The sequence below is a fragment of the Streptomyces kunmingensis genome (genome assembly GCF_039533535.1).
GTDB classification, from domain to species: Bacteria; Actinomycetota; Actinomycetes; order Streptomycetales; family Streptomycetaceae; genus Streptomyces; species Streptomyces kunmingensis.
On sequence record NZ_BAAATS010000012.1, the window covers coordinates 198,042 to 310,992 of the forward strand.

Genomic DNA, 112,951 nt, shown 5'->3' on the forward strand with positions numbered 1-112,951 from the left:
CAGCTCGGCATGTTGCGGGCCGTCTCGGCGTACGCCGCCACGGTGCCGTCCGCAGGGGACGCGGGCCGGGTGCTGCGGGAGGCGGCCCGCGCCGCGCTGGCCTCACCCGGCGGCCCGGCGAGCGTCGAGTGGCCCATCGATCTTCAGTACGCGGCCCAGGACGATGCCCCCGTACAGGCTCCGGAGCCGAAGCGGCCGACGCCGGAAGCGGATCGACTACAGGCGGCCGGGCGCCTGTTGGAGTCGGCTCGACGCCCCCTGATCTGGGCCGGCGGCGGCGCCACCCGCGCCCGTACGGAACTCGCCGCCCTCGTCGAGGCGACCGGTGCCGGGCTCCTCACCTCCAATTCCGGGCGCGGCGCCGTCCCCGAGGACCACCCGCAGGTCGTCGGCAACTTCGCGACGACCCCGGCGGGGCGCGCACTGCTCGCCGACGCGGATGTCCTGGTGAGCGTCGGCACGCACTTCCGGTCCAACGAGACGGCGGACTACGGGCTCGCCCTGCCCGCCGCCCACATCCAGATCGACGTGGACGCGGCGGCGCTGGGCCGTGTCCACCCGGCCGCGCACGCCCTGCACGGCGACGCCGCCGATGTGCTGTCCGCGCTGCTCCCCCATGCCCGTAGCGCCGACCCGGAGTGGACGCGGCGCGTCGGGCGGGTCCGCGCCGACGTCCGCGCCGCGCTGCACGAGAACATCGGCCCGCAGGCCGCGATCTGCGACGCCCTGCGCGCCGCGCTCCCCCGGGACGCGGTCGTCGCCCGGGACGTCACCATCGCGTCCAGCAGCTGGGGCAACCGGCTGCTGGAGATGTACGACCCGAAGTCCAATGTGTTCCCGCGCGGCGGCGGCATCGGGCAGGGCCTCGGCATGGGCATCGGCGCCGCGCTCGCCGCGCCCGGGCGGCCCACCGTGGTCGTCGCGGGCGACGGCGGCCTCGCCGTGCACCTGGGCGAACTCCTCACGGTCGCCCAGGAAAGGCCCCGCCTGACCGTCCTCGTCTTCAACGACGGCGGCTACGGCGTGCTGCGCAACATGCAGGACCGCTACGGCGAGCGCCGCTCCGGCGTCGACCTGACCACGCCCGACTTCGAACTGCTCGCCCGCGCCTGCCGGCTGCCGTATCTGCGCATCGCGGACGCCGAGGACGCCCAGCCGGTGATCGAGGAGGCGGTCGCCTCGGACGGGCCGACGCTCGTCGAGGTGGACCTGGCGGCGCTCGGCCCGATGAAGAACCCGTTCACCCCGCCCGTGAAGATCCCCACCGCGTAGGGAGGCCGCGCCATGACGACGACCGAAGAGCGTCACCTGTCCCTGCTCGTCCGCCGCATGACGTGGGAGGCCGACGGCGTCCTGTCCGTCGAGCTGACCCACCCCGACGGCAAGCCGCTGCCCGCCTGGGAGCCGGGCGCCCATGTCGACGTGCACGTGGGCGGGCAGATCCGGCAGTACAGCCTGTGCGGTGACCCCGCGGCGACCGGCACGTACCGTATCGGCGTCCTCAACGAGCCGTCGTCGCGCGGCGGTTCACGCCATGTGCATACAGCGCTGCGGCCCGGCCAGCAGGTGACGGTGTCCGAGCCACGGAACCACTTCGCCTTGGAGGAGGCGCCCGCGTACGTGTTCGTCGCGGGCGGCATCGGCGTCACCCCGATCCTCGCGATGGCCCGGGACGCCGCGCGGCGGGGCGCCGCGTGGCGGATGGTGTACGGCGGCCGCAGCCGCGCCTCGATGGCGTTCACCGACGAACTCGGGGCGCTGGGCGGCACCTTGACGCTCGTACCGCAGGACGAGCTGGGCCATATCGATCTGGCCTCGGCCCTCGCGGAGCTGCCCGAGGGCGCGCTCGTCTACTGCTGCGGACCCGAGCCGCTGCTCGCCGCGGTCGAAGCGGTGTGCCCGGCGGAGCGGCTGCGGGTCGAGCGGTTCGCGGCGCCGGTTGCCGAACGGACCGCGGACGACGCCGAGTTCGAGGTCGAGTGCCGTGCCTCCGGGCTCACCCTCACCGTCGGCGCGGACACCTCGATCCTCGCGGCGGCCGAGCAGGCCGGGCTCGACGTGGCCAGCTCCTGCCGTGACGGCATCTGCGGCTCCTGCGAGACGCGGGTGCTCGACGGCGCCCCCGACCACCGCGACTTCCTGCTCTCCGACGCCGAGCGCGCCGCCAACACCTCGATGATGATCTGCGTCTCGCGCCGCGCGTCGGGCCGCCTCGTCCTCGACCTGTGACCGACCCACTGGAGACACGTATGCACACCACGACCGACTGGCCGTACCTGGACATCCATCAGTCCCGTACGCACGAGCCGAGCCCCTACGAGTACAAGCTGGCCGCCACCCTCGAAGAGGTCTTCACCAAGGACGGCCATGAACTCGCCGACGTGGTGCGGGGGTTGAACGCCCGCCAGGTCCACGCGCCCGACGGGGCGCCCTGGACCGAGGAATCCTTCCGCGCCGAGATGCACCGACTGGGAGCGTGACCGCCATGACCACCCCGACCGCCGATCACCTGTACGCGACGGGCCTGCGCGGCCAGTGGCACCCGGTCGTGCCGTCCTCGTTCGTCGCGCCCGGCGCGATGCGCAAGGTCACCGTCCTCGGCGAGCAGTGGCTGCTGTTCCGCCGCTCCGACGGCACCCTGAGCATGCTCGCCGACCGCTGTCCGCACCGCGGCGCCCCGCTCTCCCTCGGCAAACACCTGGGCGACCGGGTGGCCTGCTGGTACCACGGCGTGGAGGTCGAGACGGACGGCACGGTCTCCTCCGTGCCGGGCCTGCCGGGCTGCAACCTGGAGGGCAAACAGCTCGTCGTCTCGCTCCCCGTGCGGGAGGTGTCGGGCGCGGTCCTCGCCTACTTCGGCACCGAACAGCATCCGGGGCCGGTCGAGTTGACGCTCCCCGAGCCGCTCACCGATCCGGACGTCGAGGCGATCCTCTGCTACGCCGAGTGGAACGTGCCGTGGCGCTACGCCGTCGAGAACCTGCTCGACCCGATGCACGGCGCGTTCCTGCACCACGACTCGCACACGATGTTCGACGGTGACACCACCGCCAAGTTCCGTATCCGGGAGACCGAGCGCGGCTACTTCTTCGAGAAGACCGACCAGCGGGGCGTCAACTTCGACTGGGTCGAGCTGTGCCGCACCGGCGTGGACTGGGTCGACCTGTCGATCCCGTATCCGCCGTCGGCGGGCCCCGGCGGCCCGTTCGGCATCGTCGGCATGGTGCGCCCGGTCGACGCGGAGCGCTGCGCCGTCTTCTTCTGGCGCTACCGCACGGTCCGGGGCTGGCAGCGCGACAGCTGGCGGTTCCTCTACAAGACGCTGATCGAGGAACGGCACTGGGAGGTGCTGGAGCAGGACCGGGTGATGCTGGAGGCCATGCCGGCCGACGCCGACCAGCGCGAGAACCTCTACCAGCACGACCTCGGCGTGGTCCGGCTGCGCCGCCTCTACCGCGCGGGCGCCGAGGAGCAGGCCTCCGCGTGACCCCGGCCCTCGCACGACGGGGGACTCCGTCCGCCCCCTCGGCTCGTGACCACATAATGGTCCGGGACATCGGAGGTATCTGCCCTCCGGAGACGAGCAGAGGGGGCCTCCATGGCCGTCACCGACGAGGCCATCGAGAAGATCAAGGGCATGATCGTCTCGGGCGCGCTGCGCCCCGGCGACCGGCTCCCCAAGGAGAGCGAACTCGCCGCGGAGCTCGGCCTGTCGCGCAACTCCCTGCGTGAGGCGGTGCGCGCGCTGTCGCTGATCCGCATCCTGGACGTACGCCAGGGCGACGGCACGTACGTCACCAGTCTCGACCCTCAACTGCTGCTCGAGGCACTGAGTTTCGTGGTCGACTTCCACCGCGACGACACGGTCCTGGAATTCCTCGCCGTCCGCCGCATCCTGGAGCCCGCGGCGACGGCGATGGCCGCGACCCTGATCGCCGACGAACAGCTCGACGCGCTCGCGGCCCAGCTGGACGCCCTGGGCACCGCGCCGTCGGTGGAGGAGCTGGTCGCCGCCGACCTCGACTTCCACCGGGGCATCGTCAGGGCCTGCGGCAACTCGGTCCTGTGCTCCCTCCTCGACGGTCTGTCCGGGCCGACCACCCGGGCCCGCGTCTGGCGCGGCCTGACCCAGGAGGACGCGGTCGGCCGCACCCTGCGCGAGCACCGGGCGATCCTCGCGGCGCTGCGCGACGGCGACGCGGAGGCGGCCCGCTCGTGGGCGACGGTGCACATCGCGAGCGTGGAGCAGTGGCTGCGCTCGACGCTGTGACCACCCGGCCCTGTGACGGCGGGGCCGGCCGGGGTGGAGTGCGATCGTCCGACTCGGGGCAGTGTTCCCGGCAGCCCCCGGGTTCCAGGGGGCTGCGGAGGGTCCCCGCGGACGCCGTAAGGTGGGCAGGTACGCGAGGGAACGTCGGAAGGAGGCGCTGGGTGATCGAGCTCGAGGGGGTTCCCGAGCTGGTCGACCCGGTCATGGTGGCCGCGTTCGAGGGCTGGAACGACGCCGGCGACGCCGCCTCCACCGCGGTCGCGCATCTCGACAAGGAGTGGAAGGGCGAGGTGTTCGCGGCGCTGGACGCCGAGGACTACTACGACTTCCAGGTCAACCGGCCCACGGTGTGGCTGGAGGACGGTGTGCGCAAGGTCACCTGGCCGACGACCCGGCTCTCGGTGGTCCGCATCGGCGGCGAGAAGCCGCGTGACCTGGTCCTTGTCAGGGGTATCGAGCCGTCCATGCGCTGGCGCTCGTTCTGCAACGAGATCCTGGGCTTCGCGCACGAGCTGGGCGTCGAACTGGTCGTCATCCTGGGCGCGCTGCTCGGTGACACCCCGCACACGCGCCCCGTGCCGGTGTCGGGCGTCACGTCCGATCCGGATCTCGCTACGCGCATGGATCTGGAGGAGACCAAGTACGAGGGCCCGACGGGCATCGTCGGCATCCTCCAGGAGGCGTGCACGCACGCGGGTGTCCCGGCGGTCTCCCTGTGGGCGGCGGTCCCGCACTACGTCTCCCAGCCGCCGAACCCGAAGGCGACGCTGGCGCTCCTGAACCGCCTGGAGGACCTGATCGACCTGCGCATCCCGCTGGGCGAACTGCCCGAGGACGCGCGCGCCTGGCAGGTGGGCGTCGACCAGCTGGCCGCGGAGGACAGCGAGGTCGCCGAGTACGTCCAGAGCCTGGAGGAGGCGCGGGACACCGCGGAGCTGCCCGAGGCGACCGGCGAGGCCATCGCCCGCGAGTTCGAGCGCTATCTGCGGCGCCGGGATCCGGGCGCCCCGCCCAGCGGGCACGCGACGGACGGCGGGGACGGTTCGAGCTACCTCAGGGACAACCCGAGCGGCCGGACCCGCCCGCCGAAGCCACCGCGCCCGGAGAACGAGGACGGCGACGAGTAGGGCAGTAGGGCAGTAGGGCAGTAGGGCAGTAGGGCAAGAAAGCAGCAGGCGGGCGTCTGCGGTACCGGGTGACCGGTGCCGCGGGCGCCCGCCTCTCGTCGTTCCCGCTGTCATGTGCCACTTTCCCTTTGGCCGGTTTATGGCGTGACATCGCATTCGGTGTGGATTGCAGCGAGTTGCAGGGGGTTCCCCTTTCAACTTGTTCTCAAACGCTCTGGGGAAATTGGGGGGTGGACGAGCGGGCGCGGCCGTAGCAAGGTGTGCCCCTGTGAGCGCGGCGCAGGCACACCCGTACGACCGGACATGGCGAGGGGAGCTGTGGAGCGATGACCGATCAGCACGCGGAATCGGCGCGAGGCCCTGGGGCGGGGCCTGGAGCGGCCGGGCCCGGGCCGGATGGATCCGGCTTCACCTATCACGGGGCGGAGGAGGAACTGATCGTCCTGGCGCGCCCCGAGGCCCAGTTGCGCGTCCAGACCGATGGAGTGCGCTCTGCGGCGGGCACCGACGTATCGGCCCTGAACATGTTCCTGGGCGACGAACAGCTCACTCTGGAACCGCTGTTCGGCAGTGAGGAGCGGCTGCGGGGGGTGTCCGAGGCAGCGGAGGCCGGGGCGGACTTCCCCGATCTGGCGCTCTTCTACCGGGTGCGCGGCGGCACGGACCGCACCCAGGAACTGCGGGCCCGCATCGCGGCACTGCCCGGGATCGTGACGGCGTACGTGAAGCCGGGCGCGGTGCCCGCCGCCATGCCGGAGGAGTCCGACGAGGCGCGGCGCATGAAGGAGAAGACCGCCGCGACCCCGGACTTCACCGCCCGCCAGCGCTATCTGGGCCCCGCGCCGGAGGGCGTGGACGCGTACTGGGCGTGGCAGCGGCTCGGCGGCAGCGGCGAGGGCATCACCGTCATCGACGTGGAGGGCGCCTGGCAGCTCGGGCACGAGGACCTGTCGGCGAAGCTGGCCGGCATCGTGGTCGGCACGCCGATCTCGGACGTGGCCTGGCGCAACCACGGCACGGCGGTGCTCGGCGTGATCGGCGGCGACCGGGGAGAGTTCGGGGTCACCGGCATCGCGCCGGAGGCCGTGACGGCGGCGGCGTCGTTCCAGGGCGTGGGCACGGCGGCGGCGATCTTCGCGGCCACGGAGCGCCTCTCCCCCGGCGACATCCTGCTGATCGAACTGCACCGCCCGGGCCCGCGGTTCGACTACGCGGCCCGCGACGACCAGCGGGGCTACATCCCCCTGGAGTGGTGGCCGGACGACTTCGCCGCGATCAAGTACGCGACGTCGAAGGGCGTCGTGGTCGTCGGCGCGGCGGGCAACGGCGCGGAATCCCTCGACGACGCGCTGTACGAGCGGCGCCCCGACGAGTTCCCGTCGTGGTGGCACAACCCGTTCAATCCGTCGAACAAGTCCTCGGGCTCGGTCCTCGTGGGCGCCGGCGCACCGCCGCCCGGCACACACGGCCGCGACCACGGCCCGGACCGCTCGCGCCTCTCCTTCTCCAACTACGGTGCGCGCCTGGACGCGCAGGGCTGGGGCCGGGAGGTCACCACCACCGGCGGCTCCTGGGACCGGCCCGGCGATCTGCAGGGCGGCAGCGAGGAGATCGCCTGGTACACGGATACGTTCTCCGGCACCTCGTCCGCCTCCCCGGTGGTCGTCGGCGCGCTGGCCTCCCTCCAGGGCATGCTCAAGGCCGGAGGCCAGCGCCCGATGACGTCGCAGCGTGCGCGTGAGGTCCTGCGGGCGACCGGCTCACCGCAGCAGGACGCGCCCGGCCGGCCCGCCTCGCAGCGCATCGGCAACCGGCCCGACCTGAAGGCGGCGGTCACCAACGTGCTGCCGTCGTCGGTCGGCTCGGGCCAGGCCGAGCGGTACTGGGACGAGCTGCTCCCGTATCCCCCCGAACTCCCGCCGCGGATCAGGCTTTTCGTGGCGGGTGCATGGCGCAATTTGACCAATCCGTCCCCTGACATCCGCCAGGCGGTGCACTCCGCCTTCGCGGGGGGACGGCCCGATGTACGTGTCTGGTTCTCGGACGACGAGATCGTCGGCCTGGTGATCACCGGCTGACGCAACGCAACCAACCATTGATGGAAGGTGGCACCCGCATGAGCATCACCCCCCAGATGGGTCAGCAGCAAGGACAGCAGTTCCCGAGCACGTCGCCCTACCAGCAGCAGCAGCCGTTCGGGCAGCAGGGCTTCGGCCAGCAGCAGCCGTTCGGCCAGCAGCAGCAGCCGTTCGGGCAGCAGGGCTTCGGCCAGCAGCAGCAGCCGTTCGGCCAGCAGGGCTACGGCCAGCAGCAGCCGATGGGGATGAGCGGCTCGCTCGAGCAGCTTCAGCAGCTCGGCCAGCAGCAGCCCTTCCAGGGCCTGCTCCAGCAGCTCGGCGGCCAGCAGCAGCAGATGGGCCAGCAGCAGGGCCAGGGCCAGGGCCAGCAGCAGCAGGTCGAGCAGCAGGTGCAGCAGCATCTCCACCAGATCGCCCAGATCGCGGTGCAGCACGCCCAGCAGCAGGTCCAGCAGCAGGTGCTGCAGGCCGGTATCGCGGACGCCTACATCGACGTGGTGCAGCCGCTGCCCGGGCAGCCCAGCCTCATCGCGCTGCGGATCCAGAACCAGTTCCGGATCTTCGCCAACCCCAACGCGCAGACCCACGACCAGGTCCAGGAAGCCTTCGCGTTCGGCCAGCAGGTCGTCGGCATCTGGGACTCGGGCACGCCGCAGGTTCTGCGCAGCATCCACGTGCGCAAGATCTGACCCACCGGATCCGGCTCACCGGATCCGACCGCACCAAGTGAAACGAGGGGCGCTTCCTCCCAGGGAGGAAGCGCCCCTCTCCCACGTACAACGCAGCCGATCCCAGCCCCTCCGGCGATTGAGGAGCGGGGTCCGGGGCAGAGCCCCGTGTCCTACAGCGCGACCCCGAGCAGAGCATCGACGGCCCGGGACACAACGCCGGGCGCACCCGTATCGGCCCCACCGTCGGCAGACTGAAGCTCCGCCCACCGGTCAACGGCAACCAACGCCGCGGGCGAATCCAGATCCTCGGCCAACGCGGCCCGGATCTCCTCGACAACCCCCTCGGCCGAAGGCCCGTCCGCCCGCGACACGGCAGCCCGCCACCGCCCCAGCCGGGCCACCGCATCCGCGAGGACCTGATCCGTCCACTCCCAGTCGGCCCGGTAGTGGTTGGCGAGGAGCGCGAGCCGGATCGCGGCCGGGTCGACCCCGTCGCGCCGCAGCTGCGAGACGAAGACCAGATTGCCCTTGGACTTGGACATCTTCTCGCCGTCGAGCCCGACCATCCCGGCGTGGACGTACGCCTTGGCCATCGGGAACTCGCCGGTCAGCGCCTGCGCGTGCGAGGCGCCCATCTCGTGGTGCGGGAACGCGAGGTCGGAGCCGCCGCCCTGGACGTCGAAGCCCATGCCGAGGTGGTCGAGGGCGATGGCGACACACTCGATGTGCCAGCCGGGGCGCCCCCGGCCCAGCGAACCGCCGTCCCAGCTGGGCTCGCCGTCGCGTGCGGCCATCCACAGCATCGGGTCGAGCGGGTTCTTCTTGCCCGGGCGGTCCGGGTCGCCGCCGCGCTCGGCGGAGAGCAGCCGCATCGCCTCGGCGTCGAGGTTCGAGACGGAGCCGAAGTGCGGGTCGGCCTCGACGGAGAAGTAGGTGTCGCCCTCGAGCTCGTAGGCGGCACCGCTGTCACGGAGCCGTTCGACGAGCGGCACGATGCCGGGTATGGCCTCGACGGCGCCTATGTAGTGCCGCGGCGGCAGCATCCGCAGGGCGGTCATGTCCTCGCGGAACAGGGCGGTCTCGCGCTCGGCGAGGCCGGCCCAGTCGATGCCGTCGCGGACGGCCCGCTCCAGCAGCGGGTCGTCGACGTCCGTCACGTTCTGGACGTAGTGAACCTGCCGCTTGGTGTCGAGCCACACGCGCTGCACGAGGTCGAACGCGTTGTAAGTCGCCGCGTGACCCATATGGGTCGCGTCGTACGGCGTGATGCCGCAGACGTAGATACGGGCGACGGGACCGGGGTCGAGTGAGACGAGCCCATCGGTCGCGGTGTCGTGGATCCGAAGGTCGCGGCCCTTGCCAGGCAGGGCGGGGACCTCAGAAGCGGGCCAGGCATGCATGCCTTGAGCGTAACCGGACGGAGCTTCCGCATACGAACCGGACCTGGGTGCGGACCTGGTCCGCTGGCCGATGAGGCCCTCTTGCGCGATCATGTGCCGCCCGCTACCGCCCGGCGGCGGCCCGGATCTTGTCCGGCCGCCCCACGCGCCGAGTTCCGGCCGGCGCCCTGGATCCGGGCCGGATCCAGGGCGAGGGGCTGCGCCGATCCGTCTCGATCTCGCCGCTCGGCCCGGCGTGGGCCGCCGCCGACCGCAGGTCAGATGGGCGGCCAGGGGATCGCGGGCCATTCGCCGCTCGGCTCGCGGTGCCGGCCGCCCTTCAGCAGGGCCGCCACCCGTTCCCGTACGGCTTCCAGCTCCGCTTCGGTGATCAGCTCGCCGAGCCGGGCGGCCAGCGGTTCACCCGTCCCGAGGCGCTCGCGCAGCCCTTCGAGGGCGGCGGTGGCCTCCTCGGTCAGCGGTTCCCCCGCCCAGCCCCACAGCAGGGTGCGCAGCTTGTCCTCGACGTTGAAGGTGACCCCGTGGTCGATGCCGTAGAGGTGTCCCCCGGCGTCGACGAGCAGGTGTCCGCCCTTGCGGTCACCGTTGTTGATCACGGCGTCGAGCACGGCGAGCCGGCGCAGCCGCGGGTCGTCGGCGTGCACGAGCAGCGCCGTACGCCCCTCCTCGACCTCGGCGAACCCGATGGCCTTCCAGCCCTCGGCCGGCTCCTCGGCGTCGACGAGGGCCAGCAGCTTGTCGGCCCCCGCCTGCTCCGGGGCCTCTTCCGGCGCCTCGGGACCGCCGGAGCCGTCAGGGCCGCCCGGCCCCTCTTGCCCATCAGGCCCATCCGGCCCATCCGGCCCATCGATCCACAGCTGGCACATGCCCTCGCCGTACGGGCCGTCGCGCAGCACGGTCGGCGGCACGAGCTCCCAGCCGAGCGCCTCGGAGACCTCGTACGCGGCGACCTCGCGCTGGGCGAGCGTCCCGTCGGGGAAGTCCCAGAGGGGCCGCTCACCGCGGACCGGCTTGTAGACGCAGGCGGCCGAGCGGTCCTCGTACGTGACGGTGCACAGTAGGACCGCGTTCGAGGCGTCGCGGATCTGACCCTGTACGTGCAGCTCCCCCTGTGTGAGGAGCGTGAGATCCCGGTCGCTCACGCGCCGCGCCGGTATCCGTTCTGGCGCGGGCATACGTGTCCCTCCGGGTCGAGCGGCAGGCTGCACAGCGGGCACGGCGGGCGGCCCGCGTTCACGACGTCCAGGGCCCGCTTGGCGAAGGCGCGGGCCTGGGTGCCGGTGAGGCGGACCCGGAGCATCGGCGGGCCGTTCTCCTCGTCCTGCAGAAGCCTTTCCTCGGCTTCGGCCAGGTCCTCGTCGGATTCGGCGTCCACCTCGACGAGGGCCTGGGCCTCGACGATCATGCGCTGCTCGTCGCCGTCCCAGGCGAGCGCCATGGTGCCGACGCGGAACTCCTCGTCGACGGGCGCCTCCAGCGGCGCGGTGTCGGAGGTCTCGGTGGGCACGACGGCGGGCACCGGGGCGTTGCCGCCGCTGCGCCGCACCACTTCGTCGAGCAGCTCTTCCATGCGCTCGGCGAGCGCTGCCACCTGGGTCTTCTCCAGCGCCACGCTGGTGACCCGGGTTCCTGCCGAGGCCTGCAGGAAGAAGGTGCGGCGCCCGGGGAGCCCGACCGTACCGGCCACGAACCGCTCCGGAGGGTCGTAGAGGAACACCTGACGGGACACGTCCTGTCTCCATGGGATCGGGGGAACGACTGGCTGGGCCGGTCAGGGGCGACCGGTCTCCACCGTGCTTACGGCTGCTTCAGCCTACTGCGGCCGACGATCACGGTGCGCCCGCGCCGCCCCCGACGGGTGCGTCCGGCTCCGAGGACTCCTCGCGCGGCGCCAGGGACGCGAAGTCGCCGGTGTCGCCGAGGCGTACGAGAAAGGGGCGCAGCCGTGTGTAACGGATCGCTGTGATGGAACACGGCTCTACAGAGATGCGCTGAAAGAGGTCCAGATGCAGCCCGAGGGCGTCCGCCACGAGCGACTTGATGATGTCGCCGTGCGAACACATGAGGTACACGGCGTCCGCGCCGTGCTCGCGCTCCACGCGCGCGTTCCACTCACGTACCGCTTCGGCGGCCCGGTGCTGCATCTGCCGCATCGACTCCCCGCCGGGGAACGCGGCGGCGGTCGGGTGCGACTGCACGACCTGCATGAGCGGCTCGTCGGTCAGCTCGGCCAGCTTGCGGCCCGACCAGTCCCCGTAGTCGCACTCACCGATGCGCTCCTCGCTGGTCACGGCCACGTCGGGCCGCGCGGCGAGCAGTGGTGCGAGGGTCTCCTGGCAGCGCTGGAGCGGGCTGGTGACGATCTGCGCGAGGGGCAGGTCCGCGAGGCGTCCCGGCAGGGCCGCGGCCTGCGCGGCGCCGCGCTCGTCGAGGGCCACGCCGGGGGTCCACCCGGCGAGCAGACCCGCGGTGTTGGCGGTGGAGCGTCCGTGCCGGACGAGGATCAGCGTGGGCATACAGGCCAGCCTAGGCGCACACAGAAGTGCGACCCGTGCGGCCCCTGGGAAGAATGCCTGTCATGATCGTCGACTGTGCCATCTACCGGGACGGGCAGCGGAGCGAGGGCCCGTCGGACTTCTCCGACGCGCTCGACGAGGCGCGCTCGCAAGGTGACGCGTTCGTGTGGATCGGTCTGCACGAGGCGACCGAGGACGAGTTCGACCAGGTCACCCAGGAGTTCGGGCTGCATCCGCTGGCCGTCGAGGACGCGCTGAAGGCGCACCAGCGGCCGAAGCTGGAGGTCTACGACGACTCGCTCTTCGTGGTCCTCAAGCCGGTCGTGTACGAGCCGCAGAGCGACAAGGTGTCCACGGGCGAGCTGATGCTGTTCCTCGGCGACTCGTTCGTGGTGACGGTGCGGCACGGCGAGGGTGCGCCCCTCAAGGCCGTACGGCAGCGTCTGGAGGCCGATCCGGGGGTGCTCAAGCAGGGGCCGACGGCGGTCCTGTACTCGATCGCGGACGCCACGGTGGACCACTACCTGGAGGTCGCGAACGAGTTGCAGACCGACCTGGAGGAGCTGGAGGCGGAGGTCTTCTCGCCGGATCGCGGCGGCTCGCGGGACACCGCGTCGCGGATCTACACCTTCAAGCGGCAGGTCCTCGAATTCCGGCGCGCCACCGTCCCGTTGGCTCTGCCGCTCGACCGGCTCTCCGGCGTGGGGCCCTGGGGTCTGGCGAAGGTGCCGTTCGTGAACGAGGACGCGAAGCCGTTCTTCCGCGACGTGAACGATCACCTGACGCGGGTCAACGAGTCCGTCGACAGCCTGGACCGCCTGGTGTCGGACATCCTCTCCGCGCACCTGGCGCAGATGAGCGTGCGGCAGAACGACGACATGCGCAAGATCTCGGCGTGGGCGGCGATGGCCGCGGTACCGACGATGATCGCGGGCATCTACGGCATGAACTTCGATCACATGCCCGAGCTGCACTGGACGTGGTCGTACCCCGCGGTGATCCTGCTGATGGTCGTCCTGGAGCTGGGCCTGTACCGGTTGTTCAAGAGGCGCGGCTGGCTGTAGCGCGGGCCGGCGGGTCAGGCGAACTCCACCGCCGTGGTCGCGGGGCCGCCGAGGGCGTCGCGCCGCTCCGGCATCGTCAGCGACACCATGCGCCGCCAGCCGCCGGCCCGTTCGTACGCGTACACGGCGTGGATGCCGGCGGCGAGCACGGCCGACTTCGCTTTCGGCCAGCCCAGGATGCGGCCCATGTGGTCCATGACGGCCAGGCTGACGTCCCGGTAGACGGCGATCTCCGCCAGGGCGCACTCGCGCAGGATGCGCTGGATGGTGCGGCCGTGGCCCGCGTACGCGAAGCGGAGCAGTTCCTCGTGGCAGTAGGCGAGGTGGTTGTCCTCGTCGTGGGAGATCATCTTCACCGCGCGGCCGAGGTCCGGGTGGTCGGCGAAGTGTTTGCGCAGCAGTTCCATCTGCTCGGAGGCGCGCTGTTCGGTGACGCGGCTGTGCGCGAGATACGTGACGACGTCCCGCACGGAGAGCGGCTCGTCGCGCTTGAGCTGTTCGTGCGCGAGCCCGATGCCGTGCTTCTCCAGCAGCATCGTGTAGTCGGCCTCCCGCGGGACGGGTACCGGCCGCAGACCGCGCTTCTTCATGAGCGCGTTGAAGATGCGTCCGTGCTTGTCCTCGTCGGCTCCGTGCCGCGCCACCTTGGGCGCGAGGGTCCGCTCGCTCTCCGGGACGAGCGCGGCGATCCGCCCGTTCTCCCAGCCGCCCTGGGACTCGCCACTGGCCGCGATGGAGCAGAACAGCCGGAACGACTCGTCGTCGTCGATGATCTCCTGGAACAGGCTCTTGGCCGACAGCATCGGGGGACCTCCATGCCTCCGCACCGCATCCGGTGTTCCGCAAAAGACGAGTCAAATGCGGTGCGGGTGAAGGGGCAACAGCTGTGCCGGACAACTCGGCCGAACGGAGGAGGCGGAGTGCCGGACGAAGGCGTAACCGTGCGCGCGATGGCGCGTTGTTCCCCGTGACGGCCGTGGCGGGGAAGACCCCCGAGCCCCCACCACGGCCGCTGAATCGTCTCTCCTCCCGGCCTCTGTTACGCCAGTCCGGCCCGCTCCAGCGCCTCCGTGCCGGCGCGCAGCGCGGCCACCCGCTCGTCGAGCGTGAAGCCGGCCGGATTGATCGTCAGCGTGGTGACACCCGCGGCGGCGTAGGCCTGCATCCGGTCGGCGATCCGGTCCACGGAACCGAGCAGCGTCGTGGAGTCGATGAGCTGGTGCGGGATCGCCGCGGCAGCGCCCTCCTTGTCGCCGCCCAGGTACTTCTGCTGGATCTCGACGGCCTCCTTCTCGTACCCCATGCGCTGGGCCAGCCGGTTGTAGAAGTTCTGCTTGGGGCTGCCCATCCCGCCGACGTAGAGCGCGGTGTACGGACGGAAGAAGTCGGCGAGGGCCGCGACGTCCTTGTCGGCGCCGAGCGCGAGCGGCAGCGTCGGACAGACGTCGAAGCCCTCCATGGTCTTGCCGGCCTTCTCGCGGCCCGCGCGCAGCGGCGCGATCGTGGTCTCCTCCAGGTGCTCGGCCGCGGGGAAGATCAGCAGGGCGCCGTCGGCGATCTCACCGGTCTGCTCCAGGTTCTTCGGGCCGATCGCGGCGATGTAGAGCGGGATGTGCTCGCGCTGCGGGTGCAGGGTCAGCTTGAGCGGCTTGCCCGGGCCGTCCGGCAGCGGCAGCGTCCAGTGCGCGCCTTCGTAGGAGACCCGCTCGCGGCTCATCGCCTTGCGGACGATCTCTACGTACTCGCGCGTGCGCGCCAGCGGCTTGTCGAACTTGACGCCGTACCAGCCCTCGGAGACCTGCGGCCCGGAGACACCGAGGCCCAGGCGGAAGCGGCCGCCCGAGAGCGAGTCGAGGGTCGACGCCGTCATCGCCGTCATCGTGGGCTGGCGGGCCGGGATCTGGAAGATCGCCGAGCCGACGTCGATGTGCTCGGTCTGCGCGGCGACGTACGCGAGGACGGTGGCGGCGTCCGAGCCGTACGCCTCGGCGGCCCAGCACACCGCGTATCCCAGCTTGTCCGCCTCCTTGGCGACGGCCAGGTTGTCCGCGTCCATGCCCGCGCCCCAGTACCCGAGATTGATGCCGAGCTTCATTGACCACATCCCCTTAACGCCGTGCGGATCCGCTGGCTTACCCATCGGTAACGTCTCTTGCCGGGCACCCTAGCGCGACGGGCCGGACCGCAGATATCCACAGGGGCCCACATCATGACCTTCGGCCAGTAATCTCAGCGCCCATGGAGCAGAGGCATCTCGGCCACACCGGCCTGCGCGTGTCCCGGATCGGGCTCGGCACCCTCACCTGGGGCCGGGACACCGACGAGCACGACGCCGCCGACCTGTTGAAGGTCTTCTGGGAGGCGGGCGGCACGCTCGTCGACACGGCGGACGTGTACGGGGACGGCGAGTCCGAGTACCTGCTGGGCCGGCTCGTCGAGGGACTCGTGCCACGACGAGATCTGGTCATCTCCACCAAGGCGGGCAGTGTGCCCGACCCGGACCGGCGCTTCGACGGCTCACGCGGCCATCTGCTCTCCGCCCTGGACGCCTCCCTCACGCGGCTCGGCACGGACTACGTCGACCTGTGGCAGATCCATGCCTACGACACGGAGACGCCGCTCGACGAGACGCTCCAGGCCCTCGACATGGCGGTCAGCAGCGGCCGCGCGCGCTACGCGGGCGTCTCGAACTTCTGCGGATGGCAGCTGGCCAAGGCGGGCACCTGGCAGCTCGCGGCGCCGGGCGTGCGCACGCGTCTCGCCAGTACGCAGATGGAGTACTCGCTGCTCCAGCGCGGCGTGGAGCGCGAGGTGCTGCCCGCCGCGCTCGACCTGGGCATCGGGCTGCTGCCGTCCTCGCCGCTGGGCAGAGGCGTACTCACCGGCAAGTACCGCTCGGGCACCCCCACCGACTCGCGGGGCGGCTCCGACCACATGGCGCCGTTCGTCGCGCCGTACCTGGACGAGGCGGCCGGGCACATCGTGGACGCGGTCGCCATAGCCGCGGACGGGCTCGCGGTGACGCCGTTGCAGGTCGCTCTCGCCTGGGTGCGGGACCGGCCCGGGGTGGCCGCGCCCATCATCGGCGCGCGCAACGCGCAGCAGCTCACGGCCGCGTTGTCAGTGGAGGCGCTTAGTCTTCCTGACGAGATCTGCCAGGCGCTCGACGATGTGTCGGCGCCCGTGCACCGCTATCCCGATCAGGACTGGAGCACGTTGTGAGTACGGAGTCCGCTGCCGCGGAGAACGAGTCAGGGGCCCGCCCCGACGCCGGGCCGGACGAGCCGCTCGCCGCACAGAGCGCGCAAGACCCTGAGGGCACCGAGGGCACCGAGGACGCTGAAGGCCCCGAGGACGCTGAAGGCCCCGAGCGCGCTGCAGGCACCGAGAACGCGGAGGCCGCGGAGGCCGCGGCGCAGCCGTCCGAGGCCGAGGCGGAGCTCGCCGCCCAGCGGGCCCTCCAGGAGCGGATCGCGAAGCGGAAGGCCGCCAAGGACGGGCCGGTCGACGCCGGGGCGAAGCTGAGCGGTACGGCCGCCGATCTGCTGGCCGCGGTGCGCGCCGTGGAGAGCGGCGAGAAGCCGGCCTCCGCCGTGTTCGCGGAGCCCGAGCGCACTCGGCGCCGGGTCGTCGTCCCCGAGCCGGAGCGCAGGCCCGCGCCCGTGGCGCCCGCCGTCGACGCGGGGCCCGACGCGGGGACGGTGGAGGCGGTGCGGACCGTGCTCGCCGAGGGCGGAGCGCCCGAGACCCTTGCCGTGCCGGCCGCCCGGACCCTGGGCGAAGGCGCGCAGGACCGGCTCCGCTCGGACCCCTGGCAGCTGCTGCGCCTGAGCGGCGTCCGCCCTGAGCAGGCCGACGGTTTCGCGCGGGCGCTGCTCGGTGCGGAGTGTGCTCCGGACGACGAGCGCCGCGGCCGCGCGGTCACGCTCTGGCTGCTCGAACAGGCCGCTGTGGCCGGGCACACCGCCCTCGACCTGCCCGTCCTCGTCGAGGCGCTCGGCAAGCGCGGGGTGCCGGAGCCGGACGAGGCCGTGCAGAGCGCGGTCGCGGAGGGCGACGCGCTGCTCTTCCAGGACGCCCTCGAGGACACGCCCGAGCCCGCACCCGAGCCCGCCGAGGGTGAGGAGGAGGCCGAGGTCGAGCGGCCGGTCCGGGTCCTGGTCGGTCTCGAGCGGACCGCGCTCGCCGAGGAGAGCCTCGCCGACGGGCTCGCCCGGTTGATCAACTCCGGGGCCAAGGAGGGCGGCCCGTCCGACGAGGACTGGGAGGCCGCCGCCGTGGCCGCGAGCGGCACGACGACCGAACTGATCCGCGCCGTCGCGGCGCACCGGCTCGTCCTGCACACCGGTGGCGAGGCCGCCCGCGCGGAGCCGGTCGCCGTGGCGGCCGCCGCCGGCGGACTCGGGCTGCGCGTGTGCGTCGCCGCGCACAGTGCGGACGGGCGGCGCCGGGCCGCACGGCAGCTCGGCTCCGACGCCCCCGAGACCGCGACAGCGACGGTCGCGGGACTGCTCACGCAGACGGAGGGCCCCGGCCGGGACGCCGACGGGGCGATCGCCGTGGATCTCCTCGTCGTTCTGGACGCGCCGCAGCTGGACGTGGACGACGCGGCGATGCTCGTCGAGCTGCTCGCCGACGGAGCCTGTCTCGTGCTCAGCGGTGATCCCGGCATGCTCTGGTCGGCGGGCCCGGGCCGGGTGTTCGCCGATCTCCTGTCGGCGGAGATCTGCCCCCGCGTCGCCTCCCGCACCCCGGACTTCGGGCCGATCGGTGAGCTGGTCTCCGGAATCGGCATCGGTGAGCTGAACCAGGTGGAGGCGCCGGGCAAGGAGGTCGTCATCGTGCCGGTGCGGGACGCGGCCGAGGCGATCCACCGCACCGTGCAGCTCGTCGCCGACTCGGTGCCGCGGGCCATCGGGGTGCCGGCCGAGGAGACCCAGGTGATCACGCCGGGGCACGGCGGCGCGGCCGGGACACGGGCGCTGAACGCGGCGCTGAAGGAGCGGCTCAACCCCGGCCCGGGCCGGTTCGGGGGCTTCGACCCCGGGGACCGCGTGGTGTACGTGCCGACTCCCGGGCGGGTCCGGCCCGGCCGGGTGCTGGGCGCCGACGCCGAGGGGCTGCGCCTGGAGTGCGACGGCGAGCCCGTCCTCGTACCGAAGGAGCAGGTGGAGCGGGCCGTGCGGCACGGGTGGGCGGTCACCGGGCACCAGGCCGTGGGGCTGCGCTGGCCGGCGGCCGTCGTGGTGCTGCCCGGCGATGCGACGCAGGCGTTGAGCCGGCCCTGGGTGTACTCCGCGTTCGGGCGCGGGGAGCGGCACCTGTCGGTCGTGCACGGCGCGGACGCGGCGCTGCCGCGGGCCGTCGCGGAGGTCCCGGCGAAGCCGCGGACCACACGGTTGCAGCGGCTGGTCCGGGCGCAGCTGCCCGGCGCCTAGCGGAATGGACGCGCCCCCGGCCGGTCGCTCGGCGACGGGCCGGGGGCGGTCGTCCCTCGACCGGTGTCAGCGGTCGGCGTCCTCCAGGGCCTCCGCCTCGTCGATCTCCACACCCGCCACGTCCTCGACGTCACCGTCGGGGTCCACGTCGTCCGGGTCCACGTCGTCCGCGTCCAGCTCGTCGTCGAAGACCGCGCTCACGTCGAAGCGGCACACGACCCGCTGGGGGTCGGCCTGGTCGAACGGGGCCTCCAGCCATTCGCCCGGCTCCGGTGGCTCGTCCGCGGCCAGCACCCACAGCGTGGAGTCGCCCTCCTCCAGGCCGAACTCCTTGTGCCGGGAGGCGATCTCGTCGGGTTCGAACTCGCCGAAGAGGACGCCGAGCGCGGCGTGGACGCTGCTGCCCGCCCCGGTCGCGGACTCGGTGTCGATGTCCGGATCCCCGTCGAGGTCGGCCACCCGGCCGGCCTGGGCGAGAAGACGCTGCGGCTCCACCACGGCGTAGTCGCGTCGGATCAGCACGCTCAGCGCGTTCGGTTCCTCGGGCCCGGTGTACGGGGGCAGCGAATCCTCTCCGCCGGGGATCTCGAAGGGGGTGACCTCGTCGTAGCGGTCGTAGAGGAGTTCGTCGTACTCCTCGGCCGCGGCGGCGAGCTCGTTGAACGCTTCGTAGACGGCCGGGTCGTCCTCCCCCGACCTTCGCTCGACAGCCGCCAGGTGGCGGTCGAGCGCGGCCTTGACCGCCTCGGCGGCGGCGCGTACCTCGGCAGCGGTGGGCTGCGCAGCATCAGACATAGTGCAGACGCTATCCGTACCGGGCCACTGCCCGCACAATAGATGCGATGCCGGAATACGAATTTGTCGACGTGTACGTGCCGCGCGGGGTCTCCCGCAAGGATGCGACGCGTCTGCTGACAGACCATGCAGAGTACGGACACTGGGAGTTGGACCGACTGAGTCTGCGCCGCGACGGCAGTCGCCGCGTGCGGCTGCGCCGCCGGATCATCCGCCAGCTACGGGCCACCTGGTGACCTGAACCTGACGGGGGCCGACGAGAACGGAGTGGGCCCCGCCGACGCGGGGCCCACTCCGTTCGTACCGCCCGTACCCACTCGTGCCGTGTGCTCGGTCTAGGCCGTCACACGGTCGCCCTGGCCCGCCGGTAGAGCACCGCGCCCGCGAGCAGTGCGCCCGCGCCCACGGGGATGGCCGCACCGATCGGCAGCGAGCTGCCGGTCATCGCGAGCTGCGACTCGGCCTTGGGCTGACTTACGGTCTGCGCCTGCGGCTGGTTGGGCTTCTCCTCGCTGACGTTGCCGAAGTAGTGCCCGCCACGGGTCTCCGGAGTGCCCGGAGTGCCGGGGTCACCCGGAGTGTTCGGGGTGCCCGGGTTGTCCGGGGTGCCCGGGTCGTGCGGCTTCGACGGCGGCTGCTCGGGGCCGCCGGGCGGCGTGGTGTGGTCCTCGCCGCCGGGGTTCGCGCAGCCGTTCCCCATCGCCGGGTTGAGCAGTCCGACCACGTTGACCGAGTTGCCGCACGCGTTGGCCGGCACGTCGACCGGTGCCTGTACGTGGTTGCCCGAACCGACGCCGGGCGAGTTGCTCGCGGAGCCGTCGGCGTGCGATCCACCACCGGAGTGGTGCGAGCCGCCGCCCCCGTAGCCGCTGTCGCGGTCGCCGTCGTCCGAGGCGTTGGCGCACTTGTTCCCCATGGCGGGGTTGAGCAGCCCGATCACGTTGACCGTGTTGCCGCACAGGTTGACCGGTGCGTGCACGGGGGTCTGAACCGAGTTGCCGGACGCGACGCCCGGCGAGTTCGACGCGGCTCCCTGCGCGCCGGAGTCGGCGTGCGCGTAGCCGCCGGTGACAGCGAGCACGCCGCTTGCCGCTGCCACGGTGATCAGGCCTTTGCGTGTGACCTGTCGCATAGCTTTCCCTGCCTTATGACGTGTCCAAGCACTGCGGAAGGCGCGGGGGCCGGTGTGCCCGCGCGCCGAATGCCCAATCGGCCCCGGAGTGCGCAGCGCGCATTCCGGGGCCGACGGACTCAGACCCTCAAGGGGTGGAGCCCAACGACGTCAGTCGTTGACGCAGGTGTTGCCGAAGGCGGGGTTCAGCAGCCCGATCACGGAGACCGTGTTGCCGCAGACGTTCACCGGCACGTGGATGGGCGCCTGGATGACGTTGCCCGACAGCACACCGGGGGACTTCACGGCGGCACCCTGGGCACCGGCGTCGGCGGCGGCGATACCCGCGCACGCGAGCACGAGACCACCAGTGGCAGCCGCAGCAGCGACGACCTTCTTGATCATTGTTCCTCCTCGTTGGCAATGCAGTCCCAGCCGCGGACTGCACTCCTTGTAACGAGGAGAAAGTGATAGGGCTACGAGCTGATGTTTCCTTTCACTCTTTCCGGTCAACTACGCACGCACGCCCGAATGTTGGGATCACGACGCGTCGATGAACCGGTCGAGCACCCGGACACCGAACTTGAGTCCGTCGACCGGGACCCGCTCGTCGACGCCGTGGAACATGCCCGCGAAGTCCAGCTCCGGCGGCAGCTGGAGCGGGGCGAAGCCGAAGTTGCGGATGCCGAGTTCCACGAAGGACTTGGCGTCGGTGCCCCCGGAGAGCATGTACGGGATGGCCTTGCCGATCGGGTCCTCGGCGGCGATCGAGGACTGCATGGCCGCGACCAGCGCCCCGTCGAAGGTCGTCTCGACGGCCTTGTCCGCGTGCACGTCCTCGCGCCTGACCTTCGGGCCGAGGATGCGGTCGAGGTCGGCGAGGAACTCGTCCTCGTGGCCGGGCAGGAACCGTCCGTCGACGTGGGCCGTGGCCTCGCCGGGGATCACGTTGACCTTGTAACCGGCGCCCAGCTGCGTGGGGTTGGCGGTGTTGCTGAGGGTGGCGCCGATGAGCTTGGCGATGCCGCCGAGGCGGACCAGGGTCGACTCCATGTCCTCGGGGTCGAGCTCGGTGCCGAGGGCGTCGCCGAGCTCGTCGAGGAAGGCGCGGGTGGTCTTCGTGACGCGCACCGGGAACTGATGGCGGCCGAGCCGGGCGACCGCCTCGGACAGTTCGGTGATCGCGTTGTCCCGGTGGATCATCGAGCCGTGCCCGGCGGTGCCGGCCACGGAGAGCTTCATCCAGTGCATGCCCTTCTCGGCGGTCTGGACGAGGTAGAGCCGGCGCTGCTCGCTCACGGTGAACGAGAAACCGCCGACCTCGCTGATCGCCTCGGTGACCCCCTCGAACAGTTCGGGGTGGTGGTCGACGAGGTGATGGGCGCCGAAGGTGCCGCCGGCCTCCTCGTCGGCGAGGAAGGCCAGGACGATGTCGCGCGGGGGCTTGCGGCCGGTGCGCAGCCGGTCGCGGACGACCGCGAGGGTCATCGCGTCCATGTCCTTCATGTCGACGGCGCCCCGGCCCCATACGCACCCGTCGGCGACCTCACCGGAGAAGGGGTGGTGGGTCCAGTCCACCGCGTTGGCCGGTACGACGTCGGTGTGGCCGTGGATGAGGAGCGCGGGCCGCGACGGGTCCTCGCCCTCGATCCGGGCGACCGTGGAGGCGCGGCCGGGGTGGGACTCGAAGATCTTCGGCTCGAGGCCGACCTCGGCGAGCTTCTCCGCGACGTACTCGGCGGCCTTGCGTTCGCCCGGGCCCGAGTGGTCGCCGTAGTTGCTGGTGTCGATCTGGATCAGTTCACGGCAGAGGTCGACGACCTCGTCCTGTCCGGAGACGGCCCTGCCCGTGCTCGACTCGCTCACGCTTGTTCCTCTCTCCCTGTGGATCCCCCTCATCCTCTCTCTCCCGGCGCCCGCGCCCAAGGCCGGGCCGCCCTCGTCACGTGCCGTTCACAGGCCGGAGGGGCGGGTGGACGGCGTGATCGGAGCACTCCGAATCTTTGGTAATGTTCTCCGTGTCGCCGCGGGAAACGCCCCGCACAGTGCGGCAGACACCTTGTCCGGGTGGCGGAATGGCAGACGCGCTAGCTTGAGGTGCTAGTGCCCTTTATCGGGCGTGGGGGTTCAAGTCCCCCCTCGGACACAGCGAAAGACCCCAGGTTCTCCTGGGGTCTTTCTGTATTCGCCGGTCGGAGACGGGGTGGAGTGCGGCGTGGTGACGAACGGTGGGCCCGGCACGGAGGGTTTCCGGCCGCTGGAGGACGGCGATCCGCGCATGGCGGGCGGCTACCGGCTGATGGCCCGGATCGGCTCCGGCGGCATGGGCCGCGTCTACCTGTCGTACACGCCGGGCGGCCGGGCCGTCGCCGTGAAGGTGATCCGGCCCGAGCTGGCGGAGGACCCCGAGTTCAGGCGCCGGTTCCGGGCCGAGGTCGCCGCCGCGAGCCGGGTGCACGGGCTGTACACGGCGCCGGTCGTGGACAGCGACACCGAGGGATCGATGCCGTGGTGCGCGACCGCGTACGTGCCCGGCCCCTCGCTCGCCGAGGCGGTGCGCGCGCACGGGCCGCTGCCGGTCGACACGGTGCTGCGGCTCGTCGCCGGTGTGGCGGAGGCGCTCCAGGCGGTGCACGCGGCGGGCATCGTGCACCGCGACCTGAAGCCGTCGAACGTGCTGCTCGCCGACGACGGCCCCCGCGTCATCGACTTCGGCGTGGCCCGCGCCGCCGACGCCACCTCCGTCACCCAGAGCGGGACGGCCGTCGGCACCGTGGCGTACATGGCGCCCGAGCAGGTCCTCGGCGGCGAGGCGGCCGGTTCCGCGGACGTGTTCGCGCTCGGCCAGACCGCCGTGTTCGCGGCGACCGGGCGGGCCGCGTTCGGCGAGGGCGACCCGCACGCCGTGCTCTACCGAGTCGTGCACGAGGAGCCCGACCTCGGTCGGGTTCCGGACGAGCTGCGGGACCTGGTCGCCCGCTGCTTGCGCAAGCCCGCGGCCGAGAGGCCGTCCGTGGCGGACGTGATCCGTACCGTCCAGGTGACCCGGGAGGCCCGCGGCCTCGACTCGGGGGCGTGGCTCCCGGGCGAGCTGGCGGCGGGGATCGCGGCGCGGGTGGAGGGGGCGCGCGTGGCGGGTGCGGCGCCGACGGACGTCGGCAGTGCCGCGCCCTCGGGTGGGTTCGGGCCCCCGGCCGCCTTCCGGCAGGAGCAGCCGGGTGGGGCGCCGGGCCATCCCGCGTACGCCGCTCCCCCGGCGCAGGGTCATCCGCCGACCTCGCCCTCGCACGCCTCCCTGCCGGGTCCGTTCGTGATGGGGCAGCAGGCGTACGGGAGCCCGGGGCCGGTGCCGGGAACCGATACGTCGTCCTCTGTGCGGACCACCGCCGAGCGCGGGCGTTCGCGGGTCTGGTTGCTCGCGGCTGCGGGAGTGGCCCTGGTCGCCTGTGGGGCGGGCGTCGCGCTGACGCTCGTACCGGATGACAAGGGGACGGACGACGCGGCGAAGGAACCGGCGCACAGCCGGGCGGCCGAGACTGCGGCCGGTGCTTCGCCGGCCGAGTCGAAGTCCGCCTCCCCCAGCGCGTCCGAGAAGCCGAAGGCGTCGAAGTCGGCTGCGGCGCCCGGTCCTTCGGAGCCGTCGGCGCCCTCGACCACCGCTCCCCCGAAGGCGAGCGCGACGCGGCCCGCGTCTCCCAGCGCACCCGCCGCGTCGACGTACGGCGGCATCGTGATGACCAAGAGCCACGATCTGTATCTGGCGGACACCCCGGTGCGGGCGAAGGCCGACGACGGCCGGGCGGACGAGGATCTCACCTACGCCGTCTACAAGTCGGGCGCGGTCCTCGCGCCCGGTACGTCGTCGGGGAGTTCGCTCGCGCTGCTGCCCGCCGGACGGCAGGGCGGCCTCGACGCGTGCAAGGCGGCGACCGGCTACAAGACGTACCTGTGGGTCAAGGAGCTGTCGGTGGGGCAGCAGATGTGCGTGACCAGCGGCACGGGCCATGTGGGGCTCGTGACGTACCGGGGCGGCACGACGGGCACCGCGCCGTCCGCGACGCTCGACGTGAAGGTCTGGCGGAACGCGGCGTAGGCCCGCCGGACCGGGTGGTCGGGCGGGCCTACGGGCTGTGCGGACTACTTGGCGGACTCGACGGCGTGGCCGCCGAACTGGTTGCGCAGCGCGGCGATCATCTTCATCTGCGGCGAGTCGTCCTGGCGGGACGCGAAGCGCGCGAAGAGGGAGGCGGTGATCGCGGGCAGCGGCACGGAGTGGTCGATGGCCGCCTCGACGGTCCAGCGGCCCTCGCCGGAGTCGGCCGCGAAGCCGCGCAGCTTGGCGAGGTGCTCGTCGTCGTCCAGGGCGTTGACCGCGAGGTCGAGCAGCCAGGAGCGGATGACGGTGCCTTCCTGCCAGGAGCGGAAGACCTCGCGCACGTCGGTCACCGAGTCGGCGGCCTCGAGCAGCTCCCAGCCCTCGGCGTAGGCCTGCATCATGGCGTACTCGATGCCGTTGTGGACCATCTTGGAGAAGTGGCCCGCGCCGACCTTGCCCGCGTGGACGTAGCCGAAGTCGCCTTCGGGCTTGAGGGCGTCGAAGACCGGCTTGACCTTCGCCACGTTCTCGTCGGAGCCGCCGACCATGAGGGCGTAGCCGTTCTCCAGGCCCCAGACGCCGCCGGAGACACCGGCGTCGACGAAGCCGATGCCCTTGACGCCCAGCTCTGCGGCGTGCTTCTCGTCGTCCGTCCAGCGGGAGTTGCCGCCGTCGACGACGAGGTCGCCCTCGGAGAGCAGCTCCTTGAGCTCGTCGACGGTCGACTGGGTGGCGGCGCCCGCCGGAACCATCACCCAGACCACGCGCGGGCCCTCGAGCTTCTCGACGAGCTCGGCGAGCGAGGCGACGTCGGAGACCTCGGGGTTGCGGTCGTAGCCGATGACGGTGTGGCCGGCGCGGCGGATGCGCTCGCGCATGTTGCCGCCCATCTTGCCGAGACCGATGAGACCAAGCTGCATGTCTATTCACTTACCTTCGGTGGTGCGGCCGCGCAGCGCGCGGTAGGTGGTGACAAGGGACTGGGTGGAGGCGTCGAGGCCGGGGACCTCGGTGCCTTCGGTGAGTGCGGGTTCGACGCGCTTGGCGAGGACCTTGCCGAGCTCGACGCCCCACTGGTCGAACGAGTCGATGTTCCAGATCGCGCCCTGGACGAAGACCTTCTGCTCGTACAGCGCGATGAGCTGGCCGAGGACCGAGGGGGTCAGCTCGGTGGCGAGGATCGTCGTCGTGGGGTGGTTGCCCTTGAACGTGCGGTGGGCGACCTGCTCCTCGGCGATGCCTTCGGCGCGCACCTCGTCGGCGGTCTTGCCGAAGCCGAGGGCCTGTCCCTGCGCGAACAGGTTGGCCATCAACAGGTCGTGCTGGTCGGCCAGTTCACCGAGTTCCGCGACCGGCTTCGCGAAGCCGATGAGGTCCGCCGGGATCAGCTTCGTGCCCTGGTGGATGAGCTGGTAGTAGGCGTGCTGGCCGTTGGTGCCGGGGGTGCCCCAGACGACCGGGCCCGTCTGCCACTCGACCGGGCGGCCCTGGCGGTCCACGGACTTGCCGTTGGACTCCATGTCGAGCTGCTGGAGGTACGCGGTGAACTTGGAGAGGTAGTGCGAGTACGGCAGCACGGCGTGCGACTGGGCGCCGTGGAAGTTGCCGTACCAGACGCCGAGGAGGCCGAGCAGGAGCGGCGCGTTGGCCTCGGCGGGGGCCGTGCGGAAGTGCTCGTCGACGAGGTGGAAGCCGTCGAGCAGCTCGCGGAACGCGGCCGGGCCGATGGCGATGACCAGGGACAGGCCGATGGCCGAGTCGAAGGAGTAGCGGCCGCCGACCCAGTCCCAGAACTCGAACATGTTGGCCGTGTCGATGCCGAAGTCGGAGACCTTCTCGGCGTTGGTCGACAGGGCGACGAAGTGCTTCGCGACGGCCGACTCGTCACCGAGCGCCGCGAGCAGCCAGGAGCGGGCCGCCTTGGCGTTGGTGATCGTCTCGATGGTGGTGAAGGTCTTCGAGGCGATGATGAACAGCGTCTCGGCCGGGTCGAGGTCGCGGACGGCCTCATGCAGGTCGGCGCCGTCGACGTTCGAGACGAAGCGGAACGTCAGGTCGCGGGCCGTGAACGGGCGCAGCGCCTCGTAGGCCATGGCGGGGCCGAGGTCGGAGCCGCCGATGCCGACGTTGACGACGTTCTTGATGCGCTTGCCGGTGTGGCCGGTCCACTCGCCGGAGCGGACCTTGTCGGCGAAGGCGGCCATCTTGTCGAGGACGGCGTGCACCTTCGGGACGACGTTCTCACCGTCGACCTCGATCACGGCGTCGGCCGGGGCGCGCAGGGCCGTGTGGAGCACGGCGCGGTCCTCGGTCGTGTTGATCTTCTCGCCGCGCAGCATGGCGTCGCGCTGCCCGAACACGTCGGTGGCGGTGGCCAGCTCCTGGAGCAGGGCGAGCGTCTCGTCCGTGACCAGGTGCTTGGAGTAGTCGAGGTGCAGGTCGCCGACCTGGACGGTGTAGCGCTCGGCGCGGCCCGGGTCAGTGGCGAACAGCTCACGCAGGTGCGTGCCGTTGAACTTCGCGCGGTGGTCCTCCAGGGCGGTCCACTGCGGGCGGCGCGTCAGGAGGGGGGTGGTGTCAGGCATGTTCTACGGACTCCTTGGAAGCCTTCGCGTTCTTCGTGGCCGGCGCGGTCTTCGGCGTCTTCGGGGCGGCCTTCGCCGGGGCGCCCTTGGTGTCCCCGTGCAGTGCGACGGCGTACATCTCGTCGGCGTCGAGGCGGCGGAGCTCCTCGGCGATCAGCTCGGCGGTCGAGCGGACCTTCAGGGCGAGGGTGCGCTCGGGCTGTCCGGGCAGGGTGAGGGTGGCGAGGGGGCCTTCGGGGCGGTCGATGCGGATCTCTCCGTTCGCCGTGCCGAGGCGGACCGCGGTGACGACGGGGCCGGCCGTGGTGACGCGCTCGACCGGGACCCCGAGCCGGGTGCCGAGCCAGCGCGCGAGCAGTTCGGCGCTGGGGTTCTCGGCCTCGGACTCGACGGCCGCGGAGACGATGTCGACGCGGGCCTGGTCGAGGGCGGCGGCCAGCATGGAGCGCCACGGGGTGAGGCGGGTCCAGGCCAGGTCGGTGTCGCCCGGCGCGTAGGACGCGGCACGCCGGTCGAGGGCGCCCAGCGGGTCCTCGTCGGCGTACAGGTCGGTGATGCGGCGGGCGGCGAGCGCGCCCAGCGGGTCCTTGGCGGGCTCGTCCGGGGCCTCGACCGGCCACCACACGACGACCGGGGCGTCGGGAAGGAGCAGCGGCAGGACGACGGAGTCGGCGTGCTGACCGACCTCGCCGTGCAGCCGCAGGATCACGGTCTCGCCGGTGCCCGCGTCCGAGCCGACCCGGACCTCCGCGTCGAGGCGGTTGCCCTGGCGGTCGCGCGGGGTGCGGGCGGTGCGCTTGATGACGACGAGGGTGCGTGAGGGGTGCTCGCGGGACGCCTCCTCGGCGGCCTTGATCGAGTCGTACGCGTTCTCCTCGTCGGTGACGATCACCATCGTGAGGACCATGCCCACGGCCGGGGTCCCGATGGCGCGGCGTCCTTCGACGAGCGCCTTGTTGATCTTGCTTGCCGTGGTATCGGTCAGGTCGATCTTCATGGCCTGCGCCAGCTCCGTCCGTCTCGTGCGAGCATCTCGTCCGCTTCCTTCGGGCCCCAGCTTCCCGAGGCGTACCGGGCGGGCTTGCCGTGTCCGTCCCAGTGCTCCTCGATGGGATCGAGGATGCGCCAGGACTCCTCGACCTCTTCCGTGCGCGGGAAGAGGTTGGCGTCGCCCAGCAGGACGTCCAGGATGAGCCGTTCGTACGCTTCCGGGCTGGACTCCGTGAACGACTCGCCGTACGCGAAGTCCATGGACACGTCCCGGATCTCCATCGAGGTACCCGGGACCTTCGATCCGAAGCGTACGGTCATGCCCTCGTCGGGCTGAACGCGGATGACGATCGCGTTCTGGCCGAGTTCCTCCGTGGCGGTGGAATCGAACGGGGAGTGCGGTGCGCGCTGGAAGACGACCGCGATCTCGGTGACGCGGCGGCCCAGGCGCTTGCCGGTGCGCAGGTAGAAGGGGACGCCCGCCCAGCGGCGGTTGTCGACCTCCAGCTTCACGGCGGCGTAGGTGTCGGTCTTGGAGGCCGGGTCGATGCCGTCCTCCTGGAGGTAGCCCTTCACCCGCTCGCCGCCCTGCCAGCCCGCGGCGTACTGGGCGCGGACCGTGGACTTCTCCAGGTCGGCGGGGAGCCGGACGGACCTCAGGACCTTCAGCTTCTCGGTGACGAGCGACGCGGCGTCGAAGGAGGCGGGCTCCTCCATCGCGGTGAGGGCCATCAGCTGGAGCAGGTGGTTCTGGATGACGTCGCGGGCGGCGCCGATGCCGTCGTAGTAGCCGGCGCGGCCGCCGATGCCGATGTCCTCGGCCATCGTGATCTGCACGTGGTCGACGTAGGACCGGTTCCAGACGGGTTCGTACATCTGGTTGGCGAAGCGCAGCGCCAGGATGTTCTGGACGGTCTCCTTGCCGAGGTAGTGGTCGATCCGGAAGACCTGCTCGGGCGCGAAGACGTCGTGGACGATCCGGTTGAGCTCCTTGGCGGACGCCATGTCGTGGCCGAAGGGCTTCTCGATGACGGCGCGCCGCCAGGAGCCCTCGGGGGCGTCGGCGAGGCCGTGCTTCTTGAGCTGCTGGACGACCTTGGGGAAGAACTTCGGCGGCACCGAGAGGTAGAAGGCGTAGTTGCCGCTGGTGCCGCGCTTCTCGTCCAGATCGTCGACGGCGTCGCGCAGCTGCTTGAACGCGGTGTCGTCGTCGAAGTCGCCGGGGATGAAGCGCATGCCCTCGGCGAGCTGGGCCCAGACCTCTTCACGGAAGGGGGTGCGGGCGTGCTCGCGTACGGAGTCGTGGACGACCTGCGCGAAGTCCTGGTCCTCCCACTCGCGGCGGGCGAACCCGAGGAGCGAGAAGCCGGGCGGGAGCAGGCCCCGGTTGGCGAGGTCGTAGACGGCCGGCATCAGCTTCTTGCGGGACAGGTCGCCCGTGACGCCGAAGATGACGAGCCCGGAGGGGCCCGCGATACGCGGCAGACGCCGGTCGCGCGGGTCCCTCAGCGGGTTCTGCCAGGCGGTGACGCTCACTTGGAGGCACCTTCCTTGCCGGCGAGGCGGCCGGCGACCGTGGAGAGCAGGTCGTTCCAGGCGATCTCGAACTTCGAGACGCCCTCGTCCTCCAGCTGCTTCACGACCTCGTCGTAGGAGATGCCGAGCTTCTCGACGGCGGCGAGCTCCGCGCGGGCCGCGTCGTAGGTGGAGGTGACCGAGTCGCCGTGGATGTCGCCGTGGTCGGCGGTGGCGTTCAGGGTGGCCTCCGGCATCGTGTTCACGGTGCCCGGGGCGACCAGCTCGTCGACGTACAGGGTGTCCTTGTACGCGGGGTCCTTCACGCCGGTGGAGGCCCACAGGGGGCGCTGCTTGTTGGCGCCCGCGGCGGCCAGCTTGGCGGCGCGCTCACCGGCGAAGACCTGCTCGTAGGCCTCGTAGGCGAGACGGGCGTTGGCGAGGGCGGCCTTGCCCTTCAGGGCCTTCGCCTCGTCGGTGCCGACCTTGTCGAGGCGCTTGTCGATCTCGGCGTCGACGCGCGAGACGAAGAAGGACGCGACGGAGTGGATGCCGGCGAGGTCGATGCCGCGCTCGTGCGCCTTCTCCAGGCCCGCGAGGTAGGCGTCCATGACGGCCTTGTAGCGGTCCAGGGAGAAGATCAGCGTGACGTTGACCGAGATGCCGAGGCCGATGACCTCGGTGATGGCCGGCAGGCCCGCCTGCGTCGCCGGGATCTTGATCATGACGTTGGGGCGCTCGACGAGCCAGGCCAGCTGCTTGGCCTCGGCGATGGTGGCCTCGGTCTCATTGGCCAGGCGCGGGTCGACCTCGATGGAGACGCGGCCGTCGCGGCCCTGCGTCGCGTCGTACACGGGGCGCAGGAGGTCGGCGGCGGCGCGGACGTCGGCCGTGGTCATCATGCGGACGGCCTCGTCGACGGCGACCTTGCGGACGGCCAGGTCGGCGAGCTGCTCCTCGTAGCCCTCACCGGAGCCGATGGCGGCCTGGAAGATCGACGGGTTCGTGGTGACGCCCACGACGTGGCTCTTCTCGATGAGCTCGGCGAGGTTGCCGGACTCGATGCGCTTGCGGGACAGGTCGTCCAGCCAGATGGAAACGCCTTCGTCGGAGAGAGCCTTGAGGGGCGACGAGAAGGAGGCGGCGTTGCTCATTTTCTGCTTCATCTTCTTTCGGTACAGCGTTCTTACAGCAGGGAAGGTTTTCAGGCGCGGGCGGCGGCGAGGGACTCGCGGGCCTTGGCGGCGACGTTCTCGGCGGTGAAGCCGAACTCGCGGAAGAGGATCTTGGCGTCCGCGGAGGCGCCGAAGTGCTCCAGGGAGACGATGCGGCCGGCGTCGCCGACGTAGCGGTACCAGGTCAGGCCGATGCCGGCCTCGACGGCGACGCGGGCCTTCACGGCGGCGGGCAGGACGCTCTCCTTGTAGCTCTGCTCCTGCTCCTCGAACCACTCGACGGACGGCATCGAGACGACGCGGGTGGCGATGCCCTCGGCCTCCAGGGTCTCGCGCGCCTCGACGGCGAGCTGCACCTCGGAACCGGTGGCGATGAGGATGAGGTCGGGCGTGGCCTTCGACGCCTCGACGAGCACGTACCCGCCCTTGGCGGCGTCCTCGTTCGCGTCGTACGTCGGCACACCCTGGCGGGTCAGCGCGAGGCCGTGCGGGGCCGGCTTGACCGAGCCGCGGCGCAGGATCTCGCGCCAGGCGATGACGGTCTCGTTGGCGTCGGCCGGGCGGACCACGTTCAGGCCCGGGATGGCGCGCAGCGAGGCGAGGTGCTCGACCGGCTGGTGCGTCGGGCCGTCCTCGCCGAGACCGACGGAGTCGTGGGTCCAGACGTAGGTGACGGGGAGCTGCATGAGGGCCGACATACGGACGGCGTTGCGCATGTAGTCGGAGAACACGAGGAACGTGCCGCCGTAGACGCGGGTGTTGCCGTGCAGCGCGATGCCGTTCATCTCCGCGGCCATCGAGAACTCGCGGATGCCGAAGTGGACGGTGCGGCCGTACGGGTTCGCCTCGGGCAGCGGGTTGCCCTCGGGGAGGAAGGACGACGTCTTGTCGATGGTCGTGTTGTTCGAGCCGGCGAGGTCGGCGGAGCCGCCCCACAGCTCGGGGAGGACCGGGCCGAGGGCCTGGAGGACCTTGCCGGAGGCGGCGCGGGTGGCGACGCCCTTGCCGGTCTCGAAGGTGGGCAGCGCCTGCTCCCAGCCCTCGGGAAGGCGGCCGGCGACGACGCGGTCGAGCAGCTTCGAGCGCTCGGGGTTGCCGGCGCGCCACTCGGCGAGCTGCTTGTCCCAGGCGGCGTGCGCCTCGGCGCCGCGGTCGAGGGCGGCGCGGGTGTGGGCGATGACCTCGTCCTCGACGGTGAAGGACTGCTCGGGGTCGAAGCCGAGGGCGCGCTTGGTGGCGGCGATCTCGTCGGCGCCGAGCGCGGAGCCGTGGGACGCCTCGGTGTTCTGCGCGTTCGGGGCGGGCCAGGCGATGATCGTGCGCATGGCGATGATGGAGGGGCGCGAGGTCTCGGCCTTGGCGGCGGCGAGCGCCTCGTGCAGGGCCTTGACGTCGACGTCGCCGTCCTCGCGCGGCGTGATGCGCTGCACGTGCCAGCCGTACGCCTCGTAGCGCGCGAGGACGTCCTCGGAGAACGCGGTCGCGGTGTCGCCCTCGATGGAGATGTGGTTGTCGTCGTAGAGGAAGACGAGGTTGCCGAGCTTCTGGTGTCCGGCGAGCGAGGAGGCCTCGGCGGAGACGCCTTCCTCCAGGTCGCCGTCGGAGACGATCGCCCAGATGGTGTGGTCGAAGGGGCTGGTGCCCTCGGGGGCCTCGGGGTCGAAGAGGCCGCGCTCGTAGCGGGCGGCCATGGCCATGCCCACGGCGTTGGCGAGGCCCTGGCCCAGCGGTCCGGTCGTGGTCTCGACGCCGGCGGTGTGGCCGTACTCGGGGTGGCCGGGGGTCTTCGAGCCCTGCGTGCGGAACGCCTTCAGGTCGTCCAGTTCCAGCTCGTAGCCGGAGAGGAAGAGCTGGGTGTAGAGGGTGAGGCTGGTGTGGCCGGGCGAGAGGACGAAGCGGTCGCGGCCCGTCCACTCCGGGTCGGCCGGGTCGTGGCGCAGGGCCTTCTGGAAGATCGTGTACGCGGCGGGGGCCAGGCTCATGGCCGTGCCGGGGTGTCCGTTGCCGACCTTCTGCACGGCGTCGGCCGCCAGGAGGCGGGCGGTGTCGACGGCACGCTGGTCGAGTTCGGTCCACTCGAAGGGCTTCTCGAAGGGGTCGAGGCCGTCCGGTGTCTGCGTGCTCATCTGTATTGCTTCCTTCGCATCCGTTGTCCTGCCGAGGTGCCGGAAGGCACCGCCCGCCCGTGAGCAAAGCCCCTGGTCGAGCCAGTTACCAACTTAAAGGTCATACTTTTCGCGAGGTAGGTGCCCCAGTGCCAGCGTTCGGTGAAAATGGGACACGGAAACCGGTCGAAGCCAGGGAAAGTGAATGACGGAGCAGGGCGGCGCACAGACGAGCGCACATCTGGGAACGGCGGAGCACATCCGTACGTACCCCTTCGATCCGAGCGCGAGCGTCTCCGGGGTCGGCATCCAGGTCGGCCCGATGGGCACGGACGGCCCGTGGGCGGGTGGCGTCGGTCTGTCGCGGCGCGTGCACCGCATCGACTTCCACGTCCTGCTCTTCTTCCGTGAGGGCCCCGTCCGCCACATGATCGACTTCACCGAGTACGAGGTCGCGGCCGGGGAGATCCTCTGGATCCGGCCGGGCCAGGTGCACGGCTTCTCGACGACCGACGACTACGTCGGCACAGCGCTCACGATGCAGCCGGGCTTCCTGCCGCGCGCGATCGTCGAGGCGACCGGCATGTACCGCTACGACCGGCCGCCGCTGCTCCGCCCGGACCGGGCCCAACTCGACGCGATCGAGGCGTCGTTGGCGCAGTTGCAGCGCGAGTACCTGGACACGACGACCCTTCCGCTGAGCCTGCACACCTCGGTCCTGCGCCACACGCTCACCGCGTTCATGCTGCGCGTCGCGCACGTGTCGGCGCAGGCGGCGGCGGACGCGTGCGAGCCGCAGCCGGACACGACGTTCACCCGGTTCCGCACGGCAGTCGAGCAGGGCTTCACGACGAACCACAGCGTCAGCGCGTACGCCGACGAACTGGGCTACTCGCGCCGCACGCTGGTCCGCGCCGTGCGCGCCGCGACCGGCCAGACCCCCAAGGCGTTCATCGACCGGCGCGTGATCCTGGAGGCGAAGCGGCTCCTCGCCCATACGGAGCTGCCCGTGGGCCGGATCGGGGTGGCGGTCGGCTTCGGGGACTCGGCGAACTTCTCCAAGTTCTTCCAGCAGCACACGGGGGCGACGCCGGCGGCGTTCCGGGCCGAGCAGGTCTGAGCGCCCGTCACTCCCCGACCGCGGAGTGGGCCTCCTCGGCCTCGTTGTAGGCGGCGAGCCAGCCCGCCGCGCGGTGGTCGCCGCGGGTGAACACGGCGGCCCCGGTCCGCCCGCCGGAGGGGTCGTCCTCCACGGCTGCCGGATACGCGAGCCGCGCCGGGGTGCCGTCCGAGAAGTGACGGACCGTCGACTTCCCGTTCCAGACGTTGACGACGGCCCCCTGCGGGGCCTCGACCCGGACGGTGTCGCCGTCCTCGGTGAGCACGACGCCGGTGGTGCGCTGCTGGAGCAGCGCCCGGTAACGGCCGGGCGGGAGCACACAGTCGCGAGGCGGAGCGGTACTGGTCCAGTCGGGGGCGCCGACGCCCCGGTCGCGCGCCGCCCGCCACATCCGGGGCACCAGGTGGGAGGCGTGCTGCGCCGTGGCCATGCGGCCGCACATCCACAGCAGCCGGCCGGAGCCGCGGCCCGGCCCGAGGGAACGCCAGCGGACGCGCTCGCCGAGGTCCGCGGCGGCGACGGCGATCCAGGGATGTACGGTGCCCAGCTCGCCCTGGGCTCCCAGCCAGGCCAGATAGCGCTGGGCTTCCTCCAGCACACCGGTCAGGCTGTCGGTCGGGATGCCGAGCACGTAGCCACCGCGGCCGGCGAAGGCCTGCGGGCTGTTGGCCACCAGCAGCAGCACCGCCTGTGCCAGGTCGCCCGGCAGCGTGTAATCGTTCCCGGGCGTCGGGTTCCGGTCGTCGTCGAGGCGCTCCACCCGGCCGTCGCCGCGCAGGACGCGTCGCAGGACGGCGCGGGTACGGTCGCTGAAGGCGGCCTCCGCCAGTTCGGGCAGCACCGTGGCCAGATGGTGTGTCAGGGCCCGCTCGGCGTGGTTCGGGTGCCTCGGCAGCGGCCCCTCGCCCACGCTCTCGGCCAGCTCGTGCGCCAGGGTGACATCGACCATGAAGCGGCTGGTCACGACGCCCAGCTCCGTCGCGTCCAGGAGCACAGTGCCCGCCGGGTCGGGGTGGCTGGTCAGATAGCCGGCCTCGGCGAGGTACTGCGCCGCGTCGTGGAGCGGTTCGACACTGTCGTGCCCCTGATGGAAGGCGAAGGTGTCGGTCCACCAGTCCTCGGCCTGGTCAAGGGAGGCCACCCGCCCCCGCACCACCTCGGCCAGGAGATGGTCGGGCAGCCGGTCCGCCATGCGCGAGCGCACGGTGTAGCCGGCGGTGAGCCGGGCCTGCCACTCCGGTCGCTCCGTCTCGTCCGCGAGCAGGAAGGCCCAGCCGTCGCGCTCCCCCGCGCCGACCCGTCCCGCGCGGCCGAACATCTGCTGCACCATGGACACTTCGACGCGTCCACGGCCCAGGCTGACGTCGCGGACGACGACGGCGCGGGCCGGCAGGTTCACCCCGGCGGCCACCGTGGAGGTCGCCACCAGGACATCGGTCTCGCGGGCGCGGAACGCCCGCTCGGCCTCGCGTTTGAACGGCCAGTCGCGGTAGTGCAGGCCCACTCCGGCTTCGCCGCACAGCCGTTCCACGAGCGCGGTGTCGTCCGCGTCGGCACCGCGAGTGGGCACCCCGCGGTCCGCGGCGAGTGCGAGGGCCGTCGCGCGGACGCCGCGCCGGCTGTTGCAGAAGACGAGGACGCTGCCGCCCTCGTCGGTGACGGCGCGGGCCAGGTCCACAGCGGCGGCGGTGCGCGCGGCCGTCGCCTGCGTGGAGCGCTCGCCGCCCCGTGGCGCGGGCAGCATGGGGATCTGCCAGGTCAGCCGGGTGGGCCGCCAGGTGGTGCGGAGCAGCCGGGCCCCGAGCCAGTCGGCCAGCTCGTCGGCGTTGGCGACGGTGGCGGACAGGCCGACGATGCGCGTGCGGGCACTGTCCTCGCGGACCCGGGTGAGGACGGCTTCGAGTACGGCGCCGCGGCCCGGGTCGCCGAGCAGATGGATCTCGTCGACGACGAGGCAGCCCACCTGGGCGAGTGCTCCCCCGAGGGATCCGCCCCGGCACAGCGCCTCGAACTTCTCGGTGGTGGCGACCCAGACGTCCGCCTCGCGGATGAGGTCGATGTCCACCGCGTACTCGCCCGTGAGGCGGACGACCGCGATGCCGCGCCGCCGCCAGTTCTCCAGCTCCCGGTCGAGTTCGTCGGTCAGCGACCGCTGCGGTACGAGCCAGGCGGCCTTGCGGCCCTGGGCGTGGGCGTTGAGCGCGGCGACCATCCCGATCGGGGTCTTGCCGGCGCCGGTGGGGGCGACGACGAGCAGGTGCTCGTCGTCCTTCAGTACAGCGGGGACGACCTCGGTCTGGGCGGGGTTGAACGTCGCGTGCGGGAGCAGTGCGGCCCACTCCTGCGGGACCAGCTCGCCGACCGGCACGTAACTCTCGTCGTCCGGGTCCGGCAGCTCCGCCAGCGCGTCCCACTGCGCCTCGAACGCGTCCCGCGCCGCGTGCGCCCCGGGGCCGGCGACGGGCGAGCCGGGCAGGGACGAGGCCGTGGCGGTGGTCGCGAACGAGATCGCCGGGTGGGCCACCAGATCCGTAGGCGAGCCCAAGTCGCCCACGGTGCCGACCTGTTCGTGCTCCCTCCAGTGCCGCGCGGTACTGATCCGTGCGCCGTGGGTGGCGAACAGGGCACGCAGGTCGGCGAAGGCAGGCCCTTCCGGCGTGATGACCCGGATGTCGTCGGCGGCCGCCAGCGCCTCCTCGGACGGCCGCCACGCGGGATCGGTCACCTTGCACCACAACAGGCGCCGCTCCTCGCTCTCCGTCGGCACCGCGAGGTCCGCGGGCCACCCCGGCTGCGCCGGAGTCACGAGGCCGCGGACGACCGGGACGGACAGGGGCGTGATCGTGATGCCGGGGCCGGTGGGACACGGCCCCAGGGGAAGACCCACCAGGTAGCCCACGCCCTCGCCCGTCGAACTGGCGATGACCTTCCCCCGCACCGTGCGCTCCCGCTCCTCCGGCGGGGAGGCCCGGCCGCCGAGCGCGCCGTACGTCTTCACTCCGAGGTCGGAGAGCGTGTACGCCGCCGGACAGACCGGGCAGACCACGGCGACGTACCGGTAGATCCTTCCCGCCGACTCGTAGGGGCGCCGCAGGGCGTGGAGCCCGCTGTCGCAGTCGGGGCAGGCGCGCGGGACCTCCTCCTCGTAGCTCCACCCCGGTTCGGTGAAGCGGGCGATGAGGCCGCCGCCGTCCAGCGTGACGCCCCAGCGCTCCGCCACGATCTGAGCCACGGTGTGTCCGAGCTCCGTCGTGTCCCGCACGTACTCCCCCTCACGCGTCCCGTCCGTCCCGACGGTCGCTCAGTCGACGATGATGCCGGGATAGCAGTGGTCATGGCTCCAGTCGGCCTGGATCGGGTAGCCGCAGTAGCAGGTCTTCGGCCGGGCGGGCGCGCCCTCGGAGCGACGGCGCAGGGCGAGAGCGAGGGGCTGTCTGGCGAGCCAGGTTTCGGCGTCCTCGTCCTGCCACCGGCCGAGCGAGCGGGCGCTGACGTCGAGACCGTCGCGCAGCAGCACGAAGAGCTGGTCCGCCTGCCGGAGCAGGAAGCGCAGCACATTGCCCGCGTAGCGGGGGTCCATGTCGTCCAGGCGCACGCGCTGGTCCTGGCCGTTCTGCCAGACCTCGTCCTGGTTGAGGAGAGTCACGAAGTGCTCCTCCATCGTCCAGGTCCGGTCCGCCGGCCCGGCGTCGCCGCTCAGCCCGTCGAGGACCCTGCCGTGCTCCTCCTGTGCCGTGCGCAGCCGCTCGTCGTACCGGCCGGGGTGCCGCGCCGCGACCCGCTGCCACAGCGTCAGGGCCTCCTGGGTGACGCCGCGTGCCTCGGTGATCCGCTCGCTGCGCAGCAGACAGGTGCCGAGCGACGACAGGATCTCGGCGAGGGCCGGCTCGTGGGCGGCGGGGTTGGCCGCGGCGAACCGGCGCTTGATGCCGGCCGCCTCGGTCAGCGCGGCGAGGGCCTCCGCACGGCGCCGTCGCCCCCACAGCAGGAATCCCAGGTTGGCCAGGGCGGTCGCGAGGTCGGACTCGTCCACGGCGACGGTCCGGGCGAGGTCGGAGACCGGGTTGACGGGCCCGGCGGCCATGAGGCGCCGGATGAGGGCGACGGACCGCTCACCGGACTGGAGGGCGTGCGACCATCTGCGCAGCTTCCATTGGTAGATCGCCGCGTTGGCGAGGGTCATCGCCAGACCCGGCTCGTACGTCGCCGGATCGTCGGCGGCGAGCCGCTGGAAGATCCCCATGGCCCGCTCGGTGGCGGCGAGGGCCTCTTCCGGTGCGCGGGACCCGGCCATGCCCTGACCGTAGTGGGACAGGGACACGGCGAGGCCGGGTTCATGAGCGGTGGGATCGGTGAGGGTCAGCCGGCGGAAGATGCCGACCGCCTCCGCGGCGGCCTGCCTGCTGCGCGCCAACTCTCCTGCCGCGTAAGCGTGTTCGCTGAGCTGGGCCAGGGCCGTGGCGAGGGCGGGTTCCTGGCCCGCCGATTCGACGGTCGCCGGTTCGCGTAACGCGTCGACGGCCCGCTCCGCGAAGAGCACGGCGTCCTCGCGCTCTCCCGCCCGGAGCAGCCGGAAGGCGAGGTCCTGGTACAGCCGGGCACGTTCGGCGGGGTCGGTGGTGACCGCGAGCCGGTGCGCGGTGCGGCGCCGGGCGAAGGCGGCGATCCCGGCGTCGAGGTCGACCTGGCCCCGGCGCGGCACATGGGCCTCGACGGCGTCCAGAAGGTCCGGGTCGAGATCGACCGCGGCCAGTGCGGTCAGGGCCGGGCCGCCCGCGGCGACCGCAAGCGCGGGGTCCGCCCGCAGCAGACTCTCCACGTGCCGGGCCGCGTGCGGCCAGCGGTGCGGGGCCGCCGCCGAGGCGAGGAAGGTCAGGGCGCGGGCCAGGTGGGCGGGCGCCGAACCGTCCGCGGAGCGGGCGAGGAGCGTCTGCGCGGTGTCCGCCGCCCAGGGGGCGACGGGGTGGTCGCTCGCGTCGTGTCCGGGCAGCGAAAGGGCGAGGAAGTCCTCGGCGAGCCGGTCGGGGTACAGCGGTTCCAGCACGGTGCCCGGCTGCTGCGGCGGATAGCACATGCCGTGGTCGGCGAGGAGCCGCGCGGGCCGGTCGAGTCCGAGCCGGGTCAGCTGGGTGACACCGTCCGCGTGGGAGACGGCACCGGTGAGCGCGGCGCTGAAGACGGTCCGGCTCATGACGCCGGGGGCGGTCTCGAAGTCGAGCCCCTCGAGGCGCAGTTCGTGCAGCCGGCTCCAGTGCCTGCGTTCGCGGTCCAGCAGGTAGGCGGAGAGACCCGCCATGTCCTTCGGGGGTCGAACGCCGCTGGTGTGGGCGTCCACCGCCGCGAGGGCGGCCATGAGCACCGCGAGGACGAGCCCGAATTCCGGCGTGCCGAGGTGGTCGGGCACCTCGATCTCCGAGGCGTCGGCCAGGCCGTAGCGGGCGGCGAAGCAGTCGCGGGCGATAGTGAACATGGCGTGGCGGGTGCCGAGTGCGCCGCCGTCCTCGTCGAGAGACGGCAGCGCGAGGCCTTCAGTCGCGACTCCGGCGTCCTCCAGGGCCGCGCGGGCGGCGGGCCATGGGGCGGCGGACCGGGCGAGCAGCAGCAGCCTGGTCGGCAGCGTGCTGTCGAGCAGTTTGTTGCTGAACAGCCAGGTGAGGTGGGAGAGGGGCCACCGGTCCGCGTAGTCGACGACGAGCAGCAGCCCCACCGCGCCGTCGCGGCGCAGGTCCTGGCTGCCCGCGTGCGCGTGGACGGTGCCGGAGCCGTGGGTGGCCGTGACCACTTTCCAGCCCGCGGCGGCGCTGTCGGCGGCGAACCGGTCGGCCAGGCGCGTCTTGCCCTGTCCGCCCGGCCCGTGCAGCCACAGAGCGGCGCCGGGCGGGCCGTCGGCGTCCCGCCATGCCGCGAGCCGGGTCCGCTCCTCGTCGCGGCCGGTGAACTCCACGATCCGGTAACGGGCGTTGAGCATGCGGCTCGGCTGCTGGGTGAGCCAGGCGGTGCCCTGTCCGGGCGGCGTGGCGGCCGGCGCGTACTCGGACAGCACGTACACAGGCCCCCGGTCGGGGAAGACGTGCAGGTCCGCACCGACGACGCCGTAGCCGAACCCGCTCTCGACCCGGACCACTTGACGCGGCCCGGGGCCCACTTGTTGCGGTCCGGGGTCCTCTTGACGCGACCCGGAGCCCGCCCGCGTCACTGCGCGGCTCCGCCGCCGTTCTGCCAGGGTGACGCCTGGTGCACGATGACGTTGCCACCCTGGGCGGCGAAGACCTGGCCGCCGCCCGTGGCCGTGTTGTGCTGCACGGACGCGCCCTCGGCGGCGGGCAGGCGCGCCTGGATCTCGTCGATCAGCTCCCGCAACTCCCGCTCGGCCTCCGGGTGCTGGTCCAGGAGCGCCTCCAGTTCGAGCGACCAGACGGGCAGCAGGGTCCTGCGGATCCGCTCGGCGTCGTCCGCCCGCGCGACCAGAGCCGCGTTGTTGTCCAACTGGGCTTCGATCGAAGCTTGTTGGTCCGCTCCCCGGCGGCCGAACAGCCTGGCCACTCCGCTGCGCGCGACCGACCACGAATCAGTGGCCATGGCCGCCACCACGGTCGTCCCCCCGGCCAGAATCAGCTCTTCCAGCATGAAATCCCCCGCTCGCTGCCTCTCGCGCGCCTCTGCGCGTCCATTGTCCCTGCAACCAGTCCGGCCACGACAGGGGGTTCGGTCCGCAAAGATCACGCCACACGACATCAGCCACTCTCGCCGCACCGACCCCCGTTTCACCATGCGCAACGGGGGCTTGACCGTTCCCCGGGCGCCTCGTACGGTGCTCGCACCCCCGCAGGTATATCGATTAACCAAGCTGGTTGGAGACATACCGCTGTGCCCCCTGTGCTGTCCTCGAAGATGAGTCGGCGCGGTTTCCTCGCCGCCGGTGGCGCGCTCGCCACCGCCTCCGCCCTGCCCGCCCTGTCCGGCTGCTCCTCGCTCGCCGCCGCCGACGACGATCCCGACACGCTCGTGGTGCACAGCCAGCTCGGCACCACCGCGCCGGGTTCCCCCACCTACCTCGCGGCCCTGGACCGCTTCCGCAAGGAGAACCCGGGGCTCAAGGTCCGCAATCTCGTCAACGGTGACGACCTCGCGCAGGTCTACGAGACCTCTCGGCTGGCCCGCAAGGAGCCGGACGTCGTCATGGTCAACCTGTACGACAAGACGCTGGCCTGGACCGACGTCGGCGCCACCGTCGACGTCAAGGGGTACGCGGACGACTGGGGCCTGCGGGAGCGTGTGCTGCCCGTCGCGCTCGACGCCTGGACGGACGGCAAGGGCCGGCTGCGCGCCTTCCCGTACTTCGCGACGAACTGGCCGATCGCCTTCAACCGGGCGCTGCTGGAGCGCGCGGGCGTCGACCGGATCCCGGTGACCGGCGATGAACTCATCAGCGCCGCGGGCAAGTTGCGAAGGAAGAACATCGCGCCCGTCACCACCGGCGGCAACGACTGGACCGGGCAGAAGCTGCTCGCGCAGATCATCCAGACGTTCCTGAGCGAGGACGAGGCCCGGCACGTCTACACGACCGGTGACTTCAGCGGCAGCCGCGGGGCGCGCCGGGGCATCGACTACTTCGTGGAGCTGCGCGACGCCGGGGTCTTCGCCGACAAGGCGCAGGGCCTGACGTCGGACACGATGACGACGCAGTTCAACACGCAGGCCGCGGCGATGCAGTCGGCGATGTCGTCGGCGCTCGCCAAGGTGCCGGAGGCGGTGGCGCGCCACACGGACGTGGGCGGCTGGCCGCTGGCGCCGGGCGCGGCGCACGACAAGCCGACGATCCTGCGCACGTACACCCTGATCGGTTTCTGGATCAGCCCGAACGGCACGAAGAAGATCGACGCCGTCGAGAAGTTCCTGAAGTTCTTCTACCGCGAGGACACGGTCGCGCGGTTCATCAAGGAGTCCGGCCGGGACATGGCCCTGCACTCCGATGCGGTGAGCACGGACTTTCCGCTGGTCGCGGCGGCGCAGCGGCTCGGCTCGGATGTGGGCCAGGTGCTGCTGCCCGACCTGTTCGTACCGCCGGCGGCGACGCAGCCGCTGGTCACGGCCACGAGTACGTCGTTCACGCGCGGCACGAGTGCCACCAAGGTCCGTCAGGTCCTCGAAGCCGCTTATCGCGGCGTCTGATCACCCCGCCCCCATCTCTCCTCTCACGTAAGGGAGTTGCTCATGACGACGTTGACGTCGACAGCGGGCGAGGCAGCGGTCAGCCGCCCCACCCCTCCTTCCCCCGGCTCCGGCGGCCGTCCGCGCAAGCAGGGCGGCACGGCCCTCGCACTGCCCGCGCTCGTCTGGTACCTGGTGTTCATGGTCGGCCCGCTGGTCGCCATCTTCGTGGTGGCGGCGCTGCACTGGCCGGGCATGCTCCAGCCGGTGTCGTTCGCCGGGTTCGACAACGTGCGCACGGTCTTCGACGACCCGGTGTTCTGGGACGCGGTGAGCAATACCGCGATCCAGCTCGTCGTCGCCATCCCGGTGATGGTGGTGTGCGCGTACATGCTGGGCTACTACGTGGCGCAGAAGCCGCCGGGGCATCGCGTCATCCGGTACCTGCTGTTCATTCCCGGGCTGATCTCGACGCCCGCGAAGGCCATGGTGTTCTACGCCGCGCTCTCCCCCGACGGGCTGCTCAACGGCGGTCTGGAGTCGGTCGGTCTCGGCTCGCTCGCCGACGCGTGGCTGGCCTCTCCGTCGACGGCCCTCGCGTGTCTGATCGCGCTCGACGTCTGGGCCGGGATCGGTTTCACGGCCGTGCTGTTCGCGGCGCGGCTCGGCAGTGTGCCGGACGAGCTGGGTGAGGCGGCGCAGCTGGACGGGGCCGGGCACTGGCGGACGATGTGGCGCATCCACTTCCCGGTGATCAAGGACTACGTGGGTGTCGTGACGATGCTCCAGTTCCTGTGGACGCTGTTCGGCTCGGCGCAGCATGTGCTGCTCCTGACGCAGGGTGGGCCGGGGAGTTCGTCGACGACGCTGTCGTTCCTCGTCTACCAGAAGGCGTTCATCGCGGCGGACCTCGGCTACAGCCAGACCGTCGGTGTCCTTCTCTTCCTCGTCGGCCTCGTCGGACTGCTCGCCATCCGGCGCACGTTCCGGCAGAGCTACTGACCGCCAGTCACTGATCGGAGTACGCCTTGAAGTCCTCGGCACGTTCCCGCTTCGGCCGGTCCTGGCTGCCCGCGCACATCCTGGTGTGGCTGTACGCGGTGCTCCTCGTCATTCCGCTGTACTACTTCGTCGCCTCGGCGTTCAAGACGAACGACGAGATCTTCGCGCACCCCTTCGCGCTGCCGTCCTCGTACGGCTTCGGGAACTTCACCACCGCTTTCGAGAGCGCGGATCTGGGGCTCGCGATCGTCAACTCGGCGCTGGTGACGGTGTTCTCACTGGTGCTGACGCTGGCGCTCGCGATCCCGGCGGCGTTCGCGCTCGCCCGTTCCACGGGCCGCCTCGCCTCGGCGGTCGAGAAGGTGTTCTCGCTCGGCTTCCTGATCCCGACGTTCGCGGCGCTGTTCCCGACGTTCCTGCTGGCGGCGGCCACAGGGCTGTTCCATACGCGGACGTTCATGGTGCTGTTCCTGCCGGCGACGGCGATGCCGCTGTCGGTGGTGATCCTGGTGCAGTTCATGCGGACGATCCCGAAGGAGATGGAGGAGGCGGCCCGCCTGGACGGCGCGTCCACCTTCGCGGTCCTGCGGCACGTCTATACGCCGATGTGTCTGCCCGGCATCGCGACGGTGCTGCTGCTCAACTTCCTGACCTTCTGGAACGAGTACCTGTACTCGCTCGTCATCATCGGGCCCGACCCCGCGCAGCGCACGGTCCAGGTGGCGCTGCCCACCCTGAAGTCCATCACCGGCACGGACTACGGCGTGCTGACCGCCGGTACCGTCCTCACGCTCGTCCCGGTGTGGGTGGTCTATACGGTGCTGCAGAAACGGATGCAGCAGGCACTGGTGAGCGGGGCGGTGAAGATGTGAGCGGGACCCGTACGACGAAGAAGGCCGGACGTCCGACCATCAAGGCGGTGGCGGCCGCGGCGGGAGTGTCGACGGCGGCGGTGTCGCAGGCCTTCAACGACAAGGGGCGGCTCGCCGAGGCGACGCGGCAGCGGATCCTGGAGGCGGCTCTCGACCTCGGCTGGTCGCCGAGCGCGTCGGCGACGGCGCTGCGCAGTGCCCGTACGCGCACACTCGCGCTGGTCGTGCGCCGGCCGACCGACGTACTCGGCGCGGACCCGCACTTCAGTGAGCTGATCACCGGCATAGAGGGCGAGCTGGCGCCGCGCGGTTACGGCCTGCTCCTGCACCTGGTCGCCGATGTCGAGGAGGAGAGCGCGCTGTACGAGCGGCTCGCCGCCGAGAAGCGGGTGGACGGGGCCGTACTGACGGACGCCCGCGCCGACGATCCGCGTCCGGCGCTGCTGACCCGCCTCGGGCTGCCCGCCGTCCTGCTCGGCGCGCCGACCCCGACGGCGGACGTGCCGGTCGTCGGGCTCGGGAACCAGGGCGCGGGTGTGCACGAAGTCGTGGACTATCTACGGGAGTTGGGGCACACCCGGATCGCGTACGTGGCCGGTCCCGCCGAGCTCCAGCACACCCGCCTTCGCCTCGCCGTCTTCGAGGAGACGCTCGCCGCGGCCGGGCTCGCGCCCGCCGCCGTCCGGCACACCGACTTCTCGGAGGCCGCGGCCGTCGCCGCGACCCGCGAACTCCTCGCCGCCCCCGAGCGGCCCACCGCCCTCGTCTACGCCAACGACTCGATGGCCGTGTGCGGCATCGGCACCGCCCAGCGGGCCGGACTGCGCGTCCCCGAGGACCTGTCGGTCGTCGGCTACGACAATCTGCCGCTCGGCCGCTGGCTGCACCCGCGCCTGACCACCGTCGACCAGCAGGTGCAGCGGGTCGGCGCGGCCGCCGCCCGCACCCTGCTCGCCCGGTGCGGTGAGGACCTGCCCGCGGCGCGCCTCGACGAGCGGCCACGGCTCGTCGTCCGCGAGTCGACCGGACCCGCCCCCCACAACTGACGTACATCCGAACGCACTTCAGCAACGGAGACCCGTACCACCATGCGACGCCACAGCGCCCACCTCACCCACGACGCCGCCGTCCTGCCCTGGCTCGGCGCCAACTTCTGGTCCCGCACGGGCGGGCCCCTGATGTGGCGCGACTACGACCCGAAGGTGGTGCGCGAGGAGCTTCAGGTGCTGCGTGAGCACGGCCTGAACATGACGCGCTCGTTCTTCTACTGGCCGGACTTCCACCCCGAGCCGCACCGGATCGACGAGGAGCTGTGCGAGCGGTTCCGTGACTTCCTGGACGCGCACCGGGAGTTGGGGATGGGGACGGTGCCGACGTTCATCGTCGGGCACATGTCCGGCGAGAACTGGGACCCGGCGTGGCGGGGCGGCCGCGACCTCTACGAGGACGTGTGGATGGTGGGCCGCCAGGCGTGGTTCGCCTCGCAGATGACGCGCCGCTTCAAGGACCACCCGGCCGTCACCGGCTGGCTGATCACGAACGAGATGCCGGGCTACGGCCGGATCTACCAGGTCGACCCGCCCTCCAGTGACGTCGTGACGGCGTGGGCCCAGTCGATGTGCAACGCGGTGCGGGCGGCGGGCGCGACGCAGCCGGTCTCGCTCGGCGACGGCGCGTGGGGCATCGAGGTGACGGGCCGGGACAACGGTTTCTCGCTGCGCGACACCGCCGAGTACGTCGACTTCGTGGGCCCGCACGTGTACCGCTCGGACACGGACAAGGCGCGCCAGCACTACCGCGCCGCGTTCGAGTGCGAGCTGGCGTCGGTGACCGGGCAGCCGGTGGTCCTGGAGGAGTTCGGCCTGTCGACGGACACGGTCTCCGCCGCGAACGCGGGCGTGTACTACCGCCAGACCCTGCACACTTCGCTGCTCGGCGGCGCGACGGGCTGGATGGCCTGGAACAACACGGACTACGACGACCTGTGGGACCGGTCTCCTTACGACCACCACCCCTTCGAGATGCACTTCGGCATCACGGACAGCACGGGCGCCCCGAAGGAACCGCTGCGCGAACTCGCCTCCTTCGCCCAGGTATTGACGGACGTCGACTTCGCGCGCTGCCGTCGCGCGGACGCGGGCGCCGCCTTCGTCGTGCCCGCGTTCCTGGAGCGCGGCTACCCCTACAGCCGTCCCGCCGACCGCCCGCTGATCTTCACGTCGCTGCATCAGGGGTACGTGGCCGCGCGCGCCGCCGATCTGCCGGCGGGCCTGACCCGCGAGGCGGACGGCATCGCCGAGGACGTGGACCTCTACCTCCTGCCCGCGACCCGGCAGCTGACGACGCGGACCCGGCGGGCGCTCCAGCGCCGGGCCGACGAGGGCGCCACGGTCTATCTGTCGTTCTGCTCGGGCGAGCACCCGGGCACGCGCGGCCCCTGGTTCGACGACCTGGACGGCCTGTTCGGCGTCGAGCAGCAGCTCTCGTACGGGGTCGCGGAGCCCATCGAGGACGACACACTGGAGATGACGTTCCGGGAGGACTTCGGGGGGATCCGCGCGGGCGAGGTGCTGCGCTTCCCCGTCGCGGGCAACGAGGACAGCCGCGCCTACCTGCCCGTCGTCCCGCGCGACGCCCGCGTGGTGGCGGTGGACGGGCACGGCCGCCCGGCACTGCTGTGCCGCGAGACCGGGCGCGGCCGCACCGTGCTCGCCACGTACCCGCTGGAGCACATGGCGGCGCGCACGGCCCGCGTCAACCCCGAGCAGACGCACCGGCTGTACGCGGCGCTTGCCCAGGTGGCGGGGGTGGAGCGGCTGGTGACGGTGGACGAGCCGTTCGTCGGGGCCGATGTGCTGGTGCACGAGGACGGGCGCCGCTTCGTGTGGCTGGTCAGCCAGGCCGAGGACGAGATCACGGTGCACCCGGCGGCGGACGGCACGCTGCACGACCTGGCCTCCGGTGACCCGGTCGGCGCCGTCACCCTCCCCCCCTTCGGCGTCCGCGTCCTGGAACTGCGATGAGCGAGCCGCTGTACCGCGACCCGGCGGCCCCCGTGCCTGACCGGGTGCGGGATCTGCTGGGCCGGATGACGCTCACGGAGAAGGTCGGCCAGGTCAACCAGCGCCTGTACGGCTGGCACGCCTACGAGCGCGACGCCGACGGACGCCACCGGCTCACCGACACGTTCCGTCGGGAAGTGGCCGCGTACGACGGGATGGGGGCCCTGTACGGGTTGCAGCGCGCCGATCCCTGGTCGGGTGTGACCTTCGCCGGCGGGATCACGGCGGCGGACGCGGCGGACATCACCGGCGCGGTACAGCGGCACGTCGTGGAAGAGACGCGGCTCGGCATCCCCGTGCTGATGGTGGAGGAGGTGCCGCACGGGCATCAGGCCCTCGACGGCACGGTCCTGCCGGCGAATCTGGCGGTGGGCGCGAGCTGGGACCCGGACCTGTACGAGGCGGCTGCCGCCGCTGCCGCCGCCGAACTCCGGGCCCGTGGCGGCCACATCGCGCTGGTCTCCGCGCTCGACCTGGTGCGCGACCCGCGCTGGGGCCGGGCCGAGGAGTGCTTCGGCGAGGACCCGTACCTCGCCGCGCGGTTCACCGAGGCGCTGGTACGCGGCATGCGGTCCCAGGGCGTCGGTGTGGTCCTCAAGCACTTCGCCGGGCAGGGCGCGACGGTCGGCGGGCGCAACAGCGCGGCGACCGACCTCGGCGTGCGCGAGCTGCACGAGATCCACCTGGCGGCGGCCCGCGCCGGGGTCAGGGCCGGGGCCGCCGGGGTGATGGCGGCATACAACGAGTTCGACGGCCTGCCGTGCGCCGCGAACCCCTACCTCCTGACCGAACTCCTGCGCGAGCAGTGGGGGTTCGACGGGATCGTGATGGCGGACGGGTGCGCGCTCGACCGGCTGGTGCGGCTCGCGGGCGATCCGGCGGCGGCGGGCGCGATGGCGCTCGCGGCGGGCACGGATCTCAGCCTGTGGGACGGTGCCTTTCCGCGCCTCGGCGAGGCCGTCGAGCGCGGTCTCGTGGCCGAGGAGACCCTGGACGCGGCGGTCGGGCGGGTCCTGACGCTGAAGTTCCGGCTCGGACTGTTCGAGGAGCCCTACGTCAAGAGTAGTGAAAGCCCGGTTAAAGCGGCGGAGTTGAGCGAGCGCCTGGCGCGCGCGTCGATCACTCTGTTGGAGCACGACGGGTCGACCCTGCCCCTGCCGCCCGTCGTGTCCCGGATCGCCGTGCTCGGCCCGAACGCCGACTCCGTGCCGCAGCAGATCGGCGACTACACGGCGCCGCAGCGGCCCGGTACCGGCGTCACCGTGCTCGACGGGATCCGCGCCGCGGCCGGGCCCGGCCGCGAGGTGGCGTACGCGCGCGGCTGCGAGCTGGTCGGCGGCGACCGGTCCGGGATCGGCGAGGCGGTCGCCCTGGCCGCGAACGCGGAGGTCGCGGTGCTTGTGCTCGGCGGATCGAGCGCCCGCGAGGACGGCACCCGGTTCGAGGCGAACGGCGCGGCGGTCGTCTCGTCCGGCAACCCGGTCGGCATGACGTGCGGCGAGGGCGTCGACCTGGCCGAACTCGCACTGCCTGAGGGCCAGTTGGTACTGCTCGACGCGGTCGCGGCGACCGGCACTCCGGTCGTGGCGGTGCTGGTGCAGGGCCGGCCGCACGCGCTGCCCGACCTCTCGGGGCGAATCGGGGCGCTGCTGAGCGCCTGGTACCCGGGGCCGTGGGGCGGCAGGGCCGTCGCGGACGTGCTCTTCGGAAATGTGGGCCCCACCGGTCGGCTGCCCGTGTCGGTGCCGCGCTCGGCGGCTCAGCTCCCCGTGTTCTACAACGGCAAGGATCACGGCTACCGCGGCTATGTCGACCAGCCGGCGACCGCGCGGTACGCCTTCGGGCACGGTCTCTCGTACGGGAGGGTCACCTACGGCGCACCCGTGCTGAGCCGTTCCTCCGTGTCCGCCGACGATCCGCGTCTGACCTGCACGGTCACCGTCGAGAACACGGGCCGGACGGCCGTCCGCGAGACCGTGCAGCTGTATGTGCGGCGTGTCTCGGGCGGCTCGTCGTGGCCGCGGGTGCGGGAGCTGCGCGGCTTCGAAGGCGTGGAACTCGCGCCGGGCGAACGCCGGGAGGTGACCTTCGAGGTGACCGACGGGACGCTGGCCTGCGTCGGCCGCGATCTGCGGCTCGTGGTGGAGGCGGGCGGGTACGAGCTGGAGACCGGTCCCGCGTCGGACCGGACCCGGAGTGCGCCCCTCATTGTCACGTCGGGGTAAGCGGGTGTGGGGGACAATGGGCCCATGGCACGCCCCACCCTCCCCACCTGCCCCTGCGGACTCGCCGAGCCGTACGAGAACTGCTGCGGCCGCTACCACTCCGGCAGCGCCTCGGCGCCCACGCCCGAGGCGCTCATGCGCTCCCGGTACACGGCGTTCACCCGCAAGGACGCCGCGTACCTGCTGCGCACCTGGCACCCGGACACCCGGCCGCCGTCGATCGACTTCGACCCCGCTCTGACCTGGGCCGGTCTGGAGATCCTGGAGACCACCGACGGCTCCGCGTTCCACCAGAGCGGCACCGTCACCTTCCGCGCCCGCTACAAGGACGGCGGCCGGGCGGGCGCGCTGCACGAGCGCAGCCAGTTCCTGCGGGTGGCCGGCGCCTGGGTGTACGTCGACGGCGACTTCATCGAGTAACCGGCAGACGCGGCGCGGCAGTTCAGGGAGCGAGGATGTCCAGCTCCTGGAGCGCGCCGACCGCGATCTCCCGCGTGAGCGCCTCCGCGCGCTCCGCGTTCCCCTCCCGTACCGCCTCCGCGACCGACACGTGCAGGGTGACCGCCGCCGGGTCCGGGTCCTCGAACATGACCTGGTGGTGGGTGCGGCCCGCGAGGACCTCCGCCACCAGGTCGCCGAGGTGGGCGAACATCTCGTTGCCCGAGGCGTTCAGCACGACGCGGTGGAACTCGATGTCGTGGACGAGGTACGCCTCCAGCTGCTGGCCGCGTGACGTGGCGACCATGCCGAGCGCGCACTCGGTGAGCGCCGCGCACTGCTCCGCCGACGCGTACCGGGCGGCGAGGCCCGCGGCGACCGGCTCGACCGCCGAGCGCAGCATGGTGAGCGAGCGCAGCTGGCGCGGCCGGTCGGCCCCGGCGAGGCGCCAGCGGATGACCTGGGGGTCGTAGACGTTCCAATCCCCCGCGGGACGGACGGTCACTCCGACGCGGCGCCGGGACGCCACCAGATGCATGGATTCCAGGACACGTACCGCTTCGCGCATCACCGAGCGTGACACCTCGTAGCGTTGCGCGAGCTCGTCCGTGCGCAACACGCTGCCTTCGGGGTACTCACCCGCGGTGATGGCGGGACCGAGGCTGTCCAGTACGCGGGCGTGCAGTCCCCGGTCCTTCGTGGTCATGGGGTCAGCGTACGGTTCCGGCACGAGCAACAAAAAGTCTGACTTTTAAGTCACAGACTCTTGAATTCGTCAGACCTATTGAGTTTCAGTGGCGTGACACAGCGATGTCGACGAAGACAGCGATGAACAGCGAGGCAGCGATGAGTACCCCCCATGTCGTCGTGGTCATGGGCGTGGCAGGCACCGGCAAGACAACGATCGGTCCCCTGCTCGCCGACCGGCTCGGCGTTCCCTACGCCGAGGGCGACGACTTCCACCCCCCGGCCAACATCGCCAAGATGACCGCCGGCACGCCCCTCACGGACGAGGACCGCTGGCCGTGGCTGGACGCCATCGGCGAGTGGGCCCACGGCCGCGCCGGGCTCGGCGGGGTGGTCAGCTCCTCCGCCCTCAAGCGCGCCTACCGCGACCGGCTCCGGGCCGAAGCGCCGGGCGTCGTCTTCGTCCACCTCACCGGTAGCCGCGAGCTCATCGAGGACCGGATGTCCCACCGGCAGGGCCATTTCATGCCGACCGCGCTCCTCGACTCGCAGTTCGCCACGCTCCAGCCGCTCGCGGCGGACGAGGCGGGCGTCGGCGTCGATGTGTCGGGCTCCCCGGAGGAGATCGCGGACCGGGCCGTACAGGCTCTGGCCGCGCTCGACTCCGAGTAACCCGGAGCAAGCCCCCTCCCCCTCAGTCCCCTCCCCACGTACCAAGGGAAAAGACCGTGACCAGTCTCAGCGTCGAGATGCTGGCAGCGGACGCCGTCGAGCCGATCACCTCCGCGGGCCACGCCCAGCTCGGGATCGCCGTCCTCGCGGGCATCGCCGTCATCGTCCTGCTCATCACGAAGTTCAAGCTCCACGCCTTCCTGGCCCTGACCATCGGCTCGCTCGCGCTCGGCGCGTTCGCCGGGGCACCGCTCGACAAGGCGATCACCAGCTTCACCGCGGGCCTCGGCTCCACGGTGGCCGGTGTGGGTGTGCTGATCGCGCTCGGCGCGATCCTCGGCAAGCTGCTCGCCGACTCCGGCGGCGCGGACCAGATCGTCGACACGATCCTCGCCAAGGCGGGGAAGTCCGGCGGGAAGGCGATGCCCTGGGCGATGGTCCTGATCGCCGCCGTGATCGGGCTGCCGCTCTTCTTCGAGGTCGGCATCGTGCTGCTGATCCCGGTCGTCCTGATGGTCGCCAAGCGCGGCAACTACTCCCTGATGCGGATCGGCATCCCGGCCCTCGCCGGCCTGTCGGTCATGCACGGCCTGATCCCGCCGCACCCCGGCCCGCTCGTCGCGATCGACGCGGTGGGGGCCAACCTGGGCATCACGCTGGCGCTCGGCATCCTCGTCGCCATCCCGACGGTGATCATCGCCGGTCCGGTCTTCTCCAAGTACGCCGCCCGCTGGGTGGACGTCCCCGTGCCCGACAAGATGGTCCCCGGGCGGGCCTCGGACGACCTGGAGAAGCGGCCCAGCTTCGGCGCCGCGGTCGTCACCATCCTGCTGCCGGTCGTCATGATGCTGGCCAAGGCCCTGGTCGACATCATCGTGGACAACCCCGACCACACCGTCCAGCGCGTCTTCGACGTCATCGGCAACCCGCTGACCGCCCTCCTCGTGGCCGTCATCGTGGCCATGTTCACGCTCGGCCGTCCGGCCGGGTTCACCAAGGGCAAGCTGCAGTCCACCACCGAGAAGTCCCTCGCCCCGATCGCGGGCGTGCTCCTCATCGTCGGCGCGGGCGGCGGCTTCAAGCAGACCCTCATCGACTCCGGCGTCGGCCAGATGGTCCTGGACATCTCCAAGGACTGGTCCATCCCCGCGCTGCTGCTCGCCTGGCTGATCGCCGTCGTGATCCGCCTGGCCACCGGTTCGGCGACCGTCGCGACCGTCTCGGCCGCCGGTCTCGTCGCCCCCCTCGCGGCGAACATGTCGGACACCCACACGGCGCTCCTGGTCCTCGCGATCGGCGCGGGCTCGCTGTTCTTCAGCCATGTCAACGACGCCGGGTTCTGGCTGGTCAAGGAGTACTTCGGACTCAGCGTCGGGCAGACGATCAAGACCTGGTCGATCATGGAGACGATCATCTCCGTGGTCGCGGGCGCCCTGGTACTGCTGCTCTCCCTGGTCATCTAGGGATCCGGTCCACGGGAGGAGTACGTCGATGAGTCACCCCCTGTTCGACATCAGCGGCCGCACCGCCCTGGTCACCGGGTCCAGCCGCGGGATCGGGTTCGCCCTGGCCCGCGGCCTCCTGGAGGCCGGCTGCACGGTCGTCCTCAACGGCCGCGACCCGGAGCAGCTGGAGAAGGCGGCCCGGGAGCTGGGCGGCGCGGTCCACACGGCGGCGTTCGACGTCACCGACGGCGCCGCGGTGGCCGCCGGGATCGCCGACGTCGAACAGCGGGTCGGCCCGCTCGACATCCTCGTCAACAACGCGGGCATGCAACTGCGCGCCCCGCTCCTGGAGTTCGCCGACGCCGACTGGCACCGGATCCTGGACACCAATCTGACGAGCGCGTTCCTCGTGGCGCGGGAGGCCGCGCGCGGCATGGTGGAGCGCGGTCACGGCAAGATCGTCAACATCTGCTCGCTGCAGAGCGAGGTGGTCCGTCCGGGCATCGCCCCGTACGCGGCCACGAAGGGCGCCCTGAAGATGCTCACCAAGGGCATGTGCGCCGACTGGGGCCCGTCGGGCGTCCAGGTCAACGGGCTCGGCCCCGGCTACATCGAGACCGAGCTGACCGAGCCCCTCGTCCGGGACGAGGAGTTCAGCGCCTGGGTGCGCCGCAGGACCCCGGCCGGGCGCTGGGGCCGCACCGAGGACCTCGTGGGCGGCGTGCTCTTCCTCGCCTCACCCGCCGCGGACTTCGTCGGCGGACAGATCCTGTACGTCGACGGCGGCATGACCAGCGTTCTTCAGTGAGGGGGCTGCCATGTTGGGCTGCGTGATCCACGGCGCCGGTGATCTGCGCGTCGACGAACTCCCCACCCCCGAACCCGGTCCGGGCCAGGCCCTGGTCGCGGTCCGGTACGGCGGGGTGTGCGGCTCCGATCTGCACTACTGGCAGCGCGGCGGCGTCGGCGACTTCCGGCTGCGCGAGCCGATGGTGCTCGGGCACGAGGTCGTCGGCACGGTCCTCGCGTACGGGCCCGGCGCCTCGGGCCCCGCACCCGGCACCCCGGTGGCCGTGCACCCGGCTACCCCCTGCGGCGCCTGCCCCGAGTGCCGGGACGGACGGCGCAACGTCTGCCGCGACACCCGCTACCTCGGCAGCGCGGCCCGCACCCCGCACGTCCAGGGCGGATTCGCGGCCGAACTCGCGGTCCCGGCCGACCAGTTGCGCCCTCTCCCCCAGGGCCTGCCGCTGGAGCGGGCCGCGCTCGCCGAACCCCTCTCGGTGGCGCTGCACGCGGTGCGCCGGGCCGGATCCGTCGCCGGGCGGCACGTCCTGGTGACCGGCGCGGGCCCGATCGGCTGCCTCGTCGTCGCGGCGGCGAAAGCGGCGGGCGCGGCCCGGGTGACGGTGACGGACCTGCTGCCCAAAGCCCTGGAGTACGCCCGGGTCGCGGGCGCCGACCTCCTCGTACGGGCCGATGATCCCGACGATGCCGGGTGGCCCGACGAGGTCGACGTGGCGATCGAGGCGTCCGGGGTCGCGGCCGGGCTCGACACCTGCCTGCACCGGGTGCGGCGGGGCGGCGTGGTCGTGCAGCTGGGCATGCTGCCGCCGGGGCAGAGCCCGTTCGCCGGGAATCTGGTGGTGAGCCGGGAGATCGAGCTGCGCGGGGCGTTCCGCTTCGACACCGAGTTCGACGAAGCGCTGGAACTGCTGGCGCGCGAGCCCTCCCTCGCCGGGCTGATCAGCGCCGTGGTCCCGGTGGCCGAGGCCGCCAGGGCGTTTCCCCTGGCGGCGGACCGGGCCGCGTCCTGCAAAGTACTGCTGGACTTCGGGGCCTGAGGCCCCCGGTTCCAGCCGGTTCTAGCCTGCCTTCTTGTCCAGCTGGAACGCCTCGTTGCCCAGGCCGATGCGGGCGTGGGCCTCGGGGTTGCGGGAGCGCAGGATGAGGCTGTACGCGACGCCGGCGATCGCGGCCAGGGCGATGACGCCGGGGAGCAGCCAGTTGAGGGCTGAGTCGGGGCCGGAGCCGACCAGGACGTCGAAGTCCTTGATCGTGTAGCCGGCGATCACCAGGAGGGCGAGGCCCGCGATACCGGAGGCCACCAGGCGCCAGGCCTGGGCACCGGCCGCGCCGCGCTTGGCGAAGAAGACGATGACCGCGAGGGACGCGGTGGCCATCAGCAGGATGACGCCGAGCGCGCCCACGTTGCCGCCCCACGTGAACAGGTGGAGGACCGGAGCGGTCGGGTCGCCCGCCTTGCCGTCGTCGGTGACCGCGAAGCAGACGACGACGATCAGCGAGATCACCGACTGCAGGACCGAGCCCGTGCCGGGCGCGCCGCTCCCGCTGTTGGTACGGCCGAACCGCGCGGGCAGCAGGCTCTCGCGGCCCATGGCGAACGCGTACCGTGCCACCACGTTGTGGAAGCTGAGCAGCGCCGCGAACATGCCGGTGACGAAGAGGACGTGCACGACGTCGGTGAACGTGCCGCCGAGCCGGTCCTCGGTCAGCCCGAACAGCAGGCCCGCCGACTGCTTCTGCGCCTCGCCGACGATGCCCGCCGGGCCGGTGGCCACGGTTAGCGCCCACGAGCTGAACGCGAAGAAGACGGCGACGCCGCCGACGGCCATGAACATGACGCGGGGCACGAGGATGTGCGGGCGGCTGGTCTCCTCCGCGTACACGGGCGCCTGCTCGAAGCCGGTGAACGCGGCGATGCAGAAGCACAGGGCGGTGCCGAGGCCGACCCCGGAGAGCGTGGACGGGTTGAAGGCGTGCATCGACAGGCCCTCGCGGCCCGGGTCGCCGAGCGCCGCGATGTCGAAGACGACCACGACGGCGACCTCGAGGAGCAGCAGGACGCCGAGCACCTTCGCGTTGACGTCGATCTTGAGGAGGGCGAGCACGCCGACGGCGACGACGGCCACGAGCGCCGGTATCCACCAGGCCAGTTCGACGTCGAGGTACTGCTGGAAGAGGCCCGCGACCTCGAAGCCGAAGATGCCGAAGATCCCGACCTGGAGCACGCTGTAGGCGACGAGCGCGACGAGGGCCGCCGCGGCACCGGCGGTCGGGCCGAGCCCGCGGGAGATGTACGCGTAGAAGGCGCCCGCGTTGTGCACGTGCCGGCTCATCTCCGCGTAGCCGACGCTGAACAGGGTCAGGACGACGCCGAGGATGAGGAAGAGCAGGGGCATGCCAACCACACCCATGACGGCGAACGTCGTGGGCATCACCCCGGCCACCACCATCAGCGGGCCGGTCGCGGCGAGCACGGAGAGCAGCAGCCCGGCCGTGCCGAGGCGGCCGGCGCGCAGCGCGCTCTCCTCGCCCAGATAGGTGCTGATGCCCGGCTCGGCCGCCACTGCTCTGTCGCTCGTGCTCGAACTGCCCGTCGTCATCGCGGGGTTGTCCCTTCCGATGTGTTCTGCTGCGTGATTACTGGCTGATCCTGCTGATCCTCTATGCCGTGCCCAGCGCGGCACTGCGCGCGGCGCGGAACGCTTCGTACGGCTCCCGGTCCGGATACGACCAGGGGGCCGGGGTGACGTGCGGGCCGATGCGGTGGAACAGGGCGGCCGCCTCGGCCGGGCGGCCCTCGCAGTACTTGGCGTGGGCGAGGAAGTTGAGGTCGATGCGGCCGCGCGGGTGGGCGCAGCCAGCCCGGTCGTGCGGGTCGCCCCACTCCAGCCACCAGTCGAAGGCGGCCTTCATGACGAGGCGGGCCCGCCGCCCCGCCCAGTGTCCGGACGCCTTCGGGTCGGGGGGTTCGACGCCCGCCCTGGCGAGGACGCGGTAGCGCTCGGCGTGCGCGACGACCGGGAGCACCGCCAACGGGGAGGCGGGCGGCGCCTGTTCGGCCGCCCAGGCCGCGAAGTCGTACACCTCGTGCAGCGGGTCCTGTCCCGCGTCGGCGCGCCGCTCGGCGAGCCGGGCCACCATCAGGTGGTGCGCGTGGTGGTGGGCCGGGTGGCGCAGGCGTACCTCGTCGAAGAGGCGTACGACGTCTTCCTCGCGGCCCAGCTCGCGCTCCAGGAACAGCAGCCCGAGCCAGGGCGTCGGGTCGCGGGGGTCCAGTGCCGCCGCTCGTGTGCAGGCGTCGCGGGCCTTGTCGGGGCGTGCCTTGCCGGCCACGGCGCGGTACACGGTGGCGCAGGCCAGGAGGACGGCGGCGTCCGTGGACTCGGGTTCGGCGAGGCGCCAGTCGCCGACCCAGGCGGTCGCGGTGGGTTCCTGCGCGAGGCCCATGACGCGGTGGCCGCGGCGGTCCCAGTCCTCGCCGGTGTCGGCGAGCAGCGTCCGTGCCTCGGTCCACCGGCCCTGGGCGAGGGCGGTGCGGGCGGTGACGAGTGCGGTGTCGTCGAGTGCGGGGTCGAAGGAGTGCGCGGCCTTCTTGCGGGGGCGCCCGAGCGGAGGCGGGGGTGGGGACACCGCGGCGGTTCCTCTACGACTTTTTCAGCTACGAAGCAACGAACGTGGGGCGCCGACGCGACGCTGCGCGGCCCGAGAACGAATGATCACGCACAGCAAACCGGTACGGGGGCCTCCGCGTCAAGGGTGGCCGGGTGACGGACTTCACCAACTCGGGCCGAAGCTGGCCGAGTTCATCGCTCACCCTGTGCAATCAAGGCTGTGAGCTGGAACGTTGTCCACGTGACACGAGTATGTGGCGGTCGGGCGTCCGTCCGCTCCGCCCGCACGCTCGTGGGGCGGGCGGAGCCGCGGGGCGCTATCGTCGGCAGATAGTCACCCACACCCCTGCCCGTATCGCAGCCGTCCGAGGTGCGCAGCGTGTCGGTTCTCGTACTCGTTCTCGCCGTGAGCGCGGCCTTCTGCCTGGGCATCGGCTTCGTCCTCCAGCAGAACGCGGCACGTCACGCCCCGCTCGGTGACTTCCTCTCCCCCCGGCTGCTGCTCGACCTGATCCGGGTGCCGCGCTGGCTCGCCGGCATCGGGCTGATGATCTGCGGCATGGCGCTCGGTGCCGTCGCGCTCGGCCGGGGCGAGGTGACACTGGTCGAGCCGCTGCTGGCGACGAACCTGCTGTTCGCGCTGGTCCTCTCGCGCCACCAGACCAGACAGCCGCTGGGCCGGCAGGGCTGGGGCGGGCTGCTGCTGCTCGCGGGCGGCGTCACGGCGTTCATCGTGGCCGGGCAGCCGCGCGGCGGCACCGCCGTCACCGACCCGCTGCGTCACTGGCTGATCATCGGCGTGATGGTCGGCGGCGCCCTGGCCCTGGCGGCGCTCGCCAAACGGTCCCGGCTCGGCGCGGCGCCCGTGCTGCTCTCGGTGGCGGCGGGGCTGCTGTACGGGGTGCAGGACGCGCTGACCCGGGTGAGCGGGCAGCGGTTCGCCGCCGGTGGCTGGACCAGCCTGCTCACCGCGTGGCAGCCGTACGCCGTGTTCGCCCTCGGGGTGACGGGGCTCGTGCTGGTGCAGAGCGCGTTCGAGACGGCGCCGCTTCGCATGTCGCTCCCCGCGCTCACCGCGGCGCAGCCGTTGGCCGGGATCGTGTGCGGGGTGGGTTTCCTCGGGGACCGGCTGCGTACGGACACGGGGGCGCTGGCCTGGGAGGCGGCGGGGCTCGCCGGGGTCGTGGCCGGAGTCGTACTTCTGGGCCTCCACCCCGCGATGCCGGGCGCTGCCGCGCGGGAACGGGATCCTTTGCGTAGCGCCGGGTGAGGGTGTGCGGGGCGGCTCGCCGCGCGGCTGGGGTGAGCCGGCTCGTTGTCGACTGACGGGCCCGTCGTGGCTGGTCGCGCAGTTCCCCGCGCCCCTGAATGAGCGGCTCCGCCGCCCACCAGGGACACAGCCCACCCCGCCAGGGGCGTGAGCAACTGCGCGAGCAACCACGACACACGCGCCACTCGACCACGACCCAGCCCCGCCAGGGGCGCGGGGAACTGCGCGACCAGCCACGACTCAGCCGCACCCGACCACGAGACCGGCCCCGCCCAGGGAGCCGCGGGGGACTGCGCGACCAGCCACGACCCGGCCGCACCCGACCACGAGACCGGCCCCGCCCAGGGAGCCGCGACCAGCGACCACCTCGTACCCGCCCCCGCCGGCCAGGCCTACCCTCGGCTCATGGACCCAGCCGAGGAAATCCTGGACATCGTCGACGACCAGGACATGGTCACCGGGCAAGCCACCCGCGGCACCGCATACGCCGAGAACCTGCGGCACAGAGCCACCTTCACCCTGGCCCGGGACCCGGACGGAAAAATCTTCGTGCACCGGCGGACCGCCACCAAGCTGGTGTTCCCGGGGATGTACGACATGTTCGTCGGCGGAGTCGTCGGCGCCGGCGAGAGCTACGACGCGGCCGCGCTGCGGGAGGCCGAGGAGGAGCTGGGGGTGAGCGGGCTGCCGGCGCCCACCCCGCTGTTCAAGTTCCTGTACGACGACGGCAAGGGCGGCTCCTGGTGGTCGTACGTCTACGAAGTGATCTGCGCCCTGCCGGTGCGCCCCCAGGCCGAGGAGATCGACTGGTACGGCTTCCTGAGCCCGGCCGAGCTGGAGCGGCGGCTCACGGAATGGCCGTGGACGCCGGACGGCCGCACCGCGTACGAGCGGCTGAAAGCTCATCGGTGACGCACGGGTAATGTCCTGCGAGTGATCGAATTCGTGCGCAACGTCCGGCTCTGGTTCGCCCCGGAGCGGATCAGGGACGAGGGTGACACGCCCGACTACCGTTTCTCGCTGGCCAACGAGCGCACCTTCCTGGCCTGGGTGCGCACCGCACTGGCGCTCATCGGTGGCGGCTTCGCCGTGGACCAGTTCCTGCCGGACCTGCGCTGGGCCTGGCGCGTCGGCCTCGCGCTGGCCCTGCTCGCCGCCGGGGTGCTCTGCTCGCTGCGGGCGGTGAGCCACTGGGTGCGCTGCGAGCGGGCGATGCGGCGCGGCGAGGATCTGCCGGTGTCGCGGTTCCCGGCGGTGCTGAGCCTGGTCGTCGCGCTGGTCGCCGTGGCGATGGTGGCCGTGGTGATCGTGGGCTGGGAAGGGTGAGCGGGCCGGAGGCGGGCGGGGCGGACGCGAGCGGGCCCGTACGCGATCCCGGTCTCCAGCCGGCCAGGACCCGGCTCGCGTGGCGGCGTACGACGCTGTCCTGCACCGTCGCGGCCGTGCTCGCCGTGAAGACCGTGCTGCACGGCGGGATCGGGCCGGTGGGCATAGTGGCCGCGGCGCTGTGCCTCGGGGTGTGGCTGGGCTTCCTCGGGATCGCGCACCACCGGATCACCGGCCTGGCCCGTAACGAGGCGGCGCCTCCACGGATGTCCCGGCGGGCCGCGACGACGGCGGCGCTGTGCACCGTGGCGCTGGCCGTGTTCGCGGCAGCACTCGTGGTGTGACCGTGGTGTTCCCATGGCGCGACAAAGCGCAACTAATCCGGCATTCCCGGCTAGCCTTCGTCGCGTGAGTCACGGACTCATGGACCCCCGGACGCCACCGAAGGTGAGCAGCATGACCACCCTCCATCAGGAGCACCCCGTCCACGAGCACGCGCACGGCCCGTCCTGCGGCCACCAGGCGGTGCCGCACGGCGACCACGTCGACTACGCGCACGACGGGCACCTGCACGCCGCGCACGACGGCCACTGGGACGAGTGCGAGCCCGGCGCCCACGTCACGCACGCGAGCCACGAGCACCGGCACGGGCCGGACTGCGGGCATCCGGCGGTCACCCACGGCGACCATGTCGACTACGTGCACGACGGACACCGACACGCGGAGCACGACGGGCACTGGGACGACCACTGACCCCGTTGAACCCGTATCTGCTCTGATCACGTAAGCGCGATCCCGTACGCCTGCGGACACGAAAAGGGCCCGGCACCTGGTGCCGGGCCCTTTCGCCTGCCGGGGACCTGAGGGCACCGTGGGCACTGTCGGGACGATCACGTTCGCCCCGGCCACTGGACGGCATACCGACTGGTCGGCATGATGTGGTCCATCGTTGCTCGTGCTCTCTCGCCCCCTACTCGCCCACCCGGACTCCCGGAGGACCTCGATGAGTCACCCCCCAGGCCTCGACCTCGGCCAGCTGCGCTCCCATCTCGACCGTGAGCGGCCCGGCCTGGTCGGCGGTCCGCTGTCCGGGCGGCTCATCGAGGGCGGACGCTCCAACCTGACGTACGAGATCAGCGACGGGACGTCGAAGTGGGTGGTCCGGCGGCCTCCGCTGGGGCACGTACTGGCCACCGCGCACGACATGAAGCGCGAGCACCGAGTGATCGCCGGGCTGCACCCGACCGCCGTGCCGGTCCCGGAGCCGCTGCTGCTGTGCGAGGACGAGAAGGTGCTCGGGGCGCCGTTCTACGTCATGGAGTTCGTGGAGGGGACGCCGTACCGGACCGCCGCGGAGCTCGCCCCGCTCGGGGCCGAGCGGACCCGGGCCGCCGTGCTCGGGCTCGTGGACACGCTCGTCGATCTGCACGCGGTGGACCCCGCCGAGGTGGGGCTCGGTGACTTCGGTCGGCCAGAGGGCTTCCTCGACCGGCAGCTGCGCCGCTGGGGCAAGCAGCTGGACGCGTCCCGCAACCGCGAGCTGGCGGGCATCGACGCGTTGCAGTCGGCGCTCGGCCGCTCGCTGCCCGCATCGCCCGCGCCCACGATCGTGCACGGTGACTACCGCCTCGACAACGTCCTGATCCGACAGGACGAGACAGACGGCGTCGACCGCATCCAGGCGATCCTCGACTGGGAGATGTCCACGCTCGGCGATCCGCTGACCGATCTCGGCCTGCTCGTCATGTACAGCGCCCGGCTCGAACTGCCGGACTCCCCCATCTCCACGACCGCCTCGGCCGCCGGGCACCCGGCACCGGCCGAGCTGGTCGAGCGCTACGCCGCGCGCTCGGGGCGCGACGTGTCGGCGGTCTCCTGGTACACGGCGTTCGCCTGGTTCAAACTCGCCGTGATCCTGGAGGGCATCCACTACCGCTACACGCTCGGCCAGACGGTCGGCGCCGGTTTCGACCGGATCGGCGAGCTGGTCCCCGTCTTCATCGAGCACGGCCTCACCACCCTGAAGGACCCGAAGAACTCGCAGAACTCGCAGAACTCGCAGAACTCATCGGAAGGCTGATCCCACCCATGGACTTCGCATTCGACGCACGCACCCAGGAACTGCGGGAGCGGCTGCTCGCCTTCATGGACGCGCACGTGTATCCGGCCGAGGCCGTCGCCGCCGAGCAGCGTGCCGCGCTCGGCTCGCCGTGGGAGACCCCGGCCGTGGTCGGCGAGCTGAAGGCCGAGGCCCGCAGGCAGGGGTTGTGGAACCTGTTCCTTCCGGACGCCGAGCACGGCGCGGGGCTGACCAATCTGCAGTACGCGCCGCTCGCCGAGATTACCGGCCGTTCCCCGCAGTTGGCGCCGACCGCGCTGAACTGTGCCGCGCCCGACACGGGGAACATGGAGGTGCTCGCCCAGTTCGGCAGCGAGGCGCAGCAGAAGCAGTGGCTGGAGCCGCTGCTCGCGGGGGAGATCCGCTCCGCGTTCGCGATGACGGAGCCCGAGGTCGCCTCCTCCGACGCCACGAACATCACGACGCACATCGAGCGCGACGGTGACGAGTACGTCGTGACCGGCAAGAAGTTCTACATCTCCGGCGCCATGAACCCGGACTGCAAGATCTTCATCGTGATGGGCAAGACGGACCCGGACGGCTCCGACATCCGCCGTCAGCAGTCGATGGTGCTCGTGCCGCGGGACACGCCGGGCGTCGAGGTGCGCCGGGCCATGACGGTGTACGGCTTCGAGGACCACTGGCACGGCGGCCACGCCGAGGTCGTCTTCGACCACGCGCGCGTGCCCGCCGCCAACCTGATCGGTGAGGAGGGCGGCGGTTTCGGCATCGCGCAGGCGCGGCTCGGCCCAGGCCGTATCCACCACTGCATGCGGCTGATCGGCATGGCGGAGCGGGCCATCGAGCTGATGTGCAAGCGGGCCGTCGCACGTACCGCTTTCGGCAAGCCGCTCGCCCAGCAGGGTGTGGTACAGGAGTGGATCGCGGACGCGCGGGTGGCCGTGGAGCAGTTGCGCCTCCTGGTCCTGAAGACGGCGTGGCTGATGGACACGGTCGGCAACCGCGGGGCCCACACGGAGATCCAGTCCATCAAGATCGCCACCCCGCGGACGGTCGTCGACATCATCGACAAGGCGGTGCAGCTGCACGGAGCGGGCGGGGTGTCGCAGGACTATCCGCTGGCGGAGCTGTGGGCCGGGGCGCGGACGCTGCGCTTGGCCGATGGGCCGGATGAGGTGCATCAGCGCTCTCTTGCGCGGCGGGAGTTGAAGCAGTACCTCTAGGTTCGTCGCCGGGTGCGGGTGTCGTCGTGGCTGGTCGCGCCCCGCGGCGGAGCCGCTGATCGATACAGCCCCGCGCCCCTGGGTCAGTATCCGCCGCCGCCTGCGTGATCCATCAGCGCCAGTCTTCGCAAGAAGCAGCGCACGCGCAGGAGTTGGCGGGAGGCCGACCGGACAGCAGCCGGCACCCGGGGTGCGTAGGAGGAGGTCCAGAGAAGGGGTACGTGGTCCATGGCCACCACCCTCGCGCCGGGCCCCTCCCCCGGTCCAACAGATCGTTTCGCTCGGTCGTATTCATGAAAGCGATGGATCTCCCTAGGATCGACGGGTGGAGATACGTCAGCTGCGCCACTTCGTGGCGGTCGTGAACGAGGGCAGTTTCACCGCGGCGGCCCGCGCCGAGCTCATCGTGCAGTCCGCGCTCAGCACATCGGTCCGGAATCTGGAGCGGGAGCTGGGCGCGGAGCTGTTCGACCGGGCGGGCCGTCGCGTCGTGCTCACCGAGGCCGGGCGGGCGCTGCTGCCCCAGGCACGGCAGTTGCTCGCGGGGGCCGCCGCCGCGAAGGAGGCCGTGGCCCAGGTGTCCGGGCTCGGCGCGGGGCGGGTGGCGATCGGCACCATCCAGACGCTGACCTGCCTGGACCTGGCGGCCGAACTCGCGGCGTTCCACCGGGAGTTGCCCGGCATCCAGGTGTCCGTGCGGGAGGCGCCCGTGGCCGAGCTCATCGAGGGGCTGCGGGCCGGGGAGCTGGACCTCGCGTTCCTCGCCCCGGACGCGCGTCAACTGCCCGACGGACTGGCCTCGTTCGGGATCTGGCGGGAGGACCTGGTCCTGGTGACCGCGCCCGGGCATCCGCTCGCCATCGCCGGCCGCACGCTCATCAAGGATCTCGCCGACGAGCCGTTCATCGACTTCCGGGCCGGGACAGGTCTGGAGACGGCTGTGCGCAGGCTGGCCGCGCACTGCGGCCTGGAGCGGCGCATCACGTGTGACGTGACCCAGATCGGACTGCTCGTCGAGCTCGTGCGGGCCGGGATCGGGGTGGCGATCGTGCCGCGCCGGATCGGCGAGCAGGCCGGGCTGCCGTGTGTGACCATCCGGCAGCCCGAGCCGGGGCGGGCGATCGTCCTGGCGGGCCGTGCGCCCCGGCCGCGCAACCCGGCGGCCGAGGCGCTGCTCGGACGTCTGACGGCCGGGGTTACGGACGCAGCGCCCGCAGCAGCAGGTCCGCCAGCTGGTCCGCGAGCTGCTGCGGGGTGAGCGGGCCGTCGGGGCGGTACCACGTGGAGAGGTGGTGGATCGAGCCGAAGTGGTAGTCGACGACAAGGTCGGCCGGGGTGTCGGTGGAGAAGACACCGGCCTTCTGGCCCTCCTCGATCAGCGCCCGGAACCGCTCGTGGTAGCGGCGCCGCTCGGCCCGTACCTGCTTGTTCTTCTCGGGGCTGAGGTGGTGCATGGAGCGGAAGAAGATCGACGCGTCGTCGAGGTTGTCGATCGTCGTGACGACGACGTCCGCCGCCGCCTCGCGCAGCCGCCGCTCGACGGGCGCGTCCCCGCCGGCGAACGCGTCGAGCCGCTCCTGCTGGAGGCGCAGCACGCGCGCGTACACCTCGTGCAGCAGATCGTCCTTGGAGCCGAAGTAGTGGTAGAGGGCGCCCTTGGTGACACCCGCCGCCTCCACGATCTCCTGCACCGACGTCCGGTCGTAGCCGCGCTCGGCGAACAGCCGGGTGGCGGCCGCGAGGAGTCGTTGCGGGACGGGCGTACCGTCGCCGTCCGTCGTCCTGGGCACTGCCGCCACCTGCCTTTCGTACCTGATGGGTCACTCAGTCCTGTACTGCCGGGGAACGCAGTTCCCGCCGGAGGATCTTCCCACTTGCCGTCTTCGGGAGCTCGCGCAGGACCTCCACCTCGCGCGGATATTTGTACGCGGCGAGCCGTTCCTTGCAGTACGCGGACAGCTCCTCGGAGGTGGCGTCCGCGCCGGGGCGCAGGCTCACGTACGCCTTGACGCTCTCGCCGCGGTAGGCGTCCGGGATGCCGACGACGGCCGCCTCGCGCACGGCGGGGTGCGTGTACAGGACGTCCTCGACCTCGCGGGGCCAGACCTTGAAGCCGGACGCGTTGATCATGTCCTTCTTGCGGTCGACGACGTAGAGCCAGCCGCTCTCGTCCATGAAGCCGATGTCGCCGGTGCGCAGTTCGCCGTCGGGGAACGCCTCGGCGGTGGCGTCGGGGCGGCGCCAGTAGCCGGGCACGACCTGGGGTCCGCGGACCGCGATCTCGCCCTGCTCGCCGAACGGGACCTCGTTGCCCAGGTCGTCGAGGATGCGGACGACCGAGTCGGGTCCCGGCACGCCGACCGCGAGGGTGCCGGAGACCGGGTCGACCGGGGCCTCGACGCCCGGCGGCACGGAGGCGCAGGGCGCGGTGCACTCGGTCAGCCCGTAGCCGTTGTGGACGTACGGGCCGAAGGCGGCGCGGAACTTCTCCACGAGGGCCGGTGGCACGGGCGCGCCGCCCGACGATATGGAGGCGAAGGAGGCGAAGTGTTCGGGGGTCGCCTGCGGCTGGGCGCCGAGCGCCATGAAGGCGGTGGACGGGCCGACCGTGTAGGCGGGCTTGTGCTCGGCGAACGCGTCGAGGACGACGCCCGGCTCGAAGCGGTAGGCGAGGGCGAGGGTGCCCGTGTTGGCGAAGCTCGCGACGAGTTCGCAGACCATGCCGGTGATGTGGAACAGCGGCGCGAGCGCGAAGTACGTGGCGCCTTCTGGCAGACCGAGGCCGGTGCGCTGGCGCTCGGCGTTGTACATGATGTTGCGGTGCAGGTTCGTGGCGCCCTTGGGGGTGCCGCTCGTGCCCGACGTGTAGCTGATCAGCGCGGTGTCGTCCGGGCCGAGTACGCGGTCGGCGGGCGCGGCGTGGCCGTGGCGGGCGACGGTCACCAGGTCGTCGGCGTCGTCGGCCGCGGGCGTCACCCGGTCGAACTTCAGGACCCGCTCGTCGTTCCGCGTCTGGAGATCGAGTTCACAGGCGGTGAGCACGATGCGGACGGGAGAGTCGGCGGCGGTCTCGCGCAGATACGTGGACCAGGCCCGGTCGGTGCAGACCAGCGCGGTCACCTCGGCGTCGTGCAGGACGTGCCCGACCTCGCCCGACTTGTACATCGGGTTGACGGGGACCACGACCGCGCCCGCCTTGAACGCGCCGAGCAGCGCAAGCACGAAGTGCGGGGTGTTCTGCAGCATGATCGCGACGCGGTCGCCGCGCTCCAGGCCCCGGGCGGCGAGATGGCCGGCGACCGAGTCCGACAGGGCGTCGACCTCGGCGTAGGAGAGGCGGCCGTCGAAGTAGGCGAGGGCGGTGCGGTCGGGGGCGCGGCGCACGGCGTCGGCGAAGGCGTGGACGACGGTGGCGGCCGGGGTCACCGGGGCCTTCTGCGCCTCGCTGAGGACGCCGAGCCAGGGCTTGGCCGCGTAGAGCGAGCCGGTCGTCACGTCGGTGGTCGAGTCCGTCACCGAGTCGGTCACTTGGCGGCCTCCCACTTCTGCTGGATGTGGTTCATGCCCTTCAGCCAGCGGTCGGGGACGGCGGCGCGGGCCGCGTAGTACTCGGCGACCTCCGGGTGCGGCAGGATCAGGAAGCGGTCCTCCTCGATCCCCGTGAACAGCGCGTCGGCGACGTCGTCCGGCTCGATGGCGGTCGGCGCGAGGACCAGCTCGCCCGCCGACCCCGCCGCCGTGAGCATGTCGGTGCGCACGCCCTGGGGACAGATCGCGTGGACCTTGATCCCGCGGTGGCGGTAGGTGAGGGAGAGCCACTCGGAGAAGGCGTACGCGCCGTGCTTCGTGACGCTGTACGGGGCCGCGCCCACCATGGTGAGCAGCCCGGCCGCCGAGACGGTGGAGACGAAGCGGCCGCTGCCGCGCTCCAGCCAGTCGGGGAGCAGTGCGTGGGCGGCGCGGACGTGCGCCATGACGTTCACGTCCCAGGCCGCGGCCCACACCTCCTCGGCGGCGGCCTCGGTGCCGCCCGAGGCGAGGCCGGCGTTGGCGCAGTAGACGTCGACGGTGCCGCCGAGGGCGGCGCGGGCGTCGTCGATGACCGCGGAGGCGTCGCCGGGGACGGCCGTCGCGCCGATCTCCCCGGCGACCGCCTTCGCCCTGCCCGCGTCCAGGTCGTTGACGACGACGCGGGCTCCGGCGGCGGCGAACCGGCGGGCGAGTGCGGCGCCGATGCCGCCGCCCGCGCCGGTGACGACGACTCCCTGGCCTTGCAGACTCTCCACCATCGGTCTCCTTCGACACGACCCCGGTACGACACAGAACGCGACTCCGTCGCCTCAGCAGACTAACCAGTCGGTATGTCGTCGGGGAAGGGGTTTCCGGACGTGATCCGCGTGCGCTTCGTTCCCCGCCGCCGGTCCGGGCGCTAGCGTGCAGGGCCATGCCGGTTCCGCTGATCACGGAGGTTTTCGCATGAACGTGTCGAGACGGTTGCTGCTCGCGGCGGGCGCGGGGGCGGTGGGCGCGACCGGCGGGCCGGTGGCCATGGCCGGGACGGCGAGCGCGGCGTCCCGGGGCGGCGGACACGGCGGCGGGTCAGGCCTGCGGACCGGTTTCGAGCGGCTCCAGGCCGACGGCTACCGGCTGCTGGACGGCGACAAGGTCGGCATCGTCACCAACCCGACCGGTGTCACGCGCGATGTGCGGCACATCGTCGACGTGATGCATCCCGACGAACGCGTCGACCTGACCGCGGTGTTCGGCCCCGAGCACGGCTTCCGCGGCACCGCGCAGGCGGGCGGCTCGGAGGGGCGCTACGACGACCCGGCGACCGGACTGCCCGTCTACGACACGTACTTGAAGAGCGGGCAGGCGCTCGCCGACATCTTCACGGCGTCCGGCGTCGACACGGTCGTCTTCGACATCCAGGACGTGGGCGCCCGCTTCTACACGTACATCTGGACGCTGTACGACTGCATGGAGGCGGCGCAGCTCGCGGGGAAACGATTCGTCGTCCTGGACCGCCCGAACCCGGTGACCGGCCGGGGTGCCTACGGGCCGATCCTGCACAAGGAGTTCGCGACGTTCGTCGGCCGCCGGGAGATCTCCCAGGCGCACGGCATGACGGTCACGGAACTGGCCCGCCTGTTCAACGCCGAGTACCTGAAGTGGCCCGTCGAGCTCACCACGGTCACCATGACGGGCTGGAAGCGGCGCGACTTCTACGACGCCTCGGGGCTGCCGTGGGTGCCGCCGAGCCCGAACATGCCGACGGCCGACACCGCGCTCGTCTACTCCGGGACCTGCCTCTTCGAGGGCACGAACCTGTCCGAAGGACGCGGCACCACCCGCCCCTTCGAACTGCTCGGCGCCGACGGCATCGACGGACGCTGGGCCGCGAAGGCCAATGAGGCCGGCCTGTCCGGCGTGCACTTCAGGGAGGCGTACTTCGCGCCCACGTTCTCCAAGTTCCAGGGCAGGACGATCGGCGGCGTACAGCTCCACGTCGACGACCGGGAGACCTACGACCCGGTCCGCACCGGCATCGCCCTGCTCGTCACCGCGAAGGCGGCATGGAGCGGGTTCGCCTGGCGCTCGGACAACTGGATCGACAAGCTGACGGGTTCGACGAAGGTCCGCACGATGATCGACGCGGGGGCGAGCACGGACGAGGTGGTGGGGGCGTGGCAGGACGAGCTGGCCGCGTTCCGCAAGGTCCGCAACCGTTACTTGACCTACAGGTAGAACCCCGCCAGGGGCGCGGGGCTGTGTCAATATGCGGCTCCGCCGCGTGGGCGCGCTCAGCCGAGACGCACTCGCGCTCTGCCGATCTCACCAAATGAGACGACGCGTCCCAGGCATTGACTGCTACATACAGCTAACGCGAAGGTGCCGGACGTGCTCAAAGACGACCCCACCAGCGCGGAACCAGCCCCGGCCACGCCCACACAGGCCCCCCAGGCGGAGAGCCTGAGACGCGTGGCCGTGGGCAGTTTCATCGGCACGGCCATCGAGTTCTACGACTTCTACGTCTACGGAACCGCCGCCGCACTCGTCCTCAACGACGCCTTCTTCCCGAACCTCTCCTCGCTCAACGCCACGCTCGCCTCGTTCTCGACGTACGCCGTCGCGTTCGCGGCCCGGCCGATCGGCTCGCTGATCTTCGGGCACTTCGGCGACCGGATCGGCCGCAAGTCGGTCCTGGTGGCCTCGCTGCTCCTGATGGGCCTGTCGACGGCGTGCGTCGGGCTGCTGCCCGGCTACGACACCCTGGGCGTCTGGGCGCCGCTGCTCCTCGTCCTGCTCCGGTTCCTTCAGGGCGTCGGTCTCGGCGGCGAGTGGGGCGGGGCGGCGCTGCTCGCCGTGGAGCACGCGCCGCGCGGCAAACGCGGCATGTTCGCGGCGTTCCCCCAACTCGGCCCGTCCGTCGGCTTCTTCGCGGCGACCGGCATCTTCTGGCTGCTCTCCGCGTCGCTGTCGGACGACGCGTTCCGGTCGTGGGGCTGGCGCATCCCGTTCCTGCTCTCCTTCCTGCTGGTCGCGGTCGGCCTCTTCGTCCGGCTCAAGATCAGTGAGACGCCGGTCTTCGCGAAGGTCATGCGGGACCAGGAGGCCAGCAAGGCCCCGGCGCTCGAGGTCTTCAAGCGGCATCCGAAGGAGATCCTGCTCGGCGCGGGCGGCATGGTCATCGCGTACGGCCTCTTCTACACGGCCACCACGTACTGCCTGGCCTACGGCACGAAGACGCTCGGAGTGCCGCGCGGCACCATGCTCGCGGTGTCACTGGTGGCGTGCCTGTTCCTGGCCGCCGGCACCTGGCTCGCCGCGACGCGCTCCGACGCGGGCGGGCGGCGCAAGATGGTGCTCGTGGGCTCCGGTCTCGCGGTCGTCTGGGGCCTGGTCCTGTTCCCGCTGATGGACACGGAGCAGCCCGCGCTCATCGCGCTCGCGCTCGGCGGCGCCCTGTTCTGCATGGGCGTGGTGTACGGCCCGATGGGCGCCTATCTGCCCGAGCTGTTCGGGGTGCGGGTGCGCTACTCGGGCGCCTCCTTCGCGTACAACCTGGGCGGTGTGCTCGGCGGCGCGGTGGCTCCACTGGTGGCGACGCGGCTGCAGAGCGCGTTCGGATCGTCGTCGGTCGGCTGGTACGTGAGCGCGATGGCGGTCGTCTCGCTGCTGTGCGTGCTGGCACTGCCCGAGACGCGCGAGCGCGAACTCGCTTGATCGGTGCGGCACTTGACGGAACCTATGGCCAATCCACGGCTTCGGCAGGACGATGCGGCACACCGCACGGACGACTGCCACGGGGGTTGGCCATGGCCGGACCGGAAGTACATGTACGTCCCTACTGGGAGCTGACGTTCGACGCCGACGGGGACCCCGACCCCGGGCGGCGCGACCGGCTGCTGCGCGGGGTGCGCGAGCGCGGGGTGCGGGACCTCGTCGTCCTCACGCACGGCTGGAACAACGACCGGGCCATGGCGACCCGCCTCTACGACGCCTTCTTCACCCCGTTCCCGGCGCTCGCGCCCGGGGCTGGAATCGGATACGTGGGCGTGCTGTGGCCGTCGATGCGGTTCACCGACGAGGTGATCCCCGACTTCGACCCGTCGCTCGCGGTCACCACCGCCACGACGCCGCCGCGCACCACGCTCGACGAACGCACCCGGCGGGCGCTCGTCGCGACCTTCCACGACAGCGGGCCGGTCGTCGAACAGCTGGCCGGACTCCTGGACCGGCAGCCGGACGGGGTCGGCGTGTTCGAGCAGTTCGGCGGTCTGGTCCGCCAGTTGGTCGGTGTCCGCCCCACCGCTCTCGGGGCGGACACCCAGGAGGAGAACTCGCCGCACACCGCTCCCGCGATGCTCCAGGAGAACACGCACGACGTGTGCCTGCGGTTCGCCGATGCCGTGGAGGCCACGATGAGCGGGGCGGGCTTCCGGCTGCCCGGCGGGCTGGCGAAGGCGTGGAAGGGAGCGCACGAACTGCTTCGCCAGGCCACGTACTTCGCGATGAAGAGGCGTGCGGGAAAGGTCGGCAAGGAGGGCCTCGGCCCGTTCCTCGGACAGCTGGCGCGGGACGCACCCGGCGTGCGGGTCCATCTGGTGGGGCACAGCTTCGGGGCGCGGCTCGTGTCGTTCGCGCTGGCCGGGCTGCCGGACGCCGACCGCAACGTGAAGTCGGTGACGCTGCTCCAGGGCGCCTTCTCGCACTACACGTTCGCCGACCGCGGCGCGCTGAAGGGGCGGCAGGCCCGCATCGACGGCCCGCTGGTGTCGTGCTACTCGCGCTTCGACTCGGCGCTCGGCACGATCTATCCGCTGGCGTCCCGGCTCGCCGGGGACGACCGGGGAGCCCTGGACCTCGGGGTCCGCTGGGGCGCGATGGGGTTCGACGGGATCCAGGACGTGCCCGGCGCGGTCCGCCTGACGCTCGCGGAGGCGCTGCGCTCGGGCGTCCCCGGTGCGGGCTGCGTGAGTGTGGACGCGGCCCAGGTCGTGCGCCGCGGGTCGCCGCCGATGGGCGCCCACAGCGACATCTGCCACGAGGAGCTGGCGCGGCTGGTTCTGGGGGCGGGCCGGGTGCGCGCCTAGAACCTCCGGACGCGCTGCCGTGGGCGCGGCTGCCCGATGCGGACAGCCGCGCCCAGGGCTGCTGAGCAGAGCCCCTCGGCCACTACCTGTGGGCCGGGAACTCCACCACCTGCTGATAGGTGGGCCGGTTCTGCCACTGGATGCCGCGGTGGGTGATCCCGCCCAGCGCCCGGTGGATGATGCTGTCCGCGCACCACTGGTCACCGGCCTTGCAGCTGTCGTCCCCGGGGTACACCTCGGTGGCCGGCTTCGCCGCCGCGGTGGCCAGCGTCTTCAGGAGCGCGTCACGGCAGGCCGAGAGGGACCCGGCTCCGCAGTACGTGTCCCCCAGCTTGCCCTGCACGGGCTCTCCGAGCACCGTCCGCAGGTCCTTGTCGACGTAGCCCCACCAGCCGTACTGGAACGCCGAACCGGCGTGCGCGCCGGTCGGGCCGTGTCCGGCGGAGGGCGCCTCGTCGACACTGAGCTGACCGGTCAGCGACTGATAGAGGTCGCCGCCGAGGCCCGGCTCGAACTCGGCCTGCACGAGCAGCGGCCACCACGCGTCCATGATCCGTACCGCGTCCGGATGCGCGTACGTCTTCGAGCCTGCCGCCGTCTGGTTGCGCTGTGCGCCGGCTGCCCGCCAGGAGTCCAACTGCTGGACGGCCTTGACGAGTTGCGGGTCATCGACCGGTTTGCTGCGGATCACCTTCAGGATCTCCGGCAGCACCTGTTCGCCGCGCAGGTCGGTCACCGCCGCCTCCGCCATGGCCCGGGTGAGCGAGGCCCGTGTGACGCCGCCGGTGGCGGTGAGCTTCTTCACGCGGTCGTCGAGGAGGTTGGCGCGCTGTACGGCGCCCAGGCTGAAGTTGGCGGCGGTGAAGTCCTTCGCCTGTTTGTTGTTCCAGGAGATGTAGTAGTCCTGGTTGACCGACTGGGGGTGCTGGGCCGGTGGCGTCTGGGCCGCCGTGTTGTCCGTCGGGTCGAAGTCCTGCCATTCATAGGCCTGTTCGGCCTTGACCGGCAGCGATGTGTCGATGTCCTTGGCCCGCACGGGGTTGGCGCCGCTGTTGTAGTACGCGATGTCGCGCGAGTCGGCGTAGAACCAGTTGAAGGCGTAGCTGATGTGCTGGGCCGCCTTCGCGAACGACGCGGCGTCCTTGACGTACGACGGGTCGTTCAGCATCTGGAAGCCGATGATCGAGTCGGCCTCGTGCCGGTACGTCGAGCGCAGCGACGTGTAGGCGACGGGTTTGCCGTCGGCCGTGGCGCGGTGCGTGACGATGCCGTACTTGGTGCGCAGGACCTGCATCCGGTACGAGCCCGCGGCCGTCGAGTCGGCGACCGTCGGCTTCCAGGAGTTCTTCTTCTCCAGCTTCTCCATCGGGGTGCAGGTGCCGCGGTAGACGTAGGAGGTCGAGTCCTTCGTCGGCGTTCCGCCGCCCGGCTCGCACAGCGGCACCGCGTACGTGTCGGTGATGTCCTGCCCGGCGGACGTCGCCGACCAGGAGTAGTCCTGGCCGCGGCCGAGCTGGATGTACATGCCGACGCCCGCGAAGGAGACGCCGCGTGCGCTGATCCCCGGGCCCTGCAACTCCTGCATCATCAGCAGCTGCGGCGCGAAGTAGCCGGTCTGCGGTCCGAACACGGCGACCGGGTGGCCGGACGCGGTGTGCTTGCCGGAGACGAGGAGGGCGTTCGACATGCCCTTCTTGGCGGCCGAGCCGGAGAACATGCCGGCGGGCAGCACTCCGTCGTCGTACATGCCCTGGAGCGGCTTGAGCTTCGCCGGCGCCTTCACCGGGTCCTTGGCCACGGTGCCGGACCTGGCGGCGGTCGCCGCGGAGCCGGTACGGTCGTGGACGAGGGGCTCGGGCACGACCGATCCCTTGTCGGGGAGGGCCTGGCCGCGCGCGTTCGCCGGCTTCTGCCCGTAGGGGAAGCTCGTGCCGTCGTGGATGGTGGTGACGGCCTCGGGGTCGTTGCGGCCGCGGAAGGACTCCCAGACCTGGGTGCCCTTCTCGACGCCGTACTTCTCCTGGGACTTCAGGAGCGAGAGGGCCGCGTCGACCTCTCCCCCGCCGCCGTTGCCGAAGAGTCCGCCGACCACCGAGGCGAGCGCGATCATGTCGGTGATCTTGAACGGCTGGATCTCACCGATGTTGGTTATCGCGTCGATCTTGCCGGTGAGGACGTACTCCCCCGGGAAGTAGCGGCCGTTCTTGGACTTCACGCGGTAGGCGTTCAGGCCGTCGATATAGGCCTGCGCGTCCTCCATGGCCTGCTGGCCGCGCTCGCCGCCGGAGCTCTTGATGAAGTCGACCTGCTTCTGCAGATCCTCTTCGGTGTACGGGGCCTGCGGCCAGAACTGCTGCTCCAGGCCCTGGTTCGCGAGGGCGCCGCCGGCGAAGGAGGTCAGTTCGCCGCGCCCGATGTGCCGGAACAGGTCGATCAGCCAGAGGCGGTCCTGACCTGCGGCGAAGCCGGCGCCGAACTCGGTTCCGTAGCGCGTGGAACCTTTGATGTGGGGTACGCCGTTCTTCTTGTCACGGGTGATGGTCACGTCGTCGCGGGGGCGGGTGACCGAGCCCACCTGATCGCCGGGGACGCCGAAGGAGGAATCGTTGAAGAAGTTCGTGAGCGTGTCATCCGTGAGTGAGGGGTAGCCGGAGGACAGGGCATCGTAAGGGCCGAGTTGATCGTCGGCGTGTGCGGGCTGGGTACCGAACAGCTTGTTGCCGAGGATCTCGGCGAGCGTGGCGCTGCCGTTCGCCCCGGGCGGCAGGATGTCCGCGCACTGTCCCTTGCAGTAGTCGCTGACGGGTGCGGGTTCGTCGGCGGCCGTGGCCGTCGAGAGAGGGGAGAGCAGTCCCGCGGTGAGCACGAGCGCCGCAGCGGCCGTAAGTCTCCGCAAAGGGCTGCTGGACTTTCTGTTCAGGGTGGTTCGTGGGATGCGTCGTCGCATGCCTGGTCCTCCCGACGATGGTGAGCCGGAGGTTACCGGCGGTTAGCCAACGACAGAAGATGAACATGCGTCACGTTTTCGGAATCACCACAGGGATCACTCGTCGACTCCTAAGCCTCGGAAGGCGCCGGTGATGGACCCCATCGGAAATCGGATGGGACCGATCGCCCCGAAGAGGGATCCGAATCGCGTGTCGATACGTCTACTCGGCGACGTCGCGCCTCATGACTGCGGCGACGCCGACGTACGTGTGACGGAGGTGCAGGGCGATGGCTGGATTCCGGAGTCTGGCAAGACAGGTGCGCGATCCGCTGAGCGACCTGGCACTGCGGCGGTACTCACTGCGCAAGTGCCTGGAGAGATTTGCTCCTTACGGCCACCGGGCCACCTGGGACCATCTGTGCTCCCGGGCCGGATTCGGCCCCGAGGACCGCTCCCCCGACCCGGCCCGCCTGGTGGCGGCCCTGGAGGAGCTGGAGGAGGCGCGGGCCGTCTGGCTCGCGTACGAAGTCGCCTTCGCGGAGCGTAGGCGCAAGGAGAAGCACGACGGGCTGCGCCGCCCGGGCAGTGTGGACGACTGGCACCGGCTGACCTGGGGCGGCTTCGGGGTCGCCTGGTGCGACGACCCGTCGGTGCACCCCACCGAGCCGCTGGCCGAGGTTCTCCGCCGGCTGATCGCGGCCCTGGAGCGCGAGCCGGGCGACAACTGCCCCGTGTGCACCGGCACGGCGCTCCACTGGAAGCACGACCTGGCGCACGAACCGTCGTCGGGCCCCGTCTGTTCCCACTGCGGAATCGTGGTGCCGCGCCCCGTACTCACAGCCGCCGCCCTGGCCCACGCCAGGCGGGCGCGGCTGCTGGTCACGGCGTAGAGCGACGTAGTGCCATGTAGACCCGTGCAGAGCCATGTAGACCCATGTAGGGCGACGTACAGCGCGACGGGGGTGCGGGCCGGACACCGGCGCACCCCCGGATCGACCCCTGCCGGATTCACCCCTGGCCGGGGATCTCTTCCAGGCGCTCGCGGTTGAGCAGATACTTCGGCAGGTACGGCGCTTCGGCGTCGACCGGGAACTCCATGTCGTGGGCGAGGCAGGCCAGGGCCAGCGGGCCGAGGGCCACCCGGGCGCGCGGCGCGGCCGAGTCCCCCCAGTAACTTCCGTGCTGCGCAAGCGCTTCCGCGAGCGCCACGGCGAACGCGTCGTGGTCCTCGGTGAGCAGCCGGTGGAACAGCGCGACGGGCTGGTAGTCGACGGAGTTCAGGAAGTCCTTCGGGGCGAGCGTCGCCGTCTCCGGGTGCGAGGTCTCCATCGTGGTGACGAGCTTCTGCACGACGTCGTCGACGGGACGGCGCAGCCAGTGGCTCTGCAGGACGTCGATCCAGTGCAGGACGTAGTCGTCGACCGGGGCGGTGTCGCCGCGCAGGTCGTCGGGCGGCACCTGGCACAGCCGTGTCGTACGGTCGCGTTCGCGGGTCACCAGGGTGAGGTAGAAGGCGTCGAGCCAGGCGCGGGCGTCGCCCAGCACGTCCGGGCCCGTGGCCGGAACCGTCAACTCCCCTTCGCCGAGCGGGACTCCGACCGCCGCCGTCGGTGTGAAGAGTGCCGTGCCGAGTTGCAGGGCGGCGACCCAGGCGTCCCAGGTCTCCACTCGGGCGGCGCCCGGGTCGGTCGCGGCCTGCGCGTGGGCGAGGGCGAGGGCGTGGGCGAAGGCGTCGGGGAAGCCGCTCGGGTCGGCCGCGAGCCCCTCGATGGAATCGGCCGTCGTCGTGGTGAGTTCGTCGATGCCGGGCGCCGTGGCGGCGGAGTCCGAGGCGAGGCGTCCGGCCCGGTCGAGGCCGTGCAACGCCCGCATGATGTCGAGGAGTTCGGCCGGCGGCCGCAGCGAGAAGGTGCGGGTGTCGTGGTCGATGACGGTGAGGGAGGTCAGCCGCCCCCGGTGCCACCAGTACACGCGCGGCGAGAGTGACCCGGGGCCGTCCTCGTGGGCCTTGTAGGCGTACGTGGCCAGGTCGTTGACGGCGTCGGCGACGCTGCCGTCGACGATCGGGTGGAACGCCAGGAGGTGCCGGGTGGGCACGACCACGAGCGCGCCCGCGTCGGGCATGCGCCGACCGGTGACCTCGGCGACCAGCTCCGGCAGGACGAGCGCCTTGGTCGAGACGAACGGGGAGTCGCCGTACACGGAGTACAGCACGGCGTGCCCGTCGAGGCGCACCTCTTCGTGCCGCAGCGGCTCCCGCACCAGGTTCCGCTGCCCCGCCGCCCACAGCGCGTCGGCGCCGGCGCGGGCCACGTCCTGGTCGGTGAGCAGGCGCACGGAGGTGGGCCCGTCGAGGGCGAGCGCGAGGTTCAGCCCTTCGGCCACACCGCGCAGGTACGTGAACCCGTCGGCCATGTCGGCGGGGACGGCGCCGGGCGGCACCAGACGCAGACAGGTCCGCGCCAGCAACTCCTCGGCGCTCTCGCCGCCTTGGGACCCTGCGGCCAGGCGCGCGAAGAACCCCTCGACCAGCTCGGGCCAGGTGTCCTCGGGCGCGGTGTGGCAGCGCTGCGCCAGGTTCGTCAGGGGGTGGCGGCGGCCGTCGGCCTCCGCCGTGTCACCGGCCACCGTGGGCCGCACCCCGGTCCTGGCGTGCAGATGGCCGGCGACGAGGCCGCGCAGGCGTTCGGCCCGGACGGCGGTGAGCAGGGGCAGATGCGGGTCAGGCGCGTCGTGTGGTGTCACGGTCCGACTCTACGAGGCGCGTCTCCAGCGCGGCGGCGTCGGGCAGGAACCACAGCTGGCGGCCGCGGTTGCTCTCCCGTATGAAGTCGGCGAGTGCCGTACTGGCGGCGGTCTCCGCGTCGATGTCACCGATGACGGCGAGACCCATCCGGTAGTTGACGAACTTCTGCACGACGTCGCCCGCCACGCGTGTCCGCAGCCGGAAGAAGTCCGGCCCGCACCGCTCGGCCGGAACGGCGACCCACGCGGCGCCGCGGTATCCGGCGTCGCCGATCAGGTCGAGCGCGGCGCGCTCACTGTCGAGGGGCGGGCCGTCCGGGGAGCACACGTACACGGATACGCCCGCCAACTCCCGCAGTTCATCGCTCGGTTCGGTTCTCATGAGTCCTCCACCAGCGTGTCGACGATGCGCAGCAGCTCGGCGGCCTCGGCGATTCCGCCCAGCACGATGATCTTGAGTACAGCGCGTTCCTCGTCGTAGACGCTCTCCACGCGCAGCCGCCCGGCGCCCGGGTCGGCGCCGGCGCTGTTGGCCACGGCGACGACCGTGTTGCCCAGCCGCATCGCGGCCGCCGGGTCCACGCCGTCGACCTGGACGATGACGGACGCCTCGGCGTGCGCCCCGCCGGCGGGACGGGGCGTGGCCGAAGCGCCCGTGAAGGCGTCCACGTCGGAGCGGGTGACGCGGTACCGGCGGCCGACCTGGGTCGCTTTCAGCCGTCCGTCGCGGACATAGCCACGCACGGTCCGGACGTGAAGGCCGAGCAGGTCGGCCACCTGATCGAGGGAGTAGTACTGTCGCTGCACTCCCTCAACATACCTCAGGAGGGAGTATTAGGTGCCTTGAGTGCCCTCAGGGCCTGATCACGTCCGTCTGGATCGCGAGCTTGAACTCGGCCAGCGTGATCGGCACCGCGAACCCGTTGTCCCCCGAGCGCGCCGCGACCTTCAGGCCGACCGGTGTGCCCGGGTGCACGAACATCTGCCAGGTGTAGGAGCGGTACTGGCCGCCGCCGGTGGGCGAGATGTCCGTGGTGGCGGTCGAGTCGTAGTGCGTGGAGAGGTTCAGCGGGTCACGCACGAAGCGGGCGCGGTACTCGGTGGGCCTGCTGTCCGCCGCCCAGAAGACGAGCGCCGACAGGGTCGCCCAGCCGTCATGGCTCGGCCAGATCAGCCCGGAGCGGGCGTCCGGGTACTTCGAGGTGCCCCCGCCCGCGGCCGGATCGTGCATCTTCCACGGGTCGTACGACTCCTCGCCCGCCTGGTACGGGAAGCGCACGAGGTGGTAGCCGTCGCTGTCGTACGTGATCTTCTGCGCGCCCGAGTGCGCGGACTCGTACTTGAGGGAACAGATCGCTACTGGCATGTCGTTTCCGACCCCCGTCGTCAGTGGCTGGTGACACCATCGCGTGCATGGTGTTCGTGCAGGTGTGTCTGAACGGTGCTCGTGGAGCGGCCGACGGAGCGGTGGTGCCCCTGTCGCCCGGCGCGCTGGCGGAGGCCGCCGGGGCGGCGGTCGCTGCCGGTGCGTCGGACGTGCATGTTCACCCCAAGTCTCCCTGTGGGCAAGACACGTTGTCGCCACGTTCGGTTGCGGCGACGCTCGAGGCCGTCCGGAACAGGGTCGCCGTGCCGGTCGGCGTGACGACGGGCGCCTGGGCCGAACCCGACCCCGACGCACGGGTGGCGCGGATCCGCTCGTGGACGGTGCTGCCGGACCACGCGTCGGTGAACTGGCACGAGGCGGGCGCGGAGGCGGTGGCCGCCGCGCTGCTCGAGCGGGGCGTCGGGGTGGAGGCCGGTATTTATTCGGGGACGGACGCGGCCGAGCGGTTCGCGGCGTCCCCGCTGGCCCCACGGGTTCTGCGGGTGCTCGCCGAGGTGACCGAGCACGAACCCGGGGCGGCCGAGGGGGCGGCCCGCGCGCTGCTGGACGACATCGGCTCCGGCCATGGGCGGCCTGTGCTGCTGCACGGGGAAGAGGGGGGTGCGTGGCCGGTGCTGCGGGTCGCTGCGCGGCTTGGGCTGGGGATGCGGATCGGGCTCGAGGACACGTTGGTCCTGCCGGACGGGGGGCGGGCCGGGAGCAACGCCGAGTTGGTGGAGGTGGCCCTCCGGCTGTAGAGACGCCCTTGCGTCTGCCGAATCGGTCCGTGCGCGAGTACCGGTCGCGTGTGGCTGCTCGCGCAGTTCCCCGCGCCCCTTACGGGGCTACTCCTACCAGCAGAACTCTCGTGTGCGGCTCCAACGGACGCCAGCGGTGCGGGAGTTCGGCCGTGCAGTAGAGGGTGTCCCCGCGCTCGAGGACGTAGCGCGTGCCGTCCACCTCGACCTCGGCCGAGCCGTCGGCCACGTAGAGGATCTCGTCGCCCGCGTGCCGGTACTCGCGACCCCAGTCGTGGTCGCCGGTGAACTCCAGGGCGTGCAGGCGCTGTTGACCACGGACGAGCGGGCGTACCCCTCCCTCGGTCGCGGTCTCGGCCGCGCCGCGCACCACGTCGACGGGACGGGGCGGCTCGGCCGCGGCGAGGAGTTCGACGGCGGTGGTGTCGAGCGCGTCGGCGATGCGCTGGAGCGAGTTCATGCTCGGGCGCGAGCGCCCGTTCTCGACCTGGCTCAAAAACGGGGTGGAGACCCCGGCCCGCCGCGCCACCTCGGCGAGCGTCAGCTCCAGTGCGCGCCGCCTGCGCCGGATGCCCGGTCCCACGTTCATGTACTTGTAACGCCCTTCCCCGGTGTCCCCTGTTCCTGAGCAGCCTATCGCCGTGCTTAACTCGTTCACCATCACTTAAAAAAGTTAACCACGCACGATGAACGACGGAGGGGCCGCAATGGCTCGTGTGGACCAGAACCAGCGGCGACGCCGCGGCACCGGCCTGATCGCGCTGGACGAGGACGCCGCGTACGCCGGCTACACGCTGTTCGCGCCGCTGACCGGCGCCGGCGAGGTGTACCTGATCGACCTGCGCGGCGAGGTCGTCCACCGGTGGAACCTGCCGCACCGCCCGGGCCGGCACGCCCGCATCCTTCCCAACGGCAACCTCGCCTACAGCGGTGTCCTGCCCGACGAGCCCGCCCTGTTCCCGATGTGGCACAAGTACCGCGGCGGTCTGATGCAGGAGATCACCCCGGACGGCACGGTCGTGCGCGAGCACCGCGACCCGCTCCAGCACCACGACGCCCACCACTACGGCGACGGCCGGATCCTGTACACCGCCATCGAGCCGCTGACCGGTGACGCGGCCGCGGCCGTGCGCGGCGGCGTGCCCGGCTCGGAGGCCGGCGGCTCCACCGTGTGGGCCGACACGATCGTCGAGGTCGACGCCGAGGGGAACCGGACCTGGGAGTGGAAGGTCTCCGAGCGGCTCGACCGCGACGGCTTCCCCCTGCACCCGGACTACGCCCGCGAGCACTACCCGCTGATCAACAGCGTGCTGCCGCTCGCCGACGGGAACATCCTCGCCAGCTTCCGCTCCGTGTCCGCCGTCGTCGTCATCGACCGCGCCACCGGGGACATCGTCTGGCGCTCCGAACCGGGCGTCGTCTCCCAGCAGCACTGCCCGACCGAGCTGGAGAACGGCAACTTCCTCGTCTTCGACAACGGCGTCTTCCGGCCGCGCTGGGACGTGCCCTTCAGCCGCGTCATCGAGATCGAGCGCTCCAGCGGCAAGGTGGTGTGGGAGTACCACGACCCGGCGCGCGAATCGTTCTTCGCGCCGTTCATGGGCAGCGCCCAGCGGCTGCCGAACGGGAACACGCTGGTCACCGACTCCCCCGCGGGCCGCCTCTTCGAGGTGACCGAGGACGGCTATCTCTGCTGGGAGTACGTGGTCCCGTACTTCGGCGGCTACCAGGAGGAAGAGGTCCGCAGGCTGTTCCCGTCCGAGCCCAACGCCGTCTTCCGCTCCTACCGCTACTCCGCGGCCGAGCTGCCCTGGCTGAACCGGTGAGCGCCACGGCGGCGCGGTCCGAGTCGACCGTGGAACCGGTCGACGAGCGGCTTCCGCTCCAGCGCCTCCTCCCCCTCGCCTGCCAGCACCTGCTGGCCGGCGTGGCCGCGCCCGTCTCGTCCGTCATCCTCATCGCGACCACGCTGAAGCTGTCGAGCGGGCAGACCGCGTCGCTGCTCAGCGCGACGCTGGTGCTGTGCGGGATCGGCGCGCTGCTCCAGTCGCTCGGCGTGCGCGTGCTGCGGGTCGGGGCGCGGCTGCCGTTCCTGATGCTGCCGGGCGGCGCCGCCGTGGCGATCTTCCTCCAGATCGCGCAGGAGTACGGCCCGGCGACGGCGTCCGGCTCGGTCCTGGTCTCGGCGGCGTTCCTGCTCTGCGTGCTGCCGTTCTACGGCCGGCTCGTCCGACTCTTCCCGCCCCTCGTGATGGGCACGACGGTCGTCCTCATCGGCATCAACATGATCAAGGTGACCGCGCCGATGGTCGCCTCGGAACCGGGCCTCGGCTTCGCGACGCTCGGCGTCATCGCCTTCTTCTTCCTCGTCCTGCGCGGCGTGTGGCGGCAGATGGCGGTGCTGCTCGGCCTGGTCGGCGGCACGCTGATCGCCGTCCTCACCGGCACCGAGCTCCAAGTCGCGCACGGCGGTACGTTCGCCCTGCCGGACCTCTTCCCCTACGGCGCCCCGCACATCGACCTGCTCGCCGCCATCCCGCTGCTGGTCTTCGCGCTCGCCTCGCTCGCCGAGGCCACCGGGCAGACGGTCCTCAACAGCGAGGCCGTCGGCCGGGCCCCGGACCCGGGCCGGGACGTGCCGCGCATCGCCCGCGCCGACGCGCTCGTCTCCCTCGGCTCCGGGATCTTCGGTACGTCGCTGATGGTGACCAGCGCCGAGAACATCGGCATTGTCCAGCTCACCCGCGTCCGCAGCCGGTTCGTGACCGCGGCGGCCGGGGTGCTGCTCATCGTGTGCGGGCTCCTGACGCCGCTGACCCGGCTGCTCGCGGCGATCCCCGAACCGGTGGTGGGCGCGGCCGGGCTGGTCATCTACGCGGTGATCGCGGTGATGGGCTTCGGAATGCTCTCCCGTACCGACCTCTCCCACGGCACGGACAGCGTCGTCATCGCACTCGCCCTGGTGGTCGGCATGCTGCCGATCGTCGCGCCCGAGATGTACGCGGACCTGCCCTCGTGGGCCCGCACCCTGTTCGGCAGCGGGGTCGCGGCGGGCGCGATCGCGGCGGTGGCCCTGAGCGCGGTGTTCCGGCTGCTGGGGCCCGCCGTCACGTCCCCGTCGGACGGTCCCGGCGCTCCGCCAGCAGACGGGAGCCGGTGAGGCGCTCGCCGAACACGTCGTCCGGGTTGGACAGCACGCAGGTCTCCAGGGAGAGGCAGCCGCAGCCGATGCAGTCGGTGAGGTGGTCACGCAGACGGCCCAACTGCTTGATGCGCGCGTCCAGTTCGGTCCGCCAGGCGTCCGAGAGGTGCGCCCAGTCCTCGCGGGTCGGGGTGCGCTCCTCGGGCAGCCCGGAGAGGGCGTCGCGGATCGTGGCGAGGGGGATGCCGACGCGCTGCGCGGCGCGGATGAAAGCGACCCGGCGCAGGGTGTCGCGGGTGTATCGGCGCTGATTGCCGGAGGTGCGGCGGCTGGTGATCAGACCCTTGGACTCGTAGAAGTGCAGCGCCGAGACGGCGGCGCCGCTGCGCGCCGACACCTGGCCGACGGTCAGCTCGTGGATCTTCTCCGGGATCTGAGGCACCCGGCCGAGCCTAGTGCCCCGGCGGCCCGGTTGTTAGCATGCCAGGAGTTCTGAGCAAGCGCTTAGACAACGGACCTGGGAGGTCACTGGAGATGGCAGAGCCGCGGGTTTTCAAGGATGCCGACGAGCTGAAGGCCGCTGTCGGCGAGCAGCTGGGCCACACGGACTGGGTCGGCATCGAGCAGGAGCGGATCGACCGGTTCGCCGAGGCGACCGGTGACCACCAGTGGATCCATGTCGACCCGGAGCGCGCCAAGGCCGGGCCGTTCGGGACGACCATCGCGCACGGGTACCTGACGCTGTCGCTGCTGCCGCTGTTCGGTCCGCAGCTGATCGCGGTCGAGGGCGTGAAGATGGGCGTCAACTACGGCACGAACAAGGTGCGCTTCCCCGCCCCGGTGCCGGTCGGCTCGCGGCTGCGGGCGACGGCGAAGATCACGTCCGTGGAGGACGTGACGGGCGGGGTCCAGGTGTCCGTGGCGTTCACCGTGGAGCGCGAGGGCGGCGAGAAGCCGGTCTGCGTCGCGGAGTCGGTGTCGCGCTACTACTTCTGAGCCGCCTGCCGCGGGGTGTGGGCTCCCACCATCCGGAGCACGAGGTCGGCGTAGAGCGCGCCGACCTCGTCGGGTGTGCGGCGGCCTTCCGTGTTGAACCAGCGGGCCACGTCGATGCAGAGGGAGAGCACGGCGACCGTGGTGCCGGGGACGTCCGGGACGTCGAACTCACCGGCCTTCACACCGTCGTTGATGATCTCGCGCACGGCGGCGTCGCTGCGGCGGCGAAGCTCCACGATGGCGGGGCGGTGCTCCTCGCCGAGCGAGTCCAGTTCGTACTGGACGACGCGGGCGGTCGTGTGGTGCCCGGCGTGCCAGCGCACGAACGAGCGGACCGCCTCGGTCAGCCGGTCGACGGCGCTGCCCTCGCCGTCGGCCGCGCGGCGCAGGATCATCAGTGCCTTCTCGTGGCCGATGCTGCTGATCCGCAGGAGGAGCTCCTCCTTGGTCTTGTAGTGGATGTAGAGCGCGGCGGGGCTCATGCCGGCCCGGCTCGCGATGTCGCGGGTCGTGGTGGCGTGGTACCCCCGCTCGGCGAACGCCTCGACCGCGGCGACGAGCAGTCGCCGGGCGGCGTCGGGGGTGACCTCGGCCCACGGCATCTCGTCGACGGCCCTCTCCTCGACCCGCTCGTCCTGCGTCATCGGTCCGCTCACATCCTCCCGGGTACGTGCGCCCACACCCTACCCTCCGGGGTGAGCGGGCGCTTAGAGCCCGTCTCCGGCCCCCTCCCGGCGCAGGGTCGTCCGGCTCAGACCACCGGCTTGAACGGGTCGTGGTCCGCGAGGATCTTCTCCAGGCGGGCCTGGTCGACCCGGCTCACGATCTGCCCGGCCTCCTGGCGGTCCCTGATCACCTTGGACAGGGTGAAGGCGGAGGTCGTCAGGTAGAGGACCGAGATGGCGAGGAAGGCGCGGATCCAGCCGCTCGCGTCGAGGCTGTAGATCCCGACGGAGACGGCGGTGAGCGCGAGGGCGAAGGACGCGATGGCCTGTCCGTAGAAGGCCGTGGTGTTCTGCTGCTTGACCGGTGTCTCACTCATGCCGCACAGCATGCGGCGGACGTGGCCGCGGTCACATCCGCTCCCCTACTCAGGTACGTACTCAGCCGTCCGGACCGGGCGGGCAGCTCCGCCGGGCGGCGTCGGCCTCGTCCCCGTACGGCGTGTTCCCCGACTCCCTTGCCAGCACGGGGACGTGGGCGGCCAGGTCGTCGTCGGGGAACTCAACGCCGTCATCTACGCCCGGTTCGGGGCGCGGCGGCGTGGTCAGAACGCGGAGACCCCGGTCAGGGCGCGGCCGATGATCAGCTTCTGGATCTGGCTCGTGCCCTCGTACAGGGTCATGACGCGGGCGTCGCGGAGCAGTTTGCCGACGGGGTACTCGTCGATGTAGCCGTAGCCGCCGAAGACCTGGAGGGCGTTGTTGGCGGCGCGGACCGCGGCCTCCGACGCGAAGAGTTTCGCCTTCGAGGCAGCGGTCGGGAAGTCCTCGCCGCGGTCGATGAGGTCGGCGACGCGCCAGGTCAGCAGGCGGGCCGCGTCCACGTCGACCGCGATGTCGCTGATCAGCTCCTGGACCAGCTGGTACGAGGCGATGGACTTGCCGAACTGTTCGCGCTCGCCCGCGTAGCCGACCGCCGCGTCGAGCGCCGCCTGGGCGATGCCGACGCAGCCGGCGGCGACGGACATCCGTCCCTTGGCGAGGGCGGACATGGCGATGGAGAAGCCCTTGCCCTCGGGGCCGAGCAGCGCGGTGGCGGGGACGCGGACGTCCTCCAGGACCAGTTCGGCCGTGGCCTGGCCGCGCAGGCCGAGCTTGCCGTGGATGGTGCGGCGGGTCAGGCCCGGGGTGTCGGTGGGGACCAGGAAAGCGGAGACGCCCTTGTGGCCCGGGGCGTCGGTGGAGCGGGCGAAGAGCAGCACGACGTCGGCCCAGGTGCCGTTGGTGATGAACATCTTCGAGCCGTTGATGACCCAGTCCCCGTCGGAGCCGCCGTCGCGTACGGCCTTCGTCGACAGATTGCCCGCGTCGGAGCCGGTGCCGGGCTCGGTGAGACCGAAGCAGCCCAGGGCCTCGCCCGCGGTGAGCCGCGGCAGCCAGTGCCGCTTCTGCTCCTCGGAACCGTACGACTGGATCGTCTTCGTGACGAGGCCCAGGGAGACCGAGACGATGCCCCGCACGGAGGAGTCGCCGCGGCCCAGCTCCTCGGTGACCAGGCAGTACGCGAGGTGGTCGCCGCCCGAGCCGCCGTACTCCTCGTCGATGGTCAGACCGAGGAAACCGACCTCGCCGAGCTTCTTGACGATGCCGCGGTCGACCTCTTCGGCGCGGTCCCACGCCACCACGTGCGGCGCGATCTCGCGGTCCACGAAGTCCTTGGCGAGCCGACGGACGGCCGTCTGCTCCTCGCTCAGCTCCAGATTCACGGACGACTCCCAGGCACGTGCGGCGGTGCTCCTCGAGGACGCACTGTGCGGACGCCCTTTAATTAGCACTGCTAGTTTTTGGCTGACAGCCCTACTATGTGCCGCATGGCCCGACCGCGCAAGCCCCTGCTGAGCACCGACCGCATCGTCGGCGCGGCCCGCGCCCTCGTCGACGCCGAGGGGCTCGCGGCCGTCTCCACGCGGCGTCTCGCGGCCGAGCTCGGGGTGAGCGGGCCGTCCCTGTACAACCACTTCCGTACGAAGGACCAGATCCTGGAGGCGGTCGCCGACTCGGTGAGCGCGCAGGTCGATCTGTCCATGTTCGACGCGGACGATCCGCGGGACTGGCGGACCGCGCTGCACGACTGGGCCGTCTCGTACCGGGCCGCTCTGCGCGAGCATCCGAACATCGTGCCCGTCCTGGCCCAGGGGCCGGGGCGGCGGCCCGCCGGGCTGCGGCTGGCCGACGCGGTGTTCGGGTCGATGACCGACGCCGGGTGGCCGCCCGCGCAGGCCACGTCCATCGGCGCGCTCATGCGGTACTTCGTGATGGGCTCGGCGCTCGGCTCGTTCGCCGGCGGGTTCGTCGACGACGAGACGGCGTACGACCCGGCCGACTATCCCCACCTCGGGCAGGCGCATCTGCTCGCGGAGCGGCAGGACGTCGTGGACGACCGGGCGTTCGAGACCGGGCTCGCGGCGCTGCTCGACGGGCTGAGCATGCAGTACGAGCAGCTCGTGGCGGCCGCGCACTGACAGCGGGGTCCGTCGACGGTTCGGTCCGCGCCGAAGCGTCCCCGGCGCATCCTTGAGCCATGGCTGCTTCCAGGGAACCCGGCGCTCCACGGCTCGCCGCGCTGGCCTTTCTGCTCGCCGACGAGACACGGGCCGCGTGTCTGCTGGCGCTGCTCGACGGGCGGGCCTGGACCGCGGGTGAGCTGGCGCGGCATGCCGGGGTCGCCGCGTCCACCGTCAGCGAGCATCTGGGCAGGCTCGTCGCGGGCGGGCTCCTCGCGGAGGAGCGCCAGGGCAGGCACCGGTACGTACGTCTCGCCGACGCGCAGGTGGCGCAGCTCGTGGAGGGCCTCGCCGCGTATGCCGTGCCCGGCGGGGGTGAGCGGCCCGCCACGTTGCGGGCGTCGTCCGCGCGGGATGCGATGACGCGCGGGCGCACCTGTTACGACCATCTGGCCGGGCGGCTCGGGATCGCCGTGACCGACGGGATGGCGGAGCGGGGGCTGTTGCGGGTCGACGCGGGGTTCTCCCTGACGGATGCGGGGGTTTCGTGGTTCCGGGGGCTGGGGGCCCCGCTCGACCTGGGCGGGCGGCGGGCGGTCGCCCGGGGGTGCCTGGACTGGACGGAGCGGCGGAATCATCTCGCCGGGGTGGCGGGGGCGGCCTTGTGCCGCTACGTGTTCGCCTCCGGCTGGGTGGAGCGGATCGGGTCCGAGCGGGCGGTTCGGGTCACCGGGGGCGGGGCGGAGTTCTTTTCGGCGGAGTTGGGGGTGGGGGCGCTTTGACTCGTGAGTCTGCTGGGCGTGTACGCCGGCCGCGGGCCCGGTGGGGCTTCTCGCGCAGTTCCCCGCGCCCCTGAAGCATGCGGCTCCGCCGCAGCTCCGACGCCGATGAGGCGCCGCACGCAGTGCGCACCTGAGGGGCGCGAGGAACTGCGCGAGCAACCACGGCGCAAGCCGCACCCACACGACAACCCAAACCCGGCACACGCTCAGAAGCGCCGGGGAACTGCGCGAGCAACCCCCACCGGCCCGCGGCTGCACAGCGACCATCCGTTCGTACCGACCCGCACTTGGAGACCCCCCGATGTCAGACACCCGCTCCGGCACAATCGCGGCCAGCGCCACCGTCGTGCTCTGGGCCTCCGCCTTCGTAGGTATCCGCAGCGCGGGTGCCCACTACTCCCCCGGCGCCCTCGCGCTCGGCCGCCTCCTCGCAGGGGCCGTGGTGCTCGGCGTCATCTGGGCCGTCCGGCGCGAAGGCTGGCCGCCGAGAGAGGCCTGGCGCGGGATCGTCGTGTCGGGCGTGCTCTGGTTCGGGGTGTACATGGTCGCCCTCAACTGGGGCGAGCAGCAGGTCGACGCGGGCACGGCGGCGCTGGTCGTGAACATCGGCCCGATCCTGGTCGCGCTGCTCTCCGCCCGGTTCCTCGGCGACCCGCTGCCGCCGCGGCTGCTCGCCGGGATGGCGGTGTCGTTCGCGGGGGCGGTCGCCGTCGGGTTCTCCATGGCCGGGGACGGGAACGCGTCCGTCGTGGGCGTGGTGCTGTGTGTGATCGCCGCGATCGGCTACGCCTGCGGGGTCGTGGCGCAGAAGCCGGCCCTCGCCCGGGCGAGCGCGTTGCAGGTGACGACGTTCGGCTGCCTGATCGGGGCGGTGGCGTGCCTGCCGTTCGCCGGGCAGCTGGTGCACGACGTGGCCCGCGCACCGGCGTCCGCGACCCTCAACGTGCTGTATCTGGGCGTGTTCCCGACCGCGCTCGCCTTCACCACCTGGGCCTACGCGCTGGCCCGGACGACCGCGAGCCGGATGGGCGCGACGACGTACGCCGTGCCCGCTCTGGTCGTCCTGATGTCCTGGCTCCTCCTCGACGAGGTACCGGGGCTCGTCACGCTCGGCGGGGGCGCGCTGTGCCTGGCCGGGGTGGCGGTGGCACGCTCCCGCCGCCGGCGCGCGGAGGAGTCCGTACCCGCATCTCCGCCCGTCGCCCCCGAGAAGCAACGGTGAGGGCGCGGGGGCGCGTTCGCTCCGGCCGGGGCAACAACTGATCGGCGCTGCCCCGGCCGCGTACTGGCCCTCCTCAGAAGATGACGAGCGCCCGGCCCCCCTTGCCCGCCACCATGTTGTCGAACGCGGCCGGGATGTCGTCCAGGGTGATGTGTTCCGTCACCAGTGCGCTCAGGTCCAGGCGGCCCGCGCGGATGTGGTCCGCGAGGACGGGGAGGTCCGTGGCCGGGTCGGAGTTGCCGTAGACGCAGCCGGCGAGGGTGCGGCCCCAGTGGAAGATCTCCAGGGCGTTGAACGTGACCTGCTGGTCCTTGCCACCGATGCCGACGACCGTGGTGCGGCCGCCGCGCCGGGTGGATTCCCAGGCCGTACGGATCGTCACCGCGCGGCCGACGCACTCGACGGCCACGTCCACGCCCTGTTTGCCGGTGAGGGCGCGGATCTCGCGGGCGGTGTTCTCGGAGGCGACCACATAGTCCGTGGCGCCGGCCTGGCGGGCCAGCTCCTCCTTCGCCGGGGAGACATCGACCGCGATGATCTTCGAGGCGCCCGCGATCCGCGCGGCCTGGAGCGTGGCGAGGCCGACGCCGCCGACGCCGAACACCGCGACGCTCTCGCCCTCGCGGACGCGCGCCGAGTGGTGGACGGCGCCGTAGCCGGTGAGGACGGCGCAGCCGAGGAGGGCCGCGTCGGTGAGCGGGACACCGGCCGGGGCGGGCAGGACGCAGTTGGCGGCGACGACGGTCTCCTCGGCGAACGCGGCGACGTTCAGGCCGGGGTGCAGGTCGGAGCCGTCGGAGGAGCGGTGGGCGTAGACGTCGGCGGCGCCGGCCAGCGCGTTGGCGCAGAGCCAGACCTCGCCGAGCGTGCACGCGTGACAACTGCCGCACGACGGAGCCCAGTTGAGGACGACCTCGTCGCCGGGCGCGATGTGCGTGACGCCCTCGCCGACGGACACGACGGTGCCCGCGCCCTCGTGGCCGAGGACGGCGGGGACCGGCACGCGCATGGTGCCGTTGGTCAGGGACAGGTCGGAGTGGCAGACCCCGGCGGCGGCGAGCTTGATGCGGACCCGGCCGGGTCCCGGCTCGGGCAGGTCGATGCCGGCGATCTCCAGCGGGGAGCCGACGGCGGGCAGTACAGCGGCGCGGACCATGACGGGATCAACTTCCTCAGAACTGGAGGGACTTGGTCTGGAGGTACTCGGACAGGCCGTGCGAGCCCAGCTCCCGGCCGACGCCCGACTGCTTGTACCCGCCGAAGGGGGCGCGGGGGTTGAAGCGGCCGCCGTTGATGTCGACCTGTCCGGTGTCCATGCGCCGCGCGAAGGCGACGGCTTCCGCCTCCTCGCCCGCCCAGACCGCGCCCGCGAGCCCGTACACGGTGCCGTTGGCGATGCGTACGGCGTCGTCCTCGTCCTCGTAGCGGATGAGGGAGACGACCGGGCCGAAGATCTCCTCCTGCGCGATGGCCATGTCGGGGGTGACGTCGGCGAAGACGGTGGGCTGCACGAAGTAGCCCTGCTCGCGCGGGGCTTCGGGGCCGCCGGCCACGATGCGGGCGCCCTGCTCGACGCCCTTCTCGATGTATCCGCGCACGCGGGCCTGCTGCTTGGCGTTGACGAGCGGGCCGATGCGGTCGCCGTACTTGGCCGCGGCCGTCGCGGCGAGCTCGACCGCCTCGTCGTACTGCGAGGTGTGGACGAGCATGCGGGTCCAGGCGCTGCACGTCTGGCCCGAGTTGCCCATCACGTTGGCGACGCCGACGTTGACCGCCTTGGCGAGGTCGGCGGAGGGCAGGATGACGTTGGCCGACTTGCCGCCGAGTTCGAGGGCGACGCGCTTGACGGCCGCGCCCGCCGTCGCGCCGATCTGCCGGCCGACGGCCGTGGAGCCGGTGAAGGAGACCAGGTCGACGTCGGCGTGCTCGGCGAGGGCCTGGCCCGCGACCGGGCCCAGGCCGGTGACCAGGTTGAAGACGCCCGCGGGCAGGCCCGCCTCGTCGACCGCCTCCGCGAACAGCTGCGCGGTCAGCGGGGTGTCCTCGGCGGGCTTGAGGACGACGGTGCAGCCCGCGGCGAGCGCCGGGGCGACCTTGGCGACGATCTGGTGGAGCGGGTAGTTCCAGGGCGTGATGGCGCCGACGACGCCGACCGGCTCGGAGTAGACCGTGGAGTTGCCGACCTTCTCCTCGAAGGGGTGACTCGCGGCGAGTTCGGCGTATGAGCCCGCCACCATGACCGGTACGCCCGCGTGCACCGCCTGCGAGAACTGCAGCGGGGCGCCCAGCTCGGCGGTGACCGTCTCGGCGATCTCGTCCTTGCGGGCCACCAGCACGTCACGGAGCGCGGCGATCTTCGCTGCGCGCTCGGTGGGCGGGGTCGCGGCCCAGCCCGGGAAGGCGGCGCGGGCGGCGCGCACGGCGGTGTCGATGTCCTCGGCGGTGCCCGCGGGGACGTGGCCGATCACCTGCTCGTCGACCGGGTTGACGACAGCGATGGTGTCGCCGCCCGCGGCGGGCCGCCACTCGCCGCCGATGTACATGCCGTCGTGGGCCTTCATGGCTCTCCTCCTGGTCACCGCGTGGGCGCTCGCCGCTTGTCGTCCGGCATCTAAACTAGCGGCGATAGTTTTGGGGCGCCAGAGACGTCCGTCACGTGTTCCTGCGGGGGCTTCGGCGGAATCTGCGGGGTGGGGGGCTGCGCGCCTAGGCGCCGTTGTCGGCCGTGGACTCGGCGGCGGGTGCGGCTTGCGTCGTGGTTGCTCGCGCCGTTCCCCGCGCCCCTTCAGGGCGCTCTACCGGGGCGCCCCTGAAGCCCAGCGTCGCTGCCACCAACAACAAACCGCCCAGCATCACGAACGGGGCCGCCGTGCCCGCCACGCCTGCGATCAGGCCCGCCGAGGCGGGCGCCGCCACCTGGCCGAGGCGGTTGCCGGTCAGGCGCAGGGCCAGGGCCGTGGAGCGGGCACCCGGCGGGGCCGCCTGGACGACCGTGGTCATCGACAGGGGCTGGCCCACACCCAGGCAGAAGCCGAGCAGCACCAGCATCACGCCGAGGGCCCAGACCGGGACGGGGAGCGCGATGCCCGCGCACAGCAGCGCGGCCAGCAGGCAGGTCGTGGCGATCAGGACGGAGCGGCCGAGCCAGTTGATCAGCGGGGTCATCACCAGGCGGCAGGCGATCGTGGCGCCCGCGCGCAGGCTCAGCAGGACGCCGATGACGGACGGGGCGATGCCGCGGTGTTCGCCGACCACGGGGAGGTAGGCGGTGAGGATGTCGGTCGCGGAGAGCACGGCGAGGCTGATGAAGATGCCGCCGGGAACACCGCGGGTGCGCAGGATGCGGTGGACGGGGACGCGGGCCGCCGGGCCCTTCGCCGCCCGCGCGTCCGTCCTCGTACGACGGAACTCGATGCGCCACAGCGACGTGAACGCGACCGCGCAGCCGCCCGCCGCGACCAGCAGGGCGAGGGCGCTGGTGCCCGCCATGTCCGGGCCGCCGATCAGGGCGCCCGCCGCGACGGGCCCGACGAGCTGGCCGAGGGAGGCGCCGATGGTGAAGTGGCCGAAGTTGCGGTCCTGTTCGTCCGGGGCGGACTGGCGGGCCACGATCGACTGGGCGCCGATGACGAAGCAGAGGTGGCCGAGGCCCATCACACCGCTCCAGGCGGCCATCGCCGTGAGGGAGCCGGCGAGGCCGCTGAGCGCGCAGCCGCCGGAGATCAGCACGACGCCGATGGGCAGCAGCGGGGCGCAGCGGCCGTGGTCCGTGCGCCGGCCCAGCGGGACGGCGGCGAACAGCGGGAGGAGCGCGTAGACGCCGGCGATGACGCCGACGGCCCGTTCGTCGGCGCCGAGCGCGAGGGCCCGGTAGGAGACGGCGGGCCGCGCCATCGACACCGCCGCCTGCGCGAAGCTGAACGCGATGACGAGGCGGAGCAGCCAGCTCCGATTCCTCCCGGGCTCGTACGTCACAGCACCTTCCTCAGACGATCCCGAACAGCAGGCCCGCGCCGAGGACCACCAGGGCGGTCAGCGCGGCCCACTTCACGGTGAACTTGGTGTGGTCGCCGAACTCGACCTTGGCCATGCCCACGAGAACGTACACGGCGGGCACCAGCGGGCTCGACATGTGCAGCGGCTGGCCGACGAGGGAGGCGCGGGCGATCTCCAGGGTGGAGACGCCGTGCGCGTTCCCGGCCTCGGCGAGGACCGGCACGATGCCGAAGTAGAAGCCGTCGTTCGACATGAAGTACGTGAACGGGATCGAGAGGACGCCGGTGACGAGGGCCATGTGCGGGCCCATCCAGTCGGGGATGCCGCCGACGACCCACTCGGCCATGTGGTCGACCATGCCGGTGCCCTGGAGGACGCCGGTGAAGACGGCGGCGGCGAAGACCATGCCGGAGACGTTGAGGACGTTCTCGGCGTGGGCGCCGATCCGGGCCTTCTGCTCCTGCATGTGCGGGAAGTTGACCGAGAGGGCAAGGGCGGCGCCCAGCATGAAGAGGACCGGGATCGGCAGCAGCTCCATGATCATCGCGGTGAGCAGGCCGACGGTGAGGAGCGCGTTGAACCAGTACAGCTTGGGGCGCAGGGTGGCGCGCTTCGGGTCGAGGCCGGAGAAGGTCTCGCCGTCCTCGTTCGCGTACGGGGTGGCGGCGTGGTCGCCCCCGCCACCGCCGGCCGCCTTGCCGGCACCACTGCCGCCACCCGCGCCGACCAGGACCTTCTCGTCAGCGGTCTCGGACTCGGTCACGGTCTCCTCGACCACGGTGTCCAGGGAGAGATAGCCGATCCGTTTGCGCTCGCGGCGCCCGAGGACGTAGGCGAGGAGGAGGACGAAGACGAGTCCGGTGGCGAGCGCCGGGATCATCGGTACGAAGATGTCGCTGGCGTCGACCTTGAGGGCCGTGGCGGCGCGGGCCGTCGGGCCGCCCCAGGGAAGGGTGTTCATGACGCCGTTGGCGGTCGCGGCGACACCGGTCATCACGACGAGGCTCATCTTCAGACGCTTGTACAGCGGGTACATCGCCGAGACGGTGATCATGAAGGTGGTGGAGCCGTCGCCGTCCAGGGAGACGATCGCGGCGAGCACCGCGGTGCCGACGACGATACGGACGGGATCGGCCTTGGCGAAGCGCAGGATGGCCCGCACGACCGGGTCGAAAAGGCCGACGTCGATCATCACGCCGAAGTAGACGATCGCGAACATCAGCATCGCCGCGGTGGGCGCCAGGTCGCCGATGCCCGCGATGACGTAGTCACCGAGGTGCGCTCCCTTGCCCACCAGCACGCAGAAGAGCGCGGGGATGAGCACGAGCGCCGCGATCGGCGACACCTTCTTCATCATGATCAGCACCAGGAAGGTGGCGATCATGACGAATCCGAGGATTGTCAGCATGGAGTGGGTCCCTACGTTCGCCGTTGAACTGCCGCCCGGGGGTGGCGGTCAGCGCGACGTTAGGGGCGTTCCGATTGCGTTAACAAGACGTTGACGCGCGAGCAATAAGCGCAAAACTCCAGGTCATAGCTCCGCCATAGCTCCAGGTCATGACGGTACGCGCGCGTCGGCCGCCACGTCCGCCACGTCCGCCACGTCCGCCACGTCCGCCACGTCTACGGGGATGGCGTTGAGCACGGCGGTGCCGGAGAGCGGGTCGAGGAGGCTGCCGTCGAGCAGCTGGTTCACGTTCACCCCGGGGTCCTTCGCCGCGACGCCGAGCCGGGTCCCGGGGCGGTCGTGGCCCCAGCCGTGCGGCAGGCTGACGACACCGGGCCGCACCGCGTCCGTCACCTCCACCGGCGCCACGACCTCGCCGCCTGCGGCGCGTACGCGCGCGGGCCGGCCGTCCTCCAGGCCGAGCCCGGCCGCGTCGTCGGGGTGGACCTGGAGGGTGCATCGGTTGGAACCGCCGGTGAGGGCGGGGATGTTGTGCATCCAGCTGTTGTTGGAGCGCAGATGGCGCCGCCCCACGAGGACCAGCCCCGTCTCTGTGGTGTCCAGCTCCCGGCGCAGGCGCGGCAGGTCGTCGGCGATCGGCTGCGGCAGCAGTTCGATGCGGCCGCTGCGGGTGCGCAGGATCGCGGGCAGACGCGGCTTCAGCGGGCCCAGGTCGATGCCGTGCGGGTGGGCGAGCAGCTGGTCGAGCGTGAGGTCGTACGGGCCCAGGCGCAGCATCATGTCGAGGCGCCGCTCGGGGCCCGTGCCGCCGGAGAGTTCGCGGGCGAGCCGCTCGGGGTCGGCCCCGAAGAAGGGCGAGTGCGGGGTGGCGGTGGCCTTGGCGAGGGCGGCGCCGATGACCATCTCGTCGACGGCGCCGGCCGGTGCGCCGTGCTGCCCGCTCGCCGCCAGGACGAGACGGGCGTGGATCGTGCACTCGTCGGGCTGCCCGTCCTCCAGGGGGACGGCGGCCGGGGTGTAGCGGGCCTGGTTGCGTACGGCGAAGGTGTTGAACGCGAAGTCGTAGTGGGCGCTGCGCGAGGGCGGGGGCGGCGGCAGGACGACGTGCGCGTGCCGAGACGTCTCGTTCAGGTACGGGTCGACGCTGACCATGAAGTCGAGCGAGTCGAGGGCCTGGTCGAGGCGGTCGCCGTCGGGGGCGGAGAGGACGGGGTTGGCGGCGATGGCGATGACGGCGCGGATCGCGCCCTCGCCCGGGGTGTCGATCTCCTCGGCGAGCGCGGCGAGCGGCAGCTCTCCCTTGGCCTCGGGGTGCCCGGAGACGCGGCTGGACCAGCGGCCGAGCGCGAAGCCCTTGCCGGGGCCCGCGGGGCGGGGCGTGGGGGCGGTGGCGGAGAGCGGGAAGAGGGCGCCGCCGGGTCGGTCGAGGTTCCCGGTGAGGATGTTCAGGACGTCGACGAGCCAGCTGGCCTCGGTCCCGAAGGCGACGGTGCTGCTGCCGACGCGGCCGTAGACGGCGGCGGTGGGCGCGGCGGCGAGTTCCCGGGCGAGGAGGCGGATGGTGGCGGCGGGGATGTCGCAGCGCCCGGCGACGGCTTCGGGGCTGAACTCCCGCAACGCGTCGCCGAGTTCGTCGAGACCCTGCACCTGGTCGGCGAGGTGCGGTCCCACGTCGACGAGCTTCTCCTCGTAGAGGACGTGGGCGAGGGCGGCGAGCAGCAGGGCGTCCGTGCCGGGCCGGATCGCGAGGTGCCGGTCGGCGAGCTTGGCGGTGCGGGTGCGGCGCGGGTCGATGACGGTGAGGGTGCCGCCGCGGGCGCGCAGCGCCTTCAGCTTGCCGGGGAAGTCCGGGGCAGTGCACAGGCTCCCGTTCGATTCCAGGGGGTTGGCGCCGAGGAGCAGGAGGTGGTCGGTGCGGTCGAGGTCGGGCACCGGGATGGCGTTCGCGTCGCCGAAGAGCAGTCCGCTGGAGACGTGCTTGGGCATCTGGTCGACAGTGGAGGCGGTGAAGAGGTTGCGGGTCCGCAGGGCGCCGAGCAGGACCGGCGGGTAGAGGGCGCCGGCCATGGTGTGCACGTTCGGGTTGCCGAGGACGACACCGACGGAGTTCGGCCCGTACGTCTCGACGAGGGGCCGCAGTCCGGCGGCCACAGCGTCGAACGCCTCGTCCCAGCCCACCTCCTGGAGCTGCCCGTCCTTGCGTACGAGGGGCCGGGTGAGCCGGTCGGGGTCGGCGTCGAGAGCCCCGAACGAGGCGCCCTTGGGGCAGATGAAGCCACTGCTGAACACGTCGTCCCGGTCGCCTCTCGCTCCGGTGACGCGGCTCCCCTCGATGGTGAGGCTGAGCCCACAGGTCGCTTCGCAGAGCGGGCAGATACGCAGGGCGGTACGGGGCATCTCGTCTCCCGGGCGGTGGCGTGGGACGCAGGCGAGATGAGCATACCGAGCGGTATGGAGGGTGGGGAGTGGTCAGTCGAACAGGATCGGCCCGTTGCTGATGCCGGCGACGATCACATCGCCCGGCCCGCCCCGCGAACGGTCGGGCACGGCCGCCGGGGATGCCGAGCGGGCAGCGCTTCGGGCGCCGATCAGTCCAGGACCCGGGCCAGATAGGCCCGCAGCAACTGCCTGGTCTCCTCGATGATGTGCGCGTCGCCCGCCGGGTCGAGCCGGAACGCGAGGCGGACCAGGGCGTCGGCGGACTCGACGGCGACGAGGAAGGTGCGGCGCAGGGCGGCGTCGGGGGTGCGGCCCAGATGCGGGGCGAGGAGGTCGGTGAGGGTGTCGGCGACGCGGTGGTTGGGGTCGGCGTCGGGGTCGCCGACGGGGATCTGCGTGCCGAAGTCGACGAGGGAGAAGCCGGGTGCGGTGCGCTTCATGGCGAGGTACTCGTCGAGGATGGCGTCCATGGCGCCGCGCCAGTCGTCCGCCGGGATGGCCCCGAGCCGCTCGGCGACGCGCTCGGCGTACCGCTCCAGGTTGCGCTGGGCCAGGGCGTCGACCATGGCGCGCTTGTTGCTGAAGAAGCGGTACACGGAGCCGATGGGCACGTCGGCGCGGGTCGCGACGGCCCGCGTGCTCAGCTCGTCGTATCCCCCCTCGTCGAGGAGCCGGGCGCAGGCATCGAGGATCCGGCTCAGCCGCTCGGTGCTGCGCTGCTGGACGGGCGCCCGGCGCAGGGACGTGGAGTGGGACATGCCGGCCAGCCTACGGGGGCGGGGCCGCCCACGGAGCGGCGCCGCCGAGGGGGCGGAGAGTCGCCTACTGCGGTGGTGCCTACGGGGGCAGGCAGTTGCCTATGGCGGCGACGCCGACGGGGGCAGGCCGTTGCCTATGGCGGCGACGCCGGCGGGGGCAGGCAGTTGCTGATGACGACGACGCCGACGGGGCGGGACGTCGCCTACCGCCGTGACGCCGGTCGGGCGGGACGTCGCCTACGGCGGTGGTGCCGTTTCGGTGCCGGATGCCGTGAGGTCCGCGGTGGCCTCGACCGGTTCGCCGTCGACGGCCCAGACCGTGTGGTCGTCGGCGTAGAGGCGGGCGGTGACCTGGTGCGTGCCGCGGGTGACGCGGGTGGCGGACAACCGGTGGTCGGTGACGCGGAGTTGGGCGAGGCGACGGCCGTCCAGGTAGAGCTGGGCGTAGCCGCGGCCGTGGACGGCGTCGGCCGGGGTGCCCGCCGGGCTGAGGCGGAAGTGGCGTACGCGGATCCGCAGGTCCCAGCCGCCGGACGGGTCGGCGTCCGGCTGGACGACGATGCCGATCTCCGGGGCGTCCTTGCCGGGGACCTCCCGGAACCGGCGGCCCTCGTCGTCGGTGCGCTCGAGGACCTTGCCGACCTCGCGCGGGCCCTCGGCGTCGCCCCCGCACCCGGCGAGCCCCGTCAGCACGGCGCACGCCAGGAGGGCGGCGGTGGCGCGGACCCGCGGTGTCCTGGACATGCCCAGGACAGTAGAGCAACGCTCACGTTCACGAATCCCTCTCGGGGAGGAGGCCTCGAGAACGAGCACCTCTGGAACGAGCGCCTCCGGAACGAGCGCCTCCGGAACGAGTGCCTCTTGCGCCCGGTGGTGTCGAATCCTACGGTTGAGCATAGGAATCAGGGACGAGGGAGCGAAGATGAGCGGCGATGTCCGCAAGCCGGCCGAGGGCCACGTCCGCAAGCACGCCGAGGGTGACGTCCGCAAGCAGGCCGAAGGTCTGGCCTATCTGTCCGGTTTCGGGAACGAGCACCATTCGGAGGCGGTACCGGGCGCCCTGCCCATAGGACGCAACGCGCCGCAGCGCGCCCCGCTCGGCCTCTACGCGGAGCAGCTCAGCGGCACCGCCTTCACCGAACCCCGCGCGCACAACCGCCGCTCCTGGCTGTACCGGATCCGCCCGTCGGCGGCGCACCCGGAGTTCACCCGCGTGGACAACGGCACGCTGCGCACCGCCCCCTTCACGGAGGCCGTCCCCGACCCGAACCGGCGCCGCTGGAACCCGCTGCCCGAGCCCGCGCCCGGCACGGACTGGCTCGCCGGCCTGTGGACGCTCGGCGGCAACGGCGACGCGACGCAGCGCACCGGCATGGCCGTGCACCTGTACCACGCCAACTCCCCCATGACGGACCGGGTGTTCAGCGACGCCGACGGTGAACTGCTGATCGTGCCGGAGCACGGCGGGCTGCTGCTGCGCAGCGAGTTCGGCCTCCTCGCTGCGGCGCCCGGCGAGGTCGCGCTGATCCCGCGCGGCGTGCGCTTCCGCGTCGAACTCCTCGACGAGACGGCCCGCGGATACGTCTGCGAGAACTACGGCGCCCCCTTCCGCCTCCCCGACCTCGGCCCGATCGGCGCCAACGGCCTGGCGAACGCACGGGACTTCAGGGCCCCGGTCGCCGCGTACGAGGACGACGGGGACGGCGCGCGCCCGGTGGAGGTCGTCAACAAGTTCTGCGGGAACCTCTGGACGGCCACGTACGACCACTCCCCGCTCGACGTCGTCGCCTGGCACGGCAACCACGTCCCGTACGTGTACGACCTGCGCCGCTTCAACGTCATGGGCACGATCTCCTACGACCACCCCGACCCCTCGATCTTCACGGTGCTCACGTCGCCGTCCGACACCCCCGGTCTCGCGGGCGTGGACTTCGTGGTCTTCGCGCCGCGCTGGCTGGTCGGCGAGGACACGTTCCGGCCGCCGTACTTCCACCGGAACGTCATGAGCGAGTACATGGGCCTCATCGAGGGCGCCTACGACGCGAAGGCCTCCGGCTTCCTGCCGGGCGGGGGCTCGCTGCACAACATGATGTCGGCGCACGGGCCCGACCGGGAGACGTACGACAAGGCGAGCGCGGCGGAGCTTGTGCCTCAGCGGGTGGATGACGGGCTGGCGTTCATGTTCGAGACGCGGTGGCCGGTCACGGTGACGTCGCAGGCGGCGGGGCACTTGCAGCGGGCTTATGACGATGTGTGGCTCGGGCTGGAGCGGCATTTCTCGGGGTAGGGGTGCGCGGTCCCGTCTGCCGGGTGGCGGTCACGTTCCGCGGCTGCGGGTGCGTCGTGGCTGGTCGCGCAGTTCCCCGCGCCCCTGGAGCATGCGGCTTCGCCGCAGCTCCATGAGGGGCGCGTGCTGCACGCGTCTCCTGAGATGGCGCACGTAGTGCGCATTTCAGGGGCGCGGGGAACTGCGCGAGAAGCCCCACCGGCCCGCGGCCGCGAACGAGACCGCCGCCCCGCACACGATGAGGCACCCACCGGCCCCCCACATTGCATCGCGTCGCCGCGACAGATACGGATAACCCCGTGACGTCATTCGCCCCGGACTCGATCGTCCTGAACCGTAAATTGCCGCTCTGGTATCAGGTGTCGCAGTCCTTGCGCGCCTCCATACTCGGCCGCTCCCCGCAGGACCCGCTCCGGCTGCCCACCGAGGAGCAGCTCGCCGGGCACTACGGGGTCTCCGTCCTCACCATGCGGCAGGCCCTGAAGGAGCTGGAGGACGAGGGGCTGATCTCCCGGCACCGGCGCCGCGGCACGTTCATCGAGCCGACGGCACGGCAGGGCGCACCGGTGCGTCTGCTGGGCTCGGTCGACGCGATCGTGGCCCAGCAGTCCGGTATGACGACCGAACTGCTCGGGCACGGTACGGCGCCGGTCCCGGTGGCGTACGCCGAACTGTTCCCGGGGACCGGCACCGTCGCCACGTACCACCGGCTGCGCAGCGACGAGAAGACGGGCGAGCCGACGAACCACGCCCGCAACTACCTCCGCCCCGAGCTCGGCAGCCGGGTCGACGTGGCGGATCTGGCGCGCTGGCCGATGACGAAGGTGCTGCGGGACGTGGTCGGCGTGCGGATCAGCCGGATCACGGACTCGGTGGAGGCGCGCCTCGCGGACCCGGAGACGGCCCGGCTCCTCCAGGTCCCGCTGCTCAGCCCGATCCTGCACTACACGGGCATCACGTACGACGAGGAGGGGCAGGTACTGGATGTTGCGGTCATCCATTACCGCGGGGACCGCTTCTCGTTCACGGTGACGCTGGACGCGGACTGAAAGCTCGTCTTCGGAGGCGACACGTAGCATGCCGGGCGTGAAGAACGACGGGCCGCTCACCGACGCCATGCCGCTCGCGGACCTCATGCCGTGGTCCGTGGCGCCCCTGCGCCTGGGCCGCGGCTGGCCCGTCGCGCCGGACGCCGCGTCCTTGAAGGCCCGTTGGGACGCGTTCGTGGCCTCGCCCGCGGACCGGCGTGAAGCACTGCTCGAACCGTCGCGCTCGCGGACCCTGCACATGGCCGCCGCCCAACTGCCCGGACAGCGCGCCGGGACCGAGCCGCTGGCGCGGGCCGCGGGACCGTGCCCGGAGCCGGTGCGGCTGCTGCACGGGCCGTTCGACGAGCAGTGGCTCATCCCCGACCAGCGGCTGATCGACGCGGCCAGGCCCGAGCTCTGGCGGGTCGCGGACGAACGGCAGCTGTTCCTCGTGGAGCAGGGGTACGTGCCCGACGCGGGCGGGCCCGCGGTGCTGGCCTGCGCCGTCCTGCCGGAGGGCCGCTCCCCCGCCGGGCGCCCCGGCCGGATCCGCCCGCTGTACCGCCGGCCCGGCGGCGCCGAACCCAATGTCGCCCCGGGCCTGCTCGCCCACCTGTCGGACACGTACGGCGAAGAGGTGCGCCCGGAGTCCCTGCTGGCCTGGGTCCTGGCGACCGGCACCCGGGACGCCAAGGAGTGCCGGGTGCCGCTGCCGGCGGACCCGGACGTCTGGGCCCGCGGCGTGGAACTCGGCCGCGGTGTCCTCCGGTTGCACCGGCGCGGGGCCGGTGCCGACCGGCCCAAACTGCCGGGCGGGCGCCGCCCCTACGTCCGCGCCCCGCTGCCGGCCCGCCCCACCGAACTGCTCTACGACCGCGAGGAGGAGGCCCTGCTCGTCGGCGACGGCCGCATCTCGCCGGTCCCGGCGGCGGCCTGGGACTTCCACGTCAGCGGGGTCCGGGTCCTGGAGCAGTGGTTCGCGCGCCGCACCACGCCGAGCGAACCGGGCACGCTGACGGCCGTGCGCCCGGCCACGTGGCCGCAGCCCTGGACGTCGGAGCTGCTCGAACTCGTCACGGTCCTGGCCCTGCTGGCCGAACTCGAGCCGCCACAAAGGGAGTTGCGGAGCGATCTCAGCAAGCTCATCGGCCCGTACGAGCTGCGTCGGGCCGGCGTACTGCCCGTACCACCCGGCGCCCGCCGCCCGGCAACCGTCCTGAACCAGCCGGAAGAGGGCCCGGGCGGCCAGTTCGCATTCCTGTGACGGGCCCGGGCGGCCAGTACGCGTTCCCGTGACGGGCCCGGGCGGCCAGTACGCGTTCCCGTGACGGGCCCGGGCGGCCAGTACGCATTCCCGTGACGGGCCCGGTGGGGGCTGGTCGCGCAGTTCCTCGCGCCCCTGGAGCGTCGGCTTCGCCGCGCTCCCCCTGGGAGGCTGCGGCGAAGCCGCATGCCTCTCAGGGGCGCGGGGAACTGCGCGACCAGCCACGACGGCACCGCAGCCGCCCGACAGGCGGCCCGCCCACGGCGAGTGGGCAAGGACCGGCCCGGACCCCGTCACCCCGCCGCCACAAACCCCTCCACAACCCGGCGGAGCGCCCGCTCGAACACCGCCTCCAGATCGATCGGCCCGGAGTCCTCACTGAACGCCGCCGCCAGCCGCGGATAACGGCCCGACGCCACCTGCCCGCCCAGATAAGCGATCCGTACCGCCTGTTCCTGCTCGGCGCTCCACGGCAGTGACCGCGTCCGCTCACCCGTGGCGATCTCGTTGGCGACGTACGTCGTCACCACGCTTGTCACGGCGGCGATCAGCTCCATCTTCGCGCCGTACGGTCGCTCCAGCGGATCGAGGCAGCTCAGGCAGTACTCCAGGTACGTGAGCGCGTTCGGGCTGAAGCCGTACACGGGCGACATCAGCCGCGGCATCCAGGGATGCCGGTGCATCAGCGCCCGGGTCTGCCGGGCCAGGGAGAGGACGTCCTCGCGCCAGTCACCGGTCGGCTCGGGGTACGCGTACTCGCCGCTGACGGCGTCGATCATCAGCTCGTACAGGTCCTCCTTGCGCGGCACGTAGTTGTAGAGCGACATCGTGCCCATGTCGAGCTCCGCGGCGATCTTCCGCATGGACACCGCGTCGACCCCTTCCGCGTCGGCCACGCGCACGGCCGCGGCCGCGATGTCGGCCCTGCTGTGCGCGGGCCGGGGGCCGCGTCCGGTGCGCTCGGGGCGCGCCCAGATCACTTCGGGTACGGCCGGTCGGCCCGCCATTGATCATCACCTCGCGAACCATCGTAGTTACGAACGGCATATACGTACGGCGTACGTAGTGCGCTATGGTGGCGCCATGACTTCTACGTACGCTGTACTTAGTGAAGGTCTGGAGAAGCGGTTCGGCTCGGGCGCGAAGGCCGTGCACGCGGTGCGCGGCCTCGATCTGGCCGTGCGGGAGGGCACGGTGTGCGGCCTGCTCGGGCCGAACGGGGCCGGGAAGACGACCGCGGTCCGGCTGCTGACGACGCTGCTGCGTCCGGACGCCGGCACGGCGCGGGTCGCGGGGCACGACATCATGAGCGCCCCCGACGCGGTGCGCCGGAGCATCGGCGTCGCCGGGCAGTACGCGTCGGTCGACGGGGATCTGACCGGCCGGGAGAATCTGCGCCTGTTCGCCCGGCTGCTGCGCGCGCCCCGGTCCCGGGCCGACGAGCTGATCGAGCGGTTCGCGCTCGCCGACGCCGCGGACCGGCCCGCGCGTACGTACTCGGGTGGTATGCGCCGCCGCCTCGACCTCGCGTCGAGCCTGATCACCCGGCCGGCCGTCCTCTTCCTCGACGAGCCGACGACCGGCCTGGACCCGCACAGCAGGAACGCGATCTGGGACGCCGTCCGCGAGCTGGCCCGCGCGGGCACGACCGTGCTGCTGACGACGCAGTATCTGGACGAGGCCGATCAGCTCGCCGACGAGATCGTCCTGATCGACGAGGGCCGAGCCGCGCACTCGGGCACGCCCGCCGAGCTCAAGGCGCAGATCGGCCACTACGCGGAGATCGTCGTCCCGGACGACGCGGGCGAGCAGGCGCTGCACGCGGCCGCCGTGGTCCTGGACCAACTCACCGGCGCGCGGCCCCGGTTGGACCCGGAGAAGCGCACGGTGGGCGCGGTCGTCCTCGACCCGGCCGTCACGCTCCCCCGTGTCGTACGTGAACTCGACGCGTCCGGCGTCCCGTTGATGGACGCCACCCTGCGTCCGCCGACGCTGGACGAGGTGTTCCTGCGTCTCACCCGCACCCACCGAAAGACCGAGGAGGTCGCCGCATGAGCACCGCGATCCTGTACGACGGCACGGCGATGCTGGGCCGGCACTTCCAGCGGATCAAGCACGCCCCGGCCATCCCGATCATGACGCAGACGATGCCGATCGTGTTCCTGCTCTTCTTCGGCTACGTCTTCGGCAGCGCCCTGGCCATGCCCGGCAGCGACTACCGGGCCTATCTCGTACCCGGCATGCTGGTGGCGACGGCGGCCAACGGGATCATGACCGGGATGTTCACGTCGGCGCAGGACACGCACCGCGGCGTCATGGACCGCTTCCGTACGCTGCCGATGACCCGGGCCGCCATACCGCTCGGGCAGTCCGTCGCCGATCTGGTGACGACCGCGGTCGGTCTGGTGCCGCTGATCCTCGTGGGGCTCGCGATGGGGTGGCGGATCGAGGGCGGAGTACCGGGCGCCGTGGCCGCGTTCGGACTGCTGCTGCTCTTCCGCTTCGCCACCACGTGGGTGGGCATCCTGCTCGGCGTCGTCTCGCAGAGCGAGGAGGCGGCGGGACAGTTGGGCGGCGCGACGTTCATGCTGCCGCTGCTGTCGAACGCCTACATCCCGACCGACGGAATGCCCGGCTGGGTGCGCACCCTCGCCGAGTACAACCCGATCAGCGCCGTGTGCACGGCGATCCGTGATCTGTTCGGCAACGCGCCGGTGCCGCAGGACGCCGCCTGGCCGGTGGCGCACCCGGTGGCCGGTTCGCTGATCTGGTGCGCGGTCCTGCTCCTGCTGTGCGTACCGACGGCGGTCCGCCGCTACACGCGCGGCGGACGCTGATCCGAAAGCCGCACCGGGCACCGCACGCGGCACCGGGCGCCACCACGATGAGGCCGCAACCACGCACGGGCCTCAACAGAAGGGCCCGCACCCGACTCCCTTGCCGAGACGCCCGCCGCGTGCCGTGGGGATGACGGTCGCGAAGATGCGCAGCGGTACGCCGGACGGCGCGGAGATCGGATGCGGGCCTGATTCCTGCTGGACGGGCGGCCTGTCAGCGGCCGCCGAACAACGTGCGGCGCAGTCGCCGCAGTGGTGCGAACAGCGATACCCGCCGCACCCGCGCGGCGCTTCCGCCGCGCTCGTGCGCGGTGTCACGCGCGGTCAGCTCACGCATCAGCGTCGTCGCCTCCGCCACCTCACGCTGCGGGACGGCAGGACCGCCGAGCACCGAGAGATGGCGGTCGAGACGCGAACTGGTCGCGCTGCTACCGCACGTGATCGCAGGCACACGCGGCCTGCTGCGCACTGTTATCTGTTCCATGTCACTCCCCACCCGTACGAGGGCACCCGGCCCGGGCAGGTTAACCCTATCGCCCCATCGGGACACTCGTGTATCCCGGTCGCACGATTCACCTGGCCCGTGGGCGGGTTGACGCCCCTTTGTTGATTACTCTCCGAATCCGACTGATTCCAGGGCGAGTTGGACAAGAGGGGCACTTGTCGGGCTCTGCGAGCCTCCGTCGGGCTCGGTCGTCACAGCCAGTGAAGACGAGCCCGAGGTCAAGTCGGTGGCCAGTAACGGCGTGTCGGAGCCCTGGTCAGGCAGCACACCGAGGGATCGGGGCGGCGCGGAGGCGGACATCAGCCAGAGCTGGTGGTCCCGTCCCGGGGGTGGAGCGGAGAGATCCGTCACCGTGATCACGGCGTCACGGAGGGCGGCCGAGGCGATGACGGACAGCCCTTCGGCGCGCGCGGCGCGGGCGTCCGGGGCGGCCAGGACGTGTGCGATCTCACGTGACTCGGACTCCTGTGCGTCGAGTCGGTCCTGAGTGCGGGTCAGCTCCGCACCGAGCAACACGGCCGCGACGAGCGCCAGTACGGCGGCCCCCGCGGCGAGCGGCACGAGAAGGGGGCGGCGCGGCCGGGGCGCCGGCGCCGGATGCGCGGGTGCCGTCTCCTGTTCCAGGGTGCGGACCGCGCTCAGGACGCGGTCGCGCAGGCCGGGCGGCGCCGGCGCGGCGGTCGCGCGGGCCAGCCGCAGCGCGTCGGCGGCGTGGGCCCGCGCCTCGGTGGCGCAGCGCTCGCAGCGCGCCAGATGCCGTTCGAAGCGGGCGTGTTCGCGCGGGGCGAGGGCGTCGAGGGCGTAGGGCGCGGCGAGCGAGTGCGGGTCGCGGCGCGGCCAGGAGAGGCGGGTCACGCCGAGGCTCCGTCCAGGCAGGCGCGCAGCCGCAGCAGCCCGTCGCGCATCCGGGTCTTGACGGTGCCGAGCGGCACGGACAGGCGGCGCGCGACCTCGCGGTAGGTGTAGCCGTCGTAGTAGGCGAGGGTGACGGCCTGCCGCTGGAGGTCGGTGAGGCGGCGCAGACAGCCGCGCACCCAGTCCCGTTCGAGCCCGCTCTCGACCTCCTCGGCGACCTGATCGAAGGCCGGGGTGTCCGCACGGCGCGCGGCACGCTGTTCGCGCTCCCCGGCGGCGCGGGCGCTGCGGACCCGGTCGACGGCCCTGCGGTGGGCGAGGGTGAGGACCCAGGAGAGGGCGCTGCCGCGGTCGGGGTCGTAGCGGGCGGCGGTGCGCCACAGTTCGAGGAGGACCTCCTGCGCCACCTCCTCGGCCTGCGCGGGGTCGCGCAGCACGCGCCGCACGAGGCCGTACACGGGGCCCGACACCTTCTCGTACAGCGCTTCGAAGGCCCGCTCGTCGCCGCGCCCGACGCGGGTGAGCAGTGCGTCGGCGTCGTCCACCACGTCCATGCGGCCCCCTCGCTGCCGTCCGCGCACATTGTGCTGCCGGAGGTGGTTCGGAGACAGGGGTACGGGCGGATGGGCGCCGCCCGCCCGGATTCCGCACCAATCCGCTCCGCGTCCGGCCCCGAATGGCCGTCATGAAGCTCGCGCGGTGCGGGCACCGAGCACAAAGGATCGGACGCGATGACAGCAACTGCCGGAAAGCGCCGGGGAGTTCGATCCCTGGCCGCGCTCGTCACGGGCGCCCTGGCCGCAGGGGGGCTCGCAGCCGCCGGTGCGACCGCGCTTCAACCCGGGCAGGCGCACGCCTCCAGCCACCGGGAGGCCCCGCTGATCTCGGGGGACCCGCAGCACGACAACACGGACGTGTACGCGTTCGTCAGCCCCGACAAGCCGGACACGACGACGCTGGTCGCCAACTGGCTGCCGTTCGAGGAGCCGGCGGGCGGGCCGAACTTCTATCCGTTCGCCGAGAAGTCCCAGCACGACGTCCACATCGACAGTGACGGCGACGGGCAGGGCGATCTGCTCTACCGCTGGACGTTCGACACCCAGACCAAGAACGGCAACACCTTCCTCTACAACACGGGGCCGGTCACCAGCCTCGACGACCCGGACCTCAACGTCACGCAGACCTACGACATCGACCTGCTGAGGCTGAAGGACCAGAAGGTCGTCTCCACGTCGAAGGTCGCCGAGGACGTGCCGGTCGCGCCGTCGAACGTCGGCAAGGCGTCGATGCCGAACTACAAGAACCTGCGGGACCAGGCGATACACCAGGTGAAGGGCGGTGGCACCGCGTTCGCCGGGCAGGCCGACGACCCGTTCTTCCTGGACCTGCGCGTCTTCGACCTGCTGTACGGCGGCGACCTGTCCGAGGTCGGCCGGGACACGCTCGCCGGCTACAACGTCAACACGATCGCGCTCCAGGTCCCGACAGCCGAACTCCGGCAGTCGGCGAAGCAGCCCATCATCGGGGTCTGGTCGACGACGCAGCGCCAGAACGCCAAGGGAGGCTGGACCCAGGTCTCGCGCCTCGGCTCCCCGCTGGTCAACGAGGTGGTCGTGCCGCAGAAGGACAAGGACAAGTTCAACGCCTCGCACCCGTGGAACGACGCGGACTTCCTGCCGTACGTCACCAAGCCCGAGCTGCCGAAGCTCCTGGAGGCCATCTACAAGCTGAAGGCCCCCAAGGAGCCCCGCGACGACCTGGTGTCCGTGTTCCTGACCGGCGTGAAGGGGCTGACCCAGCCGCCGGACGTGCGGCCCGCCGAGGTGCTGCGCCTCAACACGGGTATCGCGCCGACCGGTTCACCGAAGCGGCTCGGCGTCCTGGACGGGGACAACGCCGGGTTCCCGAACGGGCGCCGGCTCGCGGACGACGTCGTCGACATCGAGTTGCAGGCCGTCGAGGGCGAACTCCTGGGCAACAAGAACGATCTGGGCGACGCGGTGAACGCCAACGACCAGAAGTTCGAGGACTCCTTCCCCTACGTGGCCCTGCCCACGTCCGGGTCGCGCGGCCAACTCGCCAAGAAGCAGAACGGTGACGACACGTCCCGCAGCGCCCTCAACGGCGGCGCCCTGAACTCCGGCGCGGAAACCGGTTCCTCCGGCGACAGCGACACCATGCTGATCGCGTCGGCCGCGGCCGGCGCCGCGGGCGCCCTGCTCGTCGGGCTCGGGCTCGTGTGGTGGCGGGGACGGGGACGAGGACGAGGTCGGCACGGCTCTGTCTGACCCGCGCGCGACCCCCCACATACGGCGCGGCCCGTGAGAGCCCCCCACGGGTCGCGCCTTCCACCCCCGGCCCCCCTATCGGATCTCGGATCTCGGATCTCGGATCTCGGATCTCGGATCTCGGAGAAAGGCACGACTCATGGCTCCGCGCTTCTCAGGACGCACCGCCGTCGCCGCGTGCGCGCTGGCGCTCGCCCTCACTGGGGGCGCGGTCGCGATCGGCGGGGGCGGCGGACAGGCTCCGGCGCCCGCCGCCCCCGCACCGGCCGCACCACCGCAGGGACTCGGCACCGGCGGCCTCGACCAGGGCGTACGCGCGCTCCAGGCTCATCTGCGGGCCCAGCCGAAGGACCACGCGGGCTGGGCGAATCTCGGTACGGCGTACGTGGAACAGGCCCGCACCCAGGGGGACCCGTCCCGGTACGCGGAGGCGGACCGCGCCCTGGCCCGTTCCCTGAAGCTGCGTCCCGACGGCAACGACGCGGCGCTCGCCGGACGCGCCGCCCTCGCCGCGGCCCGGCACGACTTCACCGGGGCGCTGCACGACGCCCGCCGCGCGCTCGCCGTGAACCCCTACGGCGAGCGCGCCCTGTCCACCCGGATCGACGCGCTCGTCGAGCTCGGCCGGTACCCGCAGGCGGCGCGCGCCGCGGACGAGGCGGACGCCCGCCGCCCCGGCGTCCCCGTCTTCACGCGCTTCGCCTACGTACGTGAACTGCGCGGCGACGTCACCGGGGCGCGGCGCGTCCTGAAGCGGGCGCTGGCCGGTGCGACGGCGCCCGGCGACGTGGCGTACACGGCGACGACGCTCGGACAACTCGCCTGGCGGCAGGGCGACTTCACCACTGCTCTACGTCGCTGCGGGCAGGCGCTGCGCGCGGACCCGGGGTACGTGGCCGCGCAGGAGTGCCGGGCCCGGGCCCGCGCGGGCCGGGGCGACACGACCGGCGCGGTGCGTGACCTGCGGGACGTGGTGGCGCGCTACCCGCTGCCCGGGCCCCTGGTCACGCTCGGCGAACTGTACGAGGCGCGGGGCGACAGGGCATCGGCCCGGGAGCAGTACGGGCTGGTGTCGGCGTGGACCGAGCTGGCCCAGGCCAACGGGGTCGACGCCGATCTCGACACCGCTCTCGCCGCGGCGGACCACGGGGACCGGTCCGCCGCACTGCGGGCGGCCCGCGCCGAATGGGCGCGGCGGCACACCGTGCACACGGCGGACGCGCTGGCGTGGGCCCTGCACATGAACGGGCGGGACCGCGAGGCCCTGCCCCACGCCCGCTTCGCCACCCGGACCGGCTTCCGTGAGGCGTCCTTCTTCTACCACCGGGGCGTGATCGCGCGCGGCGCGGAGCGGCGGGAGTGGCTGGGCCGGGCCCTGCGCCTCAACCCCGCCTTCTCGCCGGTCGGCGCGGACGCGGCACGCGACTTGCTACGGGAGACACCGTGACCCACCCGGCGCTGCCGCGCACCCGCCGCCTGCACCGGACCGGGTTCGGTCTGCTGCTCGCCCTCGTCCTCGCGCTTCTGCTCCCGGCGCCGAAGGCCCACGCCCACCCCCTCGGGAACTTCACCACCAACACGTACGACGGGCTCGTCACGGCCACCGGGCGGCTCCGGATCACGCACATCGAGGATCTCGCCGAGATTCCCGCCACCCAGGCGGGGACGGCCATCGAGCGTACGGGGAAGGCAAGTTGGGCCCGGGACCGGTGCCTGGACGCCGTCCGCGCGAACGAACTCACCGTGGACGGCACACGCACCGCCGTCGCCCTGCGCAGGAGCGGCGCGGTGTACCGGCCCGGCCAGGCCGGTCTCCGTACGCTCCGCGTGGAGTGCGAGGCGACCGCCCCGCTCCCCCGTGGCCGGACCGCTGCCCTCTCGTTCCGCGCGGGCAGCGGGCAGGGTCCGGGCTGGCACGAGATCACCGCCCGGGGCGACAGGACCACCCTTGAGCGCAGCGACGTGCCCCGCGCCTCCGTCTCGCACCGCCTCACCCGGTACCCGCAGGCCCTGCTCGGCTCGCCGCCGCACACCACGACGGCCGCCCTGCGCGTCTCCCCGGGCGGACCGGCCCTGCGCGAGGACGCCAAGGACAGGCCCGCGGCGACGAGCGTCCTGCCGCGCGGCGTCGACCGCTGGACCGGCGCGCTGACCGGCCTCGTCGCCCGGCACGACCTCACCCCGGGCTTCGCCGCGCTCGCGCTGGCCACCGCCCTGCTGCTCGGCTCCCTGCACGCGCTCGCCCCCGGCCACGGCAAGACGTTGATGGCGGCGACCGCGGCGGCCCGGGGCCGGGCCCGGCTGCGGGACGTGCTGCCGCTGGCCGCCTCGGTCACAGTGACGCACACGCTGGGCGTGGTCGCGCTCGGCGCCCTGGTCGTCGGCGGCTCGGCGGCGGCTCCGTCGGTCGTGGCCTGGCTCGGTGTGGCCAGCGGCGTCCTGGTGACGGCGGCGGGCGTGACGCTCGTACGCAAGGCGTGGCGCAACAGGACGCACGCGCACGATCACGGCCACACGCACGATCACACGCACCACCACGATCACGCGCACCACCACGGTCATAAGCACGACCACCCGCACCCTCACTCTCACGGCCCCGGATACGGCCACGTCCACGGCCACGGCCACAGCCACCAGCACTCGGGGTCGAGTCTTCGCGGGGTCCTGTTCCTCGGCTTCGCCGGGGGGCTCGTGCCCAGCCCGTCCGCCGTCGTCGTCCTGGTCGGCGCCGCCGCCCTCGGAAAGGCGTGGTTCGGTGTGCTGCTCGTGGTCGCCTACGGGGCCGGGCTCGCCGTCACCCTGACCGCGGCGGGGTTCGTCGCCGTGCGGGCGGGCGCGTTCGCGGCCCGCCGGATCGCCGGCAGCCGGGCCAGGAGCCGGCGCGCGGCACAGCGCCTCGTACCTCTCGGTTCGGCCTGTGTCGTGCTGGCGCTCGGCTGCGGATTGGTCTTCAAGGGGGCTGCAACGGCGCTCGGTTGAGCTACTTTTGTTCAGACTTGTCTTGCCGCGAATGGGGGGACTCGTGAGTGAGCGCGTGGTCGCGGGGCGGTACCGGCTGATCGACCCGCTCGGTGAGGGCGGCATGGGCACCGTGTGGCGGGCGCGCGACGAGGTGCTCGGCCGCGAGGTCGCCGTCAAGGAAGTGCGGGCCCCGGCCGGACTGCCGGCGGCCGACGTCGAGCGGATGTACGCGCGCCTCGAGCGGGAGGCGTGGGCCGCCGCCCGCGTCGCGCACCGCAACGTGGTGACGCTGTACGACGTCGCCACCGACGACCACCGGCCGTGGATCGTCATGGAGCTGGTGCGCGGGGTCTCCCTCGCCGACCGGCTCGACGCGGAGGGCCCCATGGACCCGCAGCACGCCGCGCACATCGGCGCCGAGGTGCTGGCCGCGCTGCGCGCCGCGCACGACGTGGGCGTGCTGCACCGCGACGTGAAGCCCGGGAACGTGCTCCTGTCGAACGACGGCCGGGTCGTGCTCACCGACTTCGGCATCGCCATGGTCGAGGGCACCGAGGCCCTGACCATGACCGGCGAGATCATCGGCTCGCCCGAATTCCTCGCGCCCGAGCGGGCGTTGGGGCGCGCTCCCGGGCCGCAGTCCGACCTCTGGTCCCTCGGGGTGCTGCTGTACGCGGCCGTGGAAGGGCATTCTCCCTTTCGTCAGGACACCCCGCTGAGCACGCTCAGGGCGGTCGTCGACGAGGAGTTGCCCCCGCCTCGCCGGGCGGGCGCGCTGACCCCGGTCATCGAGGGGCTGCTGCGCAAGGATCCGGCCACACGGACGTCCGCCGCGGACGCCGAGCGGGACCTGCGGATCATCGGCGCGGGAGGGACCCTGCGCGACCGGCCCGGGCAGGCGCCGCCGATCGCGGCGGCACCCACGGAGACGTCGATGCGGCAGCCGGCCACACCGCCTCTGCCGACAACGGTCCCGGCACCGACGGGGACCGGAGCGGCGACGACCACGACGACGGGCCCGGAGGGTACGGGCCGGCGCTCCGCGCGCCGCGCCTCGCTCGCTCTCATGGCCGGGATCGTCGCGCTGCTGCTCGCGATCGGCGGGCTCACCTACGCACTGGTCAACCGGGACGACGGCGGCGGGTCCGGGGACGGCGGGGCATCGGGCGCGAGCGCCGACAGCGGCTCCGACGGCAGCTCCGGCGGCGGCAGTTCCGCGGGCGGCTCTTCGGGCGGCGGCGGTGACGGCGGAAGCTCGGGCGGCGGCTCCACCGGCGGCAACGGCGGTTCGGGAAGCGGCGACAACAACGGTTCAGGGGGCGGGAGTCCGGGTGGCGGCGGGAGTGGCGGCGGGGACACCAGCCCTCCGGCCCCGACCGTGCGGGTCGGTGTGAGCGCCGTGCGCGGCGACTACAGCGGGGCGTGTCCGCCGCCCGCGGCGCAGGCCCCGGCGTTCGCGGCGACGATCACCGTGGGACGTACTCCGGCCGAGGTCGAGTACCGCTGGGTCACCCGGAGCGGGCACCCGTCGGAGCCGGGCTGGAAGACCCTGACCTTCGGTTCGGGCTCCGCGCGCAGCCGCACGGTCGACACCGTGCAGACGGCGTACGAGGAGGGCGGGACGCTGCGCAACCAGATCGGCGTCGAGGTGCGCAGCCCGGTCGAGCTGACTTCGAACTACGTTGCGTACACGCT

99 protein-coding genes and 1 tRNA gene (2 of these 100 only partly in view) are annotated in these 112,951 nt (G+C 72.1%); 54 read left to right on the forward strand and 46 right to left on the reverse strand.

The window, feature by feature from the left end; translation table 11 throughout:
* From ABD366_RS15640 to ABD366_RS15675, 8 genes are all read left to right on the forward strand, one after another.
* A protein-coding gene (locus tag ABD366_RS15640; protein ID WP_324776738.1) for a thiamine pyrophosphate-binding protein crosses the window boundary here: on the forward strand, nt 1-1,272 show its 3' portion. Its footprint begins 354 nt before the window's first position; 1,272 of the gene's 1,626 nt are visible here — the last part of the coding sequence; its start codon lies off the left edge, out of view; the stop codon is at nt 1,270-1,272.
* 12 nt (nt 1,273-1,284) lie between these two features.
* Nucleotides 1,285-2,229: a PDR/VanB family oxidoreductase gene (locus tag ABD366_RS15645; protein WP_324776740.1), complete on the forward strand. Its 945-nt coding sequence runs from the start codon at nt 1,285-1,287 to the stop codon at nt 2,227-2,229.
* A gap of 20 nt (nt 2,230-2,249) precedes the next feature.
* A complete protein-coding gene (locus ABD366_RS15650; protein WP_324776742.1) occupies nt 2,250-2,480 on the forward strand; it encodes a recombinase-like helix-turn-helix domain-containing protein in 231 nt (76 codons plus the stop codon).
* A 5-nt stretch (nt 2,481-2,485) separates the two neighbouring features.
* Nucleotides 2,486-3,487, forward strand: coding sequence for an aromatic ring-hydroxylating dioxygenase subunit alpha (locus ABD366_RS15655; protein WP_324776744.1), 1,002 nt, complete (start codon nt 2,486-2,488; stop codon nt 3,485-3,487).
* A 111-nt stretch (nt 3,488-3,598) separates the two neighbouring features.
* Nucleotides 3,599-4,270, forward strand: coding sequence for a FadR/GntR family transcriptional regulator (locus ABD366_RS15660; protein ID WP_324776746.1), 672 nt, complete (start codon nt 3,599-3,601; stop codon nt 4,268-4,270).
* Nucleotides 4,271-4,431: 161 nt separating this feature from the next.
* Complete coding sequence (locus tag ABD366_RS15665; RefSeq protein WP_324776748.1) at nt 4,432-5,397, forward strand: PAC2 family protein; 966 nt, start codon at nt 4,432-4,434, stop codon at nt 5,395-5,397.
* A gap of 326 nt (nt 5,398-5,723) precedes the next feature.
* Nucleotides 5,724-7,475, forward strand: coding sequence for a S8 family peptidase (locus tag ABD366_RS15670; protein ID WP_324776750.1), 1,752 nt, complete (start codon nt 5,724-5,726; stop codon nt 7,473-7,475).
* A 38-nt stretch (nt 7,476-7,513) separates the two neighbouring features.
* Entirely contained in the window at nt 7,514-8,164 is a 651-nt protein-coding gene (locus ABD366_RS15675; RefSeq protein ID WP_324776752.1) for a hypothetical protein, read from the forward strand.
* A gap of 152 nt (nt 8,165-8,316) precedes the next feature.
* Here the strand turns inward: ABD366_RS15675 and mshC are convergent, their stop codons facing one another.
* The 4 genes from mshC to ABD366_RS15695 all read right to left on the reverse strand — a co-directional run bounded on the left by mshC (nt 8,317) and on the right by ABD366_RS15695 (nt 12,062).
* Entirely contained in the window at nt 8,317-9,546 is a 1,230-nt protein-coding gene (gene mshC, locus ABD366_RS15680; RefSeq protein ID WP_324776754.1) for a cysteine--1-D-myo-inosityl 2-amino-2-deoxy-alpha-D-glucopyranoside ligase, read from the reverse strand.
* A 257-nt stretch (nt 9,547-9,803) separates the two neighbouring features.
* The gene (locus ABD366_RS15685) at nt 9,804-10,721 is read right to left on the reverse strand and encodes an SCO1664 family protein (RefSeq protein WP_324776756.1); all 918 of its coding nucleotides are present in this window, start codon (nt 10,719-10,721) and stop codon (nt 9,804-9,806) included.
* A complete protein-coding gene (locus ABD366_RS15690) occupies nt 10,685-11,275 on the reverse strand; it encodes a DUF3090 domain-containing protein (RefSeq protein WP_324776758.1) in 591 nt (196 codons plus the stop codon). The genes ABD366_RS15685 and ABD366_RS15690 overlap by 37 nt, the downstream gene beginning before the upstream one ends.
* A 100-nt stretch (nt 11,276-11,375) precedes the next feature.
* The gene (locus tag ABD366_RS15695; protein ID WP_324776760.1) at nt 11,376-12,062 is read right to left on the reverse strand and encodes a histidine phosphatase family protein; all 687 of its coding nucleotides are present in this window, start codon (nt 12,060-12,062) and stop codon (nt 11,376-11,378) included.
* Between the two features lie 62 nt (nt 12,063-12,124).
* Here ABD366_RS15695 and corA point away from each other — a divergent pair, with 62 nt between their 5' ends.
* Nucleotides 12,125-13,126, forward strand: a complete 1,002-nt coding sequence (gene corA / locus ABD366_RS15700) for a magnesium/cobalt transporter CorA (protein ID WP_324776762.1) — start codon at nt 12,125-12,127, stop codon at nt 13,124-13,126.
* Between the two features lie 14 nt (nt 13,127-13,140).
* On the opposite strand, the gene ABD366_RS15705 is transcribed toward corA, so the two are convergent.
* Both ABD366_RS15705 and ABD366_RS15710 read right to left on the reverse strand, forming a co-directional pair.
* The gene (locus ABD366_RS15705) at nt 13,141-13,929 is read right to left on the reverse strand and encodes a ferritin-like domain-containing protein (protein WP_324776763.1); all 789 of its coding nucleotides are present in this window, start codon (nt 13,927-13,929) and stop codon (nt 13,141-13,143) included.
* A gap of 236 nt (nt 13,930-14,165) precedes the next feature.
* Nucleotides 14,166-15,221 carry an LLM class F420-dependent oxidoreductase gene (locus ABD366_RS15710; RefSeq protein ID WP_324776764.1) on the reverse strand — a complete coding sequence of 352 codons (1,056 nt, stop codon included), beginning with the start codon at nt 15,219-15,221 and terminating at the stop codon, nt 14,166-14,168.
* Between the two features lie 143 nt (nt 15,222-15,364).
* On the opposite strand from ABD366_RS15710, the gene ABD366_RS15715 reads away from it, so the two are divergent.
* Together ABD366_RS15715 and ABD366_RS15720 are read left to right on the forward strand one after the other, a co-directional pair.
* Nucleotides 15,365-16,348, forward strand: coding sequence for an aldo/keto reductase (locus ABD366_RS15715; RefSeq protein ID WP_324776766.1), 984 nt, complete (start codon nt 15,365-15,367; stop codon nt 16,346-16,348).
* The gene (locus ABD366_RS15720; RefSeq protein WP_344441904.1) at nt 16,345-18,564 is read left to right on the forward strand and encodes a helix-hairpin-helix domain-containing protein; all 2,220 of its coding nucleotides are present in this window, start codon (nt 16,345-16,347) and stop codon (nt 18,562-18,564) included. Before ABD366_RS15715 ends, ABD366_RS15720 begins: the two co-directional genes overlap by 4 nt.
* A gap of 66 nt (nt 18,565-18,630) precedes the next feature.
* Here ABD366_RS15720 and ABD366_RS15725 read toward each other — a convergent pair whose 3' ends face one another.
* A complete protein-coding gene (locus ABD366_RS15725; protein ID WP_324769365.1) occupies nt 18,631-19,359 on the reverse strand; it encodes a hypothetical protein in 729 nt (242 codons plus the stop codon).
* Between the two features lie 47 nt (nt 19,360-19,406).
* Here ABD366_RS15725 and ABD366_RS15730 point away from each other — a divergent pair, with 47 nt between their 5' ends.
* Nucleotides 19,407-19,595, forward strand: a complete 189-nt coding sequence (locus ABD366_RS15730; RefSeq protein ID WP_164304152.1) for a DUF5703 family protein — start codon at nt 19,407-19,409, stop codon at nt 19,593-19,595.
* 107 nt (nt 19,596-19,702) lie between these two features.
* On the opposite strand, the gene ABD366_RS15735 is transcribed toward ABD366_RS15730, so the two are convergent.
* The 3 genes from ABD366_RS15735 to ABD366_RS15745 all read right to left on the reverse strand — a co-directional run bounded on the left by ABD366_RS15735 (nt 19,703) and on the right by ABD366_RS15745 (nt 22,336).
* Nucleotides 19,703-20,491: a chaplin gene (locus tag ABD366_RS15735; RefSeq protein WP_324769364.1), complete on the reverse strand. Its 789-nt coding sequence runs from the start codon at nt 20,489-20,491 to the stop codon at nt 19,703-19,705.
* 150 nt (nt 20,492-20,641) lie between these two features.
* Entirely contained in the window at nt 20,642-20,875 is a 234-nt protein-coding gene (locus ABD366_RS15740) for a chaplin (protein WP_324769363.1), read from the reverse strand.
* A gap of 135 nt (nt 20,876-21,010) precedes the next feature.
* Complete coding sequence (locus ABD366_RS15745; protein ID WP_324769361.1) at nt 21,011-22,336, reverse strand: M20/M25/M40 family metallo-hydrolase; 1,326 nt, start codon at nt 22,334-22,336, stop codon at nt 21,011-21,013.
* Between the two features lie 195 nt (nt 22,337-22,531).
* Between ABD366_RS15745 and ABD366_RS15750 the strand changes: the two genes are divergently transcribed.
* Nucleotides 22,532-22,616, forward strand: a tRNA-Leu gene (locus ABD366_RS15750).
* Nucleotides 22,617-22,685: 69 nt separating this feature from the next.
* Nucleotides 22,686-24,563 (forward strand): serine/threonine-protein kinase, encoded by a 1,878-nt coding sequence (locus tag ABD366_RS15755; protein WP_324769360.1) that lies wholly within the window; start codon nt 22,686-22,688, stop codon nt 24,561-24,563.
* Nucleotides 24,564-24,607: 44 nt separating this feature from the next.
* On the opposite strand, the gene gnd is transcribed toward ABD366_RS15755, so the two are convergent.
* Genes gnd through tkt form a run of 6 tightly spaced genes read right to left on the reverse strand, consistent with a single transcriptional unit; the run spans nt 24,608 to nt 32,957 of the window.
* Nucleotides 24,608-25,486, reverse strand: a complete 879-nt coding sequence (gene gnd, locus ABD366_RS15760) for a phosphogluconate dehydrogenase (NAD(+)-dependent, decarboxylating) (RefSeq protein WP_324769359.1) — start codon at nt 25,484-25,486, stop codon at nt 24,608-24,610.
* A gap of 6 nt (nt 25,487-25,492) precedes the next feature.
* A complete protein-coding gene (gene pgi / locus ABD366_RS15765) occupies nt 25,493-27,151 on the reverse strand; it encodes a glucose-6-phosphate isomerase (protein ID WP_324769358.1) in 1,659 nt (552 codons plus the stop codon).
* On the reverse strand, nt 27,144-28,148 hold the full coding sequence (gene opcA, locus ABD366_RS15770) for a glucose-6-phosphate dehydrogenase assembly protein OpcA (RefSeq protein ID WP_324769357.1): 1,005 nt from the start codon (nt 28,146-28,148) through the stop codon (nt 27,144-27,146). The genes pgi and opcA overlap by 8 nt, the downstream gene beginning before the upstream one ends.
* Nucleotides 28,145-29,677, reverse strand: coding sequence for a glucose-6-phosphate dehydrogenase (gene zwf / locus ABD366_RS15775; protein ID WP_324769356.1), 1,533 nt, complete (start codon nt 29,675-29,677; stop codon nt 28,145-28,147). The genes opcA and zwf overlap by 4 nt, the downstream gene beginning before the upstream one ends.
* The gene (gene tal / locus ABD366_RS15780; protein WP_324769355.1) at nt 29,674-30,822 is read right to left on the reverse strand and encodes a transaldolase; all 1,149 of its coding nucleotides are present in this window, start codon (nt 30,820-30,822) and stop codon (nt 29,674-29,676) included. The genes zwf and tal overlap by 4 nt, the downstream gene beginning before the upstream one ends.
* Before the next feature lie 38 nt (nt 30,823-30,860).
* Nucleotides 30,861-32,957, reverse strand: a complete 2,097-nt coding sequence (gene tkt / locus ABD366_RS15785; protein WP_324769354.1) for a transketolase — start codon at nt 32,955-32,957, stop codon at nt 30,861-30,863.
* Between the two features lie 184 nt (nt 32,958-33,141).
* Here tkt and ABD366_RS15790 point away from each other — a divergent pair, with 184 nt between their 5' ends.
* Nucleotides 33,142-34,056, forward strand: a complete 915-nt coding sequence (locus ABD366_RS15790) for a helix-turn-helix domain-containing protein (RefSeq protein ID WP_324769353.1) — start codon at nt 33,142-33,144, stop codon at nt 34,054-34,056.
* A 7-nt stretch (nt 34,057-34,063) separates the two neighbouring features.
* Here ABD366_RS15790 and ABD366_RS15795 read toward each other — a convergent pair whose 3' ends face one another.
* From ABD366_RS15795 to ABD366_RS15805, 3 genes are all read right to left on the reverse strand, one after another.
* Nucleotides 34,064-37,318, reverse strand: coding sequence for a DEAD/DEAH box helicase (locus ABD366_RS15795; RefSeq protein ID WP_324769352.1), 3,255 nt, complete (start codon nt 37,316-37,318; stop codon nt 34,064-34,066).
* Nucleotides 37,319-37,357: 39 nt separating this feature from the next.
* Nucleotides 37,358-40,180, reverse strand: coding sequence for an ATP-binding protein (locus tag ABD366_RS15800; protein ID WP_324769351.1), 2,823 nt, complete (start codon nt 40,178-40,180; stop codon nt 37,358-37,360).
* 68 nt (nt 40,181-40,248) lie between these two features.
* Nucleotides 40,249-40,683 (reverse strand): hypothetical protein, encoded by a 435-nt coding sequence (locus tag ABD366_RS15805; protein ID WP_324769350.1) that lies wholly within the window; start codon nt 40,681-40,683, stop codon nt 40,249-40,251.
* A gap of 252 nt (nt 40,684-40,935) precedes the next feature.
* Between ABD366_RS15805 and ABD366_RS15810 the strand changes: the two genes are divergently transcribed.
* From ABD366_RS15810 to ABD366_RS15840, 7 genes are read left to right on the forward strand one after another with little or no spacing between them, the layout of a single operon-like run.
* Nucleotides 40,936-42,228 carry an ABC transporter substrate-binding protein gene (locus tag ABD366_RS15810; protein ID WP_324769369.1) on the forward strand — a complete coding sequence of 431 codons (1,293 nt, stop codon included), beginning with the start codon at nt 40,936-40,938 and terminating at the stop codon, nt 42,226-42,228.
* Nucleotides 42,229-42,270: 42 nt separating this feature from the next.
* Nucleotides 42,271-43,209, forward strand: a complete 939-nt coding sequence (locus ABD366_RS15815) for a carbohydrate ABC transporter permease (RefSeq protein WP_324769349.1) — start codon at nt 42,271-42,273, stop codon at nt 43,207-43,209.
* A gap of 26 nt (nt 43,210-43,235) precedes the next feature.
* Nucleotides 43,236-44,081 carry a carbohydrate ABC transporter permease gene (locus ABD366_RS15820; protein WP_324769347.1) on the forward strand — a complete coding sequence of 282 codons (846 nt, stop codon included), beginning with the start codon at nt 43,236-43,238 and terminating at the stop codon, nt 44,079-44,081.
* Complete coding sequence (locus ABD366_RS15825) at nt 44,078-45,127, forward strand: LacI family DNA-binding transcriptional regulator (protein ID WP_324769345.1); 1,050 nt, start codon at nt 44,078-44,080, stop codon at nt 45,125-45,127. The genes ABD366_RS15820 and ABD366_RS15825 overlap by 4 nt, the downstream gene beginning before the upstream one ends.
* A 42-nt stretch (nt 45,128-45,169) precedes the next feature.
* Entirely contained in the window at nt 45,170-47,104 is a 1,935-nt protein-coding gene (locus tag ABD366_RS15830; protein ID WP_324769344.1) for a glycoside hydrolase 5 family protein, read from the forward strand.
* The gene (locus ABD366_RS15835; RefSeq protein ID WP_324769343.1) at nt 47,101-49,368 is read left to right on the forward strand and encodes a glycoside hydrolase family 3 N-terminal domain-containing protein; all 2,268 of its coding nucleotides are present in this window, start codon (nt 47,101-47,103) and stop codon (nt 49,366-49,368) included. The genes ABD366_RS15830 and ABD366_RS15835 overlap by 4 nt, the downstream gene beginning before the upstream one ends.
* 24 nt (nt 49,369-49,392) lie before the next feature.
* Nucleotides 49,393-49,788: a YchJ family protein gene (locus ABD366_RS15840; RefSeq protein WP_324769341.1), complete on the forward strand. Its 396-nt coding sequence runs from the start codon at nt 49,393-49,395 to the stop codon at nt 49,786-49,788.
* A 22-nt stretch (nt 49,789-49,810) separates the two neighbouring features.
* Here ABD366_RS15840 and ABD366_RS15845 read toward each other — a convergent pair whose 3' ends face one another.
* The gene (locus ABD366_RS15845; RefSeq protein WP_324769340.1) at nt 49,811-50,512 is read right to left on the reverse strand and encodes a FadR/GntR family transcriptional regulator; all 702 of its coding nucleotides are present in this window, start codon (nt 50,510-50,512) and stop codon (nt 49,811-49,813) included.
* Nucleotides 50,513-50,652: 140 nt separating this feature from the next.
* Between ABD366_RS15845 and ABD366_RS15850 the strand changes: the two genes are divergently transcribed.
* The 4 genes from ABD366_RS15850 to ABD366_RS15865 are packed head-to-tail and all read left to right on the forward strand — an operon-like array spanning nt 50,653 to nt 54,454.
* A complete protein-coding gene (locus tag ABD366_RS15850; RefSeq protein ID WP_324769338.1) occupies nt 50,653-51,165 on the forward strand; it encodes a gluconokinase in 513 nt (170 codons plus the stop codon).
* A gap of 56 nt (nt 51,166-51,221) precedes the next feature.
* Nucleotides 51,222-52,628 carry a GntT/GntP/DsdX family permease gene (locus tag ABD366_RS15855; protein WP_324769336.1) on the forward strand — a complete coding sequence of 469 codons (1,407 nt, stop codon included), beginning with the start codon at nt 51,222-51,224 and terminating at the stop codon, nt 52,626-52,628.
* Between the two features lie 28 nt (nt 52,629-52,656).
* Nucleotides 52,657-53,418 (forward strand): SDR family oxidoreductase, encoded by a 762-nt coding sequence (locus tag ABD366_RS15860; protein WP_324769334.1) that lies wholly within the window; start codon nt 52,657-52,659, stop codon nt 53,416-53,418.
* 10 nt (nt 53,419-53,428) lie between these two features.
* Nucleotides 53,429-54,454: an L-idonate 5-dehydrogenase gene (locus ABD366_RS15865; protein ID WP_324769333.1), complete on the forward strand. Its 1,026-nt coding sequence runs from the start codon at nt 53,429-53,431 to the stop codon at nt 54,452-54,454.
* A gap of 21 nt (nt 54,455-54,475) precedes the next feature.
* Here the strand turns inward: ABD366_RS15865 and ABD366_RS15870 are convergent, their stop codons facing one another.
* Both ABD366_RS15870 and ABD366_RS15875 read right to left on the reverse strand, forming a co-directional pair.
* Nucleotides 54,476-56,017: an APC family permease gene (locus ABD366_RS15870; protein ID WP_324769332.1), complete on the reverse strand. Its 1,542-nt coding sequence runs from the start codon at nt 56,015-56,017 to the stop codon at nt 54,476-54,478.
* Nucleotides 56,018-56,078: 61 nt separating this feature from the next.
* Complete coding sequence (locus ABD366_RS15875) at nt 56,079-57,047, reverse strand: hypothetical protein (protein WP_324769331.1); 969 nt, start codon at nt 57,045-57,047, stop codon at nt 56,079-56,081.
* A gap of 360 nt (nt 57,048-57,407) precedes the next feature.
* Here ABD366_RS15875 and ABD366_RS15880 point away from each other — a divergent pair, with 360 nt between their 5' ends.
* The 8 genes from ABD366_RS15880 (at nt 57,408) to ABD366_RS15915 (ending at nt 64,185) form a co-directional block, all read left to right on the forward strand.
* On the forward strand, nt 57,408-58,298 hold the full coding sequence (locus ABD366_RS15880) for a DMT family transporter (RefSeq protein ID WP_324769329.1): 891 nt from the start codon (nt 57,408-57,410) through the stop codon (nt 58,296-58,298).
* A gap of 405 nt (nt 58,299-58,703) precedes the next feature.
* A complete protein-coding gene (locus tag ABD366_RS15885; RefSeq protein WP_324769328.1) occupies nt 58,704-59,210 on the forward strand; it encodes an NUDIX hydrolase in 507 nt (168 codons plus the stop codon).
* 21 nt (nt 59,211-59,231) lie between these two features.
* Complete coding sequence (locus ABD366_RS15890; protein WP_324769326.1) at nt 59,232-59,624, forward strand: YidH family protein; 393 nt, start codon at nt 59,232-59,234, stop codon at nt 59,622-59,624.
* On the forward strand, nt 59,621-59,968 hold the full coding sequence (locus tag ABD366_RS15895; RefSeq protein ID WP_324769325.1) for a DUF202 domain-containing protein: 348 nt from the start codon (nt 59,621-59,623) through the stop codon (nt 59,966-59,968). The genes ABD366_RS15890 and ABD366_RS15895 overlap by 4 nt, the downstream gene beginning before the upstream one ends.
* A 112-nt stretch (nt 59,969-60,080) precedes the next feature.
* Nucleotides 60,081-60,377 (forward strand): hypothetical protein, encoded by a 297-nt coding sequence (locus ABD366_RS15900; protein ID WP_324769324.1) that lies wholly within the window; start codon nt 60,081-60,083, stop codon nt 60,375-60,377.
* Between the two features lie 250 nt (nt 60,378-60,627).
* Nucleotides 60,628-61,704, forward strand: coding sequence for a phosphotransferase family protein (locus ABD366_RS15905; RefSeq protein ID WP_324769323.1), 1,077 nt, complete (start codon nt 60,628-60,630; stop codon nt 61,702-61,704).
* An 8-nt stretch (nt 61,705-61,712) separates the two neighbouring features.
* Entirely contained in the window at nt 61,713-62,927 is a 1,215-nt protein-coding gene (locus ABD366_RS15910; RefSeq protein ID WP_324769321.1) for an acyl-CoA dehydrogenase family protein, read from the forward strand.
* 325 nt (nt 62,928-63,252) lie between these two features.
* Entirely contained in the window at nt 63,253-64,185 is a 933-nt protein-coding gene (locus tag ABD366_RS15915; protein ID WP_324769319.1) for a LysR family transcriptional regulator, read from the forward strand.
* Here ABD366_RS15915 and ABD366_RS15920 read toward each other — a convergent pair.
* The 3 genes from ABD366_RS15920 to ABD366_RS15930 are packed head-to-tail and all read right to left on the reverse strand — an operon-like array spanning nt 64,124 to nt 67,216.
* Nucleotides 64,124-64,717: a TetR/AcrR family transcriptional regulator gene (locus ABD366_RS15920; protein WP_324769318.1), complete on the reverse strand. Its 594-nt coding sequence runs from the start codon at nt 64,715-64,717 to the stop codon at nt 64,124-64,126. The two genes, ABD366_RS15915 and ABD366_RS15920, sit on opposite strands and share 62 nt — an antisense overlap.
* Before the next feature lie 34 nt (nt 64,718-64,751).
* A complete protein-coding gene (locus ABD366_RS15925) occupies nt 64,752-66,455 on the reverse strand; it encodes a class I adenylate-forming enzyme family protein (protein ID WP_324769316.1) in 1,704 nt (567 codons plus the stop codon).
* The gene (locus ABD366_RS15930; RefSeq protein WP_324769315.1) at nt 66,452-67,216 is read right to left on the reverse strand and encodes an SDR family oxidoreductase; all 765 of its coding nucleotides are present in this window, start codon (nt 67,214-67,216) and stop codon (nt 66,452-66,454) included. Before ABD366_RS15930 ends, ABD366_RS15925 begins: the two co-directional genes overlap by 4 nt.
* Before the next feature lie 187 nt (nt 67,217-67,403).
* On the opposite strand from ABD366_RS15930, the gene ABD366_RS15935 reads away from it, so the two are divergent.
* The 3 genes from ABD366_RS15935 (at nt 67,404) to ABD366_RS15945 (ending at nt 71,524) form a co-directional block, all read left to right on the forward strand.
* Entirely contained in the window at nt 67,404-68,675 is a 1,272-nt protein-coding gene (locus tag ABD366_RS15935; protein ID WP_324769314.1) for an exo-beta-N-acetylmuramidase NamZ family protein, read from the forward strand.
* A 225-nt stretch (nt 68,676-68,900) separates the two neighbouring features.
* On the forward strand, nt 68,901-70,154 hold the full coding sequence (locus ABD366_RS15940) for an MFS transporter (RefSeq protein WP_324769368.1): 1,254 nt from the start codon (nt 68,901-68,903) through the stop codon (nt 70,152-70,154).
* A gap of 92 nt (nt 70,155-70,246) precedes the next feature.
* Entirely contained in the window at nt 70,247-71,524 is a 1,278-nt protein-coding gene (locus ABD366_RS15945; RefSeq protein ID WP_324769313.1) for an alpha/beta hydrolase family protein, read from the forward strand.
* Between the two features lie 82 nt (nt 71,525-71,606).
* Here ABD366_RS15945 and ABD366_RS15950 read toward each other — a convergent pair whose 3' ends face one another.
* Nucleotides 71,607-74,471, reverse strand: coding sequence for a penicillin acylase family protein (locus ABD366_RS15950; RefSeq protein WP_324769312.1), 2,865 nt, complete (start codon nt 74,469-74,471; stop codon nt 71,607-71,609).
* A 269-nt stretch (nt 74,472-74,740) separates the two neighbouring features.
* On the opposite strand from ABD366_RS15950, the gene ABD366_RS15955 reads away from it, so the two are divergent.
* On the forward strand, nt 74,741-75,343 hold the full coding sequence (locus tag ABD366_RS15955; RefSeq protein WP_324769310.1) for a hypothetical protein: 603 nt from the start codon (nt 74,741-74,743) through the stop codon (nt 75,341-75,343).
* A 118-nt stretch (nt 75,344-75,461) separates the two neighbouring features.
* Here ABD366_RS15955 and ABD366_RS15960 read toward each other — a convergent pair whose 3' ends face one another.
* The 4 genes from ABD366_RS15960 to ABD366_RS15975 are packed head-to-tail and all read right to left on the reverse strand — an operon-like array spanning nt 75,462 to nt 78,564.
* On the reverse strand, nt 75,462-77,198 hold the full coding sequence (locus ABD366_RS15960) for an immunity 49 family protein (protein ID WP_324769308.1): 1,737 nt from the start codon (nt 77,196-77,198) through the stop codon (nt 75,462-75,464).
* On the reverse strand, nt 77,176-77,580 hold the full coding sequence (locus ABD366_RS15965) for a DUF4180 domain-containing protein (protein ID WP_324769307.1): 405 nt from the start codon (nt 77,578-77,580) through the stop codon (nt 77,176-77,178). The genes ABD366_RS15960 and ABD366_RS15965 overlap by 23 nt, the downstream gene beginning before the upstream one ends.
* Entirely contained in the window at nt 77,577-78,005 is a 429-nt protein-coding gene (locus ABD366_RS15970; RefSeq protein ID WP_324769306.1) for a helix-turn-helix domain-containing protein, read from the reverse strand. Before ABD366_RS15970 ends, ABD366_RS15965 begins: the two co-directional genes overlap by 4 nt.
* A gap of 46 nt (nt 78,006-78,051) precedes the next feature.
* Nucleotides 78,052-78,564: a hypothetical protein gene (locus tag ABD366_RS15975; RefSeq protein ID WP_324769305.1), complete on the reverse strand. Its 513-nt coding sequence runs from the start codon at nt 78,562-78,564 to the stop codon at nt 78,052-78,054.
* Nucleotides 78,565-78,611: 47 nt separating this feature from the next.
* On the opposite strand from ABD366_RS15975, the gene ABD366_RS15980 reads away from it, so the two are divergent.
* The gene (locus ABD366_RS15980; protein ID WP_324769304.1) at nt 78,612-79,322 is read left to right on the forward strand and encodes a 3-keto-5-aminohexanoate cleavage protein; all 711 of its coding nucleotides are present in this window, start codon (nt 78,612-78,614) and stop codon (nt 79,320-79,322) included.
* Nucleotides 79,323-79,401: 79 nt separating this feature from the next.
* Here ABD366_RS15980 and ABD366_RS15985 read toward each other — a convergent pair whose 3' ends face one another.
* Nucleotides 79,402-79,911 (reverse strand): helix-turn-helix domain-containing protein, encoded by a 510-nt coding sequence (locus tag ABD366_RS15985; protein WP_324769303.1) that lies wholly within the window; start codon nt 79,909-79,911, stop codon nt 79,402-79,404.
* Nucleotides 79,912-80,029: 118 nt separating this feature from the next.
* Between ABD366_RS15985 and ABD366_RS15990 the strand changes: the two genes are divergently transcribed.
* Nucleotides 80,030-81,148 carry an aryl-sulfate sulfotransferase gene (locus ABD366_RS15990; protein WP_324769302.1) on the forward strand — a complete coding sequence of 373 codons (1,119 nt, stop codon included), beginning with the start codon at nt 80,030-80,032 and terminating at the stop codon, nt 81,146-81,148.
* Nucleotides 81,145-82,482: a uracil-xanthine permease family protein gene (locus tag ABD366_RS15995; protein WP_324769300.1), complete on the forward strand. Its 1,338-nt coding sequence runs from the start codon at nt 81,145-81,147 to the stop codon at nt 82,480-82,482. Before ABD366_RS15990 ends, ABD366_RS15995 begins: the two co-directional genes overlap by 4 nt.
* Here ABD366_RS15995 and soxR read toward each other — a convergent pair.
* Nucleotides 82,430-82,906, reverse strand: coding sequence for a redox-sensitive transcriptional activator SoxR (gene soxR, locus ABD366_RS16000; RefSeq protein ID WP_324769298.1), 477 nt, complete (start codon nt 82,904-82,906; stop codon nt 82,430-82,432). The genes ABD366_RS15995 and soxR overlap by 53 nt on opposite strands.
* Before the next feature lie 92 nt (nt 82,907-82,998).
* On the opposite strand from soxR, the gene ABD366_RS16005 reads away from it, so the two are divergent.
* The gene (locus ABD366_RS16005) at nt 82,999-83,460 is read left to right on the forward strand and encodes a MaoC family dehydratase (RefSeq protein WP_324769297.1); all 462 of its coding nucleotides are present in this window, start codon (nt 82,999-83,001) and stop codon (nt 83,458-83,460) included.
* On the opposite strand, the gene ABD366_RS16010 is transcribed toward ABD366_RS16005, so the two are convergent.
* The 3 genes from ABD366_RS16010 to ABD366_RS16020 form a co-directional block, all read right to left on the reverse strand.
* Entirely contained in the window at nt 83,451-84,104 is a 654-nt protein-coding gene (locus tag ABD366_RS16010) for a TetR/AcrR family transcriptional regulator (RefSeq protein ID WP_324769296.1), read from the reverse strand. The two genes, ABD366_RS16005 and ABD366_RS16010, sit on opposite strands and share 10 nt — an antisense overlap.
* Nucleotides 84,105-84,211: 107 nt before the next feature.
* Entirely contained in the window at nt 84,212-84,502 is a 291-nt protein-coding gene (locus ABD366_RS16015) for a YiaA/YiaB family inner membrane protein (RefSeq protein WP_324769295.1), read from the reverse strand.
* 225 nt (nt 84,503-84,727) lie between these two features.
* A complete protein-coding gene (locus tag ABD366_RS16020) occupies nt 84,728-85,888 on the reverse strand; it encodes an acyl-CoA dehydrogenase family protein (protein ID WP_324769294.1) in 1,161 nt (386 codons plus the stop codon).
* Nucleotides 85,889-85,993: 105 nt separating this feature from the next.
* Here ABD366_RS16020 and ABD366_RS16025 point away from each other — a divergent pair, with 105 nt between their 5' ends.
* From ABD366_RS16025 to ABD366_RS16035, 3 genes are all read left to right on the forward strand, one after another.
* Entirely contained in the window at nt 85,994-86,644 is a 651-nt protein-coding gene (locus tag ABD366_RS16025; protein ID WP_324769293.1) for a TetR/AcrR family transcriptional regulator, read from the forward strand.
* A 59-nt stretch (nt 86,645-86,703) separates the two neighbouring features.
* Complete coding sequence (locus ABD366_RS16030) at nt 86,704-87,408, forward strand: ArsR/SmtB family transcription factor (protein ID WP_324769292.1); 705 nt, start codon at nt 86,704-86,706, stop codon at nt 87,406-87,408.
* A gap of 301 nt (nt 87,409-87,709) precedes the next feature.
* Entirely contained in the window at nt 87,710-88,630 is a 921-nt protein-coding gene (locus ABD366_RS16035) for a DMT family transporter (RefSeq protein WP_324769291.1), read from the forward strand.
* Nucleotides 88,631-88,703: 73 nt separating this feature from the next.
* Here the strand turns inward: ABD366_RS16035 and ABD366_RS16040 are convergent, their stop codons facing one another.
* From ABD366_RS16040 to ABD366_RS16070, 7 genes are all read right to left on the reverse strand, one after another.
* Nucleotides 88,704-89,786, reverse strand: coding sequence for a Zn-dependent alcohol dehydrogenase (locus ABD366_RS16040; RefSeq protein ID WP_324769290.1), 1,083 nt, complete (start codon nt 89,784-89,786; stop codon nt 88,704-88,706).
* Nucleotides 89,787-89,802: 16 nt separating this feature from the next.
* Nucleotides 89,803-91,191 carry an aldehyde dehydrogenase family protein gene (locus ABD366_RS16045; protein ID WP_324769289.1) on the reverse strand — a complete coding sequence of 463 codons (1,389 nt, stop codon included), beginning with the start codon at nt 91,189-91,191 and terminating at the stop codon, nt 89,803-89,805.
* 145 nt (nt 91,192-91,336) lie between these two features.
* Nucleotides 91,337-92,605: an MFS transporter gene (locus ABD366_RS16050; RefSeq protein WP_324769287.1), complete on the reverse strand. Its 1,269-nt coding sequence runs from the start codon at nt 92,603-92,605 to the stop codon at nt 91,337-91,339.
* Between the two features lie 10 nt (nt 92,606-92,615).
* Nucleotides 92,616-94,034, reverse strand: a complete 1,419-nt coding sequence (locus tag ABD366_RS16055; protein WP_324769286.1) for a CitMHS family transporter — start codon at nt 94,032-94,034, stop codon at nt 92,616-92,618.
* Nucleotides 94,035-94,181: 147 nt separating this feature from the next.
* Nucleotides 94,182-96,431 (reverse strand): molybdopterin oxidoreductase family protein, encoded by a 2,250-nt coding sequence (locus ABD366_RS16060; RefSeq protein WP_324769285.1) that lies wholly within the window; start codon nt 96,429-96,431, stop codon nt 94,182-94,184.
* Nucleotides 96,432-96,622: 191 nt separating this feature from the next.
* Nucleotides 96,623-97,231, reverse strand: coding sequence for a TetR/AcrR family transcriptional regulator (locus tag ABD366_RS16065; protein ID WP_411293711.1), 609 nt, complete (start codon nt 97,229-97,231; stop codon nt 96,623-96,625).
* A 237-nt stretch (nt 97,232-97,468) separates the two neighbouring features.
* On the reverse strand, nt 97,469-97,975 hold the full coding sequence (locus ABD366_RS16070; protein ID WP_324769284.1) for a hypothetical protein: 507 nt from the start codon (nt 97,973-97,975) through the stop codon (nt 97,469-97,471).
* 178 nt (nt 97,976-98,153) lie between these two features.
* Here ABD366_RS16070 and hmgA point away from each other — a divergent pair, with 178 nt between their 5' ends.
* The 3 genes from hmgA to ABD366_RS16085 all read left to right on the forward strand — a co-directional run bounded on the left by hmgA (nt 98,154) and on the right by ABD366_RS16085 (nt 101,810).
* Nucleotides 98,154-99,518 carry a homogentisate 1,2-dioxygenase gene (hmgA, locus tag ABD366_RS16075; protein WP_324769283.1) on the forward strand — a complete coding sequence of 455 codons (1,365 nt, stop codon included), beginning with the start codon at nt 98,154-98,156 and terminating at the stop codon, nt 99,516-99,518.
* A gap of 299 nt (nt 99,519-99,817) precedes the next feature.
* Entirely contained in the window at nt 99,818-100,567 is a 750-nt protein-coding gene (locus ABD366_RS16080) for a GntR family transcriptional regulator (protein ID WP_324769282.1), read from the forward strand.
* A gap of 28 nt (nt 100,568-100,595) precedes the next feature.
* A complete protein-coding gene (locus ABD366_RS16085) occupies nt 100,596-101,810 on the forward strand; it encodes a type ISP restriction/modification enzyme (RefSeq protein ID WP_324769281.1) in 1,215 nt (404 codons plus the stop codon).
* A 293-nt stretch (nt 101,811-102,103) separates the two neighbouring features.
* Here the strand turns inward: ABD366_RS16085 and ABD366_RS16090 are convergent, their stop codons facing one another.
* Nucleotides 102,104-102,817: a TetR/AcrR family transcriptional regulator gene (locus ABD366_RS16090; RefSeq protein ID WP_324769279.1), complete on the reverse strand. Its 714-nt coding sequence runs from the start codon at nt 102,815-102,817 to the stop codon at nt 102,104-102,106.
* Between the two features lie 76 nt (nt 102,818-102,893).
* Here ABD366_RS16090 and ABD366_RS16095 point away from each other — a divergent pair, with 76 nt between their 5' ends.
* Nucleotides 102,894-103,865, forward strand: coding sequence for an ATP-binding cassette domain-containing protein (locus tag ABD366_RS16095; protein WP_324769277.1), 972 nt, complete (start codon nt 102,894-102,896; stop codon nt 103,863-103,865).
* Nucleotides 103,862-104,647 carry an ABC transporter permease gene (locus ABD366_RS16100; protein WP_324769276.1) on the forward strand — a complete coding sequence of 262 codons (786 nt, stop codon included), beginning with the start codon at nt 103,862-103,864 and terminating at the stop codon, nt 104,645-104,647. Before ABD366_RS16095 ends, ABD366_RS16100 begins: the two co-directional genes overlap by 4 nt.
* Nucleotides 104,648-104,861: 214 nt before the next feature.
* Here ABD366_RS16100 and ABD366_RS16105 read toward each other — a convergent pair whose 3' ends face one another.
* The 3 genes from ABD366_RS16105 to ABD366_RS16115 form a co-directional block, all read right to left on the reverse strand.
* Complete coding sequence (locus ABD366_RS16105; protein ID WP_324769275.1) at nt 104,862-105,131, reverse strand: hypothetical protein; 270 nt, start codon at nt 105,129-105,131, stop codon at nt 104,862-104,864.
* A 126-nt stretch (nt 105,132-105,257) separates the two neighbouring features.
* Nucleotides 105,258-106,007 carry an anti-sigma factor gene (locus tag ABD366_RS16110; RefSeq protein WP_344441925.1) on the reverse strand — a complete coding sequence of 250 codons (750 nt, stop codon included), beginning with the start codon at nt 106,005-106,007 and terminating at the stop codon, nt 105,258-105,260.
* Nucleotides 106,004-106,561: a sigma-70 family RNA polymerase sigma factor gene (locus ABD366_RS16115; protein WP_324770688.1), complete on the reverse strand. Its 558-nt coding sequence runs from the start codon at nt 106,559-106,561 to the stop codon at nt 106,004-106,006. The genes ABD366_RS16110 and ABD366_RS16115 overlap by 4 nt, the downstream gene beginning before the upstream one ends.
* 177 nt (nt 106,562-106,738) lie before the next feature.
* Here ABD366_RS16115 and ABD366_RS16120 point away from each other — a divergent pair, with 177 nt between their 5' ends.
* The 4 genes from ABD366_RS16120 to ABD366_RS16135 form a co-directional block, all read left to right on the forward strand.
* On the forward strand, nt 106,739-108,295 hold the full coding sequence (locus tag ABD366_RS16120) for a DUF4331 domain-containing protein (protein ID WP_324770687.1): 1,557 nt from the start codon (nt 106,739-106,741) through the stop codon (nt 108,293-108,295).
* Nucleotides 108,296-108,434: 139 nt separating this feature from the next.
* A complete protein-coding gene (locus ABD366_RS16125) occupies nt 108,435-109,742 on the forward strand; it encodes a tetratricopeptide repeat protein (protein ID WP_344441927.1) in 1,308 nt (435 codons plus the stop codon).
* Nucleotides 109,739-111,274 (forward strand): HoxN/HupN/NixA family nickel/cobalt transporter, encoded by a 1,536-nt coding sequence (locus ABD366_RS16130; RefSeq protein WP_411293700.1) that lies wholly within the window; start codon nt 109,739-109,741, stop codon nt 111,272-111,274. Before ABD366_RS16125 ends, ABD366_RS16130 begins: the two co-directional genes overlap by 4 nt.
* 31 nt (nt 111,275-111,305) lie before the next feature.
* Nucleotides 111,306-112,951 carry the 5' portion of a serine/threonine-protein kinase gene (locus tag ABD366_RS16135; protein WP_324768941.1) on the forward strand. It continues 58 nt past the right edge of the window, so only the first 1,646 of its 1,704 coding nucleotides appear in the window; it begins with the start codon at nt 111,306-111,308; its stop codon lies off the right edge, out of view.

What these genes read in the sequence shown, in the direction of transcription:
- ABD366_RS15645 (WP_324776740.1), top strand. Translation starts at nt 1,285, where the DNA reads ATGACGACGACCGAAGAGCGTCACCTGTCCCTGCTCGTCCGCCGCATG.
- ABD366_RS15650 (WP_324776742.1), top strand. Translation starts at nt 2,250, where the DNA reads ATGCACACCACGACCGACTGGCCGTACCTGGACATCCATCAGTCCCGT.
- ABD366_RS15655 (WP_324776744.1), top strand. Translation starts at nt 2,486, where the DNA reads ATGACCACCCCGACCGCCGATCACCTGTACGCGACGGGCCTGCGCGGC.
- ABD366_RS15660 (WP_324776746.1), top strand. Translation starts at nt 3,599, where the DNA reads ATGGCCGTCACCGACGAGGCCATCGAGAAGATCAAGGGCATGATCGTC.
- ABD366_RS15670 (WP_324776750.1), top strand. Translation starts at nt 5,724, where the DNA reads ATGACCGATCAGCACGCGGAATCGGCGCGAGGCCCTGGGGCGGGGCCT.
- ABD366_RS15675 (WP_324776752.1), top strand. Translation starts at nt 7,514, where the DNA reads ATGAGCATCACCCCCCAGATGGGTCAGCAGCAAGGACAGCAGTTCCCG.
- mshC (WP_324776754.1), bottom strand. Translation starts at nt 9,546, where the DNA reads ATGCATGCCTGGCCCGCTTCTGAGGTCCCCGCCCTGCCTGGCAAGGGC.
- ABD366_RS15685 (WP_324776756.1), bottom strand. Translation starts at nt 10,721, where the DNA reads ATGCCCGCGCCAGAACGGATACCGGCGCGGCGCGTGAGCGACCGGGAT.
- ABD366_RS15695 (WP_324776760.1), bottom strand. Translation starts at nt 12,062, where the DNA reads ATGCCCACGCTGATCCTCGTCCGGCACGGACGCTCCACCGCCAACACC.
- corA (WP_324776762.1), top strand. Translation starts at nt 12,125, where the DNA reads ATGATCGTCGACTGTGCCATCTACCGGGACGGGCAGCGGAGCGAGGGC.
- ABD366_RS15705 (WP_324776763.1), bottom strand. Translation starts at nt 13,929, where the DNA reads ATGCTGTCGGCCAAGAGCCTGTTCCAGGAGATCATCGACGACGACGAG.
- ABD366_RS15710 (WP_324776764.1), bottom strand. Translation starts at nt 15,221, where the DNA reads ATGAAGCTCGGCATCAATCTCGGGTACTGGGGCGCGGGCATGGACGCG.
- ABD366_RS15715 (WP_324776766.1), top strand. Translation starts at nt 15,365, where the DNA reads ATGGAGCAGAGGCATCTCGGCCACACCGGCCTGCGCGTGTCCCGGATC.
- ABD366_RS15725 (WP_324769365.1), bottom strand. Translation starts at nt 19,359, where the DNA reads ATGTCTGATGCTGCGCAGCCCACCGCTGCCGAGGTACGCGCCGCCGCC.
- ABD366_RS15730 (WP_164304152.1), top strand. Translation starts at nt 19,407, where the DNA reads ATGCCGGAATACGAATTTGTCGACGTGTACGTGCCGCGCGGGGTCTCC.
- ABD366_RS15735 (WP_324769364.1), bottom strand. Translation starts at nt 20,491, where the DNA reads ATGCGACAGGTCACACGCAAAGGCCTGATCACCGTGGCAGCGGCAAGC.
- ABD366_RS15740 (WP_324769363.1), bottom strand. Translation starts at nt 20,875, where the DNA reads ATGATCAAGAAGGTCGTCGCTGCTGCGGCTGCCACTGGTGGTCTCGTG.
- gnd (WP_324769359.1), bottom strand. Translation starts at nt 25,486, where the DNA reads ATGCAGCTTGGTCTCATCGGTCTCGGCAAGATGGGCGGCAACATGCGC.
- pgi (WP_324769358.1), bottom strand. Translation starts at nt 27,151, where the DNA reads ATGCCTGACACCACCCCCCTCCTGACGCGCCGCCCGCAGTGGACCGCC.
- opcA (WP_324769357.1), bottom strand. Translation starts at nt 28,148, where the DNA reads ATGAAGATCGACCTGACCGATACCACGGCAAGCAAGATCAACAAGGCG.
- tal (WP_324769355.1), bottom strand. Translation starts at nt 30,822, where the DNA reads ATGAAGCAGAAAATGAGCAACGCCGCCTCCTTCTCGTCGCCCCTCAAG.
- tkt (WP_324769354.1), bottom strand. Translation starts at nt 32,957, where the DNA reads ATGAGCACGCAGACACCGGACGGCCTCGACCCCTTCGAGAAGCCCTTC.
- ABD366_RS15790 (WP_324769353.1), top strand. Translation starts at nt 33,142, where the DNA reads ATGACGGAGCAGGGCGGCGCACAGACGAGCGCACATCTGGGAACGGCG.
- ABD366_RS15805 (WP_324769350.1), bottom strand. Translation starts at nt 40,683, where the DNA reads ATGCTGGAAGAGCTGATTCTGGCCGGGGGGACGACCGTGGTGGCGGCC.
- ABD366_RS15815 (WP_324769349.1), top strand. Translation starts at nt 42,271, where the DNA reads ATGACGACGTTGACGTCGACAGCGGGCGAGGCAGCGGTCAGCCGCCCC.
- ABD366_RS15830 (WP_324769344.1), top strand. Translation starts at nt 45,170, where the DNA reads ATGCGACGCCACAGCGCCCACCTCACCCACGACGCCGCCGTCCTGCCC.
- ABD366_RS15835 (WP_324769343.1), top strand. Translation starts at nt 47,101, where the DNA reads ATGAGCGAGCCGCTGTACCGCGACCCGGCGGCCCCCGTGCCTGACCGG.
- ABD366_RS15840 (WP_324769341.1), top strand. Translation starts at nt 49,393, where the DNA reads ATGGCACGCCCCACCCTCCCCACCTGCCCCTGCGGACTCGCCGAGCCG.
- ABD366_RS15845 (WP_324769340.1), bottom strand. Translation starts at nt 50,512, where the DNA reads ATGACCACGAAGGACCGGGGACTGCACGCCCGCGTACTGGACAGCCTC.
- ABD366_RS15850 (WP_324769338.1), top strand. Translation starts at nt 50,653, where the DNA reads ATGAGTACCCCCCATGTCGTCGTGGTCATGGGCGTGGCAGGCACCGGC.
- ABD366_RS15860 (WP_324769334.1), top strand. Translation starts at nt 52,657, where the DNA reads ATGAGTCACCCCCTGTTCGACATCAGCGGCCGCACCGCCCTGGTCACC.
- ABD366_RS15865 (WP_324769333.1), top strand. Translation starts at nt 53,429, where the DNA reads ATGTTGGGCTGCGTGATCCACGGCGCCGGTGATCTGCGCGTCGACGAA.
- ABD366_RS15870 (WP_324769332.1), bottom strand. Translation starts at nt 56,017, where the DNA reads ATGACGACGGGCAGTTCGAGCACGAGCGACAGAGCAGTGGCGGCCGAG.
- ABD366_RS15885 (WP_324769328.1), top strand. Translation starts at nt 58,704, where the DNA reads ATGGACCCAGCCGAGGAAATCCTGGACATCGTCGACGACCAGGACATG.
- ABD366_RS15900 (WP_324769324.1), top strand. Translation starts at nt 60,081, where the DNA reads ATGACCACCCTCCATCAGGAGCACCCCGTCCACGAGCACGCGCACGGC.
- ABD366_RS15905 (WP_324769323.1), top strand. Translation starts at nt 60,628, where the DNA reads ATGAGTCACCCCCCAGGCCTCGACCTCGGCCAGCTGCGCTCCCATCTC.
- ABD366_RS15910 (WP_324769321.1), top strand. Translation starts at nt 61,713, where the DNA reads ATGGACTTCGCATTCGACGCACGCACCCAGGAACTGCGGGAGCGGCTG.
- ABD366_RS15930 (WP_324769315.1), bottom strand. Translation starts at nt 67,216, where the DNA reads ATGGTGGAGAGTCTGCAAGGCCAGGGAGTCGTCGTCACCGGCGCGGGC.
- ABD366_RS15935 (WP_324769314.1), top strand. Translation starts at nt 67,404, where the DNA reads ATGAACGTGTCGAGACGGTTGCTGCTCGCGGCGGGCGCGGGGGCGGTG.
- ABD366_RS15945 (WP_324769313.1), top strand. Translation starts at nt 70,247, where the DNA reads ATGGCCGGACCGGAAGTACATGTACGTCCCTACTGGGAGCTGACGTTC.
- ABD366_RS15950 (WP_324769312.1), bottom strand. Translation starts at nt 74,471, where the DNA reads ATGCGACGACGCATCCCACGAACCACCCTGAACAGAAAGTCCAGCAGC.
- ABD366_RS15955 (WP_324769310.1), top strand. Translation starts at nt 74,741, where the DNA reads ATGGCTGGATTCCGGAGTCTGGCAAGACAGGTGCGCGATCCGCTGAGC.
- ABD366_RS15965 (WP_324769307.1), bottom strand. Translation starts at nt 77,580, where the DNA reads ATGAGAACCGAACCGAGCGATGAACTGCGGGAGTTGGCGGGCGTATCC.
- ABD366_RS15975 (WP_324769305.1), bottom strand. Translation starts at nt 78,564, where the DNA reads ATGCCAGTAGCGATCTGTTCCCTCAAGTACGAGTCCGCGCACTCGGGC.
- ABD366_RS15980 (WP_324769304.1), top strand. Translation starts at nt 78,612, where the DNA reads ATGGTGTTCGTGCAGGTGTGTCTGAACGGTGCTCGTGGAGCGGCCGAC.
- ABD366_RS15985 (WP_324769303.1), bottom strand. Translation starts at nt 79,911, where the DNA reads ATGAACGTGGGACCGGGCATCCGGCGCAGGCGGCGCGCACTGGAGCTG.
- ABD366_RS15990 (WP_324769302.1), top strand. Translation starts at nt 80,030, where the DNA reads ATGGCTCGTGTGGACCAGAACCAGCGGCGACGCCGCGGCACCGGCCTG.
- ABD366_RS16005 (WP_324769297.1), top strand. Translation starts at nt 82,999, where the DNA reads ATGGCAGAGCCGCGGGTTTTCAAGGATGCCGACGAGCTGAAGGCCGCT.
- ABD366_RS16010 (WP_324769296.1), bottom strand. Translation starts at nt 84,104, where the DNA reads ATGACGCAGGACGAGCGGGTCGAGGAGAGGGCCGTCGACGAGATGCCG.
- ABD366_RS16015 (WP_324769295.1), bottom strand. Translation starts at nt 84,502, where the DNA reads ATGAGTGAGACACCGGTCAAGCAGCAGAACACCACGGCCTTCTACGGA.
- ABD366_RS16025 (WP_324769293.1), top strand. Translation starts at nt 85,994, where the DNA reads ATGGCCCGACCGCGCAAGCCCCTGCTGAGCACCGACCGCATCGTCGGC.
- ABD366_RS16030 (WP_324769292.1), top strand. Translation starts at nt 86,704, where the DNA reads ATGGCTGCTTCCAGGGAACCCGGCGCTCCACGGCTCGCCGCGCTGGCC.
- ABD366_RS16035 (WP_324769291.1), top strand. Translation starts at nt 87,710, where the DNA reads ATGTCAGACACCCGCTCCGGCACAATCGCGGCCAGCGCCACCGTCGTG.
- ABD366_RS16040 (WP_324769290.1), bottom strand. Translation starts at nt 89,786, where the DNA reads ATGGTCCGCGCCGCTGTACTGCCCGCCGTCGGCTCCCCGCTGGAGATC.
- ABD366_RS16045 (WP_324769289.1), bottom strand. Translation starts at nt 91,191, where the DNA reads ATGAAGGCCCACGACGGCATGTACATCGGCGGCGAGTGGCGGCCCGCC.
- ABD366_RS16055 (WP_324769286.1), bottom strand. Translation starts at nt 94,034, where the DNA reads ATGCTGACAATCCTCGGATTCGTCATGATCGCCACCTTCCTGGTGCTG.
- ABD366_RS16060 (WP_324769285.1), bottom strand. Translation starts at nt 96,431, where the DNA reads ATGCCCCGTACCGCCCTGCGTATCTGCCCGCTCTGCGAAGCGACCTGT.
- ABD366_RS16065 (WP_411293711.1), bottom strand. Translation starts at nt 97,231, where the DNA reads ATGTCCCACTCCACGTCCCTGCGCCGGGCGCCCGTCCAGCAGCGCAGC.
- ABD366_RS16070 (WP_324769284.1), bottom strand. Translation starts at nt 97,975, where the DNA reads ATGTCCAGGACACCGCGGGTCCGCGCCACCGCCGCCCTCCTGGCGTGC.
- hmgA (WP_324769283.1), top strand. Translation starts at nt 98,154, where the DNA reads ATGAGCGGCGATGTCCGCAAGCCGGCCGAGGGCCACGTCCGCAAGCAC.
- ABD366_RS16085 (WP_324769281.1), top strand. Translation starts at nt 100,596, where the DNA reads ATGCCGGGCGTGAAGAACGACGGGCCGCTCACCGACGCCATGCCGCTC.
- ABD366_RS16090 (WP_324769279.1), bottom strand. Translation starts at nt 102,817, where the DNA reads ATGGCGGGCCGACCGGCCGTACCCGAAGTGATCTGGGCGCGCCCCGAG.
- ABD366_RS16095 (WP_324769277.1), top strand. Translation starts at nt 102,894, where the DNA reads ATGACTTCTACGTACGCTGTACTTAGTGAAGGTCTGGAGAAGCGGTTC.
- ABD366_RS16100 (WP_324769276.1), top strand. Translation starts at nt 103,862, where the DNA reads ATGAGCACCGCGATCCTGTACGACGGCACGGCGATGCTGGGCCGGCAC.
- ABD366_RS16105 (WP_324769275.1), bottom strand. Translation starts at nt 105,131, where the DNA reads ATGGAACAGATAACAGTGCGCAGCAGGCCGCGTGTGCCTGCGATCACG.
- ABD366_RS16115 (WP_324770688.1), bottom strand. Translation starts at nt 106,561, where the DNA reads ATGGACGTGGTGGACGACGCCGACGCACTGCTCACCCGCGTCGGGCGC.
- ABD366_RS16120 (WP_324770687.1), top strand. Translation starts at nt 106,739, where the DNA reads ATGACAGCAACTGCCGGAAAGCGCCGGGGAGTTCGATCCCTGGCCGCG.
- ABD366_RS16125 (WP_344441927.1), top strand. Translation starts at nt 108,435, where the DNA reads ATGGCTCCGCGCTTCTCAGGACGCACCGCCGTCGCCGCGTGCGCGCTG.